Raw genomic sequence first — 115,343 nt, 5'->3', positions numbered from 1 at the left:
GAAGTTATCCTTTGTAATGGTCGAGTCTGTTGCTGTAGCGACTGTAGCTGAGCCATTTTTTTGTTCGCAAGCAGATAGCATCAATATACTTATTAGTGCAGTAATAATGAAAATATGTTTCCCTCTCATGCCAACACCTCATCCGAATATGTTATCGCTATTGTAGAATATAGAAGTGAACATGAAGTGAATTTTTAATGTTTTTTTCCTTTAAAATGTAAAAAAGTACATCAACATAATTGTTGATGTACGATGGAATCAAAGGTGATCGGTCTTTTTAGAGTATGCACGTTTACCTTGCTGAATATTTTTTTGCTCTTGCTCATTTTTTTGTGTGCGTTTTGCGTTATTATCGCGTGCTTTTTTGTCGTTATCACTCGTATGTGGCATATGTATCAACTCCATTTCTAAACGTTGTACGTTTATCATTTCCTTTTTCGTAAAGACTATGTATAGCGGTGCATTTATGAAGGGTAAAGGTGGATTCGAAATGGATTTGAAGTTGAATTATACTGAACTTATAAAGAAGTTAATCGTTGTAATCATCGCAGGTTTATTAAACGCGATTGGGATGAATTTATTTTTAACGCCAGCAAAAGTGTATGCGAGCGGCTTTGCTGGATTGTCTCAATTATTATCACAAATATTAGGTGATTTTTTATCGATTCACATATCTACGGGAGTATTGTTTAGCTTATTTAATATTCCTGTCGTTATTTTAGCGTGGAAAAAGGTTGGAAAGGCCTTCACCTTTTTCAGTTTTCTTTGTGTTATATTTATGACTTTGTTTCTAGAGATCATCCCTGTTAGAGCGGTTTCGAATGATATCATATTAAATGCGATTTTTGGCGGGATTATTTCGGCAATTGGAGTAGGGATTGCTTTAAAGTGGGGTGCTTCTACAGGTGGATTAGATATTATCGCCATGATTTTATCAAAAATAAAAGATAAGCCTGTCGGTACATACTTTTTCTTTTTTAATGCAATTATCATTATCGCTGCTGGCTATGTATATGGATGGGAAAAAGCGTTGTATACGCTAGTGACTTTATATGTATCAACGAGAATTATTGATGCAATTCATACTCGTCATGTAAAGATTACAGCATTAATTGTTACGAAGAATGGGGCAGACGTAAGAAAGGCGATTCACTCGCGATTAGTAAGAGGGATTACAACGATACCAGCAACAGGTGCTTATACGAATGAAAATAAAGAAATGTTAATGATGGTTATTACCCGTTACGAGTTATACGAATTAGAGAGGATTATTAAACAAGTGGACCCAGGTGCATTTACAAATATACTGCAAACAGTTGGGGTGTTCGGATTGTTTCGGAAAGATTAAAGAGGACCAAAGTTGGTCCTCTTTTTTAATGTAAATTCGTGATGTTTTGCAATTGCTCTTGCATTTCACGGAGCTGAACTTTTTCAGCGGTTGAAGAGTTTGCGTAAGCGGATTGCAAAGCATTTTTTGCTCTATACACGAGATCTTGTTGCTCAGTACCGCTTGAACAAGATACGGCATTTTCAACAGCATCTCTAGCTTGTTGGAATAGTAAGTTCCCCATTTAAACCCCTCCAAAAGAAGAGTTACTTCTTGCTTTTTCTGCCTCAGCTAATGTACCTCTGTACGGGAATCTTGCATCATGCTTCATAACAGCATCGGCTCCTTGTTGGATAAAACGTTTTGATTTGTTCTTTTTACCCATTCGAAAAACCCCCTTTATTTAGCTGAAAACAATCGACGCAATGTCTCATGCGTCTACTTATAGTATGGACATTTGGCAGGAAACTATAAGTAGGGAATTTTTAGATTACAACCCAAGAACCTCTTCTAAATATAAAGCAATACCATCTTCTTCGTTCGTTAACGTCGTATGGTTTGCGAGTGATTTTAATTCAGGGATGGCATTTCCCATTGCGATGCCGTGACCAGCAAATTCAATCATTTCAAAATCATTATCTTCATCACCGAAAGCGATAATTCGCTCTTGTGGAATGTTGTAATGACTAGAAATTTTTTGTAATCCAACTGCTTTATTTAATCCGCTTTTCACAATTTCAATAATCGGCCAAGGTGCGCCCCATTTTCTATGGTCGATTACTTCCGCATGCATATCCGTTAAATGTTGACGAATTGCAGTAGAATGCTCGTCATGTGCGTCAATTAATAAGCAAGTTGGATGATCGTTTAAAATATTTAATAAGTCTCCGGTAAAAATCTTAGGAGAGCCGAATTCGAAAATATGTTTTTTATCTTCATCAATTTCACGAACATACACATCGTCCATTACTTCCGCGTATATATTTTTTACGCCAAAATCAAAGCAAGCTCGGACAATTTCTTGCGCTGTTGCTAGCTCAAGAGGAGAGTGATGTGTTCCCCAGTTTGAATCAAGAGGATGATGTACGTAAGCGCCGTTAAAGTTTACGATAGGTGTGTTAAGATCAAGTTCTTTATAGTAATCGTAACTAGCACGGAATGGACGTCCTGTTGAAATAACAACAATATGTCCCTGTTCCTTTGCTTTTGCAATTGTATGTTTCGTTCGAGTGGAAATTATTTTGTTGTCTGTTAATAAAGTGCCGTCTAAGTCTAATGCGATTAAATGTTGTTTGTTCATAATTTCACCTCTTATAATAATTTTTTTGTATCTATCTGTATTTCCGTTTTTAATATGCAGAAATAAGAGGTTAGACTCGGTGGAATCACCATAGATGGAAATTTCACTATATATCCATCTTACGTCTCAAAGTGCTGTGGTGTCTACTATTTATCGTTGGAAATTAAGAAAAGTCAACATCTTTTTAGAAAGTTCAAACAATGTTTCTTTCATTATGTACAAATTGTGAAAAGGGTTACATTGCTCGTGTGATGAGGCATATAATGAACATGTAATCTTCTCGTATATGTTTGACTCTCCTTTGAAACTAGCCTAGAGTAGGTTGGTTTCTTTTTTTTCTACAAGTAGGAAAGAAATCCCTGCTTACGCTTGTGTCATTCATATATATGTACAAGAATGAGATGTAGTACTGTTTCCTAAACATGACAGAAAAGCTTTCTTTTAAAATGGATATACTAATGAGGCAAGACGTCATGGAAGGAGAATGAAGATGGGACAAAATCGCAGGTTTCGTTCTGGACAAAAAGCGCCGAATGATGGCATTTACGTAGAAATTGGTGAAACGGGAAGTATGGTGAAAGATCCGCAAATGGTGAAATTAACTGCCGGTGAAAAGTTTCCGGATAACACGAATCATAACCGCCAGTGGACATATAAAAGAAAACCGTAACAGAAGCCGCAATCATTATTGCGGCTTTTTTGTCGTTATACATTGTAATTTCATTTACCGTATTTTTTAGCAGTATAATGAATGCTCTCTTTTTCTTTTTCAAATAATAAGTTTGAAAATACATAGGCAAAATTATTGTATAAAAAAGTCAGTTGGCGTATAATCAAATCAAAGGTCAAAGAAAGTCAAACTTTTGGAGGGCTGTAAAGATGGACTTAAATCAAATGACAACAAAAACACAAGAGGCGATTATGAGTGCCCAATCTTTAGCGGTATCTCATCATCACCAAGAGGTGGATACTGTTCATCTATTACTTGCATTATTAGAAGAGCAAGATGGATTAGCAGTACGTATATTTCAAAAAATGAATGTTGATATAGAAGCATTAAAGCAAGGTGCAGAAAGTTTAATTAAAAAGAAACCTTCTGTAACGGGGAGCGGTGCAGAAGTTGGAAAATTGTATGTAACGAGCGCTCTGCAACAACTGCTTGTAAGAGCAGGGAAAGAAGCAGAAAAACTGCAGGATGATTACATTTCAGTAGAACATGTATTGCTTGCTTTTTCTGAAGAAAAAGGCGATATAAATCAATTATTTACAAGATTGCATATTACGAAAGATAACTTATTACAGTCTTTAATGACAGTTCGGGGGAATCAAAGAGTGACTAGTCAAAATCCAGAAGCAACTTATGAAGCGTTAGAAAAATATGGCCGTGATTTAGTGGCGGAAGTGAGAGCAGGGAAAATCGATCCTGTAATCGGCCGTGATAGTGAAATACGACGTGTAATTCGTATTCTTTCACGTAAAACGAAAAACAATCCGGTTTTAATTGGGGAGCCAGGTGTTGGTAAAACAGCAATCGTTGAAGGATTAGCACAGCGTATTGTGAAAAAGGATGTACCTGAAGGATTGAAAGATAGAACGATTTTTGCGTTAGATATGAGTGCACTCGTAGCAGGTGCGAAATTCCGTGGTGAGTTCGAAGAGCGTCTGCAAGCTGTATTAAATGAAATTAAAAAGAGTGAAGGACGCATTTTATTATTCATTGATGAACTTCATACAATAGTTGGAGCTGGTAAAACAGAAGGAGCCATGGATGCAGGAAATATGTTAAAACCGATGCTTGCGCGTGGTGAACTGCATTGTATCGGGGCGACGACGCTCGATGAATATCGCAAATATATTGAGAAAGATCCAGCGCTAGAAAGACGTTTCCAACAAGTATTAGCAGAAGAACCAACTGTTGAAGATACAATTTCAATTTTACGTGGATTAAAAGAACGCTTTGAAATTTATCACGGTGTAAATATTCATGACCGTGCGATTGTAGCAGCGTCAGTTTTATCAGATCGATATATTTCAGATCGATTCTTACCTGATAAAGCAATTGACCTTGTTGATGAAGCGTGTGCAACAATTCGTACAGAAATCGATTCTATGCCAACAGAATTAGATGAAGTAACGCGCCGCATTATGCAGCTGGAAATTGAAGAAGCGGCTCTTGGAAAAGAAACGGATCGTGGTAGCCAAGAGCGTCTAAAAACATTGCAACGTGAATTATCGGATTTAAAAGAAGTTGCAAGTGGTATGAGAGCGAAATGGGAGAAAGAAAAAGAAGAAATTCACAAAGTTCGTGAATTACGTGAACATTTAGAACGTCTGCGTCGTGAATTAGAAGAAGCAGAAGGTAATTACGATTTAAATAAAGCAGCCGAACTTCGTCACGGAAAAATTCCAGCAATTGAAAAAGAGTTAAAAGAAGCGGAAGAAATGGGCGCGCATAATAAACAAGAAAATCGTTTATTACGTGAGGAAGTAAGTGAAGAAGAAATTGCAGATATTGTTTCACGCTGGACTGGTATTCCTGTTGCGAAACTCGTGGAAGGTGAACGCGAGAAATTATTACGCTTAGAGCAAATCTTATCAGAGCGTGTCATCGGACAAGAGGAAGCAGTAAGCTTAGTGTCAGACGCAGTTCTTCGTGCTCGCGCTGGTATTAAAGATCCGAACCGCCCGATTGGTTCTTTCATCTTCTTAGGACCGACAGGTGTTGGTAAAACAGAACTTGCAAAAACGCTAGCCCAGTCTTTATTCGATAGTGAAGAGCAAATGATTCGCATTGACATGTCTGAGTATATGGAGAAACACGCAGTGTCACGCTTAATTGGTGCACCTCCTGGATATGTAGGATATGAGGAAGGTGGTCAATTAACTGAAGCGGTAAGACGTAAACCATATTCCGTTGTTTTATTAGATGAAATTGAAAAAGCACATCCAGAAGTATTCAACATTTTATTACAAATGTTAGATGATGGGCGCATTACAGATTCGCAAGGTCGTACAGTGGACTTTAAAAATACAGTTATTATTATGACTTCAAATATCGGATCTGCTCATTTACTAGATGGATTAGAAGAAGATGGTTCGATTAAAGAGGAATCAAGAGACCTTGTAATAGGACAATTAAGAGGACATTTCCGCCCTGAATTTTTAAACCGTGTTGATGAAATTATTTTATTCAAACCTCTTACAACCAATGAAATTAAAGGCATTGTTGATAAAATTGTAAAAGAACTACAAGGTCGTCTAGCTGACCGTCACATTACAGTAGAATTAACAGATGCAGCAAAAGAATTTGTTGTGGAAGCTGGTTTCGACCCAATGTACGGAGCTCGTCCATTAAAACGATACGTACAACGTCAAGTGGAAACGAAATTAGCACGAGAATTAATTGCAGGAACAATTACTGACAATAGTCACGTAGTTGTTGATGTAGAAAATAACGAATTAGTCGTTCATGTGAAATAAAAATAAAAAAAGAGTTCGGATAAAATCCGGACTCTTTTTTTAGTGTTGTTCTACTGGCTCGTTTGGAATTGCAGCTGAAATTGCGAGTACTAACACAGCAAGAACAACTGAGAAAATAGACGCTTGGTTAAAGTCGTATGTACCGCCAGTCATAGAGCCGATTACATAGCTCATCATATGTACAAGTAAGAACGACCAAATTAATGCCCAAATGAAACGCATATTTTACACCTCTATTCGTTCAATCTGTCCTTATTGTAACACAATTGAAAAAAGAATATAGAAAAATATTTGTAGATTTTTCAACGCAAATTTGCATTCCGTTCATACATTATAAAAGAGTGGTTTTATATGTTTAGAAAATAAGGCGGGGGAAAAATGAGTATTACGGAACGTTTTTTTTACTTAGAAAAAGAACCATGTGTCATTTATTTACCGGAGAAGCCAAATGGATTTTCTGTAATGCTTCTTGGTGATTACAACTACTTTATTGAGAATGGTACAAGTTTATGGACACAGCATGCGGGTAGATCTTATTTTTTACATGGCCTTATTGAGCAAGGCTACACTGTCTTTTCTTCTAATTTATACGGAAGACATTGGGGAAACGACCAATCTGTTCGTCTAGCAAAACGTTTATATGACGTTGTGTTGAGAAAAGAGACATTGAATGCGAAAATGCACATTATGGCAGATGGTATGGGAGCACTTGTAGCACTTGAAATGATGAACAAATATCCTGAGTGTATACGCTCTGTCATTATGTTAAATCCGTGTTTAGATTTACCAGAATATGTGGAGTTTGAGAAAGAGCATAAGTTTTTTTACAAGAGACTGGTGAAGGAATTAAGTTTGGCGTATGATTCCAAAGAAGAAGAATTAGAATTAAAAATAAATAAGAAATCATTTACGCTTCTTCCATCTTGTGTACCTGTTAAAATTTTCGTATCAACACAAGAAAAAAGAGGAAGAAAACAGCAGTTGCGTAGATATGAGAAAATGAGGCAACTAAATCAATGTGATACTTCTGTCTTGTTCCATCTGCAAGATGTGAAATATAAAATGGTTAGGCAAACGACCAATTTCTTTAAAAAATATGAAGAAGAATTATGAAGCTCCCATATACATAAATGAGGAGCTATTTGTTTCAGAGGGAAAGGGTTGGTGGTATGGAACGCGTGCTGATAATAGGTGCACTTACGTTTGTAGGTTATCACCTTGTAAATAAAATGATTGCAGAAGAAGTGGAAGTCTATGGTCTTGATTTTGATGAATTCGATAGTATGACCAAAATTAATGAAGAGAAGTTATTATTAATTGGGCGAAATGCGTTATTTACGTATTATTCGATAAGAGATGAAGATGGATGGAGATCGGTTGAGGAAGAGAGATTCGATACTGTTTACTTTTGCTTATATGAGCCAAATCAGCAAAGTGGATTTCGGAATGAAAGAGTCATATTACAATATTTAAAGCGAATTATAAGAATGTGTGAAGAACAAAAAGTGAAGTTAAATTTAATTTCTTCTATTGAAGTAGGAAGTACAGATGAATCCGAAAATAAGCGCCTATTTTTGAAAGTAGAAGAAGGATTGAAAAAAGGGAATTTACAATATAGTGTATTTCGAGTTCCAACATTATATGGACCGTGGCAACCGTCCTTTATGATGTTTCATCAGCTTATTTTATCAGAATTAGTTGAAAAAGAGTGCCGTTGTACGATTGAGGAAAAGGGGAATGATTTACTTTACGTTGAAGATGTATGTGAATACTTATGGGAACATGGAACGAACGGGGCGCATCTTGGTATATACAATTTACTTAGTGGTAAACAGTCATTATGGGAAAAAGGTATGAATCTTTTACGCGCGGATGATAAAGTAAATAAAAATAATAGCGAAGTAAGAGATGAGGCTATCGAAGTAATTTCGATAAAAAGAAATACTCCGTTAGAATACGGTTTAAATAAGCAACTGGCACACATGAAAAAATATAAAGAGTTATACGAAGGGTAGTACGCGTGTTACACTATTGTATGTGAAAGTTTTAATGGAGAGGAAGAGTATAATATGAACGAAAAAAGCATGCAGTTTTTACAAATCGCAATGAAGCATTTACCGGAAGCAAAGGCAATTTTAGATGATAATGGAATTGCACTTGATATGGAGAAGGCACAGCCGGTGTTAGAGTTGTTAATGAAAGTTATGAACGAGGCTTATGAGCTCGGGAAAGCAGATAAAGAATAAAAAGCATCTTTTTAGATGGAAGAGAGGCTCGAACCGTGAACAGAAGCGGTTTGAGTCTTTTTATATTTGAGAGGTATGTTTCTGTTTCTTTTAATGAAAAATAAAGTGGATAATGCGTTAGCTTTCTGTTTTATGCGAAATATATTCTAGACAAAAATACATTTATGTTTTAAAATTAGTACCAAGTCATAATAATTGATATAAAACGGAGGGCTGCGATGTGAACGTGGGCATTTTAGGGATCGGAAGATATGTGCCAGAAAAAGTAGTCACAAATCACGATTTAGAAAAAATAATGGATACATCCGATGAATGGATTCGTACGAGAACGGGAATTGCAGAAAGACGCATTGCCGATGATACAATAGATACTTCATATATGGCCGTAGAGGCTGCAAAAAAAGCACTTGAAGATGCAGGGGTTAGCGGAGAAGATATCGATCTTATTTTAGTGGCGACAGTAACACCAGATCGTGCGTTTCCAGCAGTAGCTTGTGTCATTCAAGAAGCGATTGGAGCGAAACATGCAGCTGCAATGGATGTAGGTGCAGCATGCGCTGGTTTTATGTACGGAATGATTACAGCGCAGCAATTTATTCAAACGGGGACTTATAAAAACGTATTAGTAGTTGGTAGTGATAAGCTATCTAAAATTGTAGACTGGAATGATCGAAATACAGCGGTATTATTTGGAGACGGAGCCGGTGCTATCGTAATGGGAGCAGTTTCAGAAGGAAGAGGCGTTCTATCTTTCGAATTAGGAGCAGACGGAAGCGGCGGTAAGCATCTATATCAAGACGAGTATGTTATGATGAATGGCAGAGAAGTCTTTAAATTTGCCGTTCGTCAACTTGGTGAATCTTGTCTTCGCGTGCTGGATAAGGCTGGTCTTACAAAAGAGGATGTGGATTTCTTAGTACCGCATCAAGCGAATATTCGTATTATGGAATCTGCAAGAGAGAGATTAAATTTGCCACAAGAAAAAATGAGTATGACAATTGAAAAGTTTGGTAATACATCGGCTTCTTCAATTCCGATTGCAATGGTAGAGGAATTGCAAAACGGACGTATTCAAGATGGTGATTTAATTATACTTGTTGGTTTTGGCGGCGGATTAACATGGGGAGCAGTCGCTCTTCGTTGGGGTAAATAAGGACTGAGAGAAAAAAAGGAGTGTATTTTGTATGGAAAAAAAGAGGGTCGTAATTACAGGACTAGGAGCTGTTACACCGGTCGGTACAGATGTTGAAACAGCGTGGGAAAACATTAAAAAGGGTGTATCTGGAATCGGACGACTTACAAGAATTGATCCGGAACTATTTCCAGCAAAAGTAGCAGCAGAAATTAACGACTTTGAAGTCGAGAAATATATTGATAAAAAAGAAGCGCGCCGTATGGATCGCTTTACACAATATGCAGTAGCAGCAGCGAAAATGGCAGTTGCAGATGCAAAGCTTGAAATTACAGAAGAAAACGGACCGCGAATTGGTGTGTGGATTGGTTCTGGTATTGGTGGTATGGAAACATACGAAGAACAATTTAAGATTTTTACTGAGAAAGGCCCGCGCCGCGTGAGCCCATTCTTCGTACCGATGATGATTCCAGATATGGCAGCAGGTCAAGTATCAATCGCAACAGGAGCAAAAGGAATTAACACTTGTTCTGTAACGGCTTGTGCATCTGGTGCAAACTCAATTGGTGATGCATTTAAAGCGATTCAGCGCGGTGATGCTGATGCAATGATTACGGGCGGGGCAGAGGCGCCGTTAACAAGTATGGCATTCGCAGGATTTAGCTCAGCGAAAGCATTAACATTTAATGAAGATCCAGCAACAGCTTGTCGTCCATTCGATAAAAATCGTAGCGGTTTCGTAATGGGTGAAGGTTCAGGTATTTTAATTCTTGAAGAATTAGAGCACGCATTAGCTCGTGGTGCTCACATTTACGCGGAAATTGCTGGTTATGGTGCAACTGGAGATGCGTTCCATATTACAATGCCTGCTCCTGGTGGTGAAGGCGGAGTGCGTGCAATGCGTCAAGCTTTAGCTGATGCAGGCCTACAGCCAGAAGATATTGATTACATTAATGCGCATGGTACAAGTACGGATGCGAATGAAAAATATGAAACGATGGCAATTAAGGAAACGTTCGGTGAGCACGCGTATAAAGTAGCGATCAGTTCAACGAAATCAATGACAGGTCACTTATTAGGAGCAGCTGGTGCTGTTGAAGCGATCTTCTCTATTAAATCAATTACAGACGGAGTAATTCCTCCAACAATTAACTATGAAACACCAGATCCAGAGTGTGATTTAGATTATGTACCGAATAATGCGAGACATCAAGAAGTAAACGCAGTGTTAAGTAATTCATTAGGATTCGGTGGTCATAACGCAGTATTAGTATTTAAATCGTATAAATAATAGATAAAATAAGGAGTTTTTTCGCAATATATTGCGAAAAAACTCCTTATTTATTTTTACGCCTTTTTCTCCTGTAGCATATACATAAGAAAAAGGAGGGATAAAGATGGGGATTGTTGAAACAGCTGAATGGCTACATTTATATTATGGGCGGCCAGAAAAACTTTGTGAGAAATTTACGAAGTATATTCCGTTGCCAAAAGAAAGGTTGTATCGCTTTTTAATTTCAAAAGGGATGTATCGCCCGATCATGCGCGGAGAAAAGGAAATTAAAGAATTAGAGGAAAAGGAAATTTGGAAAGAATTGAGCCTGGAGTATGATAAACTGAAAAACTGGTTAAAAGGTCCAGATGTCCCTGTCTTTATTTTATTATCAGATTCCTATAATCGAACTGTACAAGAAGAGTATAACGGTAGGGCTGGATTATCTATGCGTCATGTTATTTTCTTATTCGTATGTGGACGGAATTCGGTAGAAGAATTAAAAGTGTTATTAGCGCATGAATATCATCACATATGCAGGTTACATCAAATTGAGACGAAAGAAACAGAATATACATTACTTGATACGATGATTATGGAAGGGCTAGCTGAACAAGCAGTAACAGAAAGGTATACAGAAAAAAACAATGCACCGTGGACGGCGTATCTTTCAAAGGAAGAGGCTATTTATTATTGGAAAAATATTGTACATGAAAGAATAAGTATAAAACGAGGAACAAGGGAACATGACATCTTATTAAATGGCTTTCACTCTTATCCGAAGATGCTTGGCTATGCGCTTGGATTTCATATTGTCAAAGATTGTGTAACTTTGGAAGGAGAAGATACACTTTCTTTATTATCTATAGATGCAAAAGAAATATTGAATAAAGCAAGTACATTTCATATATAAAAAAACAGGATTTCTATTTCCTGTTTTTTTAATATTAATAGAAGAAAAAATAATAATTAGAATATATTTCCTCAAGTGGAATAAAGTTAAGCAAAAATGAACATAATGATTGGTACAAACAGTAGTGAAGTGAGGGGTAGTGAATGTTATATCTACATGATGTATGGGTAAATTGGTTTGAAGGTGAAGAAAATGGGTATAACGTTTGTCATTTTTACGAATGGCGGAAAGATGATACGATTGAGCTATTAGATCAAGTGCCATTATTAAAAGTAGATGCCACATTATATCATTACATCGAGAACGAATTGTTAGAGCTTCCGCAAAAAATGCTGGAAGACGTACATCATAAGGCTTATATTCGTAAAAATCATGAACGTTTGCAGCAAGAGTATTGCTTTGTTGTTACAGATGGAAAAGGAATTATTGCGATTGACACAATTGGCTACAATGTACCAATTCGCAAAAGCAGACTTATACCACGCCAAGAACAGATGGTATATGAGATGGTAGAAAACGTACAAGCAGAAAAGTATGAGTTCCAAGTAGAAGAAACAGAAAAAGAACATCACATTTTATCACCATCGCCTTTCATTATGAATGGCTTGACTCGTAAAGAAAGACAGCTAAAACAATTATTATTTATGGCGTTAGATCAATTACATACAACGAAAAATACAGCAGAAATTCGCTATTGGTTCACAGAGTGGGATCCATCAGCATATGGAATGGTTCAACATATGGAATTTGAAGATATTTGGGTTAAGCTGTATGATGAAGCGAAAACAGGCTGGTCTGATAAGCATGAACAATTATGCGAGCGTCTCGTAAAAGGACAGCCATTTTTTGAAAAGTTATGGGAAATGGAAAATGAGCAAAAGGTAAATTAAAAAACCGCCAATTGGCGGTTTTTTAATTTTGTAGTAATCCAGCTCCAGCGGCAAGAATGTTCGGTGGCTTCGCGCCTTCCTGCGAGGCAAAAAGCGCCTCTGCGTCAGGAGCTCCATCCCCCTCACATTCTGAACGAGCTGCTTCCGCTTTATGTAGAAATCCAGCTCCGGCTCCTAGCCCTTCGCGTCTAAGAACCTTCCCCACGAGAAGGTAAAAAGCACCTTCTGTGGGAAAGAACCTTAGCCGTCAGGGCTAAGCAGTCGCCTCCGCTTTATATGTTACCTACGTTTTCTGCTTAGTCCCATTGCGTTTTCTACTTTGCGTAGTTGTTTGAATGCAACGCGGTTTGCTTTTTCTGCACCTTTGTCTAGAATTTCGTCTAGTTCTGGTGAGTTGATTAGTTCGTTATATTTGTCTTGGATTGGACGAATTGCTTCTACGACTACTTGCGCTAGGTCGCCTTTGAAGTCGCCGTATCCTTTTCCTTCGTACATTGCTTCAATTTCTTCAACTGTTTTTCCAGAGAATGAAGAGTAGATTGTTAATAAGTTAGAGATACCAGGTTTGTTTTCTTTATCAAATTTCACAATACCTTCAGAGTCAGTAACAGCACTTTTAATTTTCTTTTCAATTGTTTTTGGTTCATCAAGCATACTGATCATTGATTTTGGATTCGGATCAGATTTACTCATTTTCTTCGTAGGTTCTGTTAATGACATAACGCGAGCGCCTACTTTTGGAATACGAATTTCAGGAATTGTGAACACTTCACGGAAGCGTTTGTTGAAACGCTCTGCTAGGTCGCGTGTTAATTCCATATGTTGCTTTTGGTCATCACCAACTGGTACGATTTCAGTGTTGTAAAGTAAAATATCAGCAGCCATTAATGGTGGATACGTAAGTAATCCAGCTGGAACTGAATCTCTACCCGAAGCTTTATCTTTATATTGCGTCATACGTTCTAATTCTCCAACGTAAGCAACAGATTGCATGATCCATCCTAATTGAGCGTGTGCTGGTACTTCTGATTGTACAAATAAAGTAGCTTTTTCAGGATCGATGCCGCATGCTACATAAAGTGCAGCAAGACTGCGGATGTTTTTACGAAGTCCGACGGGATCTTGAGGTACTGTAATCGCATGTTGGTTTACAATACAGAAATAACAATCGTGTTCATTTTGAAGCTCTGTAAACTGCTTCATTGCGCCTAAATAGTTTCCAAGTGTAATCGTTCCACTTGGCTGAATACCAGAAAAGATAACTGACATAAGTAATTCCTCCTAAAATTGAATGCGTGATGGGGGGAAGAGAAGGCAAACAAAAAAGCCCATTCATCCCAAAAACTATAGGGACGAATGGACCGCGGTACCACCCTAATTATTTCACTACTGTGAAATCTCTCTAATCCATGATAACGTTAGGATATAACGCCAAAGCCTACTACTTTCGGTTCGGTTTGGTGCTCAAAAGCCCATTCCATACTGTACAATTACTTGTTCACACCAACCACAAGCTCTCTGAAATTGCCTCAATATGTACTCTTCTTTATCATCGCATACATATAAATTTATTTATTGTTACTTGAGCTCTTTTAATATGAAAGAACTAAAGTTTTATAACAAAATGTTTTGCTGATTATTATATCATATGGGATAGTGTTTGCAAACTACATCAAAATAGTAAAGCTAATGAGGGTCGAGAACAACCCAAGGAAGATACCTGTAATACAAATTGGATATGTCCATTTGAATGAATATGTTTTATAAATACGTTCTTTCTTATCTGTAGGTTCCTCGACTTCTTCAATTAAAGAGTCAATCTTTTTGTTCGTACCAAATACTCTTTGGAATGCGTAAATGGTTACATTGAAAAAACCATTTTGAAATATGTATAAAAAACCGCCGATAAGAATAAAAAACAGTGCAATATAAAACAAAATGTTGACAAAGTTCAACAAAAATTGAGATGAAATGAGGAATGCACCAATACTAGAAGCAATCATCGCTATAAAAATTAGTATACAAGTATGAAAAAAAACTTTATTCAAAATATTCCCCTCCGTCAAAATATTACTAGAATTATTATACTATAAAAGCTATAATAAGTACTAGGATTAATTTTTTGAAAATTATACGCAATTAAAGGTCTGATTTTAAGATGATGGTAGCAATGTTAATGTATCCCTTTACGAAAAATTAAAAATATAAATATTTTATTAAAAATTTTAACAAAAAAACAAAAAACTATATTCACAATTGTTATATTATATGTATAATGAAAATTGTAGAAACTTGGAGATTATTCTTTCAATTCTACTTTTTAACAATTGAGGGTACAGGAAGTGCAATTAGGGGAGGCAACACAACATGAAGAAAAAGATACCTTTATTACTTGCATCAACTTTAACTGCAAGTATGTTGCTTAGTGCGTGTAGCTACCAAAAAGATGACGCAAAAGCAAAAGGGAAAGAGAACGCTACGAGTAGTAGTAACGGAAAACAGATTCTTAATTTAACAGAGTTATCTGAAATTCCGTCAATGGATGCATCATTAGCATCTGATTCTTCATCTTCTACAGCATTAAATAATACGATGGAAGGTTTATATCGTATTGGCAAAGATCAAAAGAGAATGCCTGGAGTTGCAGAAGATGTCGAAAAGCTAGATGATGGGAAGAAATACATATTTAAATTAAGAAAAGATGCGAAATGGTCGAATGGGGAACCTGTAACAGCTAAAGACTTTGTGTATTCATGGAAAAGAGCAGTAAATCCAGATACAAAAGCAACGTATTCATACATTATGTTCGATATTAAAAATGCAGAGAAAATTCATAAAAAAGAATTACCTGCTGACCAATTAGGTGTAAAAGCGATTGATGATTATACATTAGAAGTAGAATTAGACAATCCCGTTCCTTACTTTATCGATTTAACAGTTTATCCAGTATTTTACCCACTAAATGAAAACTTTGTAAAAGCACAAGGTGATAAATTTGGTTTAGAGGCAAATACAACATTATATAACGGTCCATTCGTTATGAGTGATTGGAAACATGAACAAAGTTTCCAATTCAAGAAGAATCCTTCATATTGGGATAATAAAACGGTTAAAATCGAAGAAATCAACTTTAATATTGTAAAAAATACAGCAACTGATGTAAATTTATATGAGACAAACGCGATTGATCGAGCGGCTTTAACGTCTGAATTTGTTGATAAGTTTAGAAAAAGCCCAGAGTTCCAAACAAGAAAAGAGGCAGGGGTTGCTTACTTAAGATTTAATCAAAGTAATCAGTACTTAAGTAATAAAAACTTAAGAAAAGCAATTTCAATGTCCTTTGACCGTGATAACATTGCAAAAGTTATTTTAAATAACGGCGCAATTGGAGCTTACGGATTTGTTGGAAAAGATTTCGCTGAAGGTCCAAATAAAAAAGATTTTCGAGCTGAAAATGGAAAGCTAGTTGAAACAAATCCAAAAGAAGCAAAAAAGCTTTGGGAAACAGCGAAGAAAGAGCTTGGAACTGATAAAATCGAACTAGAATTCTTAAACTTTGATAATGAAGATGCTAAAAAAGTTGGGGAATTCTTAAAAGGTGAGATGGAAAAGAACTTACCAGGTTTATCAATTAAAATTAAACAGCAACCATTCGCACAAAAAAATAAATTAGAAGATTCTCAGCAATATGATATTGCGTTTGGTATTTGGGGACCAGATTTCCCAGATCCAATCTCATATTTAGATATGTTTGTTACGAATGGTTCTCAAAATAAAACAGGGTATTCTAATCAGAAATATGATGAGTTAATCCTAAAAGCTAAAACAGATACAAAAGATTTACAAGCTCGCTGGGACAACCTTCTAGAAGTAGAGAAGATGTTAATTAAAGAGGATGCAGTTATCACTCCAATCTTCCAAAAAGGTTCAGCGTATGTAGTAAAAGGTGCCGTAAAAGATATTATCCCAATTAACTATGGTGGTAAATTAACTTACAAATGGGCATCTGTTGAACAAAAATAATCTTTTTTTTCCATCGTTTACAAGGGTATATGCCTATGATGGGCATATGCTCTTATTTTAAAAAAATAAAAGTAAGAATATTTTAAACTATCTTATTGCTTTTGAGAAAAACGGGGAGGTGCTTGACTATGGGACGTTATGTATTAAAACGTTTCGTGTACATGGCTTTGACATTATTTTTAATTACTACAATGACTTTCTTTTTGATGAAATTACTTCCGGGTTCTCCGCTTAAAAACCAGGAGAAGCTATCACCGGCACAAAAAGAAATCATTCTTGAAAAATACGGATTGAATGATCCGGTACCAGTTCAATATGCACGTTACTTAGGTAACTTAGCAAAAGGTGATTTAGGGGTATCATTCCAATATGATAACCGCCCAGTAACAGACATGATTGTGGATCGTATTGGACCATCAGCCCAATTAGGTTTACAAGCGATTATATTAGGAACATTTATCGGTTTAATTTTAGGTATTGTTGCCGCACTTCGTAATAATACGTGGGTAGATTATAGTGCAACAGTTATTTCGGTACTCGGAATGTCGGTACCATCATTCGTATTCGCCGCATTACTACAATATTTCGTAGGGGTAAAACTAGGCTGGTTCCCAGTAGCATTCTGGAAAGGACCAGAGTTTACTGTAATGCCTACAATTGCATTATCGATGGGAGTTATCGCAACAATCGCACGTTTCTCTCGTGCAGAATTAATTGAAGTTATGCAAGCCGATTACATTTTAACAGCGAAAGCGAAAGGGATTAGCCAAGGCGTTATCATTGTCAAACATGCACTTCGTAACGCGTTAATTCCAGTTGTAACAATTTTAGGACCAATGGTTGCGGCATTAATTACAGGAACACTTGTTATCGAGCAAATTTATGCTGTACCAGGACTTGGGGAACAATTCGTTAAATCGATTACTTTAAATGACTATACAGTTATTATGGGAACTACGATTTTCTATAGTGCGATCTTCATTTTAGTTATTTTCATTGTCGATATTTTATACGGAATTATTGATCCTCGTATTCGTTTAGCGGGAGGGAAAAAATGATGAAAGATGTACAAAAATTATCTCCAGATTTATTTCAACAAGCCAATCAAAATAATGTTGATAATGAAGTCATTGCCCGTCCAAGCTTAACGTTTTGGCAAGATGTAAGAAGACGTTTATTCCAACATAAAGGTGCGATGCTTGGCCTTGTATTGTTAGTTATCATTGCGCTATTAGCGATTTTTGGACCGATGGTAAGTAAACACTCGTATAAAGAGCAAGATTTAGGTCGTGCGAAATTACCACCAAAAATTCCAGTTATTGAAAATGTTCATTGGTTACCATTTGACGGTACAGATCAATATGGTGTTGACCAATATGAAAAACGTGATATTAAAGAGTACTTCTGGTTTGGTACAGATGACCTTGGCCGTGATTTATGGACAAGAACATGGGAAGGTACACGCGTATCATTATATATCGCTCTTTTAGCGGCAGCAATTGACTTAGTAATTGGGGTTGCATACGGAGGTATTTCAGCATTCTACGGCGGTAGAGTAGATAACATTATGCAACGTATTATGGAGATTATTAACGGTATTCCATACTTAATCATCGTTATTTTAATGGTAATCATTATGGGATCTGGTATTTGGTCAATTACACTTGCGATGGCGATTACAGGTTGGATAGGGATGTCGCGTATTGTTCGTGGACAAATCTTAAAGTTAAAAAACCAAGAATATGTATTAGCATCTCGTACATTAGGTGCAACAAATACACAATTAATTGTGAAACATTTAATTCCAAACGTAATGGGACCTATTATCGTAATGACGATGTTTACAATTCCATCAGCGGTGTTTGGTGAAGCGTTCTTAAGTTTCATCGGTTTAGGAATTCAGCCACCATTTGCGTCACTAGGTTCTCTTGTAAATGATGGTTATAAATCTATTCAAACGTATCCGCATATGATGTTCATCCCTGCGGTTGTCATCAGTATATTAATTTTAGCGTTTAACTTAATGGCAGACGGATTACGCGACGCGTTAGATCCAAAAATGCGTAAGTAAAAGAGGGGAGAGGCAAAGATGAAAACATTGTTAGAGGTAAAAGATTTACAAGTCTCCTTTGATACACATGCAGGTGAAGTACAAGCTGTACGCGGCGTTACTTTTGATTTGAAAAAAGGAGAAACATTGGCGATTGTAGGAGAATCTGGTTCAGGGAAATCAGTTACTTCTAAAGCGTTAATGGGATTAATTCCGAATCCTCCTGGACGCATTAAAAATGGTGAAATCGTATTTGAAGGTCGTGACTTAACAAAATTAACAGAAAAAGAAATGCAGCAAGTACGCGGTAAAGATATTGCGATGATTTTCCAAGATCCAATGACATCATTAAACCCAACGATGACAATTGGAAATCAAATTATGGAAGGTCTAATTAAACACCAAGGGATGAGTAAAGCAGATGCACGTAAAGTTGCTTTAGAGTTAATTGACCTTGTAGGTATTCCAAATCCAGAAGCTCGTTTAAAACAATATCCTCACCAATTCTCAGGTGGTATGAGACAGCGTGTAGTTATTGCGATGGCGTTAGCTTGTAACCCGAAATTATTAATTGCCGATGAGCCGACAACAGCGCTAGACGTTACGATTCAGGCGCAAATTTTAGAACTTATGAAAGACATTCAGCAAAAAACAGAAGCAGCAATCATTTTCATTACGCATGACTTAGGTGTAGTAGCAAACGTTGCGGACCGAGTGGCAGTTATGTACGCTGGTAAAGTTGTTGAAATTGGAACTGTAGATGAAATTTTCTACAATCCGAAACATCCATATACTTGGGGTTTAATCGCATCTATGCCAAGTTTAGATGGTTCAGAAGAAGAGTTATATGCAATCCCTGGAACGCCTCCAGATTTATTGAAGCCGCCAAAGGGAGATGCTTTTGCACCACGTAACCCACAGGCACTGAAAATTGATTTTGAAATGGACCCACCTTTATTTAAAGTAAGTGATACGCACTATGCGGCAACTTGGTTACTTCACGAGCAAGCTCCAGAAGTAAAACCGCCGGCAGTCGTTGAAAAACGCATTCTTCAAATGAAAGCAGGTGAACAACATGACTAAACAACGTGAGAAATTAATTGAAGTAAAAAATGTAAAGCAGCACTTCGACGTGAGTGGTGGTGTTGTCAAAGCGGTTAATGATATTTCATTTGATATTTACCGCGGAGAAACATTTGGTCTTGTAGGAGAATCAGGTTGTGGTAAATCGACAACTGGAAGAACGATTATTCGTTTATATGATGCAACTGCTGGTGAAGTGTTATTCGATGGTGAAAATGTACATGGTAAAAAATCACGCGCAGAGCTGAAGAAATTCAACCGTAAAATGCAAATGATTTTCCAAGATCCATATGCATCATTAAACCCTCGTATGACAGTAGGGGATATTATTGCAGAAGGTATCGATATTCACGGACTAGCGAAAAGTAAAAAAGAGCGCATGGACCGTGTTCATGAACTATTAAACACAGTTGGTTTAAATAAAGAGCACGCAAACCGTTTCCCACACGAATTCTCAGGTGGACAACGTCAGCGTATCGGTATCGCTCGAGCGCTTGCTGTAGACCCAGAATTTATCATTGCCGATGAGCCGATCTCAGCACTTGACGTATCGATTCAGGCGCAAGTTGTAAACTTACTGAAAAAGTTACAAAAAGAAAAAGGTTTAACATACTTATTCATCGCCCATGATTTATCAATGGTAAAATACATTAGTGACCGTATTGGTGTAATGTACCGTGGCCAAATCGTTGAGTTAACAACAAGTGATGAATTATATGCGAATCCAATTCATCCATATACGAAATCACTATTATCAGCGATTCCACTTCCAGATCCAGATTATGAGCGCAATCGTAAACGTATCGTATATGATCCATCACAGCATAATTATGGTAGTGAAGCACCAACAATGCGTGAAATTCGCCCAGGACATTTCGTACTATGTTCGGAAGCGGAGTACAAGAAATATAAAGAGATTTATCAATAAGAAAAAGAGCCATTCTTCTGTTATGGAAGGATGGCTCTTTTTCTACTATATAAAAGAATTGTATACATTTGTCGGTCAGTCGATATATTTAAAGAATCGCCGATATAAATCTCATGTATCATTAGTGATATCCATATGCAAAATTACTGAACTTGAACAGAAACATTCTCCTCTTGTTCTTCAGGTTTAACAAGTGCATAACGCTCCCATGCTCTACTTTTCCAGCGGAAGAACATAATAATGGCACGTGTCCATTCGTCGATGGCGATTGCTAGCCAAATACCAACGAGCCCCATATCTAAATGAAAGGCGAAAAAGTAACCTAGTGGTAAACTCATTAACACCATAGAGAATGCACCGATTAAAACAGGATATTTTGCATCACCAGCTGCACGAAGCGAATTAATGATGACGATGTTCATCGTACGTCCCGTTTCAAGTAGTACACTTAGTAAAAGAACACTTGCGCCTAACCCGATAATGTACGGATTATCTGTAAACAGTCCCATTAATTGTGTACGGAATGTAATAACGAGAGCGACCATACATAAAGTTACACCAATCGCCCATTTTACACTTTTCCACAAGCGTTCGTATGCTTCATCTTTTTCGCCACCACCAACGAGGCGGCCAATAATAATGGCTGTTCCCATACCAATTGCAATTGCAAATAAATAAGTGAACATGGAAATGTTAGTAGCGTATTGTCTAGCAGCTAATGATTCCGTTCCTAAGTACGTTGCGTAATAAAGGAAGACGATTTGACAAGCTTGATACATCACTTGTTCAAATGCAGATGGAATGCCAATTTTTAAAATTTTCCTAATGTATTCTTTGGATAAAGTGAAGTAATATTGTAATTTCACACGATATTCCATAACGCGGTATAGTAACCAGAAGAAAACAATAAGTGCGATCAATCGACTGATAGCGGAAGAAATTGCAGCCCCTTGTACACCGAGCTCAGGGAAACCAGATTTCCCGAAAATGAGTACGTAGTTTCCGGCGATATGAATCATATTCATTCCGAGTGAAATAAACATCGCTTGCTTTGTAAAACCGTGTACACGGATAATTGCGGCTAATGAGTTAATAATAGCTTGTAGGAAGATGGCTCCTCCGACGATAGATAAGTAGTTTTGCGCATACGTTAGTACATCGCCTTGTAAGTTCATTGCGAGCATCATATGTTTCGAAAATAAAAGAAAACCAGCGCTTATAACGAGCCCAACTATTAAATTTAATGTGACGGCTAATGCTGATATTTTAGATGCTTCCATAAAGCGTTTGGAACCGAGGTATTGAGATACAACGATAGCAGCGCCGTTCCCGATGACTTCTAATACCAAAATCGCAATATGAAGATATTGATTCGCTGCACCAACCCCAGATACAGCATCGTCTGATAATGCACTTAACATGAAAGTATCAGCGATCCCCATTAACATAAAAAGAAAAACTTCTAGAAAAATAGGCCATGTTAATAAGAATAAACTTAATTTCTCAGTAGGCCCGTTTTTTACCTGAATTGCTGCCATGTCCGTCCCCTCTTTACCGATATCTATTTTTAGCAAAATGTATCGTAACATACTTTCTTAACCTTTGCACTCATTTTAGCCTACATATTTTTATTATGAAGAGAGTGCTATTTTATGATAAAAACAAAAGGATAATTATACATAAAATATTATGAGATATAAAATTCGTTTTTCTCTGATAATTTAGAAAAGTATAAAAAATATCATTTTTAACACTTTAGTATGAATAATCAGCAATATGAAACGTTTACAAAGATATATTTTTTAACGAAAAATTTTAATGAAATAGAAATATAAATATACAAAAAATATATTTGTGTGTATAATATGAATTATTAGAACATATATATATTTCTTTTTGTTTGAAAATGAAAGGGTTAACATTTTTTTGGAGGGTGGAAGTATGAAAAAAAAGATACCAGTTTTTGTAGCATCAACAGTAGCGATGAGCATGATGTTAGGGGCATGTAGCTATCAAAAAGATGAATCGCAAGCAAACGCTAAAGGGGATAGCGGAAAAAGCGGCGCGAAGCAAGTTATTAACTTAATTGAAACACAAGAAATTCCAACGATGGATCCAGCGTTATCAGCTGATGCAGTTTCTTCAAGAGTAATGACTAATACGATGGAAGGCTTATACAGTTTAGGAAAAGATGATAAGCTAGTTCCTGGTGTAGCGAAGGAATTCAAAAAATCAGAAGATGGTAAAAAATATACATTTAAATTACGTGAAGACGCAAAATGGTCAAATGGTGAGCCTGTGACGGCAAAAGATTTCGTATATGCATGGCAAAGAGCGATTAACCCAGATACAGCTGCGAAATCAGCGTACATTATGTATGATATAAAAAATGCAGAGAAAATTAATAAAAAAGAGATGAGTCCGGATCAATTAGGGGTAAAGGCGATTGATGATTATACATTAGAAGTGGAATTAGATAATTCAATTCCATACCTTGTAGATTTAATGGTATATCCAATCTTCTATCCTGTGAATGAAAAGTTTGTGAAAGAGCAAGGTGCGAAGTTTGGTTTGGAAGCGAATACAACGCTTTATAACGGGCCATTTACATTAAGTGATTGGCAACATGAACGTAGCTTTAAAATGACAAAGAGCGCGTCATATTGGGACAATAAAGAAGTGAAGATTGAAGAAGTAAACTTTAATATTGTAAAAGATACATCTACGCCAATTAACTTATATGAAACAAATGCAATTGATCGAGCGTCGTTATTAGCGGAGTTTATTGATAAATATAAAGGAAAACCAGATTTCCAAACAGTAGAAGATACATCTGTATTCTTCCTTCGTTTAAATCAAAAAGATCCAGCTTTAGCAAATAAAAATATTCGTAAAGCAATTTCACTTGCTTTTGACCGTAAGCCATTCGTGGATACATTATTAAATAACGGTTCTAAGCCAGCGACAGGATTAATTCCTGATAACTTCATTAAAGGACCAGATAAAAAAGATTTCCGTGCTGTAAACGGGGATATTGTAAAACCAAACGTGAAAGAAGCGAAGAAATATTGGGAAGCTGGTAAAAAAGAACTTGGTAAAAATGAAATCGAATTAGAATTATTAAATGAAGATGTAGAGTTATCAAAGAAAACTGGTGAATATTTAAAAGGTGAATTAGAAAAGAATTTACCAGGTTTAACAGTAAAAATTAAACAACAACCATTCGCACAAAAACTAAAATTAGAAGATGCGGGCGATTATGTCATGTCATTCTCTGGATGGAGTGCGGACTTCCCAGATCCAATTACATATCTTGATATGTTTGTAACAGATGGGTCACAAAATAAGATGAAGTACTCTAATCCAAAATACGATGAAATCATTATGAAGGCGAAAAAAGATGGAAGCGATGTAAATGCTCGTTGGAAGAACTTATTAGAAGCAGAAAAAATGTTACTTGATGATGCTGCGATCGTTCCAGTATATCAACGTGGTAGAGCATATTTACAAAGAGATTCAATTAAAAATATGTATAACCATAAATATGGCGGCGATTTAAGCTTTAAATGGGCGTCAGTAGAGAAATAAGAAAAAAAGCAGGTGATCACCTGCTTTTTTTAATACGTTCGTTTCTTATAAATGCCTTTTCCGCCAACTTGGTTCCAGCCAGATTGTACATCCAAACCTTTGTTAACAAACTTCATTTTTTCTTTTCCACCAAAGAGCTTTTCGCCGATGCTATTTGTAATGACACCAATCAATGCTGTTATTCCGATGATGAGGGCAGCAACCGTAATAAAATCAATAAAAAAAGCAATCATTTGAAAACTCCCCCTTTGCCTGTCTGTATGTTTATTGTATGAGATAAAAAATGAAAAAGAAAGAAATGTCAGAAAAATATTTAATTTACTTTAGAAATCATGTAGACAGGAGGGAGGATATTTGTTAAAATAAGAACAAATGTTCCTTTTTATTCTCATTTGTATAGTCTTACATTTCTTAATTGATTTATCAAGAAAAAGTAAGAAAACGTTCTCTTTTTCATAGGGAAGATTATAGATAAATAACTATATATTATATGAAAAATCTATGGGAAGTGAGTAGTAAAAGGGTTGAAAGTTATTGTTAAAGTACAGCTGAAATGAGCGTAATCATGTTACATAGCAGTGAAATACACGGGAGAGTTTTCTCAACTAGCAGGAAATTTACTGTATATTTCTTGCAAAATCTATTGTATAATGATTATAGAAGTTACTTATTAAAAGTAATTGTTGTTTATTATAAGTTGTTGCTTACATGAAATGTGATTTTTGTACTTTTCAATAAGACAAGTTATCACGAAAAATTGCTGAAGTTAGAAATTAAAACTGTATTTAGTACAGAATTTGTACTCTTTAAGGAGAGTGAGCTTTGTATGGTAACATTATATAGTTCTCCAAGCTGTACGTCTTGTAGAAAGGCGAAATTATGGCTAGAGGAAAATCATATTCCCTATACAGAACGTAATATTTTCTCAGATCCATTAACGATTGAGGAAATTAAAGAGATTTTACGTATGACAGAAAGCGGAACGGATGAGATTATTTCTACTCGTTCGAAAGTTTTCCAAGAATTGAATGTAAACTTAGAGTCTTTACCACTTCAAGATTTATATAAGATGATTCGTGACTATCCAGGGATTTTACGTCGTCCAATTATGATTGACGAGAAACGCCTTCAAGTTGGTTACAACGAAGACGAAATTCGTCGTTTCTTACCACGTACAGTAAGAACGTTCCAATTACGTGAAGCACAACGTCTTGTAAATTAATTATAATAATATGAAAACCTTCTACCTATTATATAGTAGAAGGTTTTTTTTAATGTTTCACATTGCGTAATCGAACTTGTTGTACAATAAAGCCGATGCATAAAATAGTGAAAATGAACAAATAAGGAATGCTTGCAGTGAAACTTGGATTGTTATGAAAAAAGGTTGCAAGTCTGTCTTCATGTGTAACCATTTTTCCTGCAGTATAGGCAAGAATTGCTGCACCGCAATAAATGAGGAATGGAAATCGCTCCATAAGTATTAAAATAAGTTTGCTGCCCCAAATAATAATCGGGATAGAAATGAGTAAGCCGATTATGACGAGTAAAAATCTCCCGTGAGCTGCACCTGCAATGGCAATAACATTATCAAACCCCATAACGAGATCCGCGAAAACAATTGTCCGCACAGCTTGAAATAAAGTTGTTTTTCCTTGAATAGAAGAAAGATCGTTGCTATTATCGGTTAATAAATTGACTGCAATTAATGTAAGTAAAACCCCGCCAATCAATTGTAGAAATGGAATGTCGAGTAAATAGACAGCTAGTATAGTAAGGACAATTCTTAGTACAATCGCTAAAAGAGTACCGATCAAAATAGCCTTATTTCGTTTCGATTCAGGTAAATTTCGGCTAGCTAGTGCGATGACGATTGCATTGTCACCACCTAATACAACATCGATACCGACAATCATTAGTACGGATGTTAAAAACTCTAAGTCCATTCGTCTGCCTCCATTTATGATGTTTTAATAAGCGAACTATATGTATGTGATGAAGAAAGTTGTTGTTAAATAATCTCTTCTAATAGAAGTTTCACTTTATTACAGTGTACGGGGGAATGTGGAAATGTATGTCCAAATTTTTTGTAAGTAAGAAATCGCTATAATAATATATTTACGTAGTTGATCGAGTAAAGATAGGCATATAACTATTTTTGTAAAATAAATCGATTTTATTTCCATTCTGGAGAATCTTATCATAAAATGAGAGTACAAGAATCTATTGATTTGTCATATGAGTGGGGAATCCCTTCATAACAATTCTAAGCAGGAAGGGAGAGTTGTATTTTGGATATTGAAAGAATTAATGATCATACGATGAAATTTTTTATTACGTACATTGATATAGAGGATAGAGGATTTAATCGTGAAGAGATTTGGTATGATCGCGAACGAAGTGAAGAGCTCTTTTGGGAGATGATGGACGAAGCTCGTGATCATGACGATTTCTTTATTGATGGGCCGTTATGGATTCAAGTGCAAGCAGTCGATAAAGGGATTGAAGTACTTGTCACGAAAGCAGAGCTTTCAAAGGACGGGCAAAAGCTGGAACTACCGATAGGGGTAGACAAAATTATAGATATTCCTCTAGATGAAGGCATCGAATCATTATTCCAACAAGAATTAGTCGAAGAGGTAGAAGAACAAACAGGAACAAACTTTAATGAAGATGGTACGTTTGGCTTTTTAATTAAGTTTAATGATTTTGAAGATGTCATTTCATTAAGTCATCGTCTTATCTTTGAAGATATAAAAGATGAGCTGTATTCATTTGAGAACCGCTATTATGTATATGTGGAATTCGATGAAGTGCTACATGATGAAGAAGAAATCGATCGTATTTTAAGTATTATTTTAGAATATGGGGAAGAATCAACTTTAACAATTCATCGTGTAAGTGAGTATGGAAAACAAATTGTGAAAGAGCATGCTCTTGAAACGATTCGCAATAATTTTCCTGCTAAAACGTAGGCCGATTTCTGTAGTATGAAATCGGCTTTTTATATGAAGAATAGGAAAGCTTTCTTAGTTAGGAGGTAAGAGATGAAAAATACGTTAAAGCTGATTTTCTTTATACTGCTATTGTTCGCATTATTTGTTTCATTACGTATGTTTATTGATGTAGCATTTTATTCAGATGTGATTGGGATAAAAGATGTTTCGGTTTTAGGTATTATTAGTATTTTATTTACAGTATCTGCGTTTTTAATTGGTTGCGTTATTTTCTTAGAGAACCGTCATCCGTCAAAAACACTTACATGGCTCATTGTGTTAGGTATTTTTCCGGTATTTGGATTCTTCGCTTATTTATTATTCGGACAGAACTTTCGGAGGAAGAGAATGTTCCAAAAGAAGGCGTTGCTCGATGAACAAGCGTTTTTACAATATAAGGGGCATGAAGATTACGAAGAACGGATTTTACGCAATCATAAGCATCAAGAGCTGTTATTTCGTTTAGCGGATCGCTTAGGCGCTTTAAATATTTCATTTCAAACTGAAACGAGAACATTAACAAATGGAGATGAAACATTTCAGGCCATTTTAGATGGATTAAAACGAGCGAAACATCACATTCATATGGAATATTACATTGTGCGTGATGATAAGCTTGGAACGGAAATTAAAGATATTTTAATACAAAAATCAAAAGAGGGCGTAGTCGTTCGTTTTTTGTATGATGCGGTTGGAAGTTTTAAATTATCAAAATCGTATATTGAAGAATTAAACGATGCAGGAGTCGAAATGATTCCGTTCTTCCCTGTACGCTTTCCGATTTTAAACGATAAAATTAATTATCGAAATCATCGAAAAATCGTTATTATTGATGGAAATGAAGGCTTTGTAGGTGGATTAAATATTGGTGATGAATATTTAGGGAAGGATAAGTACTTCGGCTTTTGGCGAGACACACATTTATATTTGCGTGGTGAAGCTGTACAAAGTTTGCAGCTTATTTTCCTTCAAGATTGGTTTTATATGACTGGTGAGGCTGTGCTAGCCCCTGAATATTTACAAGCGAAAGCAGTTGAGGGGGAGCATTGGGGAGGCGTGCAGCTTGTTGCAGGTGGGCCTGATAATAAATGGGAAACGATTAAGCATTTATATTTTGCCATGATTGCTTCTGCTCGGAAATCCATTTGGATTGCAACGCCGTATTTTATTCCGGATGATGATATTTTATCCGCATTAAAGGTTGCTGCACTTGCTGGTATTGATGTTCGTTTATTAATGCCGAGTAAACCGGATAAGCGTACTGTCTTTTACGCATCGAGATCTTACTTCCCAGAGCTTTTAGATGCAGGTGTAAAGATATATGAATATGAAAAAGGTTTTCTTCATAGTAAAGTTGTCATCGTCGATTCTGATTTAGCTTCAATTGGGACAGCTAATATGGATATGAGAAGTTTTCATTTGAATTTTGAAGTAAATGCCTTTTTATATGATACAGATAGCATTCGAAAACTTGTTCAAGACTTTAAAGATGATTTAGAAGAATCAAGTGAAATTCATGTTGATCATTTTCATAAAAGACGTCTTCATAGACGAATTGTTGAATCAACATACCGCTTATTATCACCTTTATTATAAAAAGAGATGTCCGAAATTGGGACATCTCTTTTTTAAAAGGAATTTGTAACAAATTGTAGAATATAAGGAGCTGAAAGGGTGTGATTACGATATTTATCGCTAAAAGAGAAAACGGAGAGAAAATTCATTTACTCTATAATTGTAATGAAAAGCTTTTGCGCCGTATGCGTCAACAAGAACGATTCTTTTGTGTAGCTTGTGGAAAGGAAGTGCAAATGAAATTAGGGAAACAAAAAAGTTGGCATTTTGCTCATAAAAAAGTGGATTCATGTCTTGCCTTTTATGAAGCGGAATCAACGTATCATATGCATGGTAAAGAATTGTTATATAGATGGTTCAAGCGTCAAAACTTTCAGGTGGATATAGAGTACTACCTTCCAGAAATTAAGCAACGACCAGATGTTTTTGTAGAGAGGGCGGGCAGAAAAATTGCAATTGAATACCAATGTGCAAACCTCGCTATAGAGCAGCTGTACAAAAGAACATATTCGTATTGGCAAGCTGGTATACAGGTCATTTGGATCGTTGGTGGAAATCAATTGAAAAAGCAATCTGCATATTGGATGAAATTTTCCTCACTTATGGCTTTCTCCTTACAATCTTATCCTCAGCCACTTCTTATTTTCTTCTGTCCGAAACAAAAATCATTTATGAAATGTGCATTTGTCACTCCCTTTTCTACAAATGTCTTTTTCTCACATACTATATATTTACCAACTGATACGACTACTTTTGAAATGCTTTTTTCTCCCGTTCCTTTCGGGAAAGAAAGATTGGGTGAAGAGTGGAAGAAGAGAAAGAACTACTTCCGCAAAAATGCCCTGCCGATTTGGAATTATAATTATAAGTCATTATTACGCCTCTTATATCAATTTAAATGTACCCCAGCGAGCTTTCCTTCTGAAATTGGTGTTCCACTCCCTTCTGGATTTGCTTTTCAAACAAACCCATTTATATGGCAAGCTTTTCTCTATATGAAGTGTATAGGGGAGCTTGCAGTGGGAGAGTGTATTTCTCTTCAATACGTGTGTAGTTATGTAAAAAGGTATACGAAAAGGCGGATACTTCCGTACTTTTCAAAGCATATATGGAAAGTGGCAGTTACTGAATATATGAAATTTTTATGCTATATAGGTGTTTTGCGTAAAGTGGGAACTTATACGTACCGGAAAATAAGGGATGTCATGATGTTAAAAACAGAGGAGGAGATTATGAAACATGATGAGATTTGCTTAATACATGCGCTATCTTTATTTGAGGCAAATTTTAACATGAGAGGAGGAAAAGGGGATATAATAAAGAATGATTGTGAAGGAATTACATAAGAAAAAAACGAATTGTACTTAAGTAGAGATATTTAAAGGAGGGCTTAAAGAATGTCTGAACAAAACAAAGCGAAAGCATTACCAGATCGCAACGAGATTGAAGAAGCAAGTACGTGGCGATTAGAAGATATTTTCCAAACGGATGCAGAATGGGAAAAAGAATTTCAAGCTATTAAAGAGCTATTGCCGAAGTTAACTGAATTTAAAGGGAAACTTGGTGACTCTGCGGACAATTTACTTGAGGCATTGCAATATGAAGATGAAATATCAATGCGATTAGGTAAGTTATATACATATGCTCATATGCGTTACGATCAAGATACAACAAACTCTGTATATCAAGCATTAAATGATCGCGCAACAAATTTATATTCACAAGTATCTAGTAGCACAGCGTATATTGTTCCTGAAATTTTATCGATTTCAGAAGATACACTGCAAACATTCTTGAAGGAAAATAGAGATTTAAGTGTATATGAACATGCATTAGAAGAAATTACACGTCAACGCCCGCACGTATTATCAGAAGCTGAGGAAGCTTTATTAGCGGAAGCGTCTGAAGTAATGAGTTCATCAAGCAATACATTCGGTATGTTGAATAACGCGGATTTAAAATTCCCATCTATTAAAGGGGAAGACGGAGAAGAAATAGAAATTACACATGGCCGTTACATTCAGTTTTTAGAAAGTGATGATCCTCGTGTTCGCAAAGATGCATTTAAAGCTGTATATGAAACGTACGGAAAATTTAAAAACACATTCGCAAGTACGTTAAGTGGAGCAGTAAAACGTAATAATTTCAATGCGCGTGTTCGTAAATATGATTCTGCTCGCCAAGCTGCATTGAGCAATAATAATATTCCGGAAGCAGTATACGATCAACTCGTTGAAACAGTAAATGACAACTTACATTTATTACACCGTTACATCGATATTCGTAAGCGTGCACTAGGACTTGATGAGCTTCATATGTATGATTTATATACACCACTTGTACCAGAAGTGAAAATGAATGTGAAATACGAAGAAGCGCAAGACCTTTTATTAAAATCTTTAAACGTACTTGGTGATGAATATGTTGACATTTTGAAAGAGGCATATGAAAATCGCTGGGTAGATGTGTATGAGAATAAAGGAAAACGAAGCGGGGCATATTCATCTGGTGCATATGGAACAAATCCGTATATTTTAATGAACTGGCATGATAATGTAAATAATTTATTTACACTTGCTCATGAGTTTGGTCATTCGGTGCATAGTTACTATACAAGAAAAACACAACCGCACGTATATGGTGATTATTCCATCTTCGTAGCAGAAGTGGCATCTACTTGTAATGAAGCGCTTTTAAATGATTATTTATTAAAAACGACAGAAGATAAGAAAGAGCGTCTATATTTATTAAATCATTATTTAGAAGGGTTCCGTGGTACTGTATTCCGTCAAACGATGTTTGCAGAGTTTGAACATATTATTCATAAGAAAGTACAAGAAGGACATGCTGTCACGCCAGACATGCTAACGGAAATTTACTACGATTTAAATAAGAAATATTTCGGTGACGCTTTAGTAATCGACGAAGAGATTGGTTTAGAATGGTCTCGTATTCCACACTTCTACTACAACTATTACGTATATCAATACGCAACAGGATTTAGTGCAGCGACAGCTCTGTCTAAACAGATTTTAGAAGAAGGACAACCAGCAGTAGAACGTTATATTAACGAGTTCTTAAAAGCAGGAAGCTCTGATTATCCAATTGAAGTGCTGAAAAAAGCAGGAGTAGATATGGCATCTCCTGAACCAGTAAAAGAGGCGCTACAAGTATTTGAAGAGAAATTAAATGAATTAGAAGCATTATTATTTGAAGAAAAGTAATGAAAAAAGACGAGGGATTGTATCCTCGTCTTTTTTGTTGAATAGATTTAATGTCGATATTTGTTGAAGAGAAAGGTGGATTTTTTTGTTTTTTCTAACTGAAAGGATAGCTTTACGGCTGATTTTTGAAATTAAAACCCTTTGAATCGTTTTTTATAATTGAAATAAGAGAGTGTGATAACGATGATTCCGAATAAAAGAGGTAAGGCAATAATTTTAGGAAAAGCTTGTAGTAGAGAGAGGATGTACAAGAAAAAAGAAACGATGACAGCTAGAAAGAGAAGAGCAATATAAGATTTTTTCATAAATAAACCCCCTAAATGACCTTTTTTATAGCTTATTCAAAAATGAAAACGTTTAGAATGTGACAAAAGTGTGAAATTCGACAAAAGGGGTTGTCATCTGACGTCGAATCTTGTAATATAATAAGCGTGAACGAATTCACATACAAACATATACCCCTTTGTTTGAACGTGAAAATTTCTCCCATCCCCTTTAATATTTTTATAAGCCGTAAAGAAGAAGACCTGGTGTTTACACCAGGTCTTTTTCTTTTGCTATCCATTTCCAATAACGTTCGCATTTTACTTCTATCATTTGTACTTTTCGTTTCAGTTGTAATTTTTTTAGTTCGCGTTCAATTTCTTGTTGCGGACAGTCATAAATAAATGCTACTTCTTTTGAAGATATAAATTGTGTTGCTTCTAGTAGCACTTCTAAAGGTGGTAATGGTTCTGGCTCAATTTCACATTTTACAAGTTCTTTCAATAATTGTACGTATACATCGTAGGAATAATTTCCAGCGATTTTAATACCTTCTTCATCTGAGTTCGCATGAAAAAAGACGAGGGAAGGTATTTCTGTAATATGCATTTCATTTGTGAATTTCAAGTCACATTGGAAAGCTTTTTTTGCACTAGCAGAATGTAGATCTTTTTTAAATTCTTCTACATCAATATTGCTATCTCTCGCACATGCAAGTAATAGTTCGCAATCAGGGTTTGATACATTTTCAAGGAAAATGTATTCTTGGAGTTTTCGCAAAAACTTCGAACCTGCTTTTCGGCCTTGCAACTCCGCTGCCTTAATTGCCATCGAAACTAAATATGGTGTTGACGATGCTTCTTGCATATGTACCTTTCCATCACATGAAAAACCTTGTAAACTGGTTGTCTTTTCCCACACAAATCGAATATTAGCAGGTTTATTCCATTTGTGTGAGGAAGCGTTCGTTCCATCCACTTTCCCTGTTACGATATGACGAATAGAGAAGTATTTCCCGTATTCAAGCCATAGTTTAATAATAAAAGGCTCAATTTCCCAGCAATCTTTACAAAGTGGATCAATAAATAAATATGCTTCTACAGACTTATGCTCGCATGCGGAAGGAGATGGCATATTTATATGCTTTGCTTCCTGCTTATCCATTACACTTCACCTGTTTCGTTTGGAGTATTAACCATATGCTGAGCGGTTAATGCTAAACGTTCAAAAACAAACTCTCTTATATGACCATGCACTCCAGTATCATCCATTGCTTGCTCCATACATGATAGCCAAGCCTCTGCTCGTTTTGGGGTAATCTCAAACGGGAGATGGCGTGCTCTTAACATAGGATGACCATGTTCTTCAGTGTACAAATTAGGACCACCTAAATATTGGGTTAAAAATTGCTTCTGCTTCCTAGCGGTTTCTGTTAAATCTTCCGGGAAGATGGGAGATAAGTCAGGGTGTTTACTGACATAGGAATAAAATGTATCTACTAATATTGCAATGCATTGTTCACCGCCAATTGCTTCAAATGGTGTCATCGGTTGCTTGCTCATCCTTTATAAACTCCTTTTTCCATGAAATGTATATCTATTGTAGCAATGGAATGTTCGAGAGGGCAAATAAACAGCCTTCTCAAAGATTCTTTGCTTATTCTACGGGTGTAACCTTTTTTAGTGAGATGTATCCACTAGTGAAACATATTCACTAGTGGAATTTTCACTTTAGCGTGCTTTGTTTTGTTTGGCAAGGAAAAAGCGTTTTACTTTGTTATTTGTATGGCGAACAGGTATGTTATGTTGCGTTAATAAATCAATAAATGTAGCTTTTCCTGTTTCTTCATCTTGCACTTCAAATTCAATTTCATAATCATCGTGATTGTAATAGAAACTATGATCAAAGACAAGCGTTCCGCCTTTAAATAATGTTTCTGCTCTTTCTGTTGTTAAACTACCCATATATGTTAAAGCAGAAACAGGAATTTGTAATTTGTGTAATTGATCTACTACTGCTCCTTGAATGATTGTGTTTGTTTCCATCATCATTTTTGCTTCATCTTCTGTTACGACTTGATGCGTTTCTAATAAACCGATTTCTGCAGGTTGTTTCAACGTTAACGTATAAGTTTCTCCTTTATGACGAATACGAAGTGCAGAGCCAGCTTCTTTTAACGAGAAGTCAGGTGTTTCAAAGTAGTGATTCACTTGTTTTGTAAATGCTTCAATAGAAAACGATTTACATAATGTATCGAATTCTTCTTTTGTAACGATATTTTTGAATTCAATTTCAATTTCTTGTGTCATTGTATAATCTCCTTTTGAAAAATAATTCTTTACACATTATCGCTTTTTCATAAATTTGGTTCAATGTTTTATTTGTTTGCGTCCATGTTATGATACAATAATACTGTTAAGTAAGACAGGAAGTTGAGATGGAGGAGTTAGAGCATGCAAAATAAAATCCAAGTTAAGAGCGTAGAAAAGAGAGAGAATGCTCTTATTTTTTGTGCGGAAAATAGTGAAATAGAGGTAAAGGAGTTAAGTGCACGTAATCATGTACTTGTAGACTCAGACAATTTATCATTTTTATATATCTTAGAAAACGAATCATCTTTCATTTATGTAAGTATTCCGCACACATGCTGGGAAGCAATGCATGAAGCGATGAATAACGATGTGGTTATGTTCGTTCGTGTGAATGAAATTGAAATGGAATTAGAAGGATTAAAAGAAGAAGTAGAATATTTAGTTGAAAATATTGAAGGTAATGCAAATTACGGAGAAGAACTAGTAACTGCTGTAGAAAAAGTATTTCTATAAGCAAATGGATTGATTTTGGTGGTGGTTGAAATGAATCGAAATTGGGAAGAATTTTTAGCACCTTACTACCAAGCGGTGGCAGAGCTGAAAGTGAAACTAAAAGGAATGCGTACTCAATTTACAATGTTAACAGAGCATTCTCCAATTGAGTTTGTAACAGGAAGGGTAAAGTCGGTTCCAAGTATTATTGATAAAGCGGAGAAGAGAAATGTACCGCTGAACCGGCTGAGAGAAGATATGCAAGATATCGCGGGCCTTCGAATGATGTGTCAATTTGTTGATGAGATTAAGCCTGTTGTAGAATATCTTCGCAAACGAAATGACTTTGAAATCGTGGAAGAACGTGATTATGTCACGCAGAAGAAAGATAGCGGTTATCGTTCTTATCACGTTGTCATTAGTTACCCAGTCCAAACGATTCAGGGTGAACAAAAAGTATTGGTAGAAATCCAAATACGCACGCTAGCAATGAATTTTTGGGCAACAATTGAGCATTCTTTAAATTATAAATATAGTGGACGTTTTCCTGAAGATATTAAAATACGCTTGCAACGCGCAGCAGAAGCAGCATTTTTATTAGATGAAGAAATGTCTTCTATCCGTCTTGAAATTCAAGAAGCGCAGAAAGCTTTTTCAAGAAAGCAAGAAACGAAAGATTCCGAATCATAAACTAAAGGGTGTTGTGCGATGAAATTTACAATTATGTCAAAGGGAGATCAATCATCAGATGCACTGGCAAGCACGATGAAAGAATACTTGCTAGATTTCGGATTTATAATGGATGAAAAGGAACCCGATATTGTAATTTCTGTTGGGGGAGATGGAACGCTTTTATATGCATTTCATCGTTATTATGATCGATTGGCTGAAACGGCATTTGTTGGTGTACATACAGGACATCTAGGTTTCTATGCAGATTGGTTACCGACAGAAGTAGAGAAATTAGTAATTGCAATTGCGAAAACACCATTCCAAGTGGTGGAATATCCGCTTTTAGAAGTTATTATTCGCTATGTGAATGGAAGTAAAGAGTCACAGTATTTAGCGATGAATGAGGCGACTGTAAAAAGTGCAGAAGGTACATTAGTAACAGAAGTAGAAATACGCGGAGAATATTTTGAAACATTCCGCGGAGACGGCCTTTGTATCTCTACTCCTTCAGGAAGTACCGCGTATAATAAAGCGCTTGGCGGAGCGATTATTCACCCATCTATTGAAGCGATACAAATTGCAGAAATGGCGTCCATTAACAATCGTGTATTTCGTACTGTAGGATCGCCGCTCGTATTGCCGAAGCATCATACATGTGTGTTAAAGCCAGCTGCAGGAATGAACTTACAAATTACAGTGGATCATTTAACGATGGTTCATCAAGATGTGAAATCAATCCAGTATCGCGTCGCAAACGAGAAAGTACGATTTGTTCGTTTCCGTCCATTCCCGTTCTGGAAACGAGTTCGTGACTCGTTTGTTGCAGATAAATAGAAAGGGTTATATATTTGAACAGATTTACATTGAAATGGGATATAGGGCCGGCTGAAGAGGGAACTTTAGTTAGGGAATTTTTGAAAACGAAAGGCATTTCTAAAGCCGCTTTAACGGATATAAAGTTTCACGGCGGGGCAATTGAAGTAAATGGTCAACATGCGAGTGTTCGTCATCAGTTGCGTGCTGGTGAAGAATTACGTGTCTTTTTTCCAGTTGAGGAAAGAAGTGAAGGGATGATGGCAGAAGATATCCCTTTAAGCATTGTATATGAAGATGACGCGGTTCTTATCATTAATAAAGAGGCGAACATGTCAACGATTCCGTCTAGAGAACATCCGACAAGGAGTGTTGCCAATGCGCTTTTATATCATTATGATAAGCAGCACCTTGCAAGTACAGTGCACATCGTAACACGTTTAGATCGTGATACTTCGGGGCTTATGCTTATTGCAAAAAATCGTTTCGTGCATCATCTTTTATCGAAGCAGCATCAACAAAAAGCTGTGAAACGAACGTATGAAGCAATTGTTCACGGAAAGATTGTAGAACGAGAAGGAATGATTGATGCACCAATTGGTCGAAAATCTGATAGCATTATTGAGCGAACGGTTTGTGAGGATGGACAAAGGGCAGTTACTCATTTTAAGGTAATTGATAGTACATATCATAAGACACATGTAGCGCTTGAGCTTGAGACAGGAAGAACGCATCAAATTCGTGTGCATATGGCTCATATAGGACATCCGTTACTTGGTGATAGCTTATATGGAGGGAGAAGGGATGAAATGAAACGGCAAGCACTTCATAGTAAATCTTTGACGTTTTATCATCCTATTTTAGAGAAAGAGATGTCTTTCACTATAAAGCTTCCAAGCGATATGCAAGAAGTGTTGCGGCATACTTAAAAAGGGGACAAAATTCTTATATTATAAAGAATTTTGTTCCCTTTTTTCTTAGCGGAATAATATTAAAATTTGGTTTTCACCCGTACGCTTTATAACGAAAAATCCACTTTCGGCTTTTGTAGCAATGCCATTGTCATTTGGACGACAATATCCATGTGCTTCGCAAGTGCCGTCATCACGTACTAACATTTGTCCAATTAATCCGACAGGAAGCCACTCGGCGCGATCTTTTCTTGCTACATATTTGCAAGTTGGATCCCATTCTGTATTTAAAAGAGGTTGTATTTCTTCGGTTTCCGTCCATACATATTGGCGTTTTCCAAAGTTATCTGTTTTATAACGTTTTTGCCAACTTAAAGCCCCGCTATTTCCTATAAGGGCAGGGGTTGCACTAGATATTCCTAAAATGAACGAATCGTGTGAAGTAGCTATCCGAATTTTTTCTTCGCTACTAAATGTAACGAAATAACCGACATCAATAGGTTTATGACCTTCGGTTTCAAACATTTGTGCAAAATCCGTTCCGCTTGCATTGTAAGACGCACCCTCAATGTACATTTCTCCATTATGGGCAAGCCATTTAGCCCCGATATTATGGTCGGTGTCGCTTACACCATTTGCAATAAACCAAGAATAAGCTTCTTCTGCAGTGCCGAAGCGCCCCATAATATGGCTACCTGCAAAATGAGCTGTTGATGTATGATGACCTTCCGCATGAGAAGAGGGTCCGTTAGCGATAGTTGCGGTTCCTTCTGCGTGTGCTGCTTCGCCTAAAGCAATTGTCTGTTTACCCTCCGCATGAGAATAAGCCCCGCCTGCTGTCGTTTCACTTCCCTCACTATGCGAACTATGTCCAGTTGCTTTTGAGTTTGATCCTTCTGCATGAGAGAAAGAACCTTTTGCGTGTGTTAATAAGCCTTCCGCATGTGCTGCCATACCCTCCGCATGAGAGTGAAGCCCCTCCGCATATGCATATCGGCCGCCCCTTTTAACTTTTGTATTTTCAGATGTAGGTGTCTCAATTATGAGGGGTTTTTCAGGTTGTATATCATTCGATGAAGCCAATGCCTCTTTTATTTTTTTTACTTTGTTTATAATAGCAGCTGGAATTTCTGGTTCCACTTTTTTATTTATTGCTACAGAAATATTTTCTTCCGTCTTTTCTTCTGCTTGATTAGAATGTATTACCTGTTCATCTTGATTTGAAAGCTGTTTATTTTTTTGTTGCATCTTTATTTTTCTGCGATCGATTATGCGGCTCATCACAGCATTTTCTAAAGAGACATATGTTGGTTTTACTTTGCTTTTTTTTGATGACTCTTGTTCTTCCAGTGCTTCTATCGCTGCAGCCCGAATACTACACCAGTTGTTAATTCCGTACATGGGCAGATATAAAGGGGGAAATTTTCTTTTTTGTTTAGAAGATTTTTTCTTCATTCTGTCACCTCCTGCGACATTATATGTAGTGTAATTAAAAAAAGATGCACTTTATTGCATCTTTTTTTAATTACTTTACCTAGTTTTATATGAGATCTGCCTAAATAATGCTAAGTAAGGTAGTTATGAAATTGGACGGAATTTCTCAGCGACAAAAGGTAAAGAAGAAGGGACAGAGATAGTCTCCATTTCAGGATAACGTAATCCGGTTAATTTGCCACCAAATACAGCACCAGTATCAATATTGACTGTCTGATTGACGAATCGAGGTTCTGCTACTGGTGTATGTCCATATACAATCCAAGCTTGCCCCTTGTATTCTTGCGCCCAATCGCGACGGACAGGTGAGCCATCGGCATGCTTTTCTCCTGTAATATCGCCATATAATACAAAGGTTTGTACTTTTTTATCTCGTCTTCCTATGTAATCTTGCCGAATCCCAGCGTGACATACGATTACTCTTTTTTCATCTAGTATGTGGTAGAGCGGTGATTGTTCATAAAGAGTGATAAACTTTTCTTTTATAATGTTTTGCTTATTAGGAGGAAGTGCCTCATATTCAGCAACAGTTGTTTCAAGTCCGTGAGCGACTGTTACATTACGCCCAAGGAAAAATCGATATAGTTTATTACAGTGATTTCCAGGAGCGTAATAAGCTTCTTTTTTATGTATGACAAGTTCCCATACAATTTCAATCATACGTAATGAATGAGGACCACGGTCTGTAATATCGCCAACGAATGCAAGTTTACGTTGGTCAGGGTGAACCGGTAGACCGCTACTCCAGTTATATCCTAGCTTCTCTGTTAAATTTTGAAACTCTTGGAAGCATCCATGAATATCTCCTATAATGTCATATTTCATATTTAAACCTCCATCGTATTTTTCATTAGTATATCTAAAAAAGGATAGAGATAAAAATATAGCGTTTTTGTGTTGTTCATTTAAACATAAAGATTTTCGTTCTTGAGCGAACATTTAAAATGAACCCAATCGCAATCATGTATGTAAGCAGTGAACTTCCTCCGTAGCTCATAAGAGGTAATGTTATCCCTGTAATGGGAAGTAATCCGATTGTCATCCCGATATTTTGGAATACTTGGAAAGTAAACATTCCGATTGTACCAGCGCAAATGTAACTACCGAAAGGGTCATTACTTTCTAAAGCAATATGAATCATTCGAAAAATGAGTAAGAAAAAAAGAGAAATAATGACACTTGCGCCTAGAAATCCAAATTGTTCAGCGACATTAGTGAAAATAAAATCTGTATGTGGTTCTGGAAAATATACTTGTCCATTTTCCCACCCTTTTCCTTGCATTTCTCCGGATCCAGTCGCTAAGAATGCTTGTCTTAATTGATAGCCTTGTGCATCATATTTGTAAGGTGCTAACCATCCGTAGAAGCGATTTAATTGATATTCTTTTAAAATGTGTGCTTTAAAGAAATCTGTGTGAGTAAAAAAAATATATATTAATGTAGTTCCAGCAACGAAAGTAGCTGAAACTAATCCGAAAATAAAACGCCATCGTATGCCAGAAACTAGTATCATTGCTGCAAGCATCGCTGAAATGACCATTGTATTTCCTAAATCTGGTTCCTTTGCGATGAGTAGTAGTGGTGGCAAACTTGTTGCAAATATTTTTCCAAGTAGTAAAAAATCGTCATGTATTGTTTGGGAAAAATATTTCTCATTATGGTTTGCTATAATTCGTCCAATGACGATAATTAAAAATAATTTCATAATTTCAGAAGGCTGAAAATTTCCGATGCCTGGGAGCCTGTACCAAGCGGTAGCGCCTTTAATTGTAACGGCACCTGGTACTTGAAGTTCTAGTCCAATAAGTAGTACCATTGCAAAGCTGTACAAATACCAAGCAATTTTTTGATAACGATCGAAGTCGAGAATCATAATAACACCAATGGCTATAAATCCAATGAAATACCATTGGATTTGCTTTAGTACAAAATTGACGTTTTGTAAAAATGGCGGTAAAGAGGCTTGCGCACTTGCAATAGCACAACAACTAACAATCCCAATGGCAAATAAAATAAATAGTAATACGTAGTCTATTTGATATTGAGAATTTGGATCTTTCAATGTAGGTATTCCTTTCTACTGCTCTTTATAGTAATGGATTTTATCCCGCATTAATGGGCAGTAAGACCCCTACCTCAAAATTCAGCGAAAGCGAAGAAGTTAGGTGGGGGATCAACTGCCCGTAAAAGCCCGATTGGTGAGAGCTGATTAAAGTTTCACTTTATAGTATGAGAAAGAATGTATGAACTATACGAATGATTCACATATAGTCCATACACTTTTAATTTTGCAGAGTAGTTTAATTGTTTAACTCTTTAATAATTATATCCAAACAATGGGAAAGACGTACATGTGCGTCAGGAAAAATATCTAGTTGATGAAGATAGTATTTTAAGGAACTTTTACACCATTGGTAAGCACTAAGTAGAGCTGCTCTATAGTCTGTAGTATTTTGTAAAAAGCCATATTCTTTTGCTGTTATAACGAGGTGTGTGAAATCTTCACAACCTTGAAGGAGCTTATTGTGTATTTGTTGTCCAGCATGGTAGCGAAATTGACTTAAAGGCTCAGAAATGTATATTGCATTTCCTTTAGAAAGTAAAGAAATCCATGAGGCCATATCAACACTACAAGAATATTGTCGCTCTTTAAGGGTGCCAAAAGGTTCAGTGAGCAATTCCTTTCGGAACAAAGTAGTTGTAGGCTCACCGATAATGTTGTGTCCACCCTTTAACATCCAATTACCTAAAAATATCCCGTTTAATGGGGTGTCTTCACTATATAACCTTTGTGTTGGATGGGAATCACCTATTAGATTTCCATGATCATCAATGCGTACTCGATAAGAAGTAACAAGAGCAAGATTTTTATTGGGATCTTGCTCAAAATAGGTCATCATTTTTTGTATTTTATGCTTATAAAACACGTCATCGTCCATTAAAAAATTTATATACTCACCATTTGATTTTTCTATGAGCATAAGGTCATTGTGAAATTGTCCTAGAGTAGGGATATTTCGAATGTATGTTATATTTTTATAATTTGGTAAGTATTGTTCGCGTATTAAAGTTGCTGTTTCATCATTTGTACTATCATCTCCGATGATGATTTCAATATTAGAATAAGTTTGTGCCAATGCACTTTCTAGAGCAATTTTGAAATAATGAGGCCGATTATAAGTGGGAATAAGGATGGAAACGAGAGGTGGATTTTTTTCATTCATCATACATAACTTCCTTTCAGAAGCTTTTTTTTGTAAGAACAATATCTTGGTAACTTGTATATTCATGTCTGCCGCACCATAAACCGTAATGCGGCTTATTGATTATTTCTAGGCCGTACTTATTCAATAGATTGCAAATATCTGTCTCAGGATAAGCAACTGCGAAATTCGGAATATCTTTATTTACAACGTAGCAATTTTCGATTCGATGATAAAAACCTAATGTACTTTGTCCTGCATTTAAATAATAGGACGATTCAGGATTTATAAGAAAGAATGTAATGAAACATCTCCCGTCTTTTTTTAATACACGTACAATTTCAGATACGTAATGTTCTAATTCTTTTGGGAGAAGATGCGTAAATACAGAAGTTAAAAAGATAAAATCGAATGTCCCGTCTTCATAGGGGAAACGATATTGAGAGGCATCTTCTTTTCCTTCTGGATTATAGAATTGATTGTATATGTCAACATGTTCAAAGTGAAAATTATTACGCATAGTTGAAATGTTATTTTGACACCAAGTAATTCCATCTTTAAACAAATCAAATCCATAATACGCTCCATCATCATGTAAGTAATTCAATAATGGTACAGCCATTCGACCGACGCCGCAGCCTACATCTAATACTTTTTCATTTGGTTTTAAAGCGCCAATTTGAATAAAATGCTTTAGGAACTCTTTTCCAACTTTTTTGAAGTCGCCACCTACATATTGGACGAGTTCAGGAGGGGGGAGTAAAGTCATTTCTTTGTTAAGTTCACTCATGAGTATACCCCTTTCTTGTATGAGAAGATGCAGTAAATCTATTAATAAAATTTTCAATTTGTATTGAGAGAACACAGGAAAACAATTGTTATATGTAAGGAGATTCCGAAAAAGAATACTTAATTGGATTAGAAGTGAGAGAAGGATGAGTGAAAATGAAATCTCCTATAGATTAAATCTTTTTTATTCTTTTCTCCAATAAACGCCAAATACATCAATTTTAGTAATAGGGGCTTTTAAATTTCGTTGGTTTCTAAAGTCTGTCACAGCCTCAGCGCATGGCGGTAGCCCGTAGTCATCGATAATTATATAGCCACCTTTAGAAACTTTATCATATAAGTTCACGAGACCATCCATTGTGGATTCGTACATATCACCATCAAGCCGTGCAATTGCTATTTTTTCAATTGGTGCTGTTGGTAAAGTATCTTTAAACCAGCCTTTTAAAAATTTCACTTGATCATTTAGTAAATCATATTTTTTGAAATTCTCTTGTACTTGTTCTAAAGAGACGCGTAAGTAATCGAATGTGTGCAAATAATCACCGTAATCTTTTGGATATTGTTCTAGATTCGGTGCTGGCAAACCTTCAAATGAATCAGCGACCCACACATTACGATTCGTAATGTTGTTTGCTTGTAAAAAACCATTCATAAAAATGCACGATCCTCCGCGCCATACACCTGTTTCAATAAAATCTCCCTCTATATTTTCACGAACAACGGTTTCCATCGCCTCTTGTAATTGGTTCATACGTTCTCGACCGATCATGCTATGTGCTGCTCTTGGCCAATCCATTCCATCATGGCGTTCACTTTTTGAAACATTTGGTTTTACAATTTTTAAGTTATGGTTTTCAGCATATTGCTTAATGAATAAAGGGAGGGGGACTGTAACTGGCTCGAATTCTAGTTCTTTTGAAATATGTAGAGATGCGGGTAAGTATGCCTCATATTCTAACCATATTTCAAATAAAATGGTCTTCTTTAGCAATTCGAGATAAAGCTGAACAGCAGATTTACTTTCCATATTTGTGCCTCCTGCAAAATGTCATACAACAATATGATTATGTAGATAGCGAATGTTTCATGATTGAATTTGAAATTGAAAAAGCAGTAAAACTGATATCAGTTTTACTGCTAAGTAAAAAATTAAGCGATTTTTTCAATAATAATAGATGCATTTGTACCAACAGCTAATGATAGCCCAAGCCCTGTAACGATTACTTCAATTAATGATGGAGTTGTCGTAATTTGCGTAATTGCTTGAACAACGATAGGTGCTCCAACTGAGATTAAAGTGGCCCCAGTACCTGGAACAGATACCCCATTTACTTGGATTGTAAGTCCTCCTAATAGACTTACTGCTGCAGTGTATACGATAACGGTAATTTTATAGAATCCAGTTTGACTAATTACGAAAGTATCAGGATCTAATTGAGAAATTGCTGTACCAAACTGAGATCCAACAGTATTAAATGGTACTGGAGCATTAAGTCCAATATCCAAAGAAATCCCAGCGGAGTTAAATGCATACAATCCTGCTGGAAGCCCTAGTCCAGATGGTCCAGTCGGTCCAGTAGCCCCAGTCGGCCCCGTAGGTCCAGTAGCCCCAGTGTCACCAGTCGGCCCTGTAGGTCCAGTAGCCCCAGTGTCACCAGTCGGCCCCGTAGGTCCAGTAGTCCCAGTGCCACCAGTCGGCCCCGTAGGTCCAGTAGCCCCAGTGTCACCAGTCGGCCCCGTAGGTCCAGTAGTCCCAGTGCCACCAGTCGGCCCCGTAGGTCCAGTAGTCCCAGTGCCACCAGTCGGCCCTGTAGGTCCTGTAGGTCCTGTAGGTCCAGTTGGCCCAGTCGGTCCAGTTGGCCCGGTAGGTACAGTCGGCCCCGTAGGTCCCGTAGGTCCAGTCGGCCCGGTCGGCCCAGTCGGAAGGGTAAACGGTGGTATCGGTGGTAATGTAGGTCCTACAAGATTAGGGTCAAATGCACTAGCTGATAAAGATTCATCGGGATTTAATCCATTTGAATAATTATTATTTGACATAAATTCACCTCCATAAAGCGTTCATTATATAGTAGATGCAAAACCGAAAGAAAATGACACGGACATTTGAATTATTGAAAAGAAATCTTAAACTACTTGAACAATTTAAAAAAATGGAAAGTTTAGTATATGTATAACATATGATTGATTTGGAAGAGGGTGATTATGTTGAACAAGCAAGGAATTACAATTAGTTTATGTATGATTGTTCGAGATGAGGAGGAGACAATAGCCCGTTGTTTAGAAACAGTTGAAAAAATTGTGGATGAAATTATAGTAGTTGATACAGGTTCCGTCGATCGAACGAAAGAAATCGTAGAGAAATACACTTCTAACATATATGATTTCCAGTGGATTGATGATTTTGCAGCAGCAAGAAATTTTTCTTTTTCAAAAGCGACGCAAGAGTATATATTGTGGCTAGATGCAGATGATGTCTTATTAGAAGATGCTCAAGAAGCATTGAAACTTTTAAAAAGAGAATTAGATCCTAAAATTGATGCTGTTTCGATGCCTTATCATCTTGCAATGGATTCTAACGGGAAACCTTTATATTGTACAAAAAGAAATCGACTTGTAAAGCGTGAAAAACAATTTCAATGGTTTGGAAAGGTTCATGAGTATTTAGCTATTTCTGGTGAGGTTTTTAGTAGTAATGTTGCTATTACACATAAAAAAGAAAAAAAAGTAACAAATCGTAATTTGAAAATTTTTCAAAATACTGTAGCGGCAGGTGAAGAATTAAGTCCGAGAGATTTATTTTATTACGCAAATGAATCTACGGATAACCAAAAATATGATGATGCAGTTCTTCTATATGAAACATTTCTTAATCAAGACGAAGGATGGTATGAAGAGAAAATTTATGCATGTGGTAAGTTAGGAGATTGCTATGCAAAGCTAGGAATGTGGGAGAAGGCAATCGAATCTTGTGTGAAGTCGTTTCGGTATGACGTCCCTAGAGGAGAGAATTGTACAAGAATAGGATATATATATATGGAACAAGAAAAATATAATGAAGCGATATTTTGGTTTAAACTTGCCACGGAAGTACCAATGGCAACGGAAAGTCCTTTCCATAGTCCAGCTAGCTACACATGGCTACCCTATTTACAAATGTGTATTTGTTATAGCAGGTTAGGGGAGCAGGATAAAGCGTATTATTACAATGAATTAGCAGCTTCTTATGTTCCGAATAATGCTGCAATTGAATATAACCGTAAATATTTTCGGGGAGTTTTTGATAAACCATATAAAGTGTAATAGGTTTCGTTTTTTAGAAATGATTTATCGCTATTCTAACTCTAATAGATTGGTTATATATTAGAGTATCAGTAACGTAACCAATATAAATAAAAGATTTTATACTGTTATTTGCGGGCTAATAATCATTGGGGGATGAACAAAAACTGCACTTTATAGAATTCATATGAGATTTATATTTCTAATTCAATTTGCATAAGGAGTGTGTGAAATGAATCGCGAAAAAAGTTCTTTATATGAAGAAAAATCCGAGCATTATTATAATGCAGCGAATCCGAATTTATTAAAGCATATAAAAAAGGAATGGAAAGAAGTTCTTGATATTGGTTGCTCGAGCGGTGCATTGGGAGCAGCTATTAAAGAAAACGGTACACGTGTATCAGGAATAGAGGCATTTCCAGAGGCGGCAGAAAAAGCGAAGGAAAGACTAGATCATGTTATTTTAGGGGATATAGAAAAAATAGATCTTCCTTATGAGGAGGGGCAATTTGATTGCGTCCTATTTGGGGATGTATTAGAGCATTTATTTGATCCGTGGGCTGTGATTGAAAAGGTTAAGCCATATATAAAGCAAAATGGTGTGATTTTAGCAAGTATACCAAACGTTGCTCATATTTCAGTATTAGCTCCCTTACTTGCTGGAAATTGGACGTATACAGAATATGGTTTATTAGATAAAACACATATTCGTTTCTTTACATTTAATGAAATGCTAAGAATGTTTTTAAAAGCAGGATATTCAATTAGTAAAGTAGATCGTGTATATGTTGATCATAAAATGTATGAGCCGCTTATTGAGGAGTTATATGGAATTTGTAAAAAATATCGTCTTGGAAGTGGCTTCATGGCTGAGACAGTTGTATTTCAGTATATTATTGAAGCTGAAAAATCACAATTATGAGTGCTGCAGACAAAACAATATTATTTGTTACATGCATAAATGATCGGAAATTGTATGCAAACTGCGTGCGACATATATTGCAATTGTTAGTACCGCCAGGGTATATTGTTCAATTTATGCCGATTCGAAATGCGAAAAGTATGACGAGTGGATACAATCAAGCCGTTTCGCATCCAGCGAAGTATAAAGTGTATTTACATCAAGATGTTTTTATTATAAATAGGGCTTTTTTATACGGATTACTTCAATTATTTGAGGAACATGAAAACCTTGGGATGATTGGGATGGTTGGAGCGCAATATGTTCCTCCGACTGGCGTATGGAACGAAGGGCGTGGAATTGTAGGAAAAGTCATTGGTTATATGAATGATTTGTTTTATATGGCAAGTTTAGAACAACCGTATCATGAATCAAAAACATTTATTCCTGTAGAATGTATTGATGGTTTATTAATGGCGACACAATATGATGTTCCGTGGCGAGAAGACTTATTTGACGGATTTGATTTTTATGATGTATCCCAATCATTTGAATTTAAAAAAGCAGGATATACAGTCGGTGTACCTGTACAGCGCGATGCTTGGTGTATCCATTATCATTTTGATGTGAATATGACGAACTATGAAAAGTATCGGAAAATATTTGTGGAACACTATATGTCAGATGTAAATAAGGAAGAATAAAAGGGGGGACAAAAATGAAAGATCATACAATATTAGTCGTTGTTTGTGTAAATAATGAGGAGCTTTTCAAACAATGTGAGAGCCAAATAAGAAACATTTTTGTTCCCCCAGGTTACACAGTACAAATTTTTCCGATACGAGATGCACAAAGTATGGCAAGTGCTTACAACCGAGCCCTTTCATATCCAGCGAAATACAAAGTGTATATACATCAAGATACATATCTTATTAATCGAGACATGTTTTCTACACTTATATCTCTGTTTAAAGAAAATGAAAAGCTTGGTTTAATAGGAGTCGCTGGGGCTCAGTTTTTACCGAATAACGGGATATGGTGGGAAGGGAAAAATTTAGTAGGGAAAGTGATTGAGTATAGAAGACGGAATTATCAATTATTAAATTTAGATCAGGTTTTTTATGGTAATCAACCATTTTTGTCAGTTCAGGCAATTGATGGTTTATTCATGGCAACGCAGTATGATATTCCGTGGCGAGAAGATTTGTTTCAAGGGTTTCACTTTTATGATGTGTCACAGTCTTTAGAGTTTCAAAGGGCTGGTTATTTAATCGGTATCCCAAATCAAGCAAATTTATGGTGTATTCACTACAACGGGGATGAGTTTGATGCGGATACATATGAGAAGTACCGGAAAGTGTTTGTAGAACATTACAAAGATATATTATCTCCATCATAAAGGAGAGATGCAAAGTGAAAGGAATTATTTTAGCAGGTGGTACTGGATCAAGATTATATCCAATAACGAAAGTAACGAATAAACATTTACTTCCTGTTGGTCGGTATCCGATGATTTATCATGCGGTATATAAGCTAAAACAATGCGATATTACAGATATTATGATTATTACAGGTAAAGAGCATATGGGGGATGTTGTTAGCTTTTTAGGGAGTGGTCATGAATTTGGAGTGTCCTTTACGTATCGTGTGCAAGATAAAGCGGGCGGGATCGCACAGGCGTTAGGACTTTGTGAAGATTTCGTCGGGAATGATCGTATGGTAGTTATATTAGGGGATAATATTTTTTCAGATGATATTCTTCCGTATGTTGAAGAGTTTGCAAACCAAAAAGAAGGTGCGAAAGTGCTATTGCAATCTGTAGAAGATCCCGAAAGATTTGGCGTAGCACATATTCAAAACCGAAAAATAGTTGAAATTGAAGAAAAGCCGAAAGAGCCGAAAAGTTCTTATGCGGTTACGGGAATTTATTTGTATGATTCGAAAGTCTTTTCTTATATTAAAGAATTAAAACCTTCTGCACGGGGAGAACTTGAAATTACAGATATAAATAATTGGTATTTAAAGCGAGGGGTACTTACTTATAATGAAATGAGCGGCTGGTGGACTGATGCGGGAACTCATGCTTCGCTTCAAAAGGCGAATACGTTAGCACGGGATATAAATTTTGGGAAACAGTTTAACGGAGAATAGGTGAGAATATGAAAGTTGTAGAAACAAATTTTACCGATGCAAAATTGTTAGAACCGAGGTTGTTTGGAGACGATCGTGGCTTTTTTTCAGAGAGCTATAATAAGCAGGTGCTAGAAACATTAGGGATAACGTATTCATTTGTACAGGATAACGTATCTTATTCGGCTAAGGCAGGAACGATTCGGGGACTACACTTTCAAAAAAATCCGAAAGCACAAACGAAACTCATTCAAGTTATGCAAGGGGCAATTTATGATGTTATCGTTGATTTACGAAAAAAATCACCGACATTTAAACAATGGAAAGGATATATTTTAAGTGCAGATAACCATCGGCAATTACTAGTGCCAAAAGGGTTTGCACATGGATTTTGCACGCTTGTCCCGCATACTATCGTTATGTATAAAGTAGATGAATATTATAGCGCAGAGCATGACTCAGGATTACTTTGGGAAGATAAAGATTTAGCAATTCCTTGGCCAGTAACCGATCCTATATTGTCCGATAAGGATCAGATATTACCATTACTAGAGGAATATGAAGATAGTTTTTAAGTAGGAGAGTTGTTTATGAATATATTAGTAACAGGTGGGGCTGGATTTATTGGAAGTAATTTCGTTCATTACATGCTACAAAGTTATGAAACATATAAAATTATTAATTACGATGCATTAACATATAGTGGGAATTTAAATAACGTAAAATCTCTTCAGGATCACCCGAATTACTCTTTTGTAAAAGGAGAAATTCAAAATGGAGAGCTATTAGAACACGTTATAAAAGAGCGAGACGTACAAGTGATTGTAAATTTTGCAGCTGAATCACATGTGGACCGTAGTATTGAAAATCCGATTCCTTTTTATGATACAAATGTAATTGGAACGGTCACTTTATTAGAACTAGTTAAAAAATATTCGCATATAAAACTTGTGCAAGTGTCAACGGATGAAGTGTATGGCTCTTTAGGAAAAACAGGGAAGTTTACAGAGAAAACACCGTTAGCTCCAAATAGTCCATATTCTTCAAGTAAGGCGAGCGCGGACATGATAGCTCTATCTTACTATAAAACATATCAATTACCGGTTATAGTAACGCGTTGTTCTAACAATTATGGACCGTACCAGTATCCTGAAAAATTAATTCCATTAATGGTTACGAATGCACTAGAAGGAAAAAAACTACCGCTATATGGTGATGGTTTAAATGTAAGAGATTGGTTACATGTAACGGATCATTGCAGTGCGATTGATGTTGTTCTGCATAAGGGACGTGTAGGAGAAGTATATAATATAGGTGGAAATAATGAAAAAACAAATGTAGAAGTTGTGGAACAAATTATTACTCTTTTAGGAAAAACAAAAAAAGACATTGAATATGTTACAGATCGTTTAGGGCACGATCGTCGTTATGCGATTGATGCAGAGAAAATGAAGAATGAATTTGATTGGGAACCGAAATACACGTTTGAACAAGGATTACAAGAGACGGTGAAATGGTATGAAAAGAATAAGGAATGGTGGAAACCACTAAAAGATTAGTAAGGGGTATGTTAAATGAAAGAGAGGGTTATCATAACAGGAGCAAACGGTCAATTAGGAAAGCAACTATTTGAAGAGTTAGACTCTGAAGAATATGATATATATCCATTTGATAAAAAGTTATTAGATGTGACAAATATATCCCGAATACAACAAGTGGTACAAGAAATAAAACCACATATAATTATTCATTGTGCTGCCTATACGAAAGTAGATCATGCGGAGAAAGAACAGGATTTTGCGTATAGAATAAATGCAATCGGAGCTCGAAATGTAGCGGTTGCTTCACAATTAGTAGGGGCGAAGCTAGTTTATATTAGTACTGATTATGTATTTCAAGGTGCCAGACCAGATGGATACGACGAATTTCATAGTCCAGCGCCGATAAATATATATGGGGCCTCTAAGTATGCGGGGGAGCAGTTCGTCAAAGGGTTACATAATAAATATTTTATCGTTCGCACATCGTGGCTATATGGTAAATATGGAAATAATTTTGTGAAAACGATGATGCGATTAGGAAAAGAAAGAGATGAAATATCCGTTGTAGCGGATCAAGTTGGCTCTCCTACGTATGTGGCGGATTTAAATATGGTTATTAATAAGCTCATTCATACTTCTTTATACGGTACATACCACGTATCAAACAGTGGTTCATGCTCTTGGTTTGAATTTGCACAAAAGATATTTTCGTACGCCAATATGAAAGTGAATGTATTACCTGTTTCAACGGAAGAATTCGGGGCTGCGGCTGCGAGGCCCAAATATTCTATTTTTCAACATAACATGCTACGATTAAATGGTTTTTCACAAATGCCGTCTTGGGAAGAAGGATTAGAGCGGTTTTTTATAGAAACCAAAAGTCATTAACAAATTTCTGTTAATGACTTTTTTGTTTGCCTTTAAGCGGTTTTATGGTACTATAATTATAGTATCAGGTACTAATAACAAGTATAAGTATTTCTGGGAGGATATATCATGGAACTATTACAAGGGAAAACATTTGTTGTTATGGGCGTTGCGAACCAAAGAAGTATTGCATGGGGAATAGCTCGCTCTTTGCATAATGCAGGTGCAAAATTAATATTCACATATGCAGGAGAACGTTTAGAAAGAAACGTTCGTGAATTAGCGGACACATTAGAAGGACAAGAATCACTTGTATTACCTTGTGATGTAACGAATGATGAGGAACTTACAGCTTGCTTTGAAACAATTAAACAAGAAGTAGGTACTATTCACGGTGTAGCACATTGTATTGCTTTTGCAAATCGCGATGACTTAAAAGGTGAATTTGTAGATACTTCTCGCGATGGATTTTTACTTGCACAAAATATTAGCGCATTCTCTTTAACAGCTGTAGCAAGAGAAGCGAAGAAAGTAATGACAGAAGGCGGAAATATTTTAACATTAACATACCTTGGCGGCGAGCGCGTTGTGAAAAATTATAACGTTATGGGTGTTGCGAAAGCTTCATTAGAAGCGAGCGTGAAATATTTAGCGAACGATTTAGGTCAACACGGTATTCGTGTTAACGCTATTTCTGCAGGACCAATTCGTACGTTATCTGCAAAAGGTGTAGGCGATTTCAACTCAATCTTAAGAGAAATTGAGGAGCGCGCACCACTTCGTCGTACAACAACGCAAGAAGAAGTTGGCGATACAGCAGTATTCCTATTCAGTGATTTAGCACGCGGTGTAACAGGAGAAAACATTCATGTTGATTCAGGGTATCATATCCTAGGATAAATATAATATTAATTTTTAAAGGACAATCTCTAAATGCTGAGATTGTCCTTTTTATTTGTTCTTAGAAAGAACGATTTTTAACGAAAGTTCTTACCACGTGATGAATATAACTATAATAGTACACGATTTATTTAGCTACGTATGGAAGTGGGAGGGACGAGTGTGAAGAATAAAAATAAAAGTTCAACAGTTGGAAAACCGTTGTTATATATCACGCAAGTAAGTTTAGAACTTGCTGCACCGAAAATAAAAAGGATTATCCTGACAAACTTTGAAAATGAAGATCAAAAAGAGAAAAGTAATAGACAAGAAAATATTGTAAGAAGTGCTGTGGAAGAGGTAATAGAACAAGAACAACAAGAAGAGCAGCAAGTGGAAGAAAAAATAGAAGAAGAAAAAGAAGAACACATAGAACAAGAAGAGCAAGAACCAGAACCAGTAAGAACTGTCCCGTATAATAAATCATTTAAGGATATGAATAATGATGAAAAAATTCATTTTTTACTAAACCGCCCTCATTACATTCCGAAAGTAAGATGCAGAATAAAAACAGCTACAGTCTCATATGTTGGATCGATCATATCGTATCGTCATGGCATTGTATCTATTATGCCGCAAAATAGTATGAGAGATATTAGGTTGTCTATAGATGATATCCAATCGATTAGTATGGCCGGTTTTTAAATATGTAAAGGTGGTAGAAAGCTTCTACCACCCCAATAGTTTTTTAGTTTACTTTACGATAGAAACGTCGCGTAAGCATTGAATCGCACAGAAACAGCTTAAATCAACAGTAATGCAAGTAGTTGTAGATATTAATCTTGCATTTGGTACAGCTAAAAACGTACAAATTGGATCGTCACCAGGTGGTACCGGAGTACCGTCACCTAATACTACAGTTAATACACGTAGCACAGCACAGCTATCATCATCTACACTTTCCACACGGAAAATTGGAGATCGGCAGCTAGTAAGGCTTGAAGATGGTGCAAATGCTTCAAAAGGTTCTCCAGTTTTTGTGTATAAAATAAAAGGGCGTGTATTTGCTACTGATGCAGTATTGTGTGCACCTAAAAATGGGATTTCACAACCAGATCCACATGTTGTTGTAGAACAATCTTGTAATTCATTGATGAATTTTACAACGTCAACTACACAATGAGAAGAGCCATGGTGTTTATTTTCGTTACAACTCATTAATGTCACTCCTTATCTTCTTGTTTGTATTTACATTAATAAGATATTGGAGTCGAGGAGATTTGGTCACAATCTCAAGACCTTTTTTTTTAAATAGGCGAAAGAGGATAAGGGTAGGTGGAATTATGCTGTTTACAAGCTGGCTTTTATTTTTTATTTTTGCGTTAGCTGCTTTTAGGCTCACTCGTTTAATTGTTTATGATAAAATTACAGCCTTTTTGCGAAGACCATTTATTGATGAATTAGAGATTACGGAGCCGGATGGAAGTGTATCAACGTTTACAAAAGTGAAAGGTAATGGATTAAGAAAGTGGATTGGCGAATTATTAAGCTGTTATTGGTGTACAGGTGTATGGGTTAGTGCTTTTTTATTAGTCTTATATAATTGGATCCCTATCGTTGCGGAACCGTTACTTGCATTATTAGCTATTGCAGGAGCAGCAGCCATCATTGAAACAATTACAGGATATTTTATGGGAGAATAATATATTTTCATAATACGAGAAAAAGCGGAGTTTAAAAGAATGAGGGAACGGAAATAAAGAGTTGTTCATATAGTAAATAGACAGAATTGACAGTAGAGGAGATGTTTGCTGTGAGCAATAATCCAAGGCAGAATTCATATGACCTGCAGCAGTGGTATCATATACAGCAACAACACCAAGCACAACAACAGGCATATCAAGAACAATTACAACAACAAGGATTTGTGAAGAAAAAGGGATGCAATTGCGGGAAAAAGAAGAACACAATAAAACAATATGAAGAATGAAACACTCATGCTACTGTGAGTGTTTTTTATTATGTATAAAAAGCGGTATTTCTGTATTAGAAATACCGCTTTTTACTAGCTAATTTGTGCAACTGTTAATGCTGCCGCACGGATGTCTACAGTTCCAATTAACTCAACTGGCACAATTTGAATTAAGTCACCAGGATTTAAGTTAATAAGAATAACACCACTGGATACATCTACTTCACCAGTACCAATAACGTTAGAACGAACTGCTGTACCTGATCCAGGAATAATGTTAGCTGGTGTATTTAATGATAAGAAGAAACGACCAGCTTCTGGTGCAGTAGGTACGTTATCAAGACTAATTGTTAATGTATAACTAATTTGATAAATACCAGCTCGTAGAATTCGAATGCCATCTCCGACACTTACTGTATCGTTGATTACAGGAACAGTAATATTTGGGTTTGGACTTACACTAGGTAATAGTAGTGGTGTAAATAGTGAAGCGAACTGAGGTGCAGAAGCATTGAAAGCAAAACCAAAGGCAGGTAGTGTACTAGCTGGTTTTGCCTCGCAATCGATTTTAGTAAATTCGCAATCAGAAGAGAACATGTTTTTCACTCCTTTATCTGTTTCTACTTTCAGTTAATGAAAAGGACAGGTTCTATGTTCTAGACAAGTTCCCAATTTTAAGAAATTTACATAAGAATACTCTTTAAGCATGGATTGGGTGGCAGAATTATCTGCCACCCAATCCATGCTTAACTCATTATTTAGTTTTAAATAGAAACATCACGTAAGCATTGAATAGCGCAGAAGCAACTTAAATCAACAGTAATGCAAGTGGAGGTTGATATTAGTCTTGCATTTGGTACAGCTAAAAACGTACAGATTGGGTCGTCACCAGGTGGTACAGCGGTACCATCACCTAAAACTACAGTTAATACACGCAATACAGCACAGTCATCATCATCTATACTTTCTACGCGGAAAATGGGAGAACGGCAACTAGTAAGGCTTGAAGATGGTGCAAATGCTTCAAAAGGTTCTCCAGTTTTTGTGTATAAAATAAAAGGACGTGTATTCGCTACTGATGCATTGTTATGTGCACCTAAAAATGGAACTTCGCAACCAGATCCACATGTTGTCGTTGCACATTCTTGTAGTTCATGTATAAAACGAACGACATTCGATACACAGTTGAAATCACACTCATGTTGATGATCTTCATTACAATTGCAGCTCATTATGTTCACTCCTTCTCGTGAGTTCTGACATACACTATTACAATATGAGTGGGATATGGCTGATATTACGTTAATTCTTACGATAAAAACAAGGAATTTATATAGGAGGGATGTACATAGCGTGATATAAAAAAAGACATCCTTATTTAGTGGATGTCTTTTCAGGTAAATCTTTTCGCACAGTATATAAAAAACGAGATATATCTAATTTCTTTCCTCTGAAAAATTGCGGAGAAGAAATGTAAAGTTCTTCTTTCGCACGTGTAATGGCGACATACAGTAACCGGCGTTCTTCTTCTAACGCTTCAGAAGTTTCCGTAACACGATCATTTGCATCTTTTAAAGAAGAAGTATGGGGCAGGATTCCATCACTCGCTCCAAGTAAAAAGACACATGGAAATTCAAGGCCTTTTGCGTTATGAATTGACATAAGTGAAACGGCATCTTTTTGCGGCATTGTTTTTAATGCTTCCATTTCTTTTTGACCTTGAATCGCCTCGTCGATAAATTGTAAATAAGCTGGAATATCGGTGAAACGAGTGGCAGACTCCATTAATTCTTCCAACATTTCTTCTTGTATGTCTTTATGCATTGTAAAGGAAGAACGATCGTTACTTTGCAAGTACTCTAAATATTTTCCTTTACCATGAATGATTTCTTTTAATGCTTTTTTCGGTTCTAATTCTTTTATAAATTTAATAAAATCGATGCGCTCATTTACCTTTTTCACTTGAAAAGGTTTTAAGCTTGGATTTAATAGTAAGAAATGAAGAAGAGAAGGGAAGCGCCCCTCACCATATTTCCATTGTTCACGTTCAATAAATGAAATACAATCATCACGTCCGATATACATCGTCGGTAATATGTTTGAAAGTGATTCTAGTCGAAACGGCTCAATCACAAGTCGTAGATGATCTAATACAGGCTTAATTAAAGAATGTTCATAAAATGATTGGCTCGCTCCGTGTTTAATAAACGGGATTTTATGGATGGTAAGCTGATCAAGTAACGAACGACTTACAGAATGTGTGCGATACAGTAAACAAAAATCTTTAAAGTTACGTTCACCACTCTCTACTTTTTCTTGAATAAGCTGCAAAATTTGATTTGCTTCATCAAGAGTCGTAGCAGGTCTTGCATAAAAAGGTTGTACACCTTCCTCACGAACAGAGTATAGCTCTTTATCAAAACGTTCTTGATTTAATTTTATAACTTCATTTCCAAGCCCGACGATAAAGGGATTGGATCGATAATTCGTATTTAGTGCAATGATTGTTGTGTTATCAAATTCTTTTGGAAAAGATAAAATAATTTGGTGACTTGCTCCTCGCCAGCCGTATATCGCCTGGTCGTCATCACCTGCGATAAATAAATTATTTCTTGGCGTGGCTAACAATTTTACAATTTCATATTGTGCATAGGATGTATCTTGAAACTCATCTACTTCAATGTAGTGAAAACGTTGTTGTAATTGAGTTAGTAAAGGAGCATTATTTTCTAACATATAATATGTTTCCAATAAGATGTCATCGAAATCAATATAATTGTATCTTTGTTTTACCTCTTCAAAACGTTCGTATACTTCTTTAAATTCTTGTTCGACTGGTGTTTTCGCTTTTACATCTTTCGGACGATTTAATTTGTTTTTCTCAAGTGAAATCATCGCGAGCATCGTTTCCGCATCGTAATCGTCTTTTAAACGCAATTCTTTTAAAATTTTTTTTATCATAATTTGTTTATGTTTTTCATTTGCTAAAATTTGCTGATTATACCCTTGGCTACGAAGCAATTTTAAGAAAACAGAGTGGAATGTACCAGCAACAACGTAACTACTTGCTGCATGATTCATACCCGGTAACTTCGCAACACGACTTCGTATTTCTTCAGCTGCTTTTTGTGTAAATGTAAGTAATAAAATATTTCGTGGATGAACTTGTTTTACATTTACTAAATAACCTACGCGAGTTGTTAAAACAGATGTTTTTCCGCTTCCGGCACCAGCTAGTGTAAGAACAGGACCTTCTGTTGTACGCACGGCTTCTAATTGTTTTTCGTTTAAAAAAACATTTTGTTGTTCGAGAGCGCGGAAATAAGCCGCATCTACATCTTCTTCCATGATTAAATGGGTAGATGTTTTGGGAATATGATATGTCGCACGCGGAATATCAGCGTGTGTTAACGATTTTTGTGAAAATTTTTCTTGTGTCATATGTTCACCTTCAAAACTATAGCATCAACATTTAACTTTAGCGGAAGAAAAAGAAAATAGCAATGTAAAAAAACAGGAGGGATCACCTCCTGCTTTCAAATTACAATTCTTTTATCATTACGACGTGCGGGATATTAGCTTCCATAAATACATCAGAACTCGTTACATATCCAAGTTTTTTATAGAAATCTTCAGCATGTGTTTGAGCGTGAAGTTTCAATTTCGGTAGCGAATTTTCTTTTGCATACGCTTCAAGCGAATCCATAACAATTTTTCCGATGCCTTTTTTACGATGGGAATTTAGCACGCAAATGCGTTCCATTTTTCCTATACCATCAAGGGTGCGAAAACGTCCAGCACCAACTGGAACATCATTGTCATATATAACAACGTGTGTTGAAGTTTCTTCAAACTCATCGTACTCTTCTTCAGCAGAGACACGTTGTTCATTTACAAACACTTGTTTACGTACAGAGAATGCATCTCTTAGTTGTTCGTCCGTTTGTACAATCTGTGCGTGCAAATTAGTTGTTCCCCTTTCCAAGACGGAATGTTTCGTGTACAGTCCATGTTCCATTTTCTAATTGATATAAAAGATGGAAACGATCAATTGGTTGTTCGTAATAGAAATCTTTCATACGTAATCGGCCCAACACATCAGCATGCTCTGCATCTGATAAGCCTTGTCCGATTGTTAAATGAGGTACGAAAGCATATTCGCGTTCTTGCGTGAATAACCCGCTATGCATTTCTTCATTTAAGAAAGTAAGTTCAGGTGTTTTTTCTACTTTAAAGTAAAGGACGTTATTAACAGGTGCGAATGAACCAACTTTCCCAACATGAAGGGTGAAAGGGTTCGTTTTACTTGCGATTGTATGTAACTCGTTTACAATCGACTCTAATTGTTCATCTTGCGCCTCAAAGGGTGTTTTCAATGTAATATGTGGCGGAACTAATGCGTAGTGCGGGTCATAACGTTTACGCAATCCGTTCGCTTTATCTTGAATCATTTTAGATGGAAAAATTACAATGCCTAATTTCATGTTCCAATTCCTCCCTTTGTAAGTCTAGTTAGATTTTGAGATAAATAAATCTCTTTATCTATTATATCAAATTATTCTGAATACTGCTCTCTATTATTTCATTGATAGAATATGAGAGAAGGCTTTCGGTAAATCAGTCTGCCAATATTTCCAAGTATGATTGCCTTCAAATTCCTCATAATGCGTGATGAAGTTTCTATCTGTAAGAAGCGTATTTAACTCACGGTTCGGCCCTACGAAATCAGATACTTGTCCATCAGTACGCTTTACAGCCGTTTCTTCTGTACCGATGACGTGATACAGTTCTAACGCCTGTGGATCTTTGAATTCTTTTGCTAAGTTCATCACTGTCTCATCCACAAATGGTGATTGCATAACGACTTTACCGAATGTATGCGGATACATAAGTGCAGTCATAAAGGAAACTGTTCCGCCAAGAGAATCACCAATTAAAACACGACCTTTTCCCATTTGGTACGTTGGATAATTTTCATCAATATATGGTGCAAGTTCATGAGCAAGGAAACGAATATATGCAGCATTTTTTACTTCATTTGGGAAATATTTTTCTTTACGATCATGTACATTTTTATATGGAATACCGACAATAATTGTACGGTCAATTTCTTCGGTTTCACGAAGGCGCTCAATTACACGGTGCGCTTTACCAAGCTGAAAATAATCTCTACCATCTTGTGCAATTACAACTGTATGTTTGTGCAGTGGTGTGTAATTTACTGGTAAATAAACGAGAAGTGTAACATCTTCTTGAAGTGATGCGCTATAAAATGAAATTTCTTCAATTCTCCCTATTGTTTGACTCATGTAGATCCCCCTAAATAAAAATTTACTGTAACGATTGTAAGAGCGACGCTTGTAGTGAAAAGGAAAGAAATATTCACTAATTGGTGCCTTAATTTCTATTTTACCATAATGGTACGAAGAATCTAAAAAATTAGTATTTAAGTTGCGAAAGAAAACGGATATAATGAAGTGGGATTTTTGACAGGTGAGAGGGGAGACAGGATTTGAAACAAGAAAAATCAATCGCACTACCATTAGCAATTTCTATAATTGCCATTTCCTTTGCAGCAGTTTTTGTAAAGATGTCCTCAGCACCATCTTCAATATTAAGTATGTACCGCTTATGGATTATCGTACTTATTATGCTGCCTATCGTATGGAAAAAAAGAGAGGAATTTAATAGGATTCAAATGAAAGATTGGGGCTTTTTAATTGGATCTGGTTTCTTTTTAGCACTGCATTTTCTTTTATGGTTTGAATCTTTAAAGCATACAACAGTTGCTAGTTCAACAATTATTTTGGCACTTCAACCAATCGTATCTTTAGTTGGAGGTTTTTTTCTATTTAAAGAAAGAACAACATATTCAGCCATTGCAACGATGGGAATCGCTATTTTAGGAGTAATGTGCATTGGTTGGGGAGATTTAGGTTTAAGTAAGCAAGCAATTTATGGTGACATATTATCCTTTCTAAGTGTAATAGCGGTTGTCGGTTATTTATTTATCGGGCAAACGACAGTGAAGAAAGTATCGCACTGGATTTATAGCTTTACAGTCTTTGCGTTTGCAGGTCTTTTTATGGGGATTTATAATGTTATATTACAAGTACCCTTTACAGGTTATACGAAGTGGGATTGGACTGTTTTTCTTTTACTTGCGGTTGTGCCGACAGTGTCACATGTAATTAATAACTGGCTATTAAATTATGTAAATGCAACGACAATTTCAATGAGTATTTTAGGAGAACCTGTTGGAGCATCTATACTTGCGTTCTTCTTACTTGGAGAAAAATTAAATGCAATGCAAATGATCGGTAGCATGCTCGTATTGTTTGGTGTATCTGTTTTCTTAATGCAGCAACAAAAGCGAACAGCAAAAAATGTCGTAAACGAGCCGGTGTATACACAGGAATTATAGTGTTAGGGGAGAAAAGAGAAGTTATGATACTTCTCTTTTTGTTTTATAGAAATGCGGGCGTAGAAGGGGGAGGAAAATGGAAGAGATATTAAAGAAGTATATGAATAGATTTACAACACTAAGTGAAGAAGAGCAGCAAATGATCCTCAGTGAATTACAAATTGAAGAATATAAAAAAGGAACAGTGCTCCTAAGACAAGGAAATGTTCCGTTAAAATGTTATTTTGTATTAAAAGGATGCGTTAGGCAACATAGTATAGATGAAGCAGGGAAAGAAGTTACATCAAATTTTTATACAGAAGAACAGGCAATTTCGAATTTCAACCATCATAAACAAGATAAATCTTCATCTTTTTTTATTAACCTTGTAAAAAGTAAAAACTAAAATATTGAAATCAAGTAAAAGAGTGGCTACGAAGCCACTCTTTTACTTTGGATTTGTCATATAAGGTTGTACATGAATGACACATAGGTCACGAAATTTGCCTTCAGCAGTTGTGACAATTACGACTGCTTTACCTGCACTTTTTCCAGTAATCGTCACGGTGTCACCTTTTGGATATATGGTGATGATATCAGAATTCATATTTGACCAAATAAGCTCTTTATTCGTTGCTTGTATTGGTAAAATGGAAGCTGATAACACAATGTTTTGTCCCGTTTTTATTTTTAATTTATGTTTTTCCATATGAACACCGATGACTGAAATAACAGAAGGAGCAATTGAAATTTTAGGCGGGTTAGGTTGCATGTTTAAACAAGACGCAGAAGTATTTGTGATAGGTGAAAATTTTCGTGTTTGTTGTTGCTGGAAAGCTGCTAACATGTTGGAGTCCCCTTTCTGTATAAGTGCTGATACTCATACTATAAAGGAGTAGTGTTATGTTAAATTTAACGAAACATAAAGAATTTGTTAAATTTGATAAAAAGATTGTCGAACTGTAAAAAATCTCTGCTGTTATGATAACAGCAGAGATTTTTTTATAAATTATGACGATGTTGTTTTTCGAAATCCTCAAATTGCTCTTTAACTTCTTTTGAAGGTTGTGTTAGTAAACTAACAATTACGATTACTAGTAAACTAATAGTAAAACCAGGAATCATTTCATATAAGAATTCTTTTAAGAATTTGAATTGAGTCCAAATAATGACTGTAGCGGCACCAGAAATCATACCAGCAAGTGCGCCCCACTTCGTCATGCGTTTCCAATATAAGCTTAATAAAATAGCAGGTCCGAATGAAGAACCAAATCCAGCCCAAGCGTACCCAACAAGAGCTAAAATCGTATCATTTTGTTTAAACGCTAATGCGCACCCAACTAAGGCAATAACAAGTACAGCCATACGACCGACAAATACAAGTTCTTTATCAGAAGCAGAACGTTTAAAGAATGTACGATATAAATCTTCTGTTATAGCGCTAGAAGTAACGAGTAATTGAGATGAAATTGTACTCATAATAGCTGCTAAAATAGCTGCTAATAAAAATCCAGTAATAAGTGGATGGAATAAAATTTTTCCGAGTTCAAGGAAAATTGTTTCTGGGTTAGATAATGTTAACTCTTGTTGTGAGTAGTAAGCAATACCGATAAGGCCAGTAAACATAGCTCCGACAACAGAGAAAATCATCCAGCTCATACCAATTCTTCGTGCGCTTTTAATTTCTTTTACAGAGGAAATCGCCATAAAGCGTACGATAATATGAGGTTGTCCAACATAACCAAGGCCCCATGCAAATAAAGAAATAATCCCTAAAGTAGAGGCACCTTTAAAAATATCTAAACGTGTTGGATCTACAGAACGAATTGTATCAAATGCAGGTCCCAGTCCGTTCGAATTCATAATTGTTACGATAGGAACAAGAATAAGAGCAACTACCATAATGATTCCTTGCACGAAGTCTGTCCAACTCACTGCTAAGAAACCACCAAATAATGTGTAAGCGACAACAACACCAGCTACAATGAATAATCCAACGTGGTAGTTCATACCAAATGAATTTTCAAATAATACAGCGCCTGAAACTAATCCTGAAGCTACATAGAAAGTAAAGAAAATCATAATAACAAGTCCAGATACTAAACGTAGCATATGAGATTTGTCGTGGAAACGGTGTTCCAAAAATTCTGGAATAGTAATAGAGTTATTTGCAATTTCTGAGTAGGTACGTAAGCGAGGAGCAACATAAAGCCAGTTTGCGTATGCGCCTAGTGTTAGGCCAATCGCAATCCAACTACTACTTAATCCAACGCTAAACATTGCACCTGGTAATCCCATTAAAAGCCAACCACTCATATCGGATGCTCCAGCACTTAATGCCGTTACTGCGGGGCCTAGTGTACGCCCGCCAAGCATATAATCTGTTAAGTTGGACGTTCGTTTATAGGCGAAATAGCCGATTACTAACATCCCGAGCATGTAAATAGAGATTGAAGTTAAAGTTAACATCTGCGTACTCATGTAGTTCCCCTTCCTTTTGTCATGTCTTTTGATGCGTTAATACCTGATTGATTCAACTAATAATCAGTGGGGATGAACACCCCCACTGATTAAAGTTTCACTTTATAATCTATCATGATTATTCTGAAAAATCCATATAGAAATACGAATTTTCAGAAATGTAAGCGTTTTTTGATGTCATTTTACTTTTTTAATATATAATATTCATACAAAAAACCTTATTTTTAATAGAGTATTTATTATATTTACATAAAAAGAGGTTGTTTTGTCAATATAATATTGAAAGGAAAGAAAAATAAAATTTTTGAAAAAGTATTGACTTGTGAAAAAAGTCAGGTCTATAATGAGTGCAACTTAAAAAAATGCAAGCGTTGATGAAGAAGAGTACACATGATGAACATGTCAGAGAGCTGATGGTTGGTGCGAATCAGTATGGAATTGATGTGGAATGGGCTTCGGAGCTTCCAAACCGAAACGAAAGAAGTAGGCTTTGGCGACATGATCTCATCGATACAAGAGACACGTATTGTTTTTGATACGGTAAAGTGCGTTACATTTGTAACGAATTAAGGTGGCACCACGGGAGTACCCGTCCTTTCTATAGGATGAGTACTCCCTTTTTGTGTATAAAAAATTAAATAAATGAAATCGTTTAAGTAAGAAGAGTACGTATATTGGAGACGTTACAGAGAGCCGGGAATAGGTGGGAGCCCGGTACGGTGCCATATACGGAATGGGCTTACGAGAGGTATGCTGAACAATTATTTTCAGTAGGCAACCCGGGTTCCGCCGTTACAAGGATAAGGTATAAATTTTGTACCTGAACAAAGCGGGATGCTTTTGCATCCAACACGAGGTGGTACCGCGGTATATTTATCGTCCTCTACATATTTTCGATATGTAGAGGACTTTTTTATTTTTCAGGGCGAGGTGAAGGACATGATGACGAAAGAAGAATTTATAAAACAAAAAAGAGAGAGAAAGACATTTTTAGTAATCACTGAAGAAGAAGGAGATAGCATTACGCCAATTTCTTTATATAGACGTATGAAAGGGAAGAAGAAATTCTTATTAGAAAGTTCACAGCTTCATCAAGATAAAGGGCGTTATTCTTACTTAGGATGTAATCCTTATGGAGAAGTGAAAAGCGTTGGTACGGAAGTGGAACGAACGATTTACGGCCGGGCAGAAAAGTTACAAGGTAACGTACTGCAAGTGTTAGAAGAAGTAATCGCACCATCACAAGTAGACAGTCCATTTCCATTTTGCGGAGGAGCAGTTGGTTATATTGGATATGATGTCATTCGGCAGTATGAAAACATTGGAGCGGATTTACACGACCCATTAAATATTCCGGAAGTACATCTTTTACTATATCGTGAGTTTATCGTTTACGATCATTTACGCCAAAAGTTGTCGTTTGTATATGTATGCAGGGAAGATGATTCAGCAGATTATGAGGAAGTATACGAAAGGATGCGAGTATACAAAGAGGAAGTGCTACAAGGAGAAGAAGCTGAAGTAAATGCAATACAATCCACATTATCATTTACTTCTTCTATAACGGAAAAAGAGTTTTGTGAGATGGTAGAAATGGCGAAAGAATATATAAGAGCGGGAGACATATTCCAAGTCGTACTATCACAGCGTTTACAAAGTGAATGTATTGGGGATCCATTCGGGTTATACCGAAAACTTCGAATTGCAAATCCATCACCATATATGTTCTATATCGATTTTCAAGATTATGTTGTACTCGGTTCTTCGCCGGAAAGTTTACTATCAGTAAGGGAGGATAAAGTGATGACGAATCCAATTGCTGGTACAAGGCCGAGGGGGAAAACGAAGAGGGAAGACGAGGAAATCGCAAAAGAACTGTTAGGCAATGAGAAAGAGCGAGCAGAGCATATGATGCTTGTAGATCTTGGGCGAAACGATATTGGTAGAGTGAGCGAAATCGGCTCGGTTACGATAGATAAATATATGAAAGTAGAAAAATACTCTCACGTTATGCACATTGTATCTGAAGTTTACGGAACATTGCGAAAACAAATGGGCGGATTTGATGCGTTAGCGTATTGCTTACCAGCAGGGACGGTTTCTGGAGCTCCGAAAATTAGAGCGATGGAAATTATAAATGAACTAGAGAATGAAAAAAGAAATGTATACGCTGGTGCAGTTGGATACGTTAGTTTTTCAGGAAATCTTGATATGGCGCTCGCCATTCGAACGATGGTCGTAAAGGATGAAAAAGCATACGTTCAAGCAGGAGCAGGAGTCGTTTACGATTCAGATCCAGTAGCTGAATATGAAGAAACATTAAATAAAGCGAGAGCGCTTTTGGAGGTAATGAAATGATTGTACTTATCGATAATTACGATTCGTTCACATATAACTTGTATCAACTGTTAGGCGAACATGAAGAAGAAATTGTAGTTGTAAGAAATGATGAAATAACGATAGAACAGTTAGAAGAGATGAATCCAAGAGGAATTGTACTTTCACCAGGACCAGGAAAACCAGAGGATGCTGGCATTTGTATCGACGTCATCCGTCATTTTTATAAGAACGTTCCCATATTAGGGATTTGTCTTGGCCACCAAGCGATCATAGCTGCATTTGGAGGAGACATTGTTAGAGCAGAACGTATTAAACATGGAAAAACATCGCGTGTGAAACATAACGGAATGTCAATCTTTTCATACGCTACACAGCCGTTAACGGCAATGCGCTATCATTCCCTTGTTGCAGAGCAAACGAGCTTGCCAGAGTGTTTTGACATATTAGCGACAGCGATGGACGACGGAGAAATAATGGCAGTCCGTCACAATTATTATCCGCTCTTCGGATTACAGTTTCATCCGGAATCAATCGCAACAGAAGAAGGCGGAAAGTTAATACGTGCCTTTTTAACAGAAGTAAAAGAGGAGGAAAGAGTATGAATAACTATCTTCGTAAATTAGTTGAGGGTCAACATTTAACAGAAGAGGAAATGTATAAAGCAGGATTACTTTTATTAAGTGAAAACATATTAGAAAGTGAAATTGCAGCTTTCTTAGTCTTACTGAAAGCGAAAGGTGAAACTGCAGAAGAAATATACGGTCTCGTTCGAGCTCTTCGCGAAAAGGCATTGCCGTTTTCGAACCATATACAAGGAGCAATGGATAATTGCGGGACGGGTGGCGATGGTGCTCAAACGTTTAATATTAGCACAACATCAGCATTCGTACTGGCAGGAGCAGGTGTAAAGGTTGCAAAACATGGTAATCGTGCTGTTTCTAGTAAAACAGGAAGTGCAGACTTATTAGAAGAACTCGGTGTAAATATTAGCAGTACGCCAAGCGAAATTGATTATTTACTAGAGCATGTAGGTATTGCATTTTTATTTGCACCAGCGATGCATCCAGCACTAAGGCGCATTATGAAAATAAGAAAAGAATTAAACGTACCGACGATCTTTAACTTAATTGGCCCTTTAACAAATCCAGTGAATTTAGAAACACAATTTGTCGGTATTTATAAACGAGATATGTTATTACCAGTTGCACAAGTATTACAAAAGTTAGGCCGGAAACAAGCGCTTGTCGTAAATGGAAGTGGTTTTTTAGATGAAGCATCATTACAAGGGGAAAATCACGTTGTCATTTTAAAAGATAATGAAATAGTTGAAACGAGTATTGAACCTGAGAAATACGGTTTCTCAATAGTGAACAATGAAGAGATTAGAGGCGGGGATTCGAAAGAAAATGCAAAGATTACAGTCGGCGTATTGAGCGGAGAAAAGAGTGTTTACCGCGATACCGTTTTATTAAATGCAGGTCTAGCTCTTTTCGCAAATGGAAAAACGGAAACGATTGAAGAAGGAATTAAACTCGCGGCACATAGCATCGATTCTGGAAAAGCATTAACCAAATTAAACTTATTAATTGCAGCAAGCAACGAAAAATTAGAAAGGGTGAACTAAAGTGGGGACGATTTTAGATAAAATTGTAGAACAGAAGAAAAAGGAAGTTACGGAGTTATATGAAATATATACACCAGTAAAAGCAAAAAGAAAGACACATTCACTTGTAGAAGCGTTACAGCAGTTTACTGTCATTGCAGAAGTAAAGCGAGCATCACCATCAAAAGGAGATATCAATTTACACGTTGATGTACGAAAACAAGTAAAAACATATGAAGAATGCGGCGCAGGAGCAGTTTCTGTTTTAACAGACGGTCAGTTTTTTAAAGGATCGTTTCATGATTTACAAACGGCGAGAGAAGAAAGTAACATTCCGCTTTTATGCAAAGATTTCATAATTGATAAAATTCAAATTGATAGAGCGTATGAAGCTGGCGCAGATATTATTTTACTAATCGTAGCGGCGTTAACGGAAGAGAAGTTAAAAGAGCTGTATAGTTACGTACTAGAAAAAGGATTAGAAGCAATTGTTGAAGTTCATGATGAGCAGGAATTAGAAATTGCGATTGTATTAAATCCGCACGTTATCGGTATTAACAACCGTAATTTAAAAACGTTTGAAGTGGATTTAAACCAAACGGAAAAGCTCGGGAAACGATTAAATGAGGAGAAATTACTTTGGATTAGCGAAAGCGGGATTCATTCAAAAGAGGATATTATTCGTGTTAAAAAAGCAGGAGCAAAAGGTGTATTAGTTGGGGAAGCGCTTATGACATCATCTTCTATTCGTACCTTTTTTGAAGATTGTAAGGTGAACATATGAAAGTGAAAATTTGCGGCATCACTGATATGGAAACAGCAAAACGTGCTTGCGAATACGGAGCAGATGCACTCGGATTTGTTTTTGCAGAAAGTAAACGGAAAATTACTCTGGAGCAGGCGAAAGAAATTATTACGGAACTTCCGGCACACGTGTTAAAGGTTGGTGTTTTCGTAAATGAATCAGTAGAGGTAATCCAGAAAATTGCAGATGAATGCGGGTTAACGCATGTGCAACTACATGGGGATGAAGATAATCATCAAATTAAGAGATTGAATATTCGGTCTATAAAAGCTCTCGGAGTAACTTCAGAGGCCGATATGAAAAACGCTCAAGCATATGAAACGGATTATATATTGTTTGATAGCCCAAAAGAAAAGTTTCACGGTGGAAATGGAAAGAATTTTTCATGGGAACTACTCACACATATGCCAAAAGAGTTGCGAGAGAAAACGATATTAGCTGGTGGATTAAACGCTCTTAATATAGAAGAAGCAATTCGAACTGTTCGGCCATATATGGTCGATGTGAGCAGCGGAGTAGAGACAGAAGGAAAGAAAGATGTAGAGAAAATAAAACAATTTATTATAAAAGCGAAGGAGTGTTCCAAATGAACTACGCATATCCAGATGAAAAAGGACATTACGGTATATACGGAGGACGATACGTTCCAGAAACGTTAATGCAATCTGTACTAGAACTAGAAGAAGCATATAAAGAAGCGATGCAAGATGAGGCGTTTCAAAAGGAATTAAATCATTATTTAAAAACGTACGTCGGAAGAGAAACACCGCTATATTATGCTGATAATATGACGAAGTATTGCGGCGGTGCAAAAATTTATTTAAAACGTGAAGATTTGAACCATACAGGAGCTCATAAAATTAACAATACAATCGGTCAGGCACTACTTGCAGTACGAATGGGCAAGAAAAAAGTTGTCGCTGAAACAGGAGCTGGGCAACACGGAGTGGCAACAGCTACTGTATGTGCTCTACTCGGATTAGAATGCGTCATCTTTATGGGAGAAGAAGATGTGAGACGTCAAAAATTAAATGTGTTCCGAATGGAATTACTCGGAGCGAAAGTAGAAAGTGTAGCGGCAGGTAGCGGTACATTAAAAGATGCGGTAAACGAGGCGCTTCGTTACTGGGTTTCACATGTGCATGATACGCACTACATTATGGGATCTGTTCTCGGACCACATCCATTCCCGCAAATTGTACGTGATTTCCAAAGTGTAATTGGAAATGAAACGAAAAAACAATATGAGGCGTTAGAAGGAAAGTTACCAGAAGCAGTCGTTGCTTGTATTGGAGGTGGTAGTAATGCAATGGGGATGTTTTATCCGTTCGTACACGATGAAGAAGTTGCTCTTTACGGCGTAGAAGCAGCTGGAAAAGGCGTTCATACAGAAAAGCATGCAGCAACTTTAACGAAAGGAAGCGTTGGTGTCCTGCACGGATCAATGATGTATCTTCTGCAAAATGAAGAAGGGCAAATTCAAGAAGCACACTCTATTTCAGCAGGACTTGATTATCCAGGTGTTGGTCCAGAACATAGTTTGCTAAAAGATATTGGCCGCGTTTCTTATCAGTCGATAACAGACGAAGAAGCATTAGAAGCATTTCAATTATTAACGAAAAAAGAAGGCATTATCCCGGCGTTAGAAAGTTCACATGCTGTCGCATACGCATTAAAATTAGCGCCGCAAATGAAGACAGACGAAGGGCTTGTCATTTGTTTATCAGGCCGCGGGGATAAAGATGTAGAGAGTATAAAACGTTATATGGAAGAGGTGTAAAAAATGGGAGTAGAAAAAATTAAAGCAGCGTTTGAAAATGGCAAGAAAGCATTTATTCCGTATGTAATGGGCGGAGATGGCGGCCTTGAAAAATTAAAAGAAAGAATTCGTTTTCTAGATGAAGCTGGAGCAAGCATCGTTGAAATTGGTATTCCGTTTTCAGATCCAGTCGCGGATGGCCCAACGATTCAAAGAGCAGGAAAGCGAGCGCTAGATAGCGGCGTAACATTAAAAGGCATTTTTCAAGCGTTAGCAGAGGTAAGGAAAGAAGTACAAATGCCCTTTGTACTCATGACATATTTAAATCCAGTACTTGCATTCGGAAAAGAACGATTTGTAGAGAAGTGCTTAGAGGCCGGTGTGGATGGTATTATTGTTCCAGACTTACCGTATGAAGAACAAAATATTATTGCGCCGTTACTTCGAGAGGCAAACATTGCGCTCATTCCACTCGTTACCGTAACGAGTCCTATTGAAAGAATTGAAAAAATTACGAGTGAATCAGAAGGGTTCGTTTATGCTGTTACAGTAGCGGGCGTAACGGGAGTACGTCAAAACTTTAAAGAGGAGATTCATAGTTACTTAGAAAAAGTAAAATCACACGTCAACTTACCAGTAGTCGCAGGATTTGGTATTTCAACAAAGGAACATGTAGAAGAAATAATTACAATATGCGACGGAGTTGTCGTTGGAAGTAAGATCATTGAGCTTTTAGAAAATGAAAAGCAAGAAGAAATATGTGAATTAATATATGCAACAAAACAAAAAGAAGAGGCGTAGTCTCTTCTTTTTGTTTTGCGTAATAAATGTTAAAATATACAGAAAATACATATAATTCAGAGGGTGAGAAGGCATGCTAAGACGTAAACTACTATATCTATTTTTAACTGTACCGCTATACGCTTGGCTCATTAGCATGACGAAAATAGAGTTAATGGCTCTATTTTTAGGGTATGTATTCATCTTTTCCAATTTAAATCGCATTCAAGAACAGTCTATTTTAGAAATATGTCTATTTTCGATTAGTATAGAATTATTTAGTATCGTTTCGATTGTATTATTAAACGAATTATTTCTACGGATTCATTCATTTGCATTAATGAAATTTTGGAATATTATATTGCAAGCAATATGTACTTACATTGTGTTTGTTGTGTTGAAAGAAATAGTCGGAAAGCAGACAGTTTTTCAGGATAATAGAAAATGGGAGTGAATAAAAAGGAGCCGTTTGGTTCCTTTTTTGAATCTGTTGTAAAAACAATTGAAAATTATGTCATCTGTTATATAATAGTTAAAAATTGTATTTTTAATGAAAAGAGATGATAACATGGCCATATTGTTGGCACTTATCCCAATTATGATGATTTTCATTTGTTTATTTTTATTTAAACAAACGTCATTAAGGTCCTCGTTAATTTCTTATGCTGTGTCTGTTGGAATTGTTTTACTCTCGCCAATGTTTCAATTAGGGATAAGTGAAACTGTGCACGCAACGATTAAAGGATGGTTAATTTGTTTTATTGTCGGGTACGTTTTATTTTTCGGTATTTTTTTATTTCACCTCATGAACAAAATGGGGTACATCGATCAAGTAGCACGTTTTCTAGAAGCAGTTACTCAGGATCGCTTATTACAAATGCTGCTTATGTGTTTTGGCATTTGCCCGCTTATTGAATCAGTAAGTGGATTCGGTATTGGCTTTATGGTTGCAGCACCTATTTTTCTTTCACTAGGATATAAACCATTTCAAGCTGTACTACTCTCATTCATCGGCTTACTAGCTAGTTCATGGGGCGCAATGGCAACTGGTACGATTATCGGTTCGCAGCTAATAAATATGCCTCTTACAACACTTGGCACAAATACAGCGCTATTAAGTATTCCGATGTTTGCTTACTTCGTTATTCTTTCTTTACACGTTGTTGGCGGCTGGCAAGCGGTTATAGAAAAGTGGAAAGAAGGAGTAGGGTTCTTTCTATTATTTTCTCTCGGAATCTATCTTTCTAATGCGTACGTAAGTGTTGAACTAGCCGGGATATTAAGTTCTATCGTTACGATTACCTTTGGCTTTTTTATCATTAAATTAAAAGGAAAAAGTGGGCAAAATCTTATAACAGAACATGCGGCTGCAACGGAGAGAGAAGTATCCATTATAAAAATTATTAGCCCTTATATATTTCTAACAGTTTGTATTTTACTTTCTCGCCTCGTTCCAGCATTACATGATTTGTTCAAATCATATGCGGTTCTTGATTTGAAATCATACTCTTACAAACTAGAGTTACTATATTCACCAGGATTTTGGCTCGGTATGACTTGCTTATTTACTATTATTTTCTTCCGCATCCCGTCTAATATTATTAAACAATCACTCTCACAAACGATTAAACAATGGATTCCATTTGCTATTACGACGACAATGTTTATCGCCATTTCAGAACTAATGGGTGCATCAGGCATGCATTCATTACTCGCAAAGACAGCTGGTGAAACATTTGGAACCTTTTTCGTTTTCGTTGCTCCGTTTATTGGCGCTATTGGTGGATTTTTAACAGGTAGTAACGCAGGATCAAATGCAATGTTTATAAAACTACAAATGCAAACCGCACAAAACGTAACACTCCCGTGGCAATATGTCACAACACTTCAAAACACCGCATCATCAGTAGCGACAATCGCTTGTCCATCACGGATTACACTAGGTGCTTACTTATGTAATATCCCTTACCGTGAAAATGAACTATTAAAGAAGACGACGTTAATGATCTTTGGTGCGGTTTTGCTTGTAGTGGTAGAAGTTATTGTTTGGTATATGTTGAGAAATTAAAAATCCTCCTAACATAGGAGGATTTTTTTTATGAGTGGATAATGATTTAAATATGAATAGCTTCTACTAGATGAATAGGAGATGAAATGTATGCCCCTAAAAAACTACGGTGTGTTAAAAGGTACAGTTATACAATCAAAGATTGGAAAAGGGAAAACACCTCATTATCAAGTTCATTTACAGGGCGAGACAGGAGTAGATTATCGTATTGCAATTAACGTAAAGTCACAAAGTTATCCATCAGAAGTTTTATATTTTGCGAGTAACAATATTAAGTCAGAGGCGATTCATATTTTACCGACATTACCATTCGGTTTTACAGAAATAAAAAACAATGAACCGAAAGTAGCTTTAGATTATATAAGAGGAAATCTATTTGACTCAAATCAAATGATTCCTTTACCTCCCGAAAAAGCAGGAGCAGATAATGATTTAAATGAAAAAATAGAACGTTATATAAAACGAGCGATAGAAGAAAAAGCAATTATTTACGCGTTTGGCGAAAGATGGGGACCAGAAGAAAATACACCAGATTCCTATTTTCATTTCAAACCAGGAAACGGTATACATGATATTCATATGAATCAAGGGAATGTAGAAAAATGGCAAGGTGATGATGGCATATGGCAAGACGGAGGAATACTCATTCACTTTGAAAAGGAAGAAGAATGGATTGGTATCTTTCTTGCATTCCAATCACAGTCATGGTGTACCGATGAAGAGGGGCATGCTCGTGTTCCGGTTGAGCATTGTGATTATAAGGGGAATAATTAATAAGAAGAGGGCGTTTAAAAAGAACGCCCTCTTCTTATTTTATAAAACGAAAAACTAACAAGTGTAGAAATACAAGAGAAAAGCAGTGCTACACTAGAAAACGCAATGAGATACATATTATATTTCATAACCTGTCCAATTAGCTGGTTACTGTCGTATTGAAACAGTCCCGCGATGATGTTGAATAAAAATAAAACGATAAACATGACGATAACACCGTCTATTGATCCTTTAATGTCTGGTTTACTTAAAGCGATATGTGCGGAAATGCAAATGGCGATAAATAAAAATAACCAAAAGGAAGGATTCAATAAATTGCCGATTGTAAATAAGCTTTTCAATAATACAAACGTCGACAAGAGCATGTTTTGGATCATTTCTACATTAATAGAAGTAGAAGCAATCGTTTTTTCGAGAGTTGTATTAAATAAAAAATATGATTCTGGTACGAAATAGCGCATTAAAAGGATTAGTGCAGTAATACCAGAAATAATAGGCCCAATGCCGATGAAGAAATTCCCAATCCGTTGATACACACTTTTTTGATTGTATTGATGTTGTACGTAACCTAAAGCCCCTTGGCTTGTATCTGTCGGGAAGAACTGCGTTGCTACAATCTTATGACGGAACAGCACGCACATAATGGCATGTCCAAGTTCGTGAATAGGAACACCAATCCAAGCCGTTAATAGGAATCCTTTTCTTCCAAAAGCTCTCGACCAATACATGCGTGTGAGAGATTCTAAATATCCTAATAAAAATCCAATTACAATGATAACGCCAATTAAAGAAAATAATTGGATTACGCTTGTAAGGAGTATTTGAAAAATTGAGTTTACCAATTCCATTGTCTTTCATCCAATCTGCTAAAAATGTTATTTGTTCTGTTTCATAATAGCATTTTTTTTCAAGATTACTAGCACATATATTTTCTTTCGGAAGAAGGATTTCAGAATCTTTTTCTTGTAGTCATGTTTTATGTACAAATTCATATATTGAATTTGTAACACCCTATACGGTATATCCTTAAGGAGGGATAAGAGAATGAAATGTCCGTCATGTCATACAGAAAATGCAGCGGAGGCAAAATTTTGCGGGAATTGTGGACATTCGTTAACGGAAGAAGTAGTGGCAAGTAGTGGCCAAGAAGAAGGGCCGGAACAAGCACGTGCGGCACAAGCAAAGGAAGCTCGGCAAAATGAAACGGTAGAGCAAGCGAAGCGGTTTGCGAGCGGCTATTTTCAATTTTTTAAACATGCATTACAAGCACCGACAGCGATTATGCAAAGCGGCGCTATTGAAGTACGAAATGGAATTGTAAGTCTTGTTCTTATTTGTTTTTTAGGAGCATGTATTTTTTATAGAATGATGAGTGCAGCATCAGCAGTTACGAGAACATTTGCACCAGATATATCTACTCCCACGTTTTTTGGAGAATCTATAACGGTCTTTTTCTTTTTATTAATTTTAACTTTATTTGTCGGATTTATTATTTTTGTAAGTGGTAAGATGATGAAATCATCTTTTTCGTTTCTTGAAGTATTCGGTATGTGGGGAACGATAGCGACGCCGGCTATTGTCATATTAGTCCTTTCTTTTCTTTTTAGTTTCTTATTAATTTTTTTCTTACCGATATTATTATCGGTAGCTGCAACTTATATAGGGATTAGTATAACTGTAGCCGTATTAAAGCTAGACAATGACGGATTAGATCTCGTTTACACACTTATTATTGCAAATGTTTTAATTGGAATTGCAACATTCATTGTACTTTGGTCTTACATTAGCACGATAATTCAAGCCTTAACACAGGGAATAACTGGCTTCTAATGAAAAGGTGGTTGACTGGATGAATGTATGTACAAAGTGCGGAATTCAGTTTGAAGATGGTGTGCAATTTTGTCAAAACTGCGGGACGAAGAGGAGACGTTCTGTAGTAAAGAAGAACATTAGCGGTGGTGCAAAAGTTGGCATTACACTGTTAGCGCTATTTGTTATAGCAATTATTGGATTGTATTTGTACGGATCGTCGTATTATACGCAGGTGGCACAAGTAGACCGGATAATTACGATTTTACAAGAGAGGTGAGATCGTTACGGCAGATGATCCATCGGTTATGATAACGAGAGAGAGTGTAACGCCTCTATTTTCATATATAAAAGAAAATCCATCTTACGTAAATGAATTAAAACAATATTTGAGACAAGGTGAAAAACAACGGGACGGAATAGAAAAAGCTGATTTTTCATTAACGAAAGACGGAAAGTATTTCTTTATATTTGATCGATATAAATTGAAAGCAAAGACGTACTATACAACTTTGCTTACAAATGAAAAAGACGTATCGTTAAAAATGAACGGAAAAGAAATTGATAAGACAGATGACAAAAAGTTTGAGAAGCAATATGGGCCATTTCTTCCGGGAAATCAAGTGTTTCAATCAGAGTATAAAAATGACTACGTAAAATTATCTCGTGAGGAAAAGGTTGTACTTATGAAACAAAGCCAAAATAACGTAACGATAGATTTAACGTTGCAAGGTCAATATATTACAGTTCAAACGAACGCGCCTGGTGCAACATTGTATGTAAATCAAAAACCGGTTACAGCGCTGGCAGGAGAAGAAATTACATGGGGGCCTGTAGCGACTGATGGAAGTGCGACGGTTTATTTAGAACGAAATGGAGAAAGTGGACGAGAAACGACAAAAGTAGAGACGGTAACGGCACTTTCGTCTTATAATCTTCCATTTCAAAAGAAAAGTACAGAAAAAACAGTTGTTTATAATGTTACTCCAACGCCCGCGACTGGGTATGTATATAATGGTTTCATCTTTCCTGATAGTGATATTCGAAAATTAACGAGCGCAGATTTAACATATTTATCGAAAGAGCAGTTGAAAATTGCTAGAAATGAAATATATGCAAGGCATGGACATATTTTTCAAACGAAAGATATGCAAGCATATTTTGCAAAACAGCCTTGGTATAGAGAAAATCCTTATTTTAAAGGAACGTTAACAGATATCGAAACTTATAATATTGAACTAATCAAATCAAGAGAATAGAGCGCTTGAAAAAGGTACAGTGTATATTGCTGTACCTTTTCTATCGTTATTTGGCTGGAGCAGGTTCCCTAGAGAAAAAGATATGAAAGAGAAATGTGACTTTACTTGCCCCTCCTGATGTACTGGCTTGCACATCAGATAAAGAACTAGACGTTAAAGCAGCTTCAGAATGTGGAGGGACGATTATTTTAAGAGCATCTTTTGATTCTGATGATATCGTAACCGTTATTGTATCATCAGAAACATTTACAATTTTAACAGTACCGACTGGGAAGATGGCCTTGCGAGCGTGTGATGCAGAAGCGAAGCGGGTAGCTTTCCAAATAGTTTGAGAGAAAGTGTCATTGTCTGATAACCAAGCGCGAGCACTGTATAATGTTGCATTAATGGTAAATTCTTGTTCAAGCGGGAGGGCGGCTTTCGGTTCTTTCGGTTCCTCTGGAAACTGAGCGAGAAGACCAGCGCACATGTATGTTTCACCTACTTTCAATAGTTACTGTTATAGCATATTAAACATGTTGTTTATAAGACACGACAGTTACCTATTCATACATAAGTTTGTGCACCAAATTTGAAGATGAAATTCTCTTTCTTTACAATGGAAGTAGGTGTTATTTCTATAAAATATGGAAAACGTAAAGAGTATGTAAAAAAGAAGGAGTGGTAAAGTGAACTATGTCATTATTGGCGGAGATGCAGCTGGTATGAGTGCAGCGATGCAAATTGTTAGAAACGATGAAAATGCAAATGTTGTAACTTTAGAAAAAGGTGAGATTTATTCGTATGCTCAGTGTGGATTACCGTATGTCATTAGTGGTGCTATCGCTTCAACTGAAAAGTTAATCGCGCGCAACGTGAAGACGTTTCGTGAGAAATATGGAATTGATGCGAAAGTGCGTCATGAAGTAACGAAAGTAGATACGGAAAAGAAAATGGTGTACGCAGAGCATACAAAGACGAAAGATGTCTTTGAATTTTCGTACGATCGATTATTAATTGCGACCGGGGTACGTCCTGTTATGCCGGAATGGGAAGGACGGGAATTACAAGGCGTTCATCTTTTAAAAACAATTCCGGATGCTGAACGTATATTAAAAACGCTAGAAACGAATAAAGTTGAAGATGTAACTATTATTGGCGGTGGTGCAATCGGACTGGAAATGGCAGAAACATTCGTCGAACTTGGTAAGAAAGTAAGAATGATTGAGCGAAATGATCATATCGGTACGATTTATGATGCAGATATGGCTGAATATATACATAAAGAAGCAGATAAACACACTATTGAAATTTTAACGAATGAAAATGTAAAAGCGTTTAAAGGAAATGAACGAGTAGAAGCAATCGAAACGGATAAAGGTACGTATAAAGCAGATCTTGTTTTAGTGTCGGTTGGAGTGAAGCCAAATACTGATTTTCTTGAAGGGACAAATATACGTAAGAATCATAAAGGAGCAATCGAAGTAAATGCATATATGCAAACAAATGTGCAAGACGTATATGCAGCCGGTGATTGCGCAACACATTACCACGTTATAAAGGAAATTCATGATCATATCCCGCTCGGAACGACTGCCAATAAGCAAGGGCGACTTGCTGGACTGAATATGCTTGATAAACGAAGAGCTTTTAAAGGTACGTTAGGCACAGGCATTATTAAATTTATGGATTTGACACTCGCAAGAACAGGGTTAAATGAAAAAGAAGCAAAAGGGCTACACATTCCGTATAAAACGGTCAAAGTAGATTCTACAAATATGGCGGGCTATTATCCAAATGCAAAACCACTTTATTTGAAATTACTATATCGCTCCGATACGAAACAATTATTGGGCGGGCAAGTAATTGGAGAAGAAGGGGTAGATAAACGGATTGATGTGATCGCAATGGCGCTTTTCAATAAAATGAGTATTCACGATTTAGAAGATGTCGACTTAAGTTATGCACCACCATATAACAGCGTGTGGGACCCAATTCAACAAGCGGCAAGGAGAGCGGAATAGCACTTTTTAAAGTGCTATTTTTTTTACAATGAGGGAGTAAATAAAGTTTCATTTTATTTTGAATATACCGTTCCCCCTTGAAATCATATTACGTATCGCTTATATTTTCATATAGTATTTATTTTTTAAACGAAGCAATGAACGAACCAGGGGGCGCAGTATGGCAATTAACATGAAAACAATCGAAGAATGGATTGCTGAATCAAATGCAAGACATGAAGAAGACTTTGGACACGTTGTGGAAGAAATGAAAGAAGTATGTGTCGGACTTGATAACGCGACATTAATTTATACGAAAAATGTATTTTGTTTCGGTAAAAAAGTAGAAGTATTTTTCTTCTTTCAAGACCATGTCGTGATTGGACAAGAAAAAGACGAATATGTTGAGATTGAAAAATTAAAGTATGATGCCATTACAAATAGTAATTTAAAAACAAATGACAAAAATACTACGTTAGAATTAAAGTTTGCTAACGGACAATCTATTAATTTAGATAGTTTAAATGATAACTACGGTACGAAAAATTGGTTATTTGCTAGACAAATTAAGAGTATTTTTAAGTTAATCTAGTAAAAAAGCACGCCGTCCATCGGCGTGCTTTTAACTATGCAAAGCCCCTTTTAACCAATTCCGCGCCCGATATGCCCCGACTGGAACTTGAATAAGAGATGTTTCATTCCCAGCATCTATTCCATACAATTGATCACATGAATTTGTATCAAAACTAAGTAAAGGATGCCCGCCCATCCCCATCGCGGTCGCTGCAAAAACGAGTTTATGAACGAGTATACCTGCTTCCATTTGATGAATACGGTACCCTCTATAGCCTAGTGCATTTGTATAATAATCTTTCTTTCCGACTACATGTAAGCAAAGTGGTACTTGAAAAAGGTTTACGTTATCCATCGTCATACTAGACTGAAGTGGGTAGCGAAGGTCTCCATATCGAATTGGTTGTATGGAATGTGTTTTACTGTTATAAGCGTAAGCTCCGTTTTCAATATTTTTCACGTTATAAAAACATCCATATAAGGAGACGCGTGCATTTTCATTTGTATACTTACCGTCAAGGTCGTTGTAATAGGGGAAGGAGAGGCTCGCTTCTTGTAGTAAAGTAGCGAGCTCGGCTGCATCCCATTTCGTTAAAATAAAGTCCGCATCAGGAGAATATCGTTTTTTACAAAGTTGTAGGAAATCATACGATAACCGTTCTACTTTCGGTAGCTGTACAGCGTACGTATTATGTTGATAGTGCTCTTCATGATGTAGCGTTTGGAAGTGTGCTGTCGATTCGATCATAGAAGCTTCATTTATTTTTGTTATCATCGGATATTCACCTACATGTTTTGAGCGAACGAAATGTTCATGTGCGAGCGGCGGAATTTGTTGCAACAACTCATGAGAAGTAACTATTTTATTTTCACGGTAATTATTGTGAAACCAATTAGTTTCTGGTTCTGTACTTAAAGGAATAACGGCATACACACTTTCTTCACCTTCTGACAATCCGAGTAAATGGTTCAGTGCACGGTCTAGAAATTGAAAGTATACGCCGTTCGTATAACCGAACTGTTTTGCACATTCTAGCAATTGTCCAATGAGAACCCCGCTATCTAATCCTTGAAGTCGATATGAAAAGTTATTGTATTTAAAGAAGTTTTTCCAAAACATAGTGGATACGAATGCAGCACCGAAACAATCATGTATATTACAGCGATTACCGAGTGCGTCTGCCAAATAAGAATCGAAATTTCCTTCGCGAAGTAAAATAAGTCGGTGATGCGCGGCGTCATAATGGTAAATGCCGTCTGGATAATCGTCAATCTTTAAATAGATATACAATTCATTCGGGTATAAGGCACCGCCTGAAGGAATGGATCTACGTAATACATTTCTCTCGCTATTTAGCTGACATAATTGTGTTACACCAAATGAATACCAAAGGTAGTGACCAATCTCATCTAAAGTAGGTGTAGTAGAAGAGTTCGATAAAGATAATGGGATTTCTAAGGAGAGCGGGATGGTAGGAACATTTCGATATAATTTATAAGGAAGCGGTGCGTCTTTCCAGTCCACCTCATGATTCGGCATAATTTCGTCAATAGAGAAATGGAGATGATGTAAAAAAGTATCTAGCTGCATGAAATCCCTCCTTTACTATGGAAACGGATGTGGATGTGGATTTAATCTTTCATTCGTTAAAGGTTCGTCTGTATATCCAAGTGTCATCGGTACGGTATATACCCGGTCCAGTCCTGTAACTCGAGTAAGATGGTGACCAAACGTCATCGGTAGCATGCCTGGAATAATAACTTTTACACAATGTAATCCATTCTTTTCTATGAGGGGAACGGTTTGATCTACAACGATTATTTCAAGATTAGATTGATGCAAACGATTTAAAAGTTGGTGGAGATCGGATGTTAAATCCATATCAAATGATTGTGATACATTCATTTCTTGGAACGTTTGCACCGGTGCATCTTCCCGTAAAAGGAAGTGAAGACGTTCTTCCGTTTCTTTCAATCCATACAGCATACTATGGTCTTCCATTTTATTAACGAAATAAGGATCTTGTAAGCATTTTTCGTAGTATTCTCTTTTGTGCTCGAGCTCATCGTCTGTTATAAGTAACATGCCTGCTATTTCTTGAATGGCGCTTTTTAAGGCTCGAATAGGATCTAAATGAGCGCCTCCTGCACAAACAACGTTCATTCCATTTTCACGCGTATTTTTTGCAATTACCCATAAGCTAGGAATGCCGTGTTCCATCGTCGCGTTAAAAGCGTGTAATTCATATCCGGTAATCGTACGTAACCGCTGAATCATTAATTGTAATTCTGTATCATTTGCTGAACTAAGATCAAGGCGGGGAAGAGGTAATTTGGCATACCAAGTGAGTAAGAAGGCATCACGCTCTACAATTTCTAAAATGCCGTGAAAAATCGCTTCTTCTAAACTACCGCCAATTGCACATCCATTTGATGTTTCATACACGAAAGCATCACGATGACCGAGGCTATAATAAGCAATTGATTCAGGAACTAAAAGCGGTCTGTTTTGTGATAAAGAATATCCCCATACCCAGTTTTGCTTATAATCAGGATCAAACGGTTTAAATGGAAAATTATCACGATTGTAATGTTCATTTGTATGTACACCGAGTGTGAGGGGATTTAGTGCATGTTCCTCTAAATCATGAAAACTACCGTGCACATTTGTTTTTTTTCCACGAGGCGACATACCGCAATATCGTTCTAAACCTTCTAAAATGGCAGTTGCTTCACTCACTGCAAATGAATGAGTTCGGCCTGCAACACCTTCATTTCCAAACATTAATGGCATGTTTATAATGACGTCAGCGAATGGTAATAAAGAATGCTGCATTTTGCCGTTCAACATACCGACCCGATAATCTAAATAGTCTCTCGTTAAAAATGTGCTTAATTCATGAATGGAACGGCAGCGATACGTTTCGGTGCTTACTTTTAAACTCGGTTGTAAAGAAACTTCCGCCGCATCCGCAGTATCATCAGGTAAATTACTACATACAGGACAGAGAGGATCTGGAAGAAAAGAATGCCGCGTACATTGTAATGTTTGTAAGTTTAGTAAAATAAGTTCATTTTCTAAAGAAGAATGGTTATGAGTTAATATTTTTTCTGTTTCTGCGCAAATAAGATGACACATTTGCAACATTCCATTTTGGGTGGCACGTACATCACGTCTCGTTACATTATCTGCTTTAAAGGCATATTTCCGCTGTAGTTCCCACATTTCTTTTTGATCAAAGCCAGCGATAAAACGGCGTCCATCAGAACAATGGGAACATCCGGGCGTAAGAGGATGAATGTAAGGACCGATAATACCTTCGCCAAATGAAGTAAAACCACGTAGCCACGGAATATGATTTGACCGAAAAATTAGCTCAGCGTCATGATGAATAGTAGAAGGAGATCCGTCATGTAATACGAGAGCGAGATAAATATTTTCAGGAAGTTCTTCTGTAAGGGTATGCTGACGAATGATGGAATATTGTTTGCATAATTGATCATGTACATAGTCTGCAAGAAGGCCATCTCCTATAAGCAATATATTTTGAATCATAAACCGTCCTCCTTTGCAATTAATACCCCATACACACCGTCTAGGTTTTCTTTCAAAAATGGTTCGATTGCTAAATCGAACACGAAGGGATAAAAATTATGTTCTTCTAAATGCTGTAAGGCAAGCTGTAAAGATTGCACACTTGGAATTTCTTCTTCCGCTTGTATTTCCACTCTAAAAGAATCCGTGTCATATAAAATAATAGAGGATTCAGGCAAGATATTAGCTCTGTAAGGAATTTCTTCATTTTGAACGTGAAAGAGTGATAGTTGTAGTGCGTTTCGTAACGCTAACGTCATATTAATATTAGATGCACCGTACCATCTATCATTTATACCAACCCAAACGACGGGAAAACTGAGAATCTCTTCACTCATTGCGATTTTAGGTGTTTCATGGATTGTAGAGAGAGCATCGTAATAAAATTTACAATGTTTATCTTGAATATCAGTTAAATCAACAGTTGTAAGTTCCTCTAGCATATGTGACTGCCGCTCATACAGTTTATTGTTTAAATGTTGTTGTAGTGCCCGGTAAAATCCTTCTGTCATCGTTTCTCCAGCACCGATACCGATATCGTTATGTTCAGGAATAAGGCGGTGAATGATTTCTGCTACATATGTTTCAATTCCTGTTAAACCAGCTTCTCGGCGTGCTTCATTATGAGTTAATCCACTGCGAGTCATAAGAGGCAGAAGGGGAGCTGGGCCATCTGATAATGGATTGGCTACTTGAATATAGCATTGTGATAACGGTAATTGATATGAATCTTGTTCATCCCATACATGGAATATACCGGTTTCTTTAGAAGTTAATGAGTCGAAAAAGCGGAATATATCAGTTGAAGTATGTTGGCCATACCGATGCTCAAGTTTTTCAGAAAGATTTTCTATCGTATCAATTGTAAAACTTTCATCAGTTGCAAGAGGGTGTTTTATAAAAGGATGCCACGTTCCTTCAAGTGTTTCATAGTTTAATAAAAAGAATTGTGATTCTTTTTCACGATATGAATCATCCGCGACATGTTTAAACAATTCAAAAACGATTACATTTGCTAACATGGCAGATGTAATTGGTGAGAAGGAATCCGATGAATTTTCATTTTGCAAAGTCGTTTCATGTAGCCGATGCCATGCGGATTCCCAGCATTCATCACGATTTTTTGTTACGACAGGTCCAGCTATACCGAGTGTTGATAAACAAATAGCTGGTATGAAATTCTTTTTCGTTTCTCTACAAATAGTGTGAACTGTTTTTAAACCGTCGATGTCTCCGTTTTGAGAAACATATAAAATCCAATCAAAAGGTTCGAATACTTCATGCAAGGGGCGGTCAATTGTAGTATCGATTTCTTGAAGGAGTACACTGTTATCAACTTCATATGCACGTTCTATTAGCTCATGTATTCTGTCATAGTTTGTTTCATCCCGATCTGTAACGAGGTAATGAAATGTAGGTAAACCAGATTCTAATAAAGAAGAAACTAAGGAAGTGAGCATATCCCCAGAACCAAGTACAAGGACATTTGCTCCGCGGTACGTTTCGAATTTTAAAGCACCTGAATGAGAATCAGCTTCTAAAAATTCAATTTGCGAAGCATATCTGTCGAGTAATGTACTGTTTAATTCATGAGGTGCATCTTGATTTGCATCACGAACGAAACCATTTTCATATAAAATCTCTCCAATTTCAAATACACGGTTTTGATAGGGGAGAGGGAGGCCATCGGTTATTTCGGCTAAAGAATAATTCCCGTTAAACATTGGCATTAATTTTTCAATCCAGTCATAAATTCCATCACCGTCCATACGAAATGAACTGGCGTTATTTCGAAAATAGACACCCCCGTTTGAATCGGGGAGGAAGAAAGTATCCTTATTTACTTTAAGTTTTGCATGAATTGGAAGGTTATTCATTTTAATCCTCCTTACGTTTAGGCATACATTATTACCTTATGTCATGAAATTTGTCCCGTATGAACACAATAAAAAAAGGCTGTAGAATGATTCATTCTACAGCCTTTAATAGATTTTTAATCTATCAACCTTCTAATAATAATGACTTTGGATCTTCAAGCATATCTTTAACAGCAACAAGGAAGCTAACTGCTTCTTTACCATCAACAATACGGTGATCGTAAGATAAAGCAATGTACATCATTGGGCGGTTTTCCATACGCTCGTTATCAATTGCAACTGGGCGTACTTGGATTTTATGCATTCCTAAAATACCAACTTGTGGGCTATTTAGGATCGGTGTTGACATTAGAGAACCGAACACACCACCGTTTGTAATTGTAAATGTACCACCTTGTAGTTCTTTTAATGAAAGTTTGTTGTCACGTGCTTTTTTACCTAATTCACGAATTTCACTTTCAATTTCAGCGAAGTTTAATTGGTTAGCATCGCGTACAACTGGAACAACTAATCCATCTGGAGCTGCTACTGCAATACCGATATCATAGAATTTTTTAATGATAAGCTCGTCACCTTGAATTTCAGCATTTAATAATGGGAATTGTTTTAATGCTGCAACAACTGCTTTTGTGAAGAATGACATGAAGCCAAGACGTACATCATGTTTTTTCTCGAAAGCATCTTTGCGTTCTTTACGTAATTCCATGATCGCACTCATATCAACTTCGTTAAATGTTGTTAACATTGCAGATGTTTGTTGAACTTCTACAAGGCGTTTTGCAATTGTTTGACGGCGGCGGGACATTTTCACGCGCTCAACTGGTTTTTCGAATTCAGTTTTTGCAACTGGAGCAGGAGCTGGACTCTTTGGAGCAGCTGGTGCTTCTTTTGGTGCTGCAGCATGAGCTTGTACATCATGTGGTCTCACGCGTCCAAGTGGATCTGTGCTACGTACGTCGTTTAAGTCGATTCCTAATTCACGAGCCATTTTTCTAGCAGCTGGTGATGCGATAGGACGGTTTGTATTTGGTAAACCTTGTAGTGTTGCAGTTTGCTCAGCATTTGGTGCCGCAGCTTTCGGTGCTTCAGTCGTTTCTTGTTTTGGTTGCTCAGCCACTGGTGCTCCATTAGCATCTAAAATTGCGATAGTTGCGCCAACTTCAACTGTATCCCCAGGTTCGCCTAGTAACTTCGATACAATACCTGAATCTTCTGCAATGATTTCTACATTGACTTTATCAGTTTCAAGCTCAACAACGCTGCCACCTTTCTCAACTTTGTCGCCTACGTTGATAAGCCATTGTGAAATAGTTCCTTCAGTAATAGATTCTGCAAGCTCAGGTACTTTAATTTCGATCATTTTAAATGTCCTCCCCTTATTTGCCTAACGGTGTGTTTTTTCTTCTTTTGTCTTCGGTAATCTCCATTTGTTAGCCTGGCCTTGGGCAGAATATCTGCCCAAGGAACAAGCAAGAAAGCTTCATTGTTACTTTTTAGTTGCTGTAAACTTCAATTTCTTGTTTATCTTGACGGAAGTTATACTTTACATCTAAAGCATGTGCAACGATTAGTTCTTGCTCAGCTTTGTGAGCGAATGGATCGCCGCCAGATGGACTAGAGCGATCAGGACGTCCAATGTAGCCTGTTTTCACTTTATCTCCAGCAAGTTCGAACAGAATTGGAGCCATGTAATGCCATGCGCCCATATTACGAGGTTCTTCTTGAACCCAAATGATTTCTTCTAAGTTTTTAAAGCGTTTAATAATAGATTGAACTTTCTCAGCAGGGAATGGGTACAATTGCTCAATACGAACGACATGAACTTCGTCTAAGTTGTACTCATGTTTACCAGACTCGATTTCTGCTGCTAAGTCAATCGCCATTTTACCTGTGCTTAAAACAAGACGTTTTACTTTATTTGGTTTCATGCCAAGGTTTTCTTGTTCTAAAGCAGGTTGGAAACGTCCTTCGCTTAACTGACTAGCAGTTGAAAGCGTAAGTGGGTGACGTAATAAACTCTTCGGCGTCATCAATACTAATGGTCGAACAGCTTCCGTTCCTAAGATAGATGCTTGACGACGCAGGATATGGAAGTATTGAGCTGCACTCGTTAAGTTTGCAACTGTCCAGTTATTCTCAGCAGCTAACTGTAAGAAACGCTCTGGACGTGCACTAGAGTGCTCTGGTCCTTGACCTTCATAACCGTGTGGTAATAGAAGAACTAAGCCAGATTTTTGACCCCATTTTGCTCTTCCTGCTGAAACATATTGATCAAATAATGCTTGCGCAGTATTTGAGAAGTCACCATATTGCGCTTCCCACATAACAAGAGTTTCTGGAGCGAATACGTTATAACCATACTCGTAACCAACAACAGCAGCCTCTGATAACGGACTGTTATGAACAGAGAATGAAGCATTAATGTTTGGTAAGCGATGTAATGGTGAATATGTTTCATTTGTATCAGTATCGTGTAATACGATATGACGGTGTGCGAATGTACCACGCTGTGAATCTTGACCAGTTAAACGAATTGGCGTACCTTCTTGTAAAATAGAAGCGAATGCTAATGATTCAGCAAGTGCCCATTCAATTTTGCCGTTCTCTTCAAGAGCATCTTTACGGCGCTCAAGAATTTTCTTCACTTTCGGATATACGTTAAAGCCTTCTGGCCAAGATAGTAGACCTTCATTAATTGCACGAAGTGAGTCAATCTCAACGCCAGTATCAATTGACTGAATACCTTTTGCAACAACATCTGGTACTTTAACGTGAATTGTTGCATCACTCGTATCAGCTGGTGGTACTTGTGCATAGTCAGACTTTAATTGTTCTTGTATAAACTGTGTAATCGTTTCAACCTCATCTGCATTTAGTACACCAGCAGCTTGTAATTGATCTGCATAAATTGCTCTTACAGTTGGATGGTTTTTAATTTTTTTGTACACTTGTGGTTGCGTAACTGCCGGGTCATCCATTTCGTTATGACCGTAGCGGCGGTAACCGATTAAATCGATTAAGAAGTCTTTTTTGAACAACATGCGATATTGAATCGCAAGGTTAGCAGCTGCAAGACAAGCTTCCGGATCATCAGCGTTCACGTGAACAATCGGAATATCGAAACCTTTTGCAAGGTCACTTGAATATTTCGTAGAACGAGAATCATAGCTATCAGTCGTAAAACCAACTGCATTGTTTGCGATAACATGAATCGTTCCGCCTGTTTGGTACGCGTTCAATCTGCTTAAGTTGAGTGTCTCAGATACAATACCTTGACCAGGGAATGCAGCATCACCATGAACTAAAATTACGAATGATTTTGAAGTATCTTGATCTGGAAGACCAGATTTTTTACGATTCTCTTGAGCCGCACGTGCGAAACCTTCTACTACAGGATTCACGAACTCAAGATGACTCGGGTTATTTGCTAATGTAACGCGAGTGCTAACTTCTTCGTTACTAACGACTTGTTCTCTACCTAGGTGGTATTTCACGTCGCCAGTCCAGCCAGAATTAGCCACTGCGCCTTCTATTTTTGCATGTTTGAACTCAGCAAACATGTGGCTATATGGTTTTTCTAATACGTGAGCAAGTACGCTTAGGCGACCGCGGTGAGCCATACCAATCATGACATCCTCTACGCCGTTCTTAGCACCTTCTAGAACAATTTCATCTAAAACAGGTACAAGCATATCAACGCCCTCGATAGAGAAACGTTTTTGCCCAACGAATGTTTTATGCAAGAATTGCTCGAAACCTTCAACAGCTGTTAAACGTTTTAAAAGAGCAGTTCGTTTTTTATTTGATAGTGGTTGACGCAATGAATTTGATTCCACCATTTGATGCAACCACGCGCGTTCTTCACTATCTTGTATATGAGAAAATTCATAAGCTAAAGATTTTGTATAAACGTCTTTTAATCTATGAATTACATCAAGTGCAGTGTGAATACCTTCTGGTGCATCTGGCCATACTGTTTTCGCTGGAATCGCTTTCAAGTCAGCATCGCTCAGTTCGTTCATTGCTTTCTCAAGAAGAGATTGTCCATTTGCAGCATCTTCCATCGGGTTGATGTGAGCCAACGTGTGCCCGAAAGAACGAATCTGCTCAACAAGTTGAACGACTTTAAGAATTTTTTCAATGTTACCTGTGTTTTGAGGAGAAAAATGTGTTGCTGTGTTGTCCCCTGTTACGACATCATCTTGAAACGAAGGAGCTCCAAAAATTTCAAAAAGCTCTTGTAATTCCGGATCAACAGAACCTGCTCCAGTTACGTAAAGATCATACTGCTCAATAACATAACCAAGGTTCGGACCGTGGAACTTGGCCCAAGGGTTTGTCGTTGTATTCTTCCTCGTCATTTGTTTAAACCTCCCAATGCATATAATCCTTTTCCATACAAAGGTGCATTTTGCTCTTTTTCAATAAGTAATGAATCAGTAATCAATGTAAATGTTTTCTTTACCCTTATGTTATTACAATAATTTACATAATACCAAACACTATTACTTATCTGTTTTGTAAAAAAACATTCACAATAACTTATCACCCAAGTTAATCTTTCATGTTATAAAGTAATTTTACAGAAAAATGGGGTGGATATATTTGGTATGCCTATACTAATAGCTATAATTGTTGCATTTAAATATAGGTGCAATAGTTAGAATGTTTCGATAAAAATAGTTTGAATTATGTATATTGAAATAATAAGCGCTTTCATAGATATTATACAACAATATAACGGAATATAGTATAAAAAATAAAAAATTATGAATTTATCGTAAACTTTATTTAGATAGTGTTAAATATTAAAAGGAAAGTGAAGGATTTCTACAAAAAAAGTTGCTAAACATAAAAAATGCTCCATAAACAGTTAGTTTCTATAAATATGACGAAAAACACCGTAAAACAAATAACGTATTTCGTGAAATAAAGAAATAAATGAAATATTTTAAAAGGATAAAACAAATATGGAGATATTAAATTTTAAAAAAAGAAGTGAGGAGATATAGTAACAGTTATTTACAGTGTTCCGTGTTTCGCTTCAAAATAGACGTGCTGAAATTTAAAAAAGTTTCTTCTATATTATTGAATATACTTATGGCACTTACAATGAGTACCGTCTTTATCTCATTTGTTGTTTTAGCAAAAAGATATTAAGATGGAGGAGAGAAAGGAAGATTAACATATGCAAATGATGTATGCTTTTGGCATTGGGCTTGTATTATTTTTAGCCGTATTCTTATTTATTCGTAAAGACGTTCAAGGTGGGACGTTAACGAAGCGAGGATTTTATAAATTAATCGGCTGTTTAGTTATTATGCTTATAGCAATTATTGTAATGATCGTATTAATTAATCAGTCACTATAGAATGTAAAAACGGAACCTTACTTCGGTAAGGTTTTTCTTTATTATTCAACCTGAAAATTACCGCTAAATCCATTTGATGGAAATAACTTGTGTTATATAATCCAATGAAATGATAGATAAGGAGTGTAGTATATGAATAAAAAAATTATCTTCTATTTATTAACTTGTATACTACTTGTAGCTAGTACTACTTATATAATATGTAACAAAAGAGAACAAGTGCCACCTATATTAGTATGGGACGAACAAGAATACTATGTTACAAATGAACCTGCCAAAGTAGAAGAAGTTGGGCAAAAACTTGGCGAAGTAACAAAGAAAATTAAAACAAGTAAAAAACCTACTAAAAATAGAGAATCTAATACATTACAAGAGAAAACAGAAGTATTCACAATGATTGAGGAAGAAAAAAGTGATTACCCGCCTTTAATCATAAAGGAAGCTTATAGTGATGAATATAGGGTAGTGAGGCCGATGTTGAAGCAAGTATTATGATGAAAAGGAGGTTCATATGCAGACACTAACTCCGCATCCGTAGTCGTTAAGAAAAATATTTGTCTTTTTCCTCCTATCGGTGCCGCTTACATTTTGATGAATAGAGGGGCACTACAAAAGAGAGATTTCATTTTATATTTATTATTTGCTGCTATTAATATATGGCTTTGGCTGTCACTTATGATTTTTGATCGGAGTGTGTGGATGGTAGCGGGTAGTAGGGAGCAGAAAATGTGGTTCATTTGTGCTACGGATACAGATTGATAGAAGAGGGACCTTGTAGGAATGCTGCAAGGTCCTTTATCTTTTGGGAATTAATAGAAAATGAATCATATAAATGCTATACTAAAAAATGTTTGTAATGTCAGTTTCTTAATATTGTATGATGCTGACTTAATAGAAAAGATAAGAGGAGAATGAGCGTGCAAAAGGTAAAGAGATTATTGCTATTAATGATGGTAGTAGGATTAACAGCAGGTGTTTTAGCAGGGTGTGCAAATCCGAAAGATACTACAGAAGAATTTTTAACAGCGATACAAAAAGGTGATGTAGAAAAAGCTCGTACATTTGTCGAGAGTGACAAGGAATTTAATAAACTAAATGAAAAAACAGATGATGCTGAGGCAAAAGCAATGCTAAGTGCAATTACAAAGAACTTTAAATTTGAAAAGCTAGAAGAAGTATCGAAAAAGGATGACAAAGCAGAAGTGAAAGTGAAAATTACATCTGCTGATCTATCCGTTGCTGTAACAAAAGCAGTGGGAGAAGTTATGCCAATGGCCTTCGCTAGCGCATTTAGCGAAGACAAAGAACAATCTGAAAAAGCGATTGAAAAAACAATGACCTCAACTATCATCAAAAACTTAACGGATAAAGATGCAGCAATGGCAACTCGCGAAGTTACATTGAACTTAAAGAAAGACAAAGATGGCGACTATAAAATCGTTGCTGACGATAACTTGAAAGAAGTATTGTTTGCCAATGCAAAGTCTTTGGAGAAGATGTTTGGTGGGAAGTAATTGAATTAGATAAAAAAGAGACACCATATCACGTAGAAGGTTGATATGGTGTCTCTTTTTTATATGACCCCGGAGAGGCTCGAACTCACGACCTCCACCCTGTCAAGGTGGCGCTCTCCCTGCTGAGCTACGGGATCCCAACTATAAATATTACGACCAGCAATATGTTTTCATTCGTATAATAAGATAATTTTTATAATTTATTGAATATTGTAACATTTTATGTATTCCTATAATAGCAACAAACTTCAATAGTGTAAAGGTATAATTTTCTGAATGTTATCATTCCAATTTTTATATAAAAAAATAAGCCCCGAAGAGCTTAGTTTAATAATAATATCACCGCAATTATCAATGATATCATCAAAAATACAAGTATAAATAATGGAGCTCGTTCATGAGCTATCTTCCTGTAAGTGTCATTGAAGCTGTATAAATTGTATCTACAGAACCGTCAGCATTTGTAATTTTAACTTTGTAACGATATTCCCCGTTTTCTGGAAGTTGTCCACCCCAACCAGTTGTATTGTAAAATTCTTCGTTTGTTCCAGCTGGTAATTCGGAGCCAAAATTGAAGTCAGTTTCATAGTAACCCCAGCCACTTGCCCATTTCTTTTCAATAGTTACACGATAGCGCACATCTTCAGCTCTATCATTTGTGATTTTTGCAATCATATTTTGGCCGTAGCTATACTCTGTAGAGTGTAATTGAATTGTGAAGCCATTTAACGTTTCGCTAGGACCACAAATATAACGACAGAACTCGCTTGCTCCGTCAGCATGTGCCTTCGGTGTTTCAATGTTCATAACCGTTAAACCGCCTAAAGCTAATGCGCCAGTTAATAATACTTTACCAAATGTTTTCACTTGAAATTCCCCCTAAGTATACTCTCAATTCGTTCGATAGATATCACATTAATCTAATGGAACGTTTTTTCCTTAAGTGTATTCGCTATGAATCTTTCATCTTGTAGTAATCTAATCACTACATAAAATTTCATAGTTTTGATTCCATATATGTATCATGATTTACATAGAACAAATCTGTTAATACGCTTTGGTTATTTACTTATTCCACTACTTCTTATTACCTTTTATTGGTAAAACGTTGGTTTTATTATATAACATTATTATCTATTTACAAGAGAAAATAATACTGTATGCAAAAATGCATAATAAAAAACACTGCTTGTATTCTAGATTACAGATTAAATGGAGTGTTGGGTTTCAATTAATATTTGAGTGGAACTTAATGCTAATTTTTTATGCTTAACAGTATGCATATATCATCGTTTATTAAAGTCATAATTGATAAACCTTGTTCAGGGGACGCTCTTCCTGCTGAGCTACAGAATCTTCAAAAGGGAAAGTATAAGCGATTATGCTAGTAATGTATGAAGGAATAATGATGAGAAGCGAATTCAGTAGAAAGTAGTCTTTGGATGTAGTGGTTATATTATTTACGATACCAATCCAAAGGACCTTCAGCACTCAAATCAACAAGAAAAGGGAGTAAGAAATGTAAAGGTAAGCTTATAAGTTCTGGCATAGCGTTCACCGTTTTCTTTGATAGATATTGTCTCATAAAACAATACGGACAATCCTTTTCAAATGTCACGAGTATTGCCCATACATCTTTTATTGTCCACTTCGTTTTACAATACGTACAACGCTTCATGAGGTTCCTCCTCATTTTAAGTTTTCTTCTAGTATACTCCATTCCATTGTAAGAAAGTCATTTGTATTTGGTGTGGTAAAATGTAAGTTGTTTTATTTTTATGTGAATCTATTTAGTCATTTATGAACAATTACATATCATTTGATATTTTTGCAGAATGATAGATTTTCAGTTTCAATATGCCAATTGGCCAATATATCCTTTTTACAATTTACTGAAAATCATGTATAACAGAGATACATGATTATTTTATCTCGCTATTTGCGGGCAGTAAGATCCCTTACTTCGAAATTCAGCAAAAGTAAAGAAGTTAGGTTCGGGTCGGAATGCCCGTAAAAGTCCGATTCGTGAGGGTTGATGAAAGTTTCACTTTATAAATATTCAGAAGTAGAGGGAGAAAAGTTGTAATGGTAAGAAAAACGTTCAAGATGCGCGTGTCTAAAAATAGAACGATTTCGATTAATGGATCGATTCTTGATGTGGATGTTACACATGATGAATTTTTACAAGAGTTTGTTGAGTGGGTTGATTCTAAAGGTTGGTCGTTTATGGAAATAACAGATGAGATTACGCCCGAGGAAGCTAGTCAAAAGTTAATAGATTCGTTGATTGATGAGAAGGATAAGAAAGAGTAATTCCTTCTTATTTTTATTGTATATTTATGTTCTTTATCGTAAAAGTATGATATAGTAAAAAATAGTGAAAATTCTTCCAATATAATACAAATTACATATGATTGGTAGATTTATTATTTTGTTAAGGAGTAAATGGAAAAGGGAGAGTCATATGGTAAATTTTAAGAAAATTTTGGTTTTTATTACAGTTATTTGTTCGTTTTTTTTGACGCCCATAACATTGCGTGCTGAGACGAATATTGGAGTAAATCCAGAACAAGTTGCACCACCACCTGCGGAAGGACCGAATGTTTTTAGTCAGTTTGCAACGACAATTGATGCAAAAACAGGAGATGTTTTGTATGACAAAAACGCATATCACCGCGCATTTCCTGCTAGTACGACGAAGGTGTTAACAGCGATTTTACTCATGGAGCATACAAAGCCAGAGGATCAATTTACATTTTCACAATTAGCATTAGATCAAGAGAAGAGTAATTATCAAATTGAGTTTCAACCTGGAGAGACAATTAATAGAAATACTGCGCTTATGATTTTAATGGTGCTGAGTGCGAATGATGTGTCGTATGCGATTGCGGAGCGGATTGGCGGGAGTGTTGAGAATTTCGCTAATATGATGAATGAGAAAGCGAAGCAATTAGGGGCGAAAGATAGCCACTTTGTAACACCGAATGGATTGCATGATCCGAACCATTATACGACGCCGTATGATATGGCTATGATTACGAAGGGTGTGCAAAAGTATCCTGAAATTTTACAAGCGATGAATACGAAAAGAACGACAGTTACGACGTCTAGGCAGACGGTGTCTATTTTTAATAAATCTAATTTTTTTGAAAATCCATATAGCATTGGCGGTAAGACAGGGTTTACGAATGAAGCACGTAATACACTTGTTTTATTAAATGAGAAAGATGGAAATCGTATTATAAGCGTAGTAATGGCTTCTCAAAGACCTGAAATTTATGAAGATTTGAAGCAGATGGCGGAATATTCTTTCGGTCAATTTACGAAGCAAATGGTGCTTGATAAACATAATTGGCATCAAAAAACAACATATTTAAATAAAGATGTTAATTCTGAGTTGGAACAAAGTGCGGAGCTTATGCTTAAGAAAGATGAAGGGAAAAATGTGAAAACTATTTTCCGGGCGGCTTCATTAGATAAAGAATCTTTATATCATAAAGGAATACATCGTGGTGAGGTAGTTGGTGCAGTTGATATTACGAAAAATAATCAAACAATTGCGACGGTAAATGTTCTTTCAACAGAAGATGTCACTTTTACGATGCCTAAAAAAGATACAACTATGCCTGAAGTAAAAGACTCAAATGTGAAAGTAATAAGTGTTGGGATAGGTGCGATTATATTATTTGGAGCAATTTTATATGTAGTGTTGCGCCGAAATACAAAAGGAATGAAATCAGAAGGTAAATAAATTACTAATAAAAAGACTGTGTAAAATTTTGGCACAGTCTTTTTTCTATATTTTAAATAACTAATAATTGTAAATTTTCTTATTGCAATAACTTAAAGTTCGTTATATCATTTACTTGTGTTCTTGTTAAAGAACAAAGTGGATATTGCATACTTCAAATAATATAAAACAACGGAGAGGGAGAGAGACGATGAAATTAATATGGAAGATAATTAGCAACGCGATCTCATTTGTTTTATTTGCATTGATGGTTTTTTTAGCTTTTGTAGTTATTTCTTCAAAAGCAAGCGGTGGTGATCCGACAGTGATGGGATATCAATTTAAGAGCGTTCTTTCAGGATCAATGGAGCCGACGTTTTTAACAGGATCAATCATTGCAATAGAACCAAACAAAGATGGTTCTAAATATCAAAAAGGTGATGTTATTACCTTTAAAGAGAAAGATCAAAAAATTATCACTCACCGTATTATCGGTGTGAAAGATACAAATGGAAAAGTAATGTATGAAACAAAAGGGGATAACAACAACGGACCAGATTTAGAGCCAGTACTTGCAGAAAATGTAGTTGGAAAGTATGCAGATATTACAGTTCCGTATGTTGGTTATTTACTGAATTATGCGAATTCAAAAGCGGGAGCAGCATTGCTTCTTATTATTCCAGGAGTCTTTTTACTTGGGTATTCCGCGATTTCTATTTTTGGTGCTATTCGTAGCATTGACGGAGAAAAGAAAGATAAAAAAGTAGAACAATCCGTCTAGTTCGTTTGGTTATACTTTCCGTTTAGGAAGTTAACAAATATATATTAAGGGGATATGGACATGACTTTAAAGAAAAAATTAGGAATGGGTATTACATCAGCAGTATTAGGAGCAGCTTTAGTTGGTGGAGGAACATTTGCATTTTTCAGTGATAAAGAAGTGTCAAATAATACATTTGCGGCTGGAACACTGGATTTAGCATTAAATCCATCAACAGTTGTTAACGTATCGAATTTAAAACCTGGGGATACAATTGAAAAAGAATTTAAACTAGAAAATAAAGGCTCTTTAAATATTAAAAAGGTTCTACTGAAAACAGATTATAATGTAGAAGATGTAAAGAAAGACAATAAAGATGATTTTGGTAAACATATTAAAGTAACATTCTTAAAAAATGTAGATAAGCATGAGACAATTGTGAAACAAACTACTTTAGATAAATTAAAAGGTGACACACTTACAGCTGTAGATAATGATTTATCGGCTTGGTTCTGGGATGAAAAAGGTATTTCAGCAGGTAAATCTGATAAATTCAAAGTGAAATTCGAGTTCGTTGATAATGGAAAAGATCAAAATCAATTCCAAGGCGATAAGTTACAATTAAATTGGACGTTTGATGCACAACAAACAGCAGGTGAAGAAAAATAGAAAAAGGGCTATCACATGGATAGCCCTTTTTCTATTTTTCTAGTATTTGTCTATCAATTTTAATAGTTCTTTACTATAATATAGATAATGTTCTGTATAAAGAACGTAATGTTCGATGGGAGAGATTAAGATGCTGAAAAGACCGCGTAATTTTAAAAAGATGCTTATATTGCCGTGTATGTGTTCTATTACGTTTTATTTAGGATCTCAAATTATGACGCATACAGAAGCGGCGTTCATTCATGAAACGAAAGTAGAAGCGACGCTTTCTACAGCAATTATATTTCCGAAAACAGTTAATACGTTAAAAGAGCAATCTGAGAAACATAAACAGTTTATTGAGCGTGAGTATGGAACGATGAAGGGAAAATCGAAAGCAACTTCTATTGAAGAAATAAAACAGGCGATTTCTGTATGGCAACAAGGGCGTGAGAAAATTGTTGCTGAGAAGGAAGCCCTGCAAAATGTATATACTGAAATAGAAGCTCCTTACAATCAAATACAAGAAGAATTAAAGGTAAATAAAGATGAGTCGATGCAGCAAGTGTCCATATATGTAAATGAAGGCTTCCGCAGTATCAAAGAGAAGCGTGACTATATTGAGAAAGAAATTAGCTTGAAAGCTATTGATGAGCAAATTCAGGCTCTTCAGCAACAATTAAACGTTGCAATTGAAGCAGAAGAACAGAAGAAAGCAGAAGAACAGAAGAAAGTAGAAGAACAGAAGAAAGCAGAAGAACAGAAGAAAGTAGAAGAACAGAAGAAAGCAGAAGAACAGAAGAAAGCAGAAGAACAGAAGAAAGCAGAAGAACAGAAGAAAGCAGAAGAACAGAAGAAAGTAGAAGAACAGAAGAAAGCAGAAGAGCAAAAGAAAGCGGAGTAACTGCTTTAGTGAAACAGCCGGAAAACAAGAATGTGGTGTAAGAGAGAGTAAACGAATAAGCAAGACTAGTAATATTTATACGAGTGTGAGGGAACGTTAGCCCTCACCTCTTTGTTTTTCTTTTTTCTTATAGTATTAAATGATTTGAGTGTGAAAAAAGTTATAAATTATCATTGTTTTTTTCTGAAAAGTCTAAATGATATTGAGAAATAAAAATAACTGAAAATATTAATAAATATGTGTTGTGTTTATATAGGGTTGTTCGTTATAATGAACATAAGGTTTTTAAAAAAGAACGCATATTAGCTAAGCTAATATAGTTTTCTTTACATCTCTTATTGAAAAATAAGTGATAAAAATATAAAAAAAAGCTAGGGGGAATTGATTGTGAGTCTGAAAAAGAAATTAGGTATGGGAGTTGCATCAGCAGCATTGGGGTTAGCTTTAATTGGTGGAGGAACATTTGCATTCTTTAGCGATAAAGAAGTATCAAACAATACATTTGCAGCTGGGACGTTAGACCTTACATTAAACCCTAAGACGCTTGTAGATATTAAAGATTTAAAACCAGGGGATTCTGTTAAGAAAGAGTTCTTATTACAAAACAGCGGTTCGTTAACTATTAAAGACGTTAAATTAGCAACAAAGTATACTGTTAAAGATGCAAAAGGTGATAATGCTGGTGAAGACTTTGGTAAGCACGTTAAAGTAAAATTCCTTTGGAACTGGGATAAACAAAGTGAGCCTGTATACGAAACAACTTTAGCAGACTTACAAAAAGTTGATCCAGATCTTTTAGCTAAAGATATCTTTGCTCCTGAGTGGGGAGAAAAGGGTGGATTAGCAGCTGGTACAGAGGATTATCTATGGGTACAATTTGAATTTGTAGATGATGGAAAAGACCAAAATATCTTCCAAGGTGATACATTGAATTTAGAATGGACATTCAATGCTAACCAAGAAGCTGGGGAAGAAAAATAATAAAAAAGCGGGTATTCCCGCTTTTTTTTATAAAGAAAAAGAAGTGCTGGTTGTAAGCACTTCTTTCTATTATTATTTTTGATTTTGCTTCCACTTTGTAAATTCAAGAAATTCACGAAATTGTTCTTTGGAGACACCAGAGTTCATTGCATCTTTAACGAGTTGTGTCCATTCGGAGTCTAGGTTAGTTTCCTTTGTTGTTTCATCATGAAGTAAAGTATCAACTGGAATTTGTAGAACTGCTGCGATCTTTTCAAGAAACTGAATGGAAGGGTTTTTTTGTAAATTTCGTTCTATAGAACTAATGTAAGATTTAGCAACGCCAGCTTTTTCGGCAAGTTCAGTTAATGAAATCCCTTTTTGTAAACGAAGGCGTTTTATACGTTCTCCAATCATATTTGCGCACCTTTCTATCAATATGTAGTTGTCTTATGATGTCATTATTATAACATAAACTTCGTTAAAAAGAACAAACCTATTGAGCCTGACTGGATGGCTTCATACGTTGGAAAAATTGCTCGATGTCTTGCATGGCGATACCAGCATCTAGAGCTTCAAGTATTAAATCAATCCATTCTTGATCCAGTGCGTCTGTCTTATCTTTGTACAAATGTAATTCCTCCCTAATTATCGGTCATAATTGCTGCTACAGAATACATGATAATGAAATCCGATTTTGTGTTTTATATAGTGAATTATCAAATATTGTGTAGATGAAACAAAGATAAAATCCCCATTAAACTCCCTCTATGGAAATTATAAATTGTTCGATAAAAACTTTCAATATTTTCAGAAAACATTGTTGAATTGTGATATATTCGTATGCTAACTATGAAATTTTTACAAATATATTAAAAACATTACATAATATGACTAAATATTGAAAAAATATTGAATTTTTAATAAAATTCAATTTGTAATACATATTATTTATTAGGGGAGGAAATAAGGGATGAACAAGAAACCGTTCAAAGTTTTGTCATCAATCGCATTGACAGCTGTATTAGGCCTTTCATTCGGAGCTGGCACTCAATCTGCATATGCTGAAACGCCTGTGAATAAAACAGCTACGAGCCCAGTTGATGATCATTTAATTCCGGAAGAACGTTTAGCAGATGCATTAAAAAAACGTGGGGTAATTGATTCGAAGGCTTCAGAGACAGAAACAAAGAAAGCAGTCGAAAAGTATGTAGAGAACAAAAAGGGTGAAAATCCTGGGAAAGAAGCAGCGAATGGGGACCAACTTACGAAAGATGCATCCGACTTTTTAAAGAAAGTGAAAGATGCGAAAGCAGACACGAAAGAAAAATTAAATCAACCAGCAACAGGCACACCTGCAGCGACAGGCCCAGTTAAAGGCGGTCTAAATGGTAAAGTACCAACTTCTCCAGCGAAACAAAAAGACTATAACGGTGAAGTTCGTAAAGACAAAGTACTCGTTTTACTTGTAGAGTACGCTGACTTTAAACATAATAATATCGACAAAGAGCCTGGATATATGTATTCTAACGATTTTAATAAAGAACATTATGAAAAAATGTTATTCGGCAACGAGCCATTCACATTAGATGATGGAAGTAAAATTGAAACGTTTAAACAATATTACGAAGAACAATCTGGTGGTAGTTACACAGTGGACGGAACAGTTACAAAATGGTTAACAGTTCCTGGTAAGGCGGCTGATTATGGTGCAGATGCTGCTAGCGGCGGCCATGATAATAAAGGACCAAAAGGGCCACGTGATTTAGTAAAAGATGCATTAAAAGCAGCTGTAGATAGTGGTATTGATTTATCAGAGTTCGACCAATTTGATCAATACGATGTAAATGGTGATGGAAATAAAAATCAACCAGACGGTTTAATCGATCACTTAATGATTATTCATGCGGGTGTTGGACAAGAAGCAGGCGGTGGTAAATTAGGCGATGATGCAATTTGGTCGCACCGTTGGACAGTTGGACCAAAGCCATTCCCAATTGAAGGTACACAAGCGAAAGTACCATATTGGGGTGGAAAGATGGCAGCATTCGACTACACAATTGAACCAGAAGATGGAGCGGTTGGTGTATTCGCACATGAATATGGTCACGATTTAGGTCTTCCAGATGAGTACGATACACAATATAGTGGTCAAGGTGAGCCGATTGAAGCTTGGTCTATTATGAGTGGCGGAAGCTGGGCTGGTAAAATCGCTGGAACGACGCCAACGAGTTTCTCACCACAAAATAAAGAGTTTTTCCAAAAAACAATCGGTGGTAACTGGGCAAATATCGTAGAAGTAGATTACGAGAAATTAAATAAAGGTATCGGTCTAGCGACATATTTGGATCAAAGTGTTACGAAATCTAACCGTCCGGGTATGATTCGTGTTAACTTACCAGACAAAGATATAAAAACAATTGAGCCGGCATTTGGAAAACAGTATTACTACAGCACAAAAGGTGATGATCTTCATACGAAGATGGAAACACCACTGTTCGATTTAACAAATGCAACGACTGCAAAATTTGACTTCAAATCATTATATGAAATTGAAGCAGAGTATGATTTCCTTGAAGTACACGCTGTAACGGAAGATGGTCAACAAACGTTAATTGAAAGACTTGGTGAGAAAGCAAATAGTGGAAATGCAGATTCGACAAATGGAAAATGGATTGACAAATCATATGATTTAAGTCAATTCAAAGGCAAGAAAGTAAAATTAACATTTGATTACATTACTGATGGTGGTTTAGCATTAAATGGATTCGCTCTTGATAATGCTTCATTAACAGTAGATGGTAAAGTAGCATTCTCTGATGACGCAGAAGGTACACCACAATTAAAATTAGATGGTTTCGTTGTATCTAACGGAACAGAGAAGAAAAAACATAACTACTATGTTGAGTGGAGAAACTATGCTGGGGCAGATAACGCGTTGAAATTTGCTCGCGGTCCAGTATTTAACACTGGTATGGTTGTATGGTATGCAGATTCAGCTTATACAGATAACTGGGTTGGTGTACATCCAGGACACGGTTTCCTTGGTGTAGTTGATTCTCATCCAGAAGCAATTGTTGGTACTTTAAATGGTAAACCAACAGTTAAGAGTAGTACACGATTCCAAATCGCTGATGCAGCGTTCTCATTCGACAAAACGCCAGCTTGGAAAGTCGTATCTCCAACGCGTGGAACATTTACGTATGATGGTTTAGCAGGCGTACCAAAGTTTGATGATTCTAAAACGTATATTAATCAACAGATTCCAGATGCAGGACGTATTTTACCGAAGCTTGGTTTGAAATTTGAAGTAGTAGGACAAGCTGATGATAATTCTGCAGGTGCTGTTCGTTTATATCGTTAATACAGTAAAACTACCGAGAGATTTTCTTTCGGTAGTTTTTTTGTGAGCAATGAATTTTATATAGCTGAAAAAGTCATATATAATGTAACCTTAAGAATAGAAATTTGTTATATATGAAGTCTATATAAATAATGAAAGAATTGGATAAAAATAGTGGGAGAAGGTGAGTGAATGAGTATTTCCTCTATTGTAAGTAGGCAAAAGGAATATTTTTTAAAAGGGCATACGAGAAGCATCGAAATGAGAAAGAATAATTTGAAGAAGCTTTATGAAGGCATTCAGCGTTTTGAAGAAGAAATATTTCAGGCATTGAAATTAGATTTAAATAAGTCAGTTCACGAGTCGTTTACAACGGAAGTTGGATATGTATTAAAAGAAATTTCCTTTCAATTGAAACATATGTCATCGTGGAGTAAACCGAAACGAGTTCGAACAGCACTCACTCATTTTGGATCAAAAGGAAAAGTAGTGCCAGAACCGTATGGTGTGACGCTTATTATTGCACCGTGGAACTATCCTTTTCAATTAGCAATTGCACCACTTGTAGGAGCACTGGCAGCTGGAAATACAATCGTTTTAAAGCCGTCAGAGTTAACGCCAAGCGTTTCAAAAGTGCTTAAGAGAATGTTAGATGAATTATTCCCAGAAGAGCTTGTAGCGGTAGTAGAAGGTGGCGTTGAAGAGAGTACATCTTTGCTGAGGGAACCGTTTGATTATATTTTCTTTACTGGTAGTGTTGGAGTTGGAAAAGTTGTAATGGAAGCAGCAGCGAAACAGTTGACACCGCTCACTTTAGAACTTGGCGGGAAAAGTCCTTGTATTGTACATAAAGATGCAAAGATAGAGATGACAGCAAGAAGAATTGTTTGGGGTAAGTTTTTAAATGCAGGGCAGACGTGTGTAGCGCCTGATTATATGTATGTGCATTCTTCCGTGAAAGAAAAGCTAATTGAGGCACTGCGACATGAAATTATAGAGCAGTATAGTAAAGAACCTTTGCGAAATGAAAATTATGTGCGTATTGTAAGTGAGCGTCATTTTGAACGATTATGTGGATTCTTACAAGATGGTCAAGTCGTAATTGGTGGAAACTATAAGAAAGATACATTACATATTGAACCGACAGTACTAGCGGATATTACATGGAAAGATACTGTTATGGAAGATGAAATTTTTGGTCCGATTTTACCAATCATAGAGTACGACAACATAGAAGATGTAATTGGCACAATCCAGCAACATCCGAAGCCGTTAGCGTTATATGTATTTTCTGAAGATAAAGAAGTACAAAAGAAAGTGACGAGTAATATTTCATATGGTGGAGGCTGTATTAATGATGTTGTCTATCATCTTGCCACGCCATATTTACCTTTTGGGGGTGTTGGAAGTAGTGGATTAGGGGGGTATCATGGGAAAGAAAGTTTTCGGACTTTTTCACATTATAAAAGCATTTTAGCCCAATCTACAGCATTCGACATGAAAATTCGTTACTCTTCTACAAAAAGTGCTTTAAAATTCATACGAAAGTTGTTAAAATGATGATGGTGTTTATCAGTAGGCGTAGCCGTATGATAATAGCCCCTTCGCAATGGAAGGGGTTTTTCTGTTCGACGTTATGTATCATGCGAAAATGAATCCAACATACTACATAAAGAATAGAAACGAACGCTTGTTAAATAATCATTTTTGTTTGGATCGAAACAAAAAATAGTCTATAGAACATAAATATTTATTCATGAATATAAAAATTAAAAATTTAAGGTAGATAGGACGGGAAAATGAAAAAGATTATTAAAGTTGAAGCAGTTGAAAAACATTTTGGAAATCAAGTGATTATCCCACCTCTTTCTTTAGATATTAAAGAGGGAGAGTTTTTAACAATTTTAGGACCGAGTGGCTGCGGGAAAACGACTTTACTTCGTATGATCGCAGGATTTGAAACTCCAACTAAAGGGAATCTTTTATTAGATGCTGAAAGAATTAACGATTTGCCGCCATATAAGCGTCATATGAACCTAGTGTTCCAACATTACGCACTATTCCCACATATGACAGTAGAGAAGAATATTTGTTTTGGTATGAAAATGCAGAAAGTATCAGCAGCAGAGCAGAAAGAGCGTGCTGAAGAGGCAATGCGTTTAACGCAGTTACTTGAGTTCCGTAATCGTAAACCTGCGAAGCTTTCTGGTGGACAACAGCAGCGTGTTGCAATTGCAAGAGCGATTGTAAATAATCCGCGTGTATTACTATTAGATGAGCCACTTGGAGCGCTTGACTTTAAGTTACGAAAAGACTTGCAACGTGAATTGAAAAACTTACAACGTAATTTAGGAATTACGTTCATATACGTAACGCACGATCAAGAAGAAGCAATGAGCATGAGCGATCGTATTGTAGTTATGAATAAAGGACATATCGAACAAATCGGAACACCGAAAGAAATTTATAATAAGCCGAAAACATTGTTCGTTGCGACATTCATCGGTGAAAATAATATTGTGAAAAACGGGGAAGGCTATGTAGCAATTCGCCCTGAAAATGTAAAAGTACGTTCGGTTGAAGAGTCAATTTTAAAAGAATACCATCTTGGACATATTGAAGATATCGAGTTTGTCGGAAATATGGAGAAGCTTTATGTACGTGATGAGAAAACATCAGAATTACTAATGGCATATCAAACTGCTGAAGAGGCAGCGCAGTGGAGCATTGGAGATAATGTATATGTAGGCTGGGAGCAAGAGGACGAGGTGACCTTAAATTGAAAAAAGGGAAATTACTCGCACTACCTACAGTCGCGTGGCTGTTAATTTTCTTCCTAATCCCGCTCGTATTCGTATTAGGATTCGCCTTCATGCAGCGCGGAGCTTACGGGACAGTAGAAATGCAATTTACGCTGGAGAATATATCCCGTGTGTTTGATCCTTTGTACTTAGGAACGTTATGGGAAACTGTTAAGATCGCAGTTATTACAACAGTAATATGTTTATTAATTGGCTATCCGTTTGCGTATACAATTACAATTGTTGACCGCAAATACCGCTCTATTCTTTTATTATTGGCAACGATCCCGTTTTGGATTAACTTTCTTGTTCGTTCATACGCATGGATTGTTATTTTACGTTCACAAGGTCTTGTGAATACGTTGTTATTAAAGCTTGGCATTATTAGTGAACCGTTAAATTTATTATATAATACTCCTTCTGTAATACTCGGAATGGTCTATTCTTTATTACCATTTATGATTTTACCAGTGTATGCAGCAATTGAGCAGCTGGATAAGCGTAAGCTAGAAGCGGCTTATGATTTAGGAGCAACACCAATAAAGGCATTTTGGAATATAACAGTGCCGATGACTATGTCAGGAATTGCGACTGGTTCTATTTTAGTATTCGTTTCTTCTATCGGAATGTTTGTTGTATCAGACGTGATGGGCGGATCGAAAGTAGCATTAATCGGAAACGTTATTCAAAATCAATTCTTAGGTGCACGTGACTGGCCATTTGGATCTGCGTTATCGATTATCGTTGTTCTATTCTCTGTTCTGTTAATTTACTTATATTATCGTGCAACGAAAGTATATAAATATAATGAGAACGGAGGGGAATAGGCAAAGATGAAGAAGTTTTTAGTTTCTTATTCTTGGTTAATTTTGTTATTCTTGTATTTTCCAATGATGGTTTTAATGGTCTATTCTTTCAACGACTCTCGCATTAATGCGGAGTGGGAAGGTTTTACATTCCATTGGTATACAGATTTATTTCAAAAACAAGATGTTATTGATGCATTTGTAAATAGTATTACGATTGCAGTTATAACAACGATTGTGACAACGGTACTTGGTGTATTCTTTGCAATTGCTTTACATCGTTATAAATATCGTTTCGAAGGGGCTATTAATGGCCTTGTATATTTACCAATTTTAATTCCTGATATTTTAATGGGATTATCTTTACTAATTCTTTTCAGCCAGTTAGGAATGGAACTTGGACAAACAACGATTATTATTGCACATATTACATTTAGTATTTCGTTTGTTGTTGTTATTTTAGCTGCGCGTCTTTCAAGTATGGGACGTGACTTAGAAGAAGCTGCAAATGATCTAGGAGCAACGCCTTGGCAAACGTTTCGTTATGTAACGTTCCCAGCAATTGCACCGGGAGTTATTTCGGCAGCATTATTAACATTCACATTATCAATTGATGATTTTGTAATTAGTTTCTTCGTATCAGGACCAGGATCAACAACATTGCCATTATATATTTACAGTATGGTTAAGCGCGGAGTATCACCAGAAATTAATGCTCTTTCTACAATTTTAATTGTTGCTATCGTAGGATTAATGGTTCTATCTGAAATCTTCCGGAACAAAGGTGCAGATGGTGAAGAAAACTCTGGAGGACACCTTCCTTTATAATACGAACGATATAGAAAGTACAAGGGGGTAATAAACCGATGAAATTAATGAAAAGAATAGCTGGCGCAGCAATTAGTTTTAGCCTTGTTGCTGGTGTGCTTGCTGGTTGTGGTGAAAAGAAAGAAGAATTAAATATTTATAGCTGGGCTGACAATTTTGATGAGCAAGTGCTAAAAGATTTTGAAAAGAAATATAATGTGAAAATTAACTATGACAAGTACGCAAGTAATGAAGAAATGCTTGCGAAATTACAAGCTGGTGGCGCAAAGTACGACTTAATCCAGCCGTCTGATTACATGGTTAAAACAATGGCGAAAATGGACTTATTAGCGCCGTTAGATAAAAAGAATATCCCGAATATCGAAAATATGGTTTCTAATTTCAAAACACCTGCGTTTGATCCAGAGAATAAATATTCTTTAGTGTACACTTGGGGTGTAACAGGGATTGCATACAATAAAAAGTATGTGAAAGAAGCACCTACAAGCTGGGCGGACTTATGGAATGAGAAATATAAAGGACATGTAACGTTACTGAACGATTCTCGTGAAGTATTAGGAGTGGGTCTTAAGAAGCACGGGTTCTCAAACAGTACGAAAGACGATGCACAATTAAAGACAGCAGCAGATGATTTAAAGAAGCTGCTTCCAAACTTATTAGCATTTGATACAGATAACATTAAACAAAAATTCATTACAGAAGATGCTTGGATCGGAACAGTTTGGTCTGGAGATGCAGCATTTATCGCAAAAGATAATAAAGATGTAGAATATGTTGTACCGAAAGAAGGCGGCACAATTTGGGCTGATACGTTAGCAATTCCAAAAGGTGCAAAACATAAAGAGCTTGCTGAGAAATTTATGAACTACTTACTAGATGAAAAAGTAAGTGTGAAAAACTACGAGTCAATTGGTTACAGTAATCCAAATGAAAAAGCTCATCCTCTTCATAGTAAAGAATACCGTGATAATCACATGATTTTCTTAACGAAAGAAGAGTTAGATCGTACAGAATGGCTTGTTGATGTAGACGATAAGTTAAAAGACTATGATCGTTACTGGACAGAGCTAAAAACAAAAGGTAAATAAGTAAGGAAATGCGGTTTCTAAAGTAGAAATCGCATTTTTTTCATAGTAGGAGGAAATCGTTTGAATAAGAAGTTACATCAGTATGAGGTAATGTGTATCGGTTTGTTATTTGCTGTATTTGGTATTGTTGCTTGGCGCGTACATGCAGGTGGCGTTACAGTGATGGATACATATGTCCGTGGATTAGTAAGAGGGCTACAAACGGAAAGTTCTCTTATATTTTTCTCATACTTTACAAAATTGGGATCAGCAATTGGGATAGTCGCTACGCTCGTTATAAGCTTGCTTGTTTTTTGGAAGAAGCGTTATTATGCTGCGATGATTGTATATCCAATGGGAATTTTAATAACACATCTTGTGAATAAAGGGATAAAAGAGATTGTAAAGAGAGAACGTCCGTCATTAAATGAAGCGCTAGATGCACTTGGATATAGTTTTCCTAGTGGACATGCAATGCTATCGATTATGACATTTGGATTTCTTACTTATATCATTGCTGCTAATTTGAAAAGCGTAGCTGGGAAATGTGTCACAACGATTTTGATGGGTATAGTAATTCTATCGATTGGATTAAGTAGAGTCATTTTAAATGTACATTACCCAACTGATATTTTAGCTGGTTACTGCGTAGGTGGTATTTTGTTAATTATCGCGATTTACTACCATCGTTTACTTACTGAGAGATTAGGGCTTAATAAGGAGAGATAGAAAAACGTCTGGAAAAACTATTATTATAGTTTTTCCAGACGTTTTTTGTTTATATCAAGATGTGATACAGTATAAGTGACAATTGAATTATTTAAAGTAGGTGAAAATGTGTGAAGACAAATGTACATAAAGTTGATAAGTGGGGGAAGTTAGGAGCTTTTTTGTATCAGTTTCGTTATACAGTAATTGTAGCGTTACTGTTGCTCGCAATCGCACTTGGGATTTTTGCTCCAAAGTTACCGGGAGTATTAGGTGGTGACGGTTTCCAAACGGAAGGCGACTATCAAAAAACAAAAGAAATTTTAGATCAAGATTTTAAGAAGTCTCAAGATACGCTACTGCTCGTTTTTGAGAAAAATAAAGATGCTTCGCATGAGGAATTTAAAAAGCGAATAGATGAAATTGTAAAGAATGTTCAAGAGAAAGAGAGCTATGAATCTTTCCATCACCCAATCCAAAATAAAGAAATGCTACAAGATGACATCGGTTATGCGACAATTTTATTTTCCGGGAAAACAAATAAAGAAAGAATGGAAAAGACATTACAATTTGCTGATGAGATTGAGAAAGAAAGTAATGTAGCATTAAAAGTAACACCTACAGGATTTCCGAAAATTAATCAAGAGATTAATGAAAGAACGCAAAATGATTTAAAAGTAGCAGAAATGATTGGATTACCAATTGCGTTTCTTGTATTACTATTTTCGTTTGGTAGTCTTTTGGCATCAATTTTACCGATTTTGAATGGGGCGCTTAGTGTTATTAGTACGATGGGGATATTGTATTTCATCGGTGTTGATAAAGAACTATCTATTTTCGTGTTAAACGTTGCGCCGATGATTGGACTTGCATTATCTATTGATTTTGCGCTATTATTTGTGAACCGTTTTCGAGAGGAAGTTGCTAAACGAACGGTAAAAGAAGCGATAGCAATTACATATCAAACGGCAGGACGTGCGATTGTATTTTCAGGATTATGCGTATTTGTTGGGTTATCCGGTTTGTTTTTCTTTAAGATAGATTATATTCAATCTGTCGCGATTAGTGGAATGATTGTTGTCATTATGAGCATTTTATTCTCACTCACACTTCTTCCAGCACTATTATCGTTAATAGGTAAAAGAATATTAAAAAAGAATCAAGTAGCACATACGCCGGCAAAAGCATGGCGTAAATTTGCACAATTTGTGATGAAACATCCAATTGCAATGATTATTGTTGTTACAACATTTATTGTTATTTGCTTATTACCGTTACGTACAGCTAATTTACAGTTCCCTGGTGTTGAAGCTTTACCTGAAAAGAGTGATACAAGGATTGCATATGAAAAGTATGAAGAAGCATTTAATGAAACTGTCAAAACACACGCTGATGTTACGTTAGTTGTAGAGACGAAAAAAGATATGAAAGAAAAAGAAAGTCTACAAAAGATAGAAGAAGTCGTTCAAAAGTTAAAAGATGATAAGAAAGTACATGAAGTAAGAAGTTTATACGACGGGTTAACTGGAATGAAAGCAGATCAAGTTGTTGGAATATTGCAGTCGCCAGAATCAGCGAAACTAACTCCTGTATTTGAAGCATACACGCAAGGGAATAAGACGACGATAGAAATCTTTTTGAAAACAAAACCACGTACAGAGACTGCAAAACAGTGGGTACGTGACTTTAAAAAGAACTATAAAGAAACGGATGTTACGTATTATCTAGGCGGAATGACGACGTTTCAACAAGAATTAGAAGATGAAATTAAAGATAAAGTTGTAATTGGTATGTCTGTTATATTTGGATCGACCTTTGTTATATTATTATTTGCATTCCGATCTATACTCATTCCAATTAAGGCAATTGTTATGAATATACTTAGTTTAAGTGCAACCATTGGAATTGTTGTTTGGTTATTTGAAGGTGGTCATTTCGGTTTAGAAGCAAGTCCGGTTCTGTTTGTCTTACCAATCTTCATTTTTGGCCTCGTATTTGGGCTTAGTATGGATTATGAAGTATTTCTTATTTCACGTATTCATGAGCTCTATGAAGAAACAGGAGATAACGATCAAGCAACGTTAGAAGGGCTCGTTTCAACAAGTAGAATCATTACATCAGCTGCTTTAATAATGATTGTTGTAACTGGTGCATTCGCATTTACTGATATTTTACCAGTAAAGCAGATGGGTCTTGGCGTTGCATTAGCAATATTTCTTGATGCAACAATTATTCGTCTTATGCTCGTACCAAGCTTAATGAAGTTATTTGGAGACTGGAACTGGTGGTTACCATTTCGAAAAAAACGAGAAAAATCATCATAAAAAATGCTCATCATATTGATGAGCATTTTTTATGAATAGCAAAGCCTACATTTTGCAAATAGTATGTGATAAGAACATTACATAATAAGTAGGTGAAGGCAATGTTTCGTTATTTTAAGTTTAAGTTAAATGATACAGTACAGTTTGCCGAGAACGATGGGCATATGTATCGCATTGTCGGTTATCGGTTAGAAAAAGGATTTTATCCAAAAGATGAATGGACTCATATCATTTATGAACTACTTAGAGAATTTGACGGGTATACGATGGATGCAGAAGAGGAAGAACTTGTAAAGGTCGTTCAAGTAGAGGATGAGTATTATAAAATACAAGAAGTATCAGGTTATCGCTATCCAGTAAAAATGAAACAAAAACAACAAGTGATGAAAATAGAAAAGATGGACGATTTATTAGATGCTTACAATGATTATAAAAGGTTGGCGGATTTCTTTAAAGATTTATCGTATGAACAAAAAGCTGAAGAAGTATTGTTAGAAATGAAAAGACTTAGAGCTTGAGGGGCAGTCTATTATAAGACTGTCCTCTATTTTTGACAGTGCATCAAAGTGTGTTTTCCGTTACAATGAGAGAATCAATAGAAATAAGGTGATAAACAGTATGGAAACAAAGAAAAAGGGCGAATGGTGTGAAATTATCGTTCCAGCTAAATGGAATGGTATAAGTATTGAATCGGTATTAAAAGTAGAATGGGAAATACCGAAAAAGCTATTACATCAGCTTCGTATGGAAAAAGGTGTTACGGTTAACGGGGAACAAAGAAGATGGAATGAGCTTTTAAAAGAGAACGATAAGTTACAAGTCCATATGTTTGCGGAGGAAGAGTACGGTGTAGATCCAGAATATGGTGAATTACATGTAGTATACGAAGATGATCACGTACTTATCGTAAATAAACCAGAGCAAATGGACACACACCCTGCTGAAAAAGGTGGAACCGGGACGCTTGCAAATCTTGTTGCTTTTCATTTTCAAATGCAAGGTTTAGAGACGAAGGTGCGTCATATTCATCGTTTAGATAAAGATACGACAGGTGGTGTCGTGTTTGCTAAGCATAGAATTGCTGGTGCAATTATGGATCGTCTATTAATGGAAAGAAAAATTAAAAGAACGTACGCAGCGCTCGTTGAAGGGAAAGTAAAGAAGAAACAAGGAAAGATTGATGCTGCTATCGGAAGGGATCGCCATCATGCTACAAGGCGTCGTATTTCTCCAAAAGGTGACCAAGCTATCACATATTATAAAGTAGAAAAGTATTTTAGGAAGCAAAACACGACTTTCGTAACGTTACAATTAGAAACGGGTAGAACACATCAAATTCGTGTTCATATGAGTCATAATGGTAATCCACTAGTTGGGGATGTATTATATGGTGGACAAACAAAATATATGTCCAGTCAAGCATTGCATGCGATGAAGATAAATTTCTTGCATCCAATTACGAAAGAAGCAATTGAAGTTGATGTGCCGTTTCCTACAAATTTAAATAAAAAAATAAAAGAATTTCAAAAAGAAAATGCGTAAAGTATAAGTTTTAACTTGAAAAAAGTAGATTTTTGCAGGGATTTCTCTAAAAGAAGCGAAGCCGTTAAGAGAAAAGAGAGGTGAGAATCACTTGATCAAATATAAGTATGTACTTGGAATATTTTTCGCTTGTCTTTTACTTACTCTATTTCTCTATCCCTATTTACCAAATCGTATGGCAGTACATTGGAATGTAAATGGTGAGCCAAACGAGTTTATGAGTAAACAAGTTGTTGTAGCATTTATTCCTTGTTTTATTATTTTTTCATATGGATTTTTGTATATTATTTCACATAATATATTTAAGTTTAATGAAAGAGAGCATGGTATTATAGGCGGATTTATAAAGAAAATTACGTTATTTATGTTGTTTATTCATATGCTTATCCTCTTTATTAATTTTGGGGATTTGATATCCTTTCAAACAGGATTAACGATTGGGATTAGTATGTTTCTTTTTATGCTGAGTAAAGAATTTAAGAAAATAAAAGGCAAAGAAAAAGATCCAATTAAATTACAAAAAATTCGTTTAGTAAGTAGACGAATTTTTCAAGTGATGGCATGTGGCATATTGTTTTCATTGTTTTTGAACTTAGAGTGGGGATTTTATGTATTGCTTAGTGTAATAAGCTGTGGATCTATGTTGTTTATGTTATATATTTTCTATTCATACATAATAGAAAGCTATGAAACTTAAAAAAGAGTCTTCTCATGAGAAGACTCTTTTAATCTATTTATTTCGTAATAAATTGTTGTGTCCAGTAGTTGCCGCTTTCTACATAGCCAACACCGATGTGAGTGAAGCCGTTATTTAAGATGTTTGCACGGTGTCCAGCGCTGTTCATCCAAGCTTGTACTACTTCTTCAGGTGTACGTTGGCCTTGAGCGATGTTTTCACCTGCAGATGTATAAGAAATACCAAATTTCTTCATCATATCAAACGGAGATCCGTATGTAGGACTGTTATGATCAAAGTAGTTGTTTTTTTGCATATCTTCAGACTTAATACGTGCTACTTTACTTAATTCAGTATCGATTTTTAGTGCTGGTAAGCCTTGTTTTGCACGCTCAGCGTTTGTTAATTCAACAACACGTTGTTCGAACTCGCTTAAAGATTTTGCTTCTTCAGCAGGCTTTTGCTCAGCTGGTTTTTGTTCAGCAGGTTTTTGAGTATTGTTGTTTTCAGCAGGTTTTTGAGCTTCTGGTTTTTGAACTTCTTCAGCAGGCTTTTGCTCGGCTGGTTTTTGTTCAACTGGCTTTTGAGTTTCTGGCTTAGCTGTTGGTTGCTCAGTTACAACATTTTCAGTAGGTTGTTGACCAGGAATGAAGCAGTTTGGTTGGAAGTTTCCTTGTTGCCATTGTGCTAATGATTCAACTCCCATAGATTGTAAGAATGCTTGTAATTCTTGTTGGCTCATTTGTTTCATCATCACTTTTGAATGCTGAATATTTTGAACCTTTAAGTTAGATGGTTGTACTGTTGCAGCTTGTGCATCTAGAGAAGATACTCCTAAAGTAAGAGCTGTTGCAGCAGCTACAGATAATAAAACACGCTTTTTCATGATGTGTGTCCCCCTATATAAAGTTTTAATTTGTTTTCACACGATTTGTTTTTGACAGCCTGTCTGACTGACAAATTCATCGTAGCATACAATTTGCGAGAAAAAAGATGGAAAAAAATTCATAGACTTTAAAATTACCTAATTTATCCTAAGAGAAGGAGGGAGCAAAAATAAGAGAAATATAGAGTATAAAAGGAATTTATAGTGTTTTTATACTTGGTTTTAAGAGGGGGTTTTTGGATAAAGTTACCTAAATAGAAAATGAAGAATCCTATTGTATCAATGGTTTGAGCGATTTTTTGAGGAATATAATGGATTGATTTTTACAAAACTGTAATGTTTCTGTTGTTCTTTTTTATAATAAAGTAACATATTTTTAATGTTGTAGCAGACAAAAAAGCGGCTATCTCTTTACATAGACGAAGGAGATAGCCGTTTTCCTATTATTACGTATGTTACGAGTTATTACGAGTTAGTTTCAATTGCTTCTAATAATAAATCCACAATGTGAATTCCTCTTATCTTATGAGAAAGCCCTTCTCGCTCAATACCCAATTTCATTTGTAATAAACAACCTGGATTTGCAGTAACAATGGTTGCTGCTTCTGTTTCATGCACACGGTCCATTTTGTAATCTAGAAATTCCATTGATAACTCTGAATGAACAATATTGTAAATACCAGCAGAGCCACAGCAACGATCGGCATCTTTCATTTCTCGATATGTTGCACCTTGGATAGCCTCTAGTAACATACGAGGTTCAGAAGATGTGCGCATAACATTGCGTAAATGACAAGAGTCTTGATACGTAATAACTTGCGGCGTGAGTCGTAAGTCAGTTCGCTTATGGAAGTCTAGTTCTACTAGTATAGCAGTAATATCTTTAATCTTAGAAACAAACTGCTTAGCACGTTCAGCCCAATCCGGATCATCCTTTAAAAGATAATCATAGTCTACGAGGTAAGCTCCGCAACCACCTGCATTCGTAATAATATAGTCGATGTTTAAGTCTTCGAATGCTTTTATATTGCGCTTTGCTAATTCTTTTGCTCCACTCTTTTCACCAGCATGTCCATGCAATGCACCGCAGCAACTTTGTGTTTTCGGAATAACGATATCACAACCAGCTAATTGAAGAAGTTTCATCGTTGCGTTATTTGTTTCTAAAAACATCGTATCCATTAAGCAGCCTGTGAAGAATGCAACTTGTTTTTTCTTTGTACTTTCTGCAGGTAAAAATGAAGGACGATCTTTCATCGCTTTCATTTTAGGGACTTTTGGTAAAACGAGATCCATCGTTGCAAGGGTTTCGGGGAATAATTTCATAATCCCTGTTTTATGTGTTAGCGTTTGTAAACCAGAACGTTGATAAAATCCGATTAGTCCAGTTAATGTTCTCATTCGATTTTGATGGGGGAATAATCCTTCAAAAACGACTTTTCGAACAGCTTTCACTGGTACCGAGAATTTTTTATTTTGATTAATAATATCACGAGCTTCTTCTAATAAATGCCCATAATTTACACCAGATGGACAAACAGGCTCACAAGCACGGCAACCAAGACAAACGTTTAATGTATTCTCAACATCTTCATCTGGTTCGATTAAACCATCAACGACAGCTTTCATTAATGCGATACGTCCGCGCGGTGAATGTGACTCTTTATATCCGGATTGAATGTAGGTAGGACAAGTAGGTAAACAAAAACCGCATCGCATACAGTTTAGTAATTCATCTTCACTTAATCGTTCTTTAAATTCTTTTTGAATATTTTCTTTATTCAATGTCGTCATCGCTCAACCACCACTCTTTTTCG

General features: G+C 36.2%; 118 protein-coding genes, 1 tRNA gene, 3 pseudogenes and 3 other annotated features (2 of these 125 running past the window's edge). Of the genes and pseudogenes, 75 read left to right on the top strand and 47 right to left on the bottom strand.

Translation table 11 applies throughout. The features are described from left to right. Window positions 1-129, bottom strand: the start of a protein-coding gene (gene prsA, locus D1166_RS01240; protein WP_001214202.1) for a peptidylprolyl isomerase PrsA. 729 nt of this gene lie to the left of the window's left edge; 129 of the gene's 858 nt are visible here — the first part of the coding sequence; it begins with the start codon at window positions 127-129; its stop codon lies off the left edge, out of view. A gap of 129 nt (window positions 130-258) precedes the next feature. Then, window positions 259-390, bottom strand: coding sequence for a DUF3941 domain-containing protein (locus D1166_RS01235; protein WP_001120851.1), 132 nt, complete (start codon window positions 388-390; stop codon window positions 259-261). A gap of 100 nt (window positions 391-490) precedes the next feature. On the opposite strand from D1166_RS01235, the gene D1166_RS01230 reads away from it, so the two are divergent. After that, entirely contained in the window at window positions 491-1,348 is an 858-nt protein-coding gene (locus tag D1166_RS01230) for a YitT family protein (RefSeq protein WP_000364431.1), read from the top strand. Window positions 1,349-1,373: 25 nt separating this feature from the next. Here D1166_RS01230 and D1166_RS01225 read toward each other — a convergent pair whose 3' ends face one another. The 3 genes from D1166_RS01225 to D1166_RS01215 form a co-directional block, all read right to left on the bottom strand. Beyond that, the gene (locus D1166_RS01225; protein ID WP_000527407.1) at window positions 1,374-1,571 is read right to left on the bottom strand and encodes a DUF3813 domain-containing protein; all 198 of its coding nucleotides are present in this window, start codon (window positions 1,569-1,571) and stop codon (window positions 1,374-1,376) included. Continuing rightward, window positions 1,572-1,712 carry a hypothetical protein gene (locus D1166_RS01220; protein WP_000516816.1) on the bottom strand — a complete coding sequence of 47 codons (141 nt, stop codon included), beginning with the start codon at window positions 1,710-1,712 and terminating at the stop codon, window positions 1,572-1,574. Window positions 1,713-1,817: 105 nt separating this feature from the next. Continuing rightward, a complete protein-coding gene (locus tag D1166_RS01215) occupies window positions 1,818-2,627 on the bottom strand; it encodes a Cof-type HAD-IIB family hydrolase (RefSeq protein ID WP_001041232.1) in 810 nt (269 codons plus the stop codon). 490 nt (window positions 2,628-3,117) lie between these two features. Here D1166_RS01215 and D1166_RS01210 point away from each other — a divergent pair, with 490 nt between their 5' ends. Further along, window positions 3,118-3,297 (top strand): YjzC family protein, encoded by a 180-nt coding sequence (locus D1166_RS01210; RefSeq protein ID WP_000531421.1) that lies wholly within the window; start codon window positions 3,118-3,120, stop codon window positions 3,295-3,297. 209 nt (window positions 3,298-3,506) lie between these two features. Continuing rightward, window positions 3,507-6,107 (top strand): ATP-dependent chaperone ClpB, encoded by a 2,601-nt coding sequence (clpB, locus tag D1166_RS01205; RefSeq protein ID WP_097855575.1) that lies wholly within the window; start codon window positions 3,507-3,509, stop codon window positions 6,105-6,107. 39 nt (window positions 6,108-6,146) lie between these two features. Here clpB and D1166_RS01200 read toward each other — a convergent pair whose 3' ends face one another. Then, a complete protein-coding gene (locus tag D1166_RS01200) occupies window positions 6,147-6,329 on the bottom strand; it encodes a YjzD family protein (RefSeq protein WP_001211116.1) in 183 nt (60 codons plus the stop codon). A 156-nt stretch (window positions 6,330-6,485) separates the two neighbouring features. Here D1166_RS01200 and D1166_RS01195 point away from each other — a divergent pair, with 156 nt between their 5' ends. The 7 genes from D1166_RS01195 (at window position 6,486) to D1166_RS01165 (ending at window position 12,561) form a co-directional block, all read left to right on the top strand. Next, window positions 6,486-7,220 (top strand): lipase family protein, encoded by a 735-nt coding sequence (locus D1166_RS01195; protein WP_097855576.1) that lies wholly within the window; start codon window positions 6,486-6,488, stop codon window positions 7,218-7,220. Between the two features lie 29 nt (window positions 7,221-7,249). After that, window positions 7,250-8,122, top strand: coding sequence for an NAD-dependent epimerase/dehydratase family protein (locus D1166_RS01190; protein WP_001986101.1), 873 nt, complete (start codon window positions 7,250-7,252; stop codon window positions 8,120-8,122). A 54-nt stretch (window positions 8,123-8,176) separates the two neighbouring features. After that, a complete protein-coding gene (locus D1166_RS01185; protein WP_001986215.1) occupies window positions 8,177-8,353 on the top strand; it encodes a ComZ family protein in 177 nt (58 codons plus the stop codon). Between the two features lie 220 nt (window positions 8,354-8,573). After that, window positions 8,574-9,506 carry a beta-ketoacyl-ACP synthase III gene (fabH, locus tag D1166_RS01180; RefSeq protein ID WP_001100533.1) on the top strand — a complete coding sequence of 311 codons (933 nt, stop codon included), beginning with the start codon at window positions 8,574-8,576 and terminating at the stop codon, window positions 9,504-9,506. A 31-nt stretch (window positions 9,507-9,537) separates the two neighbouring features. Further along, window positions 9,538-10,776 carry a beta-ketoacyl-ACP synthase II gene (gene fabF / locus D1166_RS01175; RefSeq protein WP_000412652.1) on the top strand — a complete coding sequence of 413 codons (1,239 nt, stop codon included), beginning with the start codon at window positions 9,538-9,540 and terminating at the stop codon, window positions 10,774-10,776. A 106-nt stretch (window positions 10,777-10,882) separates the two neighbouring features. Next, window positions 10,883-11,671 (top strand): DUF2268 domain-containing putative Zn-dependent protease, encoded by a 789-nt coding sequence (locus tag D1166_RS01170; protein ID WP_000513275.1) that lies wholly within the window; start codon window positions 10,883-10,885, stop codon window positions 11,669-11,671. A gap of 143 nt (window positions 11,672-11,814) precedes the next feature. Further along, window positions 11,815-12,561 carry a YjbA family protein gene (locus tag D1166_RS01165; RefSeq protein WP_000966128.1) on the top strand — a complete coding sequence of 249 codons (747 nt, stop codon included), beginning with the start codon at window positions 11,815-11,817 and terminating at the stop codon, window positions 12,559-12,561. A gap of 22 nt (window positions 12,562-12,583) precedes the next feature. Here the strand turns inward: D1166_RS01165 and D1166_RS01160 are convergent, their stop codons facing one another. From D1166_RS01160 to D1166_RS01150, 3 genes are all read right to left on the bottom strand, one after another. Further along, window positions 12,584-12,766: a hypothetical protein gene (locus D1166_RS01160; RefSeq protein ID WP_088360944.1), complete on the bottom strand. Its 183-nt coding sequence runs from the start codon at window positions 12,764-12,766 to the stop codon at window positions 12,584-12,586. Window positions 12,767-12,840: 74 nt separating this feature from the next. Then, window positions 12,841-13,830: a tryptophan--tRNA ligase gene (gene trpS / locus D1166_RS01155; protein WP_000110985.1), complete on the bottom strand. Its 990-nt coding sequence runs from the start codon at window positions 13,828-13,830 to the stop codon at window positions 12,841-12,843. Window positions 13,831-13,906: 76 nt separating this feature from the next. Then, window positions 13,907-14,123, bottom strand: a binding site (T-box leader). 105 nt (window positions 14,124-14,228) lie between these two features. Beyond that, entirely contained in the window at window positions 14,229-14,609 is a 381-nt protein-coding gene (locus D1166_RS01150) for a DUF3899 domain-containing protein (RefSeq protein ID WP_001044997.1), read from the bottom strand. Between the two features lie 319 nt (window positions 14,610-14,928). On the opposite strand from D1166_RS01150, the gene D1166_RS01140 reads away from it, so the two are divergent. From D1166_RS01140 to D1166_RS01120, 5 genes are all read left to right on the top strand, one after another. Then, a complete protein-coding gene (locus tag D1166_RS01140) occupies window positions 14,929-16,584 on the top strand; it encodes a peptide ABC transporter substrate-binding protein (RefSeq protein WP_000727217.1) in 1,656 nt (551 codons plus the stop codon). Between the two features lie 128 nt (window positions 16,585-16,712). Beyond that, window positions 16,713-17,642, top strand: a complete 930-nt coding sequence (gene opp3b / locus D1166_RS01135) for an oligopeptide ABC transporter permease (RefSeq protein WP_000534172.1) — start codon at window positions 16,713-16,715, stop codon at window positions 17,640-17,642. After that, the gene (opp3C, locus tag D1166_RS01130) at window positions 17,639-18,655 is read left to right on the top strand and encodes an oligopeptide ABC transporter permease (RefSeq protein WP_000974106.1); all 1,017 of its coding nucleotides are present in this window, start codon (window positions 17,639-17,641) and stop codon (window positions 18,653-18,655) included. The genes opp3b and opp3C overlap by 4 nt, the downstream gene beginning before the upstream one ends. Before the next feature lie 18 nt (window positions 18,656-18,673). Beyond that, window positions 18,674-19,717 carry an ABC transporter ATP-binding protein gene (locus D1166_RS01125; RefSeq protein ID WP_000854346.1) on the top strand — a complete coding sequence of 348 codons (1,044 nt, stop codon included), beginning with the start codon at window positions 18,674-18,676 and terminating at the stop codon, window positions 19,715-19,717. Beyond that, window positions 19,710-20,645 carry an ABC transporter ATP-binding protein gene (locus tag D1166_RS01120; RefSeq protein WP_000166348.1) on the top strand — a complete coding sequence of 312 codons (936 nt, stop codon included), beginning with the start codon at window positions 19,710-19,712 and terminating at the stop codon, window positions 20,643-20,645. Before D1166_RS01125 ends, D1166_RS01120 begins: the two co-directional genes overlap by 8 nt. A gap of 143 nt (window positions 20,646-20,788) precedes the next feature. Here the strand turns inward: D1166_RS01120 and D1166_RS01115 are convergent, their stop codons facing one another. Then, the gene (locus D1166_RS01115) at window positions 20,789-22,234 is read right to left on the bottom strand and encodes an MATE family efflux transporter (RefSeq protein ID WP_118043229.1); all 1,446 of its coding nucleotides are present in this window, start codon (window positions 22,232-22,234) and stop codon (window positions 20,789-20,791) included. Window positions 22,235-22,586: 352 nt separating this feature from the next. Here D1166_RS01115 and D1166_RS01110 point away from each other — a divergent pair, with 352 nt between their 5' ends. Further along, the gene (locus D1166_RS01110) at window positions 22,587-24,233 is read left to right on the top strand and encodes a peptide ABC transporter substrate-binding protein (RefSeq protein WP_097855578.1); all 1,647 of its coding nucleotides are present in this window, start codon (window positions 22,587-22,589) and stop codon (window positions 24,231-24,233) included. Between the two features lie 29 nt (window positions 24,234-24,262). Here the strand turns inward: D1166_RS01110 and D1166_RS01105 are convergent, their stop codons facing one another. Then, the gene (locus D1166_RS01105) at window positions 24,263-24,466 is read right to left on the bottom strand and encodes a hypothetical protein (RefSeq protein WP_097855579.1); all 204 of its coding nucleotides are present in this window, start codon (window positions 24,464-24,466) and stop codon (window positions 24,263-24,265) included. A gap of 593 nt (window positions 24,467-25,059) precedes the next feature. Here D1166_RS01105 and spx point away from each other — a divergent pair. Then, entirely contained in the window at window positions 25,060-25,455 is a 396-nt protein-coding gene (gene spx / locus D1166_RS01100; RefSeq protein ID WP_000258267.1) for a transcriptional regulator Spx, read from the top strand. Between the two features lie 49 nt (window positions 25,456-25,504). Here the strand turns inward: spx and D1166_RS01095 are convergent, their stop codons facing one another. Then, window positions 25,505-26,179, bottom strand: a complete 675-nt coding sequence (locus tag D1166_RS01095) for a TerC family protein (protein ID WP_000362615.1) — start codon at window positions 26,177-26,179, stop codon at window positions 25,505-25,507. A gap of 345 nt (window positions 26,180-26,524) precedes the next feature. On the opposite strand from D1166_RS01095, the gene mecA reads away from it, so the two are divergent. The 4 genes from mecA (at window position 26,525) to pepF (ending at window position 32,028) form a co-directional block, all read left to right on the top strand. Then, window positions 26,525-27,208, top strand: coding sequence for an adaptor protein MecA (mecA, locus tag D1166_RS01090; protein WP_000350716.1), 684 nt, complete (start codon window positions 26,525-26,527; stop codon window positions 27,206-27,208). A 72-nt stretch (window positions 27,209-27,280) separates the two neighbouring features. Continuing rightward, window positions 27,281-28,825 (top strand): cardiolipin synthase, encoded by a 1,545-nt coding sequence (locus D1166_RS01085; RefSeq protein WP_000799198.1) that lies wholly within the window; start codon window positions 27,281-27,283, stop codon window positions 28,823-28,825. A gap of 80 nt (window positions 28,826-28,905) precedes the next feature. Beyond that, complete coding sequence (locus tag D1166_RS01080; protein ID WP_097855580.1) at window positions 28,906-30,150, top strand: competence protein CoiA; 1,245 nt, start codon at window positions 28,906-28,908, stop codon at window positions 30,148-30,150. Between the two features lie 51 nt (window positions 30,151-30,201). Continuing rightward, on the top strand, window positions 30,202-32,028 hold the full coding sequence (pepF, locus tag D1166_RS01075; RefSeq protein ID WP_000003348.1) for an oligoendopeptidase F: 1,827 nt from the start codon (window positions 30,202-30,204) through the stop codon (window positions 32,026-32,028). 131 nt (window positions 32,029-32,159) lie between these two features. On the opposite strand, the gene D1166_RS31115 is transcribed toward pepF, so the two are convergent. The 4 genes from D1166_RS31115 to D1166_RS01060 form a co-directional block, all read right to left on the bottom strand. Continuing rightward, a complete protein-coding gene (locus D1166_RS31115; protein ID WP_000750355.1) occupies window positions 32,160-32,333 on the bottom strand; it encodes a hypothetical protein in 174 nt (57 codons plus the stop codon). Between the two features lie 229 nt (window positions 32,334-32,562). Further along, window positions 32,563-33,456, bottom strand: a complete 894-nt coding sequence (locus tag D1166_RS01070) for a ClpXP adapter SpxH family protein (RefSeq protein ID WP_000360656.1) — start codon at window positions 33,454-33,456, stop codon at window positions 32,563-32,565. Continuing rightward, window positions 33,456-33,854, bottom strand: coding sequence for a globin domain-containing protein (locus D1166_RS01065; protein WP_000043386.1), 399 nt, complete (start codon window positions 33,852-33,854; stop codon window positions 33,456-33,458). The genes D1166_RS01070 and D1166_RS01065 overlap by 1 nt, the downstream gene beginning before the upstream one ends. A 168-nt stretch (window positions 33,855-34,022) precedes the next feature. Then, the gene (locus D1166_RS01060; protein WP_000191123.1) at window positions 34,023-34,601 is read right to left on the bottom strand and encodes a CYTH domain-containing protein; all 579 of its coding nucleotides are present in this window, start codon (window positions 34,599-34,601) and stop codon (window positions 34,023-34,025) included. A 144-nt stretch (window positions 34,602-34,745) separates the two neighbouring features. Between D1166_RS01060 and D1166_RS01055 the strand changes: the two genes are divergently transcribed. Genes D1166_RS01055 through D1166_RS01040 form a run of 4 tightly spaced genes read left to right on the top strand, consistent with a single transcriptional unit; the run spans window position 34,746 to window position 37,510 of the window. Beyond that, the gene (locus tag D1166_RS01055; protein WP_001180004.1) at window positions 34,746-35,117 is read left to right on the top strand and encodes a UPF0738 family protein; all 372 of its coding nucleotides are present in this window, start codon (window positions 34,746-34,748) and stop codon (window positions 35,115-35,117) included. 30 nt (window positions 35,118-35,147) lie between these two features. Then, the gene (gene yjbM, locus D1166_RS01050) at window positions 35,148-35,786 is read left to right on the top strand and encodes a GTP diphosphokinase (protein ID WP_001081490.1); all 639 of its coding nucleotides are present in this window, start codon (window positions 35,148-35,150) and stop codon (window positions 35,784-35,786) included. A gap of 18 nt (window positions 35,787-35,804) precedes the next feature. After that, window positions 35,805-36,602: an NAD kinase gene (locus D1166_RS01045; RefSeq protein ID WP_000673182.1), complete on the top strand. Its 798-nt coding sequence runs from the start codon at window positions 35,805-35,807 to the stop codon at window positions 36,600-36,602. A 14-nt stretch (window positions 36,603-36,616) separates the two neighbouring features. Further along, a complete protein-coding gene (locus D1166_RS01040; protein WP_097855581.1) occupies window positions 36,617-37,510 on the top strand; it encodes an RluA family pseudouridine synthase in 894 nt (297 codons plus the stop codon). A 48-nt stretch (window positions 37,511-37,558) separates the two neighbouring features. Here D1166_RS01040 and D1166_RS01035 read toward each other — a convergent pair whose 3' ends face one another. From D1166_RS01035 to D1166_RS01005, 7 genes are all read right to left on the bottom strand, one after another. After that, a complete protein-coding gene (locus D1166_RS01035; protein WP_097861704.1) occupies window positions 37,559-38,947 on the bottom strand; it encodes a peptidase G2 autoproteolytic cleavage domain-containing protein in 1,389 nt (462 codons plus the stop codon). Between the two features lie 123 nt (window positions 38,948-39,070). Then, window positions 39,071-39,811 (bottom strand): bis(5'-nucleosyl)-tetraphosphatase PrpE, encoded by a 741-nt coding sequence (gene prpE, locus D1166_RS01030; RefSeq protein WP_000872694.1) that lies wholly within the window; start codon window positions 39,809-39,811, stop codon window positions 39,071-39,073. A 76-nt stretch (window positions 39,812-39,887) separates the two neighbouring features. Beyond that, complete coding sequence (locus tag D1166_RS01025; RefSeq protein WP_000654704.1) at window positions 39,888-41,048, bottom strand: FtsW/RodA/SpoVE family cell cycle protein; 1,161 nt, start codon at window positions 41,046-41,048, stop codon at window positions 39,888-39,890. Between the two features lie 238 nt (window positions 41,049-41,286). Next, entirely contained in the window at window positions 41,287-42,213 is a 927-nt protein-coding gene (locus D1166_RS01020) for a glycosyltransferase family 2 protein (RefSeq protein WP_002004643.1), read from the bottom strand. A gap of 13 nt (window positions 42,214-42,226) precedes the next feature. Then, window positions 42,227-42,979: a class I SAM-dependent methyltransferase gene (locus D1166_RS01015; RefSeq protein ID WP_001292836.1), complete on the bottom strand. Its 753-nt coding sequence runs from the start codon at window positions 42,977-42,979 to the stop codon at window positions 42,227-42,229. A 183-nt stretch (window positions 42,980-43,162) separates the two neighbouring features. Then, window positions 43,163-44,008, bottom strand: a complete 846-nt coding sequence (locus tag D1166_RS01010) for a TylF/MycF family methyltransferase (RefSeq protein ID WP_000444386.1) — start codon at window positions 44,006-44,008, stop codon at window positions 43,163-43,165. A 122-nt stretch (window positions 44,009-44,130) separates the two neighbouring features. Further along, window positions 44,131-45,018: a BclA C-terminal domain-containing protein gene (locus D1166_RS01005; RefSeq protein WP_097861705.1), complete on the bottom strand. Its 888-nt coding sequence runs from the start codon at window positions 45,016-45,018 to the stop codon at window positions 44,131-44,133. A 165-nt stretch (window positions 45,019-45,183) separates the two neighbouring features. Here D1166_RS01005 and D1166_RS01000 point away from each other — a divergent pair, with 165 nt between their 5' ends. The 10 genes from D1166_RS01000 (at window position 45,184) to D1166_RS00955 (ending at window position 53,283) form a co-directional block, all read left to right on the top strand. Then, a complete protein-coding gene (locus D1166_RS01000) occupies window positions 45,184-46,281 on the top strand; it encodes a glycosyltransferase (protein WP_000932913.1) in 1,098 nt (365 codons plus the stop codon). Between the two features lie 211 nt (window positions 46,282-46,492). Further along, window positions 46,493-47,182 (top strand): class I SAM-dependent methyltransferase, encoded by a 690-nt coding sequence (locus D1166_RS00995; RefSeq protein WP_001078432.1) that lies wholly within the window; start codon window positions 46,493-46,495, stop codon window positions 47,180-47,182. Then, entirely contained in the window at window positions 47,179-47,865 is a 687-nt protein-coding gene (locus D1166_RS00990; protein WP_001271191.1) for a glycosyltransferase family protein, read from the top strand. The genes D1166_RS00995 and D1166_RS00990 overlap by 4 nt, the downstream gene beginning before the upstream one ends. A gap of 14 nt (window positions 47,866-47,879) precedes the next feature. Further along, window positions 47,880-48,560, top strand: coding sequence for a glycosyltransferase family protein (locus tag D1166_RS00985; RefSeq protein ID WP_000651520.1), 681 nt, complete (start codon window positions 47,880-47,882; stop codon window positions 48,558-48,560). Between the two features lie 14 nt (window positions 48,561-48,574). Beyond that, window positions 48,575-49,312, top strand: a complete 738-nt coding sequence (locus D1166_RS00980; RefSeq protein ID WP_000676160.1) for a sugar phosphate nucleotidyltransferase — start codon at window positions 48,575-48,577, stop codon at window positions 49,310-49,312. A gap of 8 nt (window positions 49,313-49,320) precedes the next feature. Next, window positions 49,321-49,866, top strand: coding sequence for a dTDP-4-dehydrorhamnose 3,5-epimerase (rfbC, locus tag D1166_RS00975; protein ID WP_000869413.1), 546 nt, complete (start codon window positions 49,321-49,323; stop codon window positions 49,864-49,866). A gap of 15 nt (window positions 49,867-49,881) precedes the next feature. Further along, complete coding sequence (rfbB, locus tag D1166_RS00970; RefSeq protein WP_001024170.1) at window positions 49,882-50,850, top strand: dTDP-glucose 4,6-dehydratase; 969 nt, start codon at window positions 49,882-49,884, stop codon at window positions 50,848-50,850. 15 nt (window positions 50,851-50,865) lie between these two features. Continuing rightward, window positions 50,866-51,720 (top strand): dTDP-4-dehydrorhamnose reductase, encoded by an 855-nt coding sequence (gene rfbD, locus D1166_RS00965; protein WP_097855585.1) that lies wholly within the window; start codon window positions 50,866-50,868, stop codon window positions 51,718-51,720. A gap of 108 nt (window positions 51,721-51,828) precedes the next feature. Then, window positions 51,829-52,599, top strand: coding sequence for an enoyl-ACP reductase FabI (gene fabI / locus D1166_RS00960; protein ID WP_000421886.1), 771 nt, complete (start codon window positions 51,829-51,831; stop codon window positions 52,597-52,599). 141 nt (window positions 52,600-52,740) lie between these two features. Further along, a complete protein-coding gene (locus D1166_RS00955; RefSeq protein ID WP_002196304.1) occupies window positions 52,741-53,283 on the top strand; it encodes a spore coat CotO family protein in 543 nt (180 codons plus the stop codon). 48 nt (window positions 53,284-53,331) lie between these two features. On the opposite strand, the gene exsY is transcribed toward D1166_RS00955, so the two are convergent. Continuing rightward, entirely contained in the window at window positions 53,332-53,796 is a 465-nt protein-coding gene (exsY, locus tag D1166_RS00950; RefSeq protein WP_001277743.1) for an exosporium assembly protein ExsY, read from the bottom strand. A gap of 125 nt (window positions 53,797-53,921) precedes the next feature. Between exsY and D1166_RS00945 the strand changes: the two genes are divergently transcribed. Continuing rightward, window positions 53,922-54,281, top strand: a complete 360-nt coding sequence (locus D1166_RS00945) for a DUF1360 domain-containing protein (RefSeq protein WP_000899664.1) — start codon at window positions 53,922-53,924, stop codon at window positions 54,279-54,281. 101 nt (window positions 54,282-54,382) lie between these two features. Beyond that, entirely contained in the window at window positions 54,383-54,568 is a 186-nt protein-coding gene (locus tag D1166_RS00940; protein WP_029948404.1) for a hypothetical protein, read from the top strand. Between the two features lie 75 nt (window positions 54,569-54,643). Here the strand turns inward: D1166_RS00940 and exsF are convergent, their stop codons facing one another. The 6 genes from exsF to D1166_RS00910 all read right to left on the bottom strand — a co-directional run bounded on the left by exsF (window position 54,644) and on the right by D1166_RS00910 (window position 59,859). After that, window positions 54,644-55,147, bottom strand: coding sequence for an exosporium protein ExsF (gene exsF / locus D1166_RS00935; protein ID WP_000492942.1), 504 nt, complete (start codon window positions 55,145-55,147; stop codon window positions 54,644-54,646). Between the two features lie 167 nt (window positions 55,148-55,314). Beyond that, window positions 55,315-55,782: a spore coat protein CotY gene (gene cotY / locus D1166_RS00930; RefSeq protein ID WP_001277719.1), complete on the bottom strand. Its 468-nt coding sequence runs from the start codon at window positions 55,780-55,782 to the stop codon at window positions 55,315-55,317. Between the two features lie 142 nt (window positions 55,783-55,924). After that, window positions 55,925-57,991 (bottom strand): ATP-dependent helicase, encoded by a 2,067-nt coding sequence (locus tag D1166_RS00925; RefSeq protein WP_000191204.1) that lies wholly within the window; start codon window positions 57,989-57,991, stop codon window positions 55,925-55,927. A 100-nt stretch (window positions 57,992-58,091) separates the two neighbouring features. After that, complete coding sequence (locus tag D1166_RS00920) at window positions 58,092-58,514, bottom strand: GNAT family N-acetyltransferase (protein ID WP_000543307.1); 423 nt, start codon at window positions 58,512-58,514, stop codon at window positions 58,092-58,094. A gap of 1 nt (window position 58,515) precedes the next feature. Continuing rightward, the gene (locus D1166_RS00915; RefSeq protein ID WP_000765863.1) at window positions 58,516-59,034 is read right to left on the bottom strand and encodes a YjcG family protein; all 519 of its coding nucleotides are present in this window, start codon (window positions 59,032-59,034) and stop codon (window positions 58,516-58,518) included. A 93-nt stretch (window positions 59,035-59,127) separates the two neighbouring features. Further along, the gene (locus D1166_RS00910) at window positions 59,128-59,859 is read right to left on the bottom strand and encodes an alpha/beta hydrolase (RefSeq protein ID WP_000084013.1); all 732 of its coding nucleotides are present in this window, start codon (window positions 59,857-59,859) and stop codon (window positions 59,128-59,130) included. Between the two features lie 203 nt (window positions 59,860-60,062). Here D1166_RS00910 and D1166_RS00905 point away from each other — a divergent pair, with 203 nt between their 5' ends. Together D1166_RS00905 and D1166_RS00900 are read left to right on the top strand one after the other, a co-directional pair. Further along, window positions 60,063-60,974, top strand: a complete 912-nt coding sequence (locus D1166_RS00905; protein WP_000806941.1) for a DMT family transporter — start codon at window positions 60,063-60,065, stop codon at window positions 60,972-60,974. Window positions 60,975-61,050: 76 nt separating this feature from the next. Beyond that, a pseudogene (locus D1166_RS00900) lies at window positions 61,051-61,323 on the top strand (Crp/Fnr family transcriptional regulator); the annotation flags it as partial. Between the two features lie 78 nt (window positions 61,324-61,401). On the opposite strand, the gene D1166_RS00895 reads toward D1166_RS00900, so the two are convergent. Both D1166_RS00895 and putP read right to left on the bottom strand, forming a co-directional pair. Continuing rightward, window positions 61,402-61,800: an Ig-like domain-containing protein gene (locus D1166_RS00895; protein WP_000878734.1), complete on the bottom strand. Its 399-nt coding sequence runs from the start codon at window positions 61,798-61,800 to the stop codon at window positions 61,402-61,404. Window positions 61,801-61,955: 155 nt separating this feature from the next. Continuing rightward, on the bottom strand, window positions 61,956-63,434 hold the full coding sequence (putP, locus tag D1166_RS00890) for a sodium/proline symporter PutP (RefSeq protein ID WP_000107205.1): 1,479 nt from the start codon (window positions 63,432-63,434) through the stop codon (window positions 61,956-61,958). Window positions 63,435-63,796: 362 nt separating this feature from the next. After that, window positions 63,797-64,034, top strand: a binding site (T-box leader). A gap of 42 nt (window positions 64,035-64,076) precedes the next feature. Next, window positions 64,077-64,321, top strand: a binding site (T-box leader). Between the two features lie 52 nt (window positions 64,322-64,373). On the opposite strand from putP, the gene trpE reads away from it, so the two are divergent. The 10 genes from trpE (at window position 64,374) to D1166_RS00835 (ending at window position 73,563) form a co-directional block, all read left to right on the top strand. Continuing rightward, a complete protein-coding gene (gene trpE / locus D1166_RS00880) occupies window positions 64,374-65,792 on the top strand; it encodes an anthranilate synthase component I (RefSeq protein WP_118043228.1) in 1,419 nt (472 codons plus the stop codon). Then, complete coding sequence (locus tag D1166_RS00875; protein ID WP_000636317.1) at window positions 65,789-66,376, top strand: aminodeoxychorismate/anthranilate synthase component II; 588 nt, start codon at window positions 65,789-65,791, stop codon at window positions 66,374-66,376. The genes trpE and D1166_RS00875 overlap by 4 nt, the downstream gene beginning before the upstream one ends. Beyond that, window positions 66,373-67,398, top strand: coding sequence for an anthranilate phosphoribosyltransferase (gene trpD, locus D1166_RS00870; protein ID WP_030024037.1), 1,026 nt, complete (start codon window positions 66,373-66,375; stop codon window positions 67,396-67,398). The genes D1166_RS00875 and trpD overlap by 4 nt, the downstream gene beginning before the upstream one ends. Window position 67,399: 1 nt before the next feature. Further along, window positions 67,400-68,161 (top strand): indole-3-glycerol phosphate synthase TrpC, encoded by a 762-nt coding sequence (trpC, locus tag D1166_RS00865; protein WP_097855586.1) that lies wholly within the window; start codon window positions 67,400-67,402, stop codon window positions 68,159-68,161. Next, the gene (locus D1166_RS00860; RefSeq protein WP_074626144.1) at window positions 68,158-68,772 is read left to right on the top strand and encodes a phosphoribosylanthranilate isomerase; all 615 of its coding nucleotides are present in this window, start codon (window positions 68,158-68,160) and stop codon (window positions 68,770-68,772) included. The genes trpC and D1166_RS00860 overlap by 4 nt, the downstream gene beginning before the upstream one ends. Continuing rightward, window positions 68,769-69,962 carry a tryptophan synthase subunit beta gene (gene trpB, locus D1166_RS00855; RefSeq protein ID WP_030024043.1) on the top strand — a complete coding sequence of 398 codons (1,194 nt, stop codon included), beginning with the start codon at window positions 68,769-68,771 and terminating at the stop codon, window positions 69,960-69,962. The genes D1166_RS00860 and trpB overlap by 4 nt, the downstream gene beginning before the upstream one ends. A gap of 3 nt (window positions 69,963-69,965) precedes the next feature. Continuing rightward, entirely contained in the window at window positions 69,966-70,742 is a 777-nt protein-coding gene (gene trpA, locus D1166_RS00850; RefSeq protein ID WP_000537827.1) for a tryptophan synthase subunit alpha, read from the top strand. Between the two features lie 73 nt (window positions 70,743-70,815). Further along, entirely contained in the window at window positions 70,816-71,175 is a 360-nt protein-coding gene (locus D1166_RS00845; protein WP_000946130.1) for a DUF4029 domain-containing protein, read from the top strand. Window positions 71,176-71,289: 114 nt separating this feature from the next. Further along, a complete protein-coding gene (locus D1166_RS00840) occupies window positions 71,290-72,789 on the top strand; it encodes an L-lactate permease (protein ID WP_000996241.1) in 1,500 nt (499 codons plus the stop codon). Between the two features lie 90 nt (window positions 72,790-72,879). After that, window positions 72,880-73,563 (top strand): DUF2278 family protein, encoded by a 684-nt coding sequence (locus D1166_RS00835; protein WP_001128603.1) that lies wholly within the window; start codon window positions 72,880-72,882, stop codon window positions 73,561-73,563. 14 nt (window positions 73,564-73,577) lie between these two features. On the opposite strand, the gene D1166_RS00830 is transcribed toward D1166_RS00835, so the two are convergent. Then, window positions 73,578-74,411: a hypothetical protein gene (locus tag D1166_RS00830; protein ID WP_047385758.1), complete on the bottom strand. Its 834-nt coding sequence runs from the start codon at window positions 74,409-74,411 to the stop codon at window positions 73,578-73,580. A gap of 196 nt (window positions 74,412-74,607) precedes the next feature. On the opposite strand from D1166_RS00830, the gene D1166_RS00825 reads away from it, so the two are divergent. Further along, window positions 74,608-75,393: a zinc ribbon domain-containing protein gene (locus D1166_RS00825; RefSeq protein ID WP_000650089.1), complete on the top strand. Its 786-nt coding sequence runs from the start codon at window positions 74,608-74,610 to the stop codon at window positions 75,391-75,393. Between the two features lie 19 nt (window positions 75,394-75,412). Beyond that, a pseudogene (locus tag D1166_RS00820) lies at window positions 75,413-76,631 on the top strand (TcaA 3rd/4th domain-containing protein). Window positions 76,632-76,677: 46 nt separating this feature from the next. Here D1166_RS00820 and D1166_RS00815 read toward each other — a convergent pair. Next, window positions 76,678-77,100 (bottom strand): hypothetical protein, encoded by a 423-nt coding sequence (locus D1166_RS00815; RefSeq protein WP_000332393.1) that lies wholly within the window; start codon window positions 77,098-77,100, stop codon window positions 76,678-76,680. A gap of 199 nt (window positions 77,101-77,299) precedes the next feature. Between D1166_RS00815 and D1166_RS00810 the strand changes: the two genes are divergently transcribed. Next, a complete protein-coding gene (locus D1166_RS00810) occupies window positions 77,300-78,634 on the top strand; it encodes a CoA-disulfide reductase (RefSeq protein ID WP_001110240.1) in 1,335 nt (444 codons plus the stop codon). A 160-nt stretch (window positions 78,635-78,794) separates the two neighbouring features. Continuing rightward, entirely contained in the window at window positions 78,795-79,205 is a 411-nt protein-coding gene (locus tag D1166_RS00805; protein ID WP_000996782.1) for a DUF3908 family protein, read from the top strand. A 30-nt stretch (window positions 79,206-79,235) separates the two neighbouring features. Here D1166_RS00805 and D1166_RS00800 read toward each other — a convergent pair whose 3' ends face one another. From D1166_RS00800 to odhA, 5 genes are all read right to left on the bottom strand, one after another. Then, window positions 79,236-80,777, bottom strand: coding sequence for a SagB family peptide dehydrogenase (locus D1166_RS00800; protein WP_097855588.1), 1,542 nt, complete (start codon window positions 80,775-80,777; stop codon window positions 79,236-79,238). Between the two features lie 15 nt (window positions 80,778-80,792). Then, entirely contained in the window at window positions 80,793-82,742 is a 1,950-nt protein-coding gene (locus D1166_RS00795; RefSeq protein WP_097861707.1) for a TOMM precursor leader peptide-binding protein, read from the bottom strand. Beyond that, window positions 82,739-84,658, bottom strand: coding sequence for a putative thiazole-containing bacteriocin maturation protein (locus tag D1166_RS00790; RefSeq protein WP_097861708.1), 1,920 nt, complete (start codon window positions 84,656-84,658; stop codon window positions 82,739-82,741). Before D1166_RS00790 ends, D1166_RS00795 begins: the two co-directional genes overlap by 4 nt. A gap of 124 nt (window positions 84,659-84,782) precedes the next feature. Further along, a complete protein-coding gene (gene odhB / locus D1166_RS00785; protein WP_097855590.1) occupies window positions 84,783-86,018 on the bottom strand; it encodes a 2-oxoglutarate dehydrogenase complex dihydrolipoyllysine-residue succinyltransferase in 1,236 nt (411 codons plus the stop codon). Between the two features lie 133 nt (window positions 86,019-86,151). Then, window positions 86,152-89,019 carry a 2-oxoglutarate dehydrogenase E1 component gene (gene odhA / locus D1166_RS00780; protein ID WP_000197124.1) on the bottom strand — a complete coding sequence of 956 codons (2,868 nt, stop codon included), beginning with the start codon at window positions 89,017-89,019 and terminating at the stop codon, window positions 86,152-86,154. A gap of 724 nt (window positions 89,020-89,743) precedes the next feature. Between odhA and D1166_RS32250 the strand changes: the two are divergent. The 5 genes and pseudogenes from D1166_RS32250 to D1166_RS00765 all read left to right on the top strand — a co-directional run. Beyond that, window positions 89,744-89,818: pseudogene (locus D1166_RS32250) on the top strand (permease); the annotation flags it as partial. 28 nt (window positions 89,819-89,846) lie between these two features. Then, on the top strand, window positions 89,847-90,029 hold the full coding sequence (locus D1166_RS00775) for a DUF3976 domain-containing protein (protein WP_097855591.1): 183 nt from the start codon (window positions 89,847-89,849) through the stop codon (window positions 90,027-90,029). A gap of 132 nt (window positions 90,030-90,161) precedes the next feature. Beyond that, window positions 90,162-90,524, top strand: a complete 363-nt coding sequence (locus D1166_RS00770; protein ID WP_097855592.1) for a hypothetical protein — start codon at window positions 90,162-90,164, stop codon at window positions 90,522-90,524. A gap of 93 nt (window positions 90,525-90,617) precedes the next feature. Beyond that, window positions 90,618-90,788: a hypothetical protein gene (locus D1166_RS31110; RefSeq protein WP_165851653.1), complete on the top strand. Its 171-nt coding sequence runs from the start codon at window positions 90,618-90,620 to the stop codon at window positions 90,786-90,788. 152 nt (window positions 90,789-90,940) lie between these two features. Beyond that, entirely contained in the window at window positions 90,941-91,543 is a 603-nt protein-coding gene (locus D1166_RS00765; protein WP_074626120.1) for a DUF4878 domain-containing protein, read from the top strand. A 64-nt stretch (window positions 91,544-91,607) separates the two neighbouring features. On the opposite strand, the gene D1166_RS00760 is transcribed toward D1166_RS00765, so the two are convergent. From D1166_RS00760 to D1166_RS00750, 3 genes are all read right to left on the bottom strand, one after another. Then, window positions 91,608-91,680, bottom strand: a tRNA-Val gene (locus D1166_RS00760). A 265-nt stretch (window positions 91,681-91,945) separates the two neighbouring features. Continuing rightward, on the bottom strand, window positions 91,946-92,410 hold the full coding sequence (locus tag D1166_RS00755) for a hypothetical protein (protein WP_097855593.1): 465 nt from the start codon (window positions 92,408-92,410) through the stop codon (window positions 91,946-91,948). Between the two features lie 589 nt (window positions 92,411-92,999). After that, the gene (locus D1166_RS00750; RefSeq protein ID WP_000817344.1) at window positions 93,000-93,221 is read right to left on the bottom strand and encodes a hypothetical protein; all 222 of its coding nucleotides are present in this window, start codon (window positions 93,219-93,221) and stop codon (window positions 93,000-93,002) included. 407 nt (window positions 93,222-93,628) lie between these two features. Between D1166_RS00750 and D1166_RS00740 the strand changes: the two genes are divergently transcribed. The 6 genes from D1166_RS00740 to calY all read left to right on the top strand — a co-directional run bounded on the left by D1166_RS00740 (window position 93,629) and on the right by calY (window position 98,566). Beyond that, complete coding sequence (locus D1166_RS00740) at window positions 93,629-93,856, top strand: hypothetical protein (RefSeq protein WP_118043227.1); 228 nt, start codon at window positions 93,629-93,631, stop codon at window positions 93,854-93,856. A gap of 151 nt (window positions 93,857-94,007) precedes the next feature. Then, entirely contained in the window at window positions 94,008-95,294 is a 1,287-nt protein-coding gene (locus tag D1166_RS00735) for a D-alanyl-D-alanine carboxypeptidase family protein (protein ID WP_000247029.1), read from the top strand. A 190-nt stretch (window positions 95,295-95,484) separates the two neighbouring features. Continuing rightward, window positions 95,485-96,054, top strand: a complete 570-nt coding sequence (gene sipW / locus D1166_RS00730; RefSeq protein WP_000767792.1) for a signal peptidase I SipW — start codon at window positions 95,485-95,487, stop codon at window positions 96,052-96,054. Between the two features lie 60 nt (window positions 96,055-96,114). Then, entirely contained in the window at window positions 96,115-96,702 is a 588-nt protein-coding gene (locus D1166_RS00725; protein ID WP_097855594.1) for a CalY family protein, read from the top strand. A 115-nt stretch (window positions 96,703-96,817) separates the two neighbouring features. Next, window positions 96,818-97,585, top strand: a complete 768-nt coding sequence (locus D1166_RS00720) for a DUF4047 domain-containing protein (RefSeq protein WP_118043226.1) — start codon at window positions 96,818-96,820, stop codon at window positions 97,583-97,585. A 387-nt stretch (window positions 97,586-97,972) separates the two neighbouring features. Further along, window positions 97,973-98,566, top strand: coding sequence for a biofilm matrix protein CalY (gene calY / locus D1166_RS00715; protein ID WP_000053713.1), 594 nt, complete (start codon window positions 97,973-97,975; stop codon window positions 98,564-98,566). A gap of 72 nt (window positions 98,567-98,638) precedes the next feature. On the opposite strand, the gene D1166_RS00710 is transcribed toward calY, so the two are convergent. After that, window positions 98,639-98,962 (bottom strand): helix-turn-helix domain-containing protein, encoded by a 324-nt coding sequence (locus D1166_RS00710; protein WP_000578885.1) that lies wholly within the window; start codon window positions 98,960-98,962, stop codon window positions 98,639-98,641. A 79-nt stretch (window positions 98,963-99,041) separates the two neighbouring features. Continuing rightward, the gene (locus D1166_RS00705; RefSeq protein ID WP_000276219.1) at window positions 99,042-99,176 is read right to left on the bottom strand and encodes an anti-repressor SinI family protein; all 135 of its coding nucleotides are present in this window, start codon (window positions 99,174-99,176) and stop codon (window positions 99,042-99,044) included. A gap of 342 nt (window positions 99,177-99,518) precedes the next feature. On the opposite strand from D1166_RS00705, the gene inhA1 reads away from it, so the two are divergent. The 11 genes from inhA1 to D1166_RS00650 all read left to right on the top strand — a co-directional run bounded on the left by inhA1 (window position 99,519) and on the right by D1166_RS00650 (window position 112,661). Beyond that, window positions 99,519-101,909 (top strand): M6 family metalloprotease immune inhibitor InhA1, encoded by a 2,391-nt coding sequence (inhA1, locus tag D1166_RS00700; protein WP_001035944.1) that lies wholly within the window; start codon window positions 99,519-99,521, stop codon window positions 101,907-101,909. A 171-nt stretch (window positions 101,910-102,080) separates the two neighbouring features. Then, on the top strand, window positions 102,081-103,448 hold the full coding sequence (locus D1166_RS00695) for an aldehyde dehydrogenase (protein ID WP_097855595.1): 1,368 nt from the start codon (window positions 102,081-102,083) through the stop codon (window positions 103,446-103,448). A 239-nt stretch (window positions 103,449-103,687) separates the two neighbouring features. Continuing rightward, window positions 103,688-104,671, top strand: a complete 984-nt coding sequence (gene potA, locus D1166_RS00690; protein ID WP_000720318.1) for a spermidine/putrescine ABC transporter ATP-binding protein PotA — start codon at window positions 103,688-103,690, stop codon at window positions 104,669-104,671. Beyond that, entirely contained in the window at window positions 104,668-105,516 is an 849-nt protein-coding gene (gene potB / locus D1166_RS00685; protein WP_000715500.1) for a spermidine/putrescine ABC transporter permease PotB, read from the top strand. Before potA ends, potB begins: the two co-directional genes overlap by 4 nt. 6 nt (window positions 105,517-105,522) lie before the next feature. After that, a complete protein-coding gene (potC, locus tag D1166_RS00680; RefSeq protein ID WP_000714192.1) occupies window positions 105,523-106,323 on the top strand; it encodes a spermidine/putrescine ABC transporter permease PotC in 801 nt (266 codons plus the stop codon). Between the two features lie 38 nt (window positions 106,324-106,361). Then, on the top strand, window positions 106,362-107,411 hold the full coding sequence (gene potD, locus D1166_RS00675; protein WP_000772485.1) for a spermidine/putrescine ABC transporter substrate-binding protein PotD: 1,050 nt from the start codon (window positions 106,362-106,364) through the stop codon (window positions 107,409-107,411). A 60-nt stretch (window positions 107,412-107,471) separates the two neighbouring features. Beyond that, window positions 107,472-108,119, top strand: a complete 648-nt coding sequence (locus tag D1166_RS00670; protein ID WP_001035521.1) for a phosphatase PAP2 family protein — start codon at window positions 107,472-107,474, stop codon at window positions 108,117-108,119. Between the two features lie 110 nt (window positions 108,120-108,229). Beyond that, window positions 108,230-110,422, top strand: a complete 2,193-nt coding sequence (locus D1166_RS00665; protein WP_097855596.1) for an MMPL family transporter — start codon at window positions 108,230-108,232, stop codon at window positions 110,420-110,422. Between the two features lie 101 nt (window positions 110,423-110,523). Continuing rightward, window positions 110,524-110,940 carry a hypothetical protein gene (locus D1166_RS00660; protein ID WP_000490301.1) on the top strand — a complete coding sequence of 139 codons (417 nt, stop codon included), beginning with the start codon at window positions 110,524-110,526 and terminating at the stop codon, window positions 110,938-110,940. Between the two features lie 100 nt (window positions 110,941-111,040). Then, complete coding sequence (locus tag D1166_RS00655; RefSeq protein ID WP_000448323.1) at window positions 111,041-111,964, top strand: RluA family pseudouridine synthase; 924 nt, start codon at window positions 111,041-111,043, stop codon at window positions 111,962-111,964. A 91-nt stretch (window positions 111,965-112,055) separates the two neighbouring features. Further along, window positions 112,056-112,661, top strand: coding sequence for a DUF1648 domain-containing protein (locus tag D1166_RS00650; RefSeq protein ID WP_000598995.1), 606 nt, complete (start codon window positions 112,056-112,058; stop codon window positions 112,659-112,661). 37 nt (window positions 112,662-112,698) lie between these two features. On the opposite strand, the gene D1166_RS00645 is transcribed toward D1166_RS00650, so the two are convergent. The 3 genes from D1166_RS00645 to glcD all read right to left on the bottom strand — a co-directional run. Next, on the bottom strand, window positions 112,699-113,526 hold the full coding sequence (locus D1166_RS00645) for a CAP domain-containing protein (RefSeq protein ID WP_000747588.1): 828 nt from the start codon (window positions 113,524-113,526) through the stop codon (window positions 112,699-112,701). 465 nt (window positions 113,527-113,991) lie between these two features. After that, entirely contained in the window at window positions 113,992-115,320 is a 1,329-nt protein-coding gene (locus D1166_RS00640; protein ID WP_000209648.1) for a (Fe-S)-binding protein, read from the bottom strand. Next, on the bottom strand, window positions 115,317-115,343 hold the 3' portion of the coding sequence (glcD, locus tag D1166_RS00635; protein ID WP_097855598.1) for a glycolate oxidase subunit GlcD. Its footprint extends 1,386 nt past the window's final position; 27 of the gene's 1,413 nt are visible here — the last part of the coding sequence; its start codon lies off the right edge, out of view; it ends in the stop codon at window positions 115,317-115,319. The genes D1166_RS00640 and glcD overlap by 4 nt, the downstream gene beginning before the upstream one ends.

It is taken from the genome of Bacillus sp. ISO11, assembly GCF_003458115.1.
Taxonomy (GTDB): domain Bacteria; phylum Bacillota; class Bacilli; order Bacillales; family Bacillaceae_G; genus Bacillus_A; species Bacillus_A cereus.
This window is presented reverse-complemented; position numbering and strand designations above follow the sequence as displayed.

Bases quoted from the DNA above. Each gene is read 5' to 3' on its own strand.
- D1166_RS00955 (WP_002196304.1), top strand. From the start codon at position 52,741: ATGGAAGTGGGAGGGACGAGTGTGAAGAATAAAAATAAAAGTTCAACA.
- D1166_RS00695 (WP_097855595.1), top strand. From the start codon at position 102,081: ATGAGTATTTCCTCTATTGTAAGTAGGCAAAAGGAATATTTTTTAAAA.
- prpE (WP_000872694.1), bottom strand. From the start codon at position 39,811: ATGAAATATGACATTATAGGAGATATTCATGGATGCTTCCAAGAGTTT.
- D1166_RS00895 (WP_000878734.1), bottom strand. From the start codon at position 61,800: ATGTTAGCAGCTTTCCAGCAACAACAAACACGAAAATTTTCACCTATC.
- D1166_RS00720 (WP_118043226.1), top strand. From the start codon at position 96,818: ATGGGAGAGATTAAGATGCTGAAAAGACCGCGTAATTTTAAAAAGATG.
- spx (WP_000258267.1), top strand. From the start codon at position 25,060: ATGGTAACATTATATAGTTCTCCAAGCTGTACGTCTTGTAGAAAGGCG.
- opp3b (WP_000534172.1), top strand. From the start codon at position 16,713: ATGGGACGTTATGTATTAAAACGTTTCGTGTACATGGCTTTGACATTA.
- D1166_RS00640 (WP_000209648.1), bottom strand. From the start codon at position 115,320: ATGACGACATTGAATAAAGAAAATATTCAAAAAGAATTTAAAGAACGA.
- D1166_RS00765 (WP_074626120.1), top strand. From the start codon at position 90,941: ATGAGCGTGCAAAAGGTAAAGAGATTATTGCTATTAATGATGGTAGTA.
- D1166_RS00910 (WP_000084013.1), bottom strand. From the start codon at position 59,859: ATGAGTCAAACAATAGGGAGAATTGAAGAAATTTCATTTTATAGCGCA.
- D1166_RS01110 (WP_097855578.1), top strand. From the start codon at position 22,587: ATGAAAAAAAAGATACCAGTTTTTGTAGCATCAACAGTAGCGATGAGC.
- opp3C (WP_000974106.1), top strand. From the start codon at position 17,639: ATGATGAAAGATGTACAAAAATTATCTCCAGATTTATTTCAACAAGCC.
- cotY (WP_001277719.1), bottom strand. From the start codon at position 55,782: ATGAGCTGCAATTGTAATGAAGATCATCAACATGAGTGTGATTTCAAC.
- D1166_RS00860 (WP_074626144.1), top strand. From the start codon at position 68,158: ATGAAAGTGAAAATTTGCGGCATCACTGATATGGAAACAGCAAAACGT.
- D1166_RS00990 (WP_001271191.1), top strand. From the start codon at position 47,179: ATGAGTGCTGCAGACAAAACAATATTATTTGTTACATGCATAAATGAT.
- potC (WP_000714192.1), top strand. From the start codon at position 105,523: ATGAAGAAGTTTTTAGTTTCTTATTCTTGGTTAATTTTGTTATTCTTG.
- D1166_RS00725 (WP_097855594.1), top strand. From the start codon at position 96,115: ATGACTTTAAAGAAAAAATTAGGAATGGGTATTACATCAGCAGTATTA.
- D1166_RS00875 (WP_000636317.1), top strand. From the start codon at position 65,789: ATGATTGTACTTATCGATAATTACGATTCGTTCACATATAACTTGTAT.
- D1166_RS01045 (WP_000673182.1), top strand. From the start codon at position 35,805: ATGAAATTTACAATTATGTCAAAGGGAGATCAATCATCAGATGCACTG.
- D1166_RS01005 (WP_097861705.1), bottom strand. From the start codon at position 45,018: ATGTCAAATAATAATTATTCAAATGGATTAAATCCCGATGAATCTTTA.
- inhA1 (WP_001035944.1), top strand. From the start codon at position 99,519: ATGAACAAGAAACCGTTCAAAGTTTTGTCATCAATCGCATTGACAGCT.
- trpS (WP_000110985.1), bottom strand. From the start codon at position 13,830: ATGTCAGTTATCTTTTCTGGTATTCAGCCAAGTGGAACGATTACACTT.
- D1166_RS00940 (WP_029948404.1), top strand. From the start codon at position 54,383: ATGTTTGCTGTGAGCAATAATCCAAGGCAGAATTCATATGACCTGCAG.
- D1166_RS01165 (WP_000966128.1), top strand. From the start codon at position 11,815: ATGTTATATCTACATGATGTATGGGTAAATTGGTTTGAAGGTGAAGAA.
- D1166_RS01115 (WP_118043229.1), bottom strand. From the start codon at position 22,234: ATGTTACGATACATTTTGCTAAAAATAGATATCGGTAAAGAGGGGACG.
- sipW (WP_000767792.1), top strand. From the start codon at position 95,485: ATGAAATTAATATGGAAGATAATTAGCAACGCGATCTCATTTGTTTTA.
- D1166_RS00795 (WP_097861707.1), bottom strand. From the start codon at position 82,742: ATGATTCAAAATATATTGCTTATAGGAGATGGCCTTCTTGCAGACTAT.
- D1166_RS00770 (WP_097855592.1), top strand. From the start codon at position 90,162: ATGAATAAAAAAATTATCTTCTATTTATTAACTTGTATACTACTTGTA.
- D1166_RS01225 (WP_000527407.1), bottom strand. From the start codon at position 1,571: ATGGGGAACTTACTATTCCAACAAGCTAGAGATGCTGTTGAAAATGCC.
- odhA (WP_000197124.1), bottom strand. From the start codon at position 89,019: ATGACGAGGAAGAATACAACGACAAACCCTTGGGCCAAGTTCCACGGT.
- D1166_RS01210 (WP_000531421.1), top strand. From the start codon at position 3,118: ATGGGACAAAATCGCAGGTTTCGTTCTGGACAAAAAGCGCCGAATGAT.
- D1166_RS00655 (WP_000448323.1), top strand. From the start codon at position 111,041: ATGGAAACAAAGAAAAAGGGCGAATGGTGTGAAATTATCGTTCCAGCT.
- potD (WP_000772485.1), top strand. From the start codon at position 106,362: ATGAAATTAATGAAAAGAATAGCTGGCGCAGCAATTAGTTTTAGCCTT.
- trpD (WP_030024037.1), top strand. From the start codon at position 66,373: ATGAATAACTATCTTCGTAAATTAGTTGAGGGTCAACATTTAACAGAA.
- clpB (WP_097855575.1), top strand. From the start codon at position 3,507: ATGGACTTAAATCAAATGACAACAAAAACACAAGAGGCGATTATGAGT.
- D1166_RS00915 (WP_000765863.1), bottom strand. From the start codon at position 59,034: ATGAAATTAGGCATTGTAATTTTTCCATCTAAAATGATTCAAGATAAA.
- rfbC (WP_000869413.1), top strand. From the start codon at position 49,321: ATGAAAGTTGTAGAAACAAATTTTACCGATGCAAAATTGTTAGAACCG.
- D1166_RS01120 (WP_000166348.1), top strand. From the start codon at position 19,710: ATGACTAAACAACGTGAGAAATTAATTGAAGTAAAAAATGTAAAGCAG.
- D1166_RS01230 (WP_000364431.1), top strand. From the start codon at position 491: ATGGATTTGAAGTTGAATTATACTGAACTTATAAAGAAGTTAATCGTT.
- D1166_RS00985 (WP_000651520.1), top strand. From the start codon at position 47,880: ATGAAAGATCATACAATATTAGTCGTTGTTTGTGTAAATAATGAGGAG.
- D1166_RS00750 (WP_000817344.1), bottom strand. From the start codon at position 93,221: ATGAAGCGTTGTACGTATTGTAAAACGAAGTGGACAATAAAAGATGTA.
- D1166_RS00835 (WP_001128603.1), top strand. From the start codon at position 72,880: ATGCCCCTAAAAAACTACGGTGTGTTAAAAGGTACAGTTATACAATCA.
- exsY (WP_001277743.1), bottom strand. From the start codon at position 53,796: ATGAGTTGTAACGAAAATAAACACCATGGCTCTTCTCATTGTGTAGTT.
- D1166_RS01235 (WP_001120851.1), bottom strand. From the start codon at position 390: ATGCCACATACGAGTGATAACGACAAAAAAGCACGCGATAATAACGCA.
- D1166_RS01035 (WP_097861704.1), bottom strand. From the start codon at position 38,947: ATGAAGAAAAAATCTTCTAAACAAAAAAGAAAATTTCCCCCTTTATAT.
- trpB (WP_030024043.1), top strand. From the start codon at position 68,769: ATGAACTACGCATATCCAGATGAAAAAGGACATTACGGTATATACGGA.
- D1166_RS00740 (WP_118043227.1), top strand. From the start codon at position 93,629: ATGGTAAGAAAAACGTTCAAGATGCGCGTGTCTAAAAATAGAACGATT.
- D1166_RS01000 (WP_000932913.1), top strand. From the start codon at position 45,184: ATGTTGAACAAGCAAGGAATTACAATTAGTTTATGTATGATTGTTCGA.
- D1166_RS01010 (WP_000444386.1), bottom strand. From the start codon at position 44,008: ATGGAAAGTAAATCTGCTGTTCAGCTTTATCTCGAATTGCTAAAGAAG.
- fabI (WP_000421886.1), top strand. From the start codon at position 51,829: ATGGAACTATTACAAGGGAAAACATTTGTTGTTATGGGCGTTGCGAAC.
- D1166_RS01105 (WP_097855579.1), bottom strand. From the start codon at position 24,466: ATGATTGCTTTTTTTATTGATTTTATTACGGTTGCTGCCCTCATCATC.
- D1166_RS01065 (WP_000043386.1), bottom strand. From the start codon at position 33,854: ATGAGCAAGCAACCGATGACACCATTTGAAGCAATTGGCGGTGAACAA.
- D1166_RS00830 (WP_047385758.1), bottom strand. From the start codon at position 74,411: ATGGAATTGGTAAACTCAATTTTTCAAATACTCCTTACAAGCGTAATC.
- D1166_RS01125 (WP_000854346.1), top strand. From the start codon at position 18,674: ATGAAAACATTGTTAGAGGTAAAAGATTTACAAGTCTCCTTTGATACA.
- D1166_RS00995 (WP_001078432.1), top strand. From the start codon at position 46,493: ATGAATCGCGAAAAAAGTTCTTTATATGAAGAAAAATCCGAGCATTAT.
- putP (WP_000107205.1), bottom strand. From the start codon at position 63,434: ATGAGTACGCAGATGTTAACTTTAACTTCAATCTCTATTTACATGCTC.
- potA (WP_000720318.1), top strand. From the start codon at position 103,688: ATGAAAAAGATTATTAAAGTTGAAGCAGTTGAAAAACATTTTGGAAAT.
- trpE (WP_118043228.1), top strand. From the start codon at position 64,374: ATGATGACGAAAGAAGAATTTATAAAACAAAAAAGAGAGAGAAAGACA.
- yjbM (WP_001081490.1), top strand. From the start codon at position 35,148: ATGAATCGAAATTGGGAAGAATTTTTAGCACCTTACTACCAAGCGGTG.
- D1166_RS01140 (WP_000727217.1), top strand. From the start codon at position 14,929: ATGAAGAAAAAGATACCTTTATTACTTGCATCAACTTTAACTGCAAGT.
- D1166_RS01220 (WP_000516816.1), bottom strand. From the start codon at position 1,712: ATGGGTAAAAAGAACAAATCAAAACGTTTTATCCAACAAGGAGCCGAT.
- D1166_RS00840 (WP_000996241.1), top strand. From the start codon at position 71,290: ATGGCCATATTGTTGGCACTTATCCCAATTATGATGATTTTCATTTGT.
- D1166_RS00825 (WP_000650089.1), top strand. From the start codon at position 74,608: ATGAAATGTCCGTCATGTCATACAGAAAATGCAGCGGAGGCAAAATTT.
- D1166_RS00790 (WP_097861708.1), bottom strand. From the start codon at position 84,658: ATGAATAACCTTCCAATTCATGCAAAACTTAAAGTAAATAAGGATACT.
- D1166_RS01015 (WP_001292836.1), bottom strand. From the start codon at position 42,979: ATGAGTGAACTTAACAAAGAAATGACTTTACTCCCCCCTCCTGAACTC.
- rfbD (WP_097855585.1), top strand. From the start codon at position 50,866: ATGAAAGAGAGGGTTATCATAACAGGAGCAAACGGTCAATTAGGAAAG.
- D1166_RS00925 (WP_000191204.1), bottom strand. From the start codon at position 57,991: ATGACACAAGAAAAATTTTCACAAAAATCGTTAACACACGCTGATATT.
- rfbB (WP_001024170.1), top strand. From the start codon at position 49,882: ATGAATATATTAGTAACAGGTGGGGCTGGATTTATTGGAAGTAATTTC.
- trpA (WP_000537827.1), top strand. From the start codon at position 69,966: ATGGGAGTAGAAAAAATTAAAGCAGCGTTTGAAAATGGCAAGAAAGCA.
- D1166_RS01185 (WP_001986215.1), top strand. From the start codon at position 8,177: ATGAACGAAAAAAGCATGCAGTTTTTACAAATCGCAATGAAGCATTTA.
- D1166_RS01195 (WP_097855576.1), top strand. From the start codon at position 6,486: ATGAGTATTACGGAACGTTTTTTTTACTTAGAAAAAGAACCATGTGTC.
- odhB (WP_097855590.1), bottom strand. From the start codon at position 86,018: ATGATCGAAATTAAAGTACCTGAGCTTGCAGAATCTATTACTGAAGGA.
- D1166_RS31115 (WP_000750355.1), bottom strand. From the start codon at position 32,333: ATGAAAAAATCTTATATTGCTCTTCTCTTTCTAGCTGTCATCGTTTCT.
- D1166_RS01020 (WP_002004643.1), bottom strand. From the start codon at position 42,213: ATGATGAATGAAAAAAATCCACCTCTCGTTTCCATCCTTATTCCCACT.
- D1166_RS00660 (WP_000490301.1), top strand. From the start codon at position 110,524: ATGTTTCGTTATTTTAAGTTTAAGTTAAATGATACAGTACAGTTTGCC.
- D1166_RS01085 (WP_000799198.1), top strand. From the start codon at position 27,281: ATGAAAAATACGTTAAAGCTGATTTTCTTTATACTGCTATTGTTCGCA.
- D1166_RS01060 (WP_000191123.1), bottom strand. From the start codon at position 34,601: ATGACACAAGAAATTGAAATTGAATTCAAAAATATCGTTACAAAAGAA.
- D1166_RS01215 (WP_001041232.1), bottom strand. From the start codon at position 2,627: ATGAACAAACAACATTTAATCGCATTAGACTTAGACGGCACTTTATTA.
- D1166_RS01200 (WP_001211116.1), bottom strand. From the start codon at position 6,329: ATGCGTTTCATTTGGGCATTAATTTGGTCGTTCTTACTTGTACATATG.
- D1166_RS00945 (WP_000899664.1), top strand. From the start codon at position 53,922: ATGCTGTTTACAAGCTGGCTTTTATTTTTTATTTTTGCGTTAGCTGCT.
- D1166_RS00805 (WP_000996782.1), top strand. From the start codon at position 78,795: ATGGCAATTAACATGAAAACAATCGAAGAATGGATTGCTGAATCAAAT.
- D1166_RS00645 (WP_000747588.1), bottom strand. From the start codon at position 113,526: ATGAAAAAGCGTGTTTTATTATCTGTAGCTGCTGCAACAGCTCTTACT.
- D1166_RS00815 (WP_000332393.1), bottom strand. From the start codon at position 77,100: ATGTGCGCTGGTCTTCTCGCTCAGTTTCCAGAGGAACCGAAAGAACCG.
- D1166_RS00845 (WP_000946130.1), top strand. From the start codon at position 70,816: ATGCTAAGACGTAAACTACTATATCTATTTTTAACTGTACCGCTATAC.
- D1166_RS00710 (WP_000578885.1), bottom strand. From the start codon at position 98,962: ATGATTGGAGAACGTATAAAACGCCTTCGTTTACAAAAAGGGATTTCA.
- D1166_RS00775 (WP_097855591.1), top strand. From the start codon at position 89,847: ATGCAAATGATGTATGCTTTTGGCATTGGGCTTGTATTATTTTTAGCC.
- D1166_RS01095 (WP_000362615.1), bottom strand. From the start codon at position 26,179: ATGGACTTAGAGTTTTTAACATCCGTACTAATGATTGTCGGTATCGAT.
- D1166_RS01170 (WP_000513275.1), top strand. From the start codon at position 10,883: ATGGGGATTGTTGAAACAGCTGAATGGCTACATTTATATTATGGGCGG.
- D1166_RS00735 (WP_000247029.1), top strand. From the start codon at position 94,008: ATGGTAAATTTTAAGAAAATTTTGGTTTTTATTACAGTTATTTGTTCG.
- D1166_RS01055 (WP_001180004.1), top strand. From the start codon at position 34,746: ATGCAAAATAAAATCCAAGTTAAGAGCGTAGAAAAGAGAGAGAATGCT.
- pepF (WP_000003348.1), top strand. From the start codon at position 30,202: ATGTCTGAACAAAACAAAGCGAAAGCATTACCAGATCGCAACGAGATT.
- D1166_RS01070 (WP_000360656.1), bottom strand. From the start codon at position 33,456: ATGGATAAGCAGGAAGCAAAGCATATAAATATGCCATCTCCTTCCGCA.
- D1166_RS00800 (WP_097855588.1), bottom strand. From the start codon at position 80,777: ATGCAGCTAGATACTTTTTTACATCATCTCCATTTCTCTATTGACGAA.
- fabF (WP_000412652.1), top strand. From the start codon at position 9,538: ATGGAAAAAAAGAGGGTCGTAATTACAGGACTAGGAGCTGTTACACCG.
- exsF (WP_000492942.1), bottom strand. From the start codon at position 55,147: ATGTTCTCTTCTGATTGCGAATTTACTAAAATCGATTGCGAGGCAAAA.